Origin of the sequence: Enterobacter sp. HK169, assembly GCF_001719105.1 — a bacterium.
Classification (GTDB): Bacteria; Pseudomonadota; Gammaproteobacteria; order Enterobacterales; family Enterobacteriaceae; genus Enterobacter; species Enterobacter asburiae_B.
In genome coordinates this window covers 1882278-1995585 of sequence record NZ_CP017087.1, presented here as the reverse complement: position 1 = coordinate 1995585, position 113308 = coordinate 1882278, and the positions used below count along the sequence as shown (strand labels likewise).

Genomic DNA, 113308 nt, shown 5'->3' with positions numbered 1-113308 from the left:
GGTTTCGCGAATGCGCGCCGCGTCGTTAACGGTTTGCTGGTCGCCTTCAATCACCGCGCAGGAGACGCGCCCGTTCAGGCGTTTGAGCGTTTCCGTTAACAGCGTGGTTTTGCCGGAGCCGGGGCTGGAGACCAGGTTCAGCACCAGCTGTTTGCGGGCGGCAAAGCGCGCGCGGTTGCGGGCGGCGATCTGGTTATTTTTGTCCAGCACGTTGATTTCCACCTCCAGCATCTGGCGCTGGCTGATGCCCGGCGCGTGGGTACCCGCTTCGCCGTGGCCGTAGTGCAGATCGCCCGCAGCGGAGCGTTGCGGGGAGAAGGTGATACCGGTTAAAGCCGCAGCTGGCCGCGGGGCTGGCGAAAAGGGCGCGGAGCGAAACGCGGAATGGGGGCGATGTTCATCCCCTTCTATATACAGGTTGCCTTCGGCGCAACCGCAGGTGCTACACATACTTTACTCCTTCTCGATTTCGAGGCGTTGGATCTGCATGCCGTCGTCCGCCACGATGCGAAGACCGGTGCTCTGACACTGCGGACAGCGCTGAACCTTTGATGACAGCAGGGTGACGTACTGCTGGCACTGCTCGCACCAGCACTCCGCCTGCTGCTCTTCGATATGGAGCTCGCAGCCTTCCGCCAGCGTGCCGCGACACACCAGCTCAAAACAGAAATTCAGGGCGCGGGTCTCGACGCAGGAAAACGCCCCGACCTTCAGCCAGACGCCGGTGACGCGCTTCGCGTGGTTTTGCACTGCCTGCTGTTCGATAAGCTCCAGGGTCCGCTGGCAGAGGGTGATTTCGTGCATGACGCCTCCTCAATGAATTGCGCCATTGAATGCAATAACGGTGCCAGCTTGATTTTTGTTAAGGCGTGACGATGTCAACGCTGTCGAAATGACACGTCGACACCGCGGCGTTGACAGCGGTTTTGCAATTAAAACCATTTAAAATCATAAAGATAAAAACTGGCATGGAATCTGCTTAACAGCCGCTATCTCCATTAAACGGATACCTTCTATGACTATTTGGGAAATCAGCGAAAAAGCGGATTACATCGCGCAGCGTCATCAGCAGCTGCAGGACCAGTGGCACCTCTACTGCAACTCTCTGGTTCAGGGCATCACCCTCTCGAAAGCGCGTCTTCACCACGCGATGAGCTGCGCGGCGCAGGGCGACATGCGCTTCGTCCTGTTCGGCCATTTCACCATCAACGTTACCCTGGCGGACAACTTCAACAGCCACACCATTGAGTACCACCTCGAGACAAAAGACGGCGAAAAACAGTGTATTGCGAAGGCGCAGCTGATGGCCGATGGCATGGTGGATGGCCACGTCAGCAACCGCGATCGCCAGCAGGTGCTGGAGCACTATCTGGAAAAAATCGCGCCGGTCTATAACGGCCTGTACGCCGCCGTTGAACACGATCTTCCGGTCAACCTGAAGCAGCTGATGGATGGAAATACCTCAGCGAACGTGGCCTGACTCCTGCGTGTCGAGAAGTGTCGACAAGACAGTTTTTCGTCAAAAATGACTATCACCAGAGGATAACCCGGTGAACCGTTTTGTAATTGCTGACTCGACGGTCTGTATTGGCTGTCGAACCTGTGAGGCGGCGTGCTCGGAAACGCATCGCCTGCATGGGCTGCAGTCCATGCCGCGCCTGCACGTCATGCGTAATGAAAAAGAGTCTGCCCCGCAGCTCTGCCATCACTGTGAAGACGCCCCCTGCGCGGGCGTCTGCCCTGTGAATGCCATCACCCGCGTGGATGGCGCTGTCCAGCTGAACGAAAGCCTGTGCGTAAGCTGCAAGCTGTGCGGCATTGCCTGCCCGTTCGGCGCGATTGAATTTTCCGGCAGCCGTCCGCTGCATATTCCGGCGAACGCCAACTCGCCAAAAGCCCCGCCCGCGCCACCGGCTCCGGCACGCGTAAGTACGCTGCTGGACTGGGTGCCCGGCATCCGTGCCGTTGCGGTGAAATGCGACCTGTGCAGCTTCGATGAGCAGGGCCCGGCCTGCGTGCGCACCTGCCCGACTAAGGCGTTGATTCTGGTTAACATTCGCGACATCGCCCGTACCAGCAAGCGTAAACGCGAGCTGACCATCAACAGTGATTTTGGCGACCTTTCTCTGCTACAGGCGCTTAACGAGGGGGCGAAATGAACGCGGCGATGATGATTACCAGCGCGGTAGCCTGTTTTGCTGCCGCCGCTGTTCTGGCGCTGATCTGCTCATTCCATAAAACCCTGAGCGGCGCGATCGCCGGGCTCGGCGGGGCGGTCGCTAGCCTGATGACGCTGGCGGCAGGCGGCGATGTCCTGCTCGGCGGCCAGTCCTCAGAGGCCGTGATGCCGCTGATTCGCCACACGGTTGCGATCACGCCGCTGAACGCCATCTGGCTGGTGACGTTTGGCCTGTGCGGGCTGTTTATCAGCCTGTTCAATATCGACTGGCACCGCCATCCGCACGCCAGGGCTAACGGCCTGCTGGTTAACCTGCTGATGGCGGCGGCGGTCTGCACAGTTATTGCCAGCAACCTCGGCGCGCTGGTGGTGATGGCGGAAATTATGGCGCTGTGCGGCGTGTTCCTGACCGGCTGCAGCGCCTCCGGCAAGCTGTGGTTTGCGCTGGGACGCCTCGGGACGCTGCTGCTGGCGCTGGCCTGCTGGCTGGTGTGGCACCGCTTCGGCACGCTGGATTTCTCTGCGCTCAACGGGCATCCGCTGGGGAATGACGTCTGGCTGCTGGGCGTGCTCGGCTTTGGCCTGCTCGCCGGCATCATCCCGCTGCACGGCTGGGTGCCGCAGGCGCATGCGAATGCCTCCGCGCCCGCCGCTGCGCTGTTTTCTGCGGTGGTGATGAAAGTAGGTCTGTTCGGGATTCTGGCGATTACGCTGACCGGCGGACAACCGCCGCTGTGGTGGGGCGTCGTGCTGCTGGCCGCCGGAATGATTACCGCGTTCGTCGGCGGCCTGTACGCGCTGATGGAGCACAATATCCAGCGCCTGCTGGCGTACCACACCCTGGAAAATATCGGCATTATCCTGCTCGGAATGGGCGCGGGCGTGACCGGGCTGGCGCTCAATCATCCGGCGCTGATTGCCGCCGGGTTTATCGGCGGTCTGTATCACCTCGTCAACCACAGCCTGTTTAAAAGCACCCTGTTCCTCGGCGCGGGCAGCGTCTGGTTCCGCACCGGTCATCGGGATATCGAAAAGCTGGGCGGGATTGGCAAAAAGATGCCGGTCATTTCACTCGCCATGCTGGTGGGTCTGATGGCAATGGCCGCGCTGCCGCCGCTGAACGGCTTTGCCGGGGAGTGGGTGATCTATCAGTCCTTCTTCGCGCTCGGCCAGAGCGACGCATTTATCGCACGCCTGCTCGGCCCGCTGCTGGCGGTCGGGCTGGCGATTACCGGGGCGCTGGCGGTGATGTGCATGGCGAAAGTCTACGGCGTGACCTTCCTCGGCGCGCCGCGCACCCGCGAAGCGGAAAACGCCTGCTGCGCACCCTTGTTGATGGGCATCAGCGTGGTCGCGCTGGCGCTGTGCTGTATCGCGGGGGGCGTCGCCGCGCCGTGGCTGCTGCCGCTGCTGGGCAACGCTATTCCTCTGCCGCTGACCGTGGCGAATACCACCGTCTCTCAGCCCATGATCGCGCTGCTGCTGATTGGCGCACCGCTGCTGCCGCTCGTCCTGATGCTGTTCTTCAAACGCGACCGGCTCGCCTCCCGCTCGCGCGGTGCGGCGTGGGCCTGCGGCTACGAACACGAACAGTCGATGGTCATCACCGCCCACGGTTTCGCCATGCCGGTGAAGGAGAACTTCGCCGCCGTGCTGAAGCTGCGCCACTGGCTGAACCCGGTAGGCTGGGTACCCGGCTGGCAGAGCGCCGCCGCGCCCGTATTGTTCCGCCGTCTGGCGGTCATCGAGCTGGCGGTGCTGGTGGTCATTGTGATTTCACGAGGAGCCTGACATGAGTCTGTTACTGGCAATTCTTCAGGCGCTGGTGCTGTTCGCCGCTGCGCCGCTGCTGTCGGGCATCACGCGCGTGGCGCGCGCCCGGATGCACAACCGTCGCGGGCCCGGTGTGCTCCAGGAGTACCGCGATCTCTTTAAACTGCTCTCCCGTCAGAGCGTCGCGCCGGATGCCGCAGGCTGGGTTTTCCGCCTGACGCCGTTTGTGATGGTGGGCGTCATGCTGACCATCGCCACCGCGCTGCCGGTGGTGACGGTGGCGTCGCCGCTGCCCGTGCTTGGCGATCTGATCACGCTTATCTACCTCTTTGCCATCGCCCGCTTCTTCTTTGCGATTGCGGGCCTGGACACCGGGAGCCCGTTTACCGGCATCGGTGCCAGCCGCGAGGCAATGCTCGGCGTGCTGGTGGAGCCGATCCTGCTGCTGGGGCTGTGGGTCGCCGCGCAGGTGGCGGGTTCCACCCACATCAGCTTTATCACCCACACCGTTTACCACTGGCCGGTGGCGCGCTCGATCCCGCTGGTGCTGGCGCTGTGCGCCTGCGCGTTCGCCACGTTTATTGAGATGGGCAAACTGCCGTTCGACCTCGCGGAAGCCGAGCAGGAGCTGCAGGAGGGGCCGCTTACCGAATACAGCGGCTACGGCTTCGCGGTGCTGAAGTGGGGCATCAGCCTCAAACAGCTGGTGGTGCTGCAGATGTTTGTCGGCGTCTTCTTCCCGTGGGGGCAGATGACGCACTTCTCCGCAGGCGGTCTGGTGCTGGCCGTGGTGGTTGCCGCCCTCAAGCTGCTGATCGGCGTGCTGGTGATTGCTCTGTTTGAAAACAGCATGGCGCGCCTGCGTTTTGTGGAAACGTCGCGCATCACCTGGGCCGGTTTTGGTTTTGCATTTTTAGCGTTCGTCTCCTTGCTGGTGGCGTGATTAAAGAGAGTATTTATGTCTGAAGAAAAGAAAGGTCAGCAGTATCTCGCCGCGTTGCATCAGGCTTTCCCCGGCGTGGTGCTGGAGGAGTCCTGGCAAACCAAAGACCAGGTAACCGTCACCATCAAGGTGAACTATCTGCCGGAAGTGGTCGAGTTTCTGTACTACCAGCAGGGCGGCTGGCTGTCGGTGCTGTTCGGCAACGACGAGCGCCAGCTGTGCGGCAACTATGCGGTGTATTACGTGATGTCGATGGAGCAGGGCGAGAAGTGCTGGCTCACCGTGCGCGTGGAAGTCGACCCGGCTAAGCCGGAATACCCGTCCGTCACGCCGCGCGTGCCCGCCGCCGTCTGGGGCGAGCGCGAAGTGCGCGACATGTACGGCCTGGTGCCGGTCGGCCTGCCGGACGAGCGCCGCCTGGTGCTGCCGGATGACTGGCCGGACGAACTCTATCCGCTGCGCAAAGACAGCATGGACTACCGCCAGCGCCCGGCGCCGACCACCGACAGCGAAACCTACGAGTTTATCAACGAGCTGGGCAGCAAGAAGAACAACGTGGTGCCGATCGGCCCGCTGCACGTCACCTCAGACGAACCGGGCCACTTCCGCCTGTTTGTCGACGGCGAAAACATCATCGACGCCGACTACCGCCTGTTCTACGTCCACCGCGGCATGGAAAAGCTGGCGGAAACCCGCATGGGCTACAACGAAGTGACGTTCCTCTCTGACCGCGTGTGCGGCATCTGCGGCTTCGCCCACAGCACTGCCTACACCACCTCGGTGGAGAACGGCATGGGGATCGTGGTGCCGGAGCGCGCGCAGATGATCCGCGCCATTCTGCTGGAGGTGGAGCGTCTGCACTCGCACCTGCTGAACCTCGGCCTGGCCTGCCACTTCGTCGGCTTTGACTCCGGGTTTATGCAGTTCTTCCGCGTGCGCGAGGCGTCAATGAAGATGGCGGAGATCCTCACCGGGGCGCGTAAAACCTACGGCCTGAACCTGATCGGCGGGATCCGCCGCGACCTGCTGAAAGACGACATGATCCAGACCCGCCAGCTGGCGCAGCAGATGCGCCGCGACGTGCAGGAGCTGGTGGACATGCTGCTCAGCACGCCAAACATCGAGCAGCGCACCGTCGGCATCGGCCGTCTTGATCCGGAAATCGCCCGCGACTTCAGCAACGTCGGCCCGATGGTGCGCGCCAGCGGCCACGCCCGCGACACGCGTGCCGATCACCCGTTCGTCGGCTACGGCCTGCTGCCGATGACCGTGCACAGCGAGCAGGGCTGCGACGTCATCTCGCGCCTCAAGGTGCGCATCAACGAGGTGTTCACCGCCCTGAACATGATCGACTACGGCCTCGATAACCTGCCGGGCGGCCCGCTGATGGTGGAAGGCTTCACCTACATTCCGAACCGTTTTGCCCTCGGCTTTGCCGAAGCGCCGCGCGGGGACGACATCCACTGGAGCATGACCGGCGACAACCAGAAGCTCTACCGCTGGCGCTGCCGTGCGGCCACCTACGCCAACTGGCCAACCCTGCGCTATATGCTGCGCGGCAACACCGTATCCGATGCGCCGCTGATCATCGGCAGCCTCGACCCGTGCTACTCGTGCACCGACCGCATGACCGTCGTCGACGTGCGCAAGAAGAAAAGCCTGGTGGTGCCGTACAAAGAGCTTGAGCGCTACAGCATCGAGCGTAAAAACTCGCCGCTGAAATAAGGACTCGCCATGTTTACCTTTATCAAAAAAGTAATCAAAACGGGCACGCAGACCAGCCGCTATCCGCTGGAGCCGATGCCGGTGGATAAAAACTTTCGCGGCAAGCCGGAGCACAACCCGCAGCAGTGCATCGGCTGCGCGGCCTGCGTCAACGCCTGTCCGTCGAACGCCTTAACGGTGGAAACGGATCTCAAAACCGGCGAGCTGGCCTGGCAGTTTAACCTCGGGCGCTGCATCTTCTGCGGCCGCTGCGAGGAGGTCTGCCCGACGGTCGCCATTCGCCTGTCGCAGGAATTCGAGCTGGCGGTGTGGAAGAAGGAGGATTTTCTGCAGCAGTCGCGCTTTGACCTTTGCAGCTGCCGCGTCTGCAGGCGCCCGTTCGCCGTGCAAAAAGAGATCGACTACGCCATCGCGCTGCTGCAGCACAACGGTGACGCCCGCGCGGAGCATCACCGCGAAAGCTTTGAAACCTGCCCGGAGTGCAAGCGTCAGAAGTGTCTCCTGCCGTCCGACCGCATTGATATCACCCGCCATATGAGAGAGGCCAGCTGATGGAAAATTTACTCGGCCCGCGCGACGCTAACGGCATTCCGGTGCCGATGACGGTGGAGGAGTCCATCGCCAGCATGAAGGCGTCGCTGCTGAAAAAAATCAAACGCTCGGCCTACGTCTACCGCGTGGACTGCGGCGGCTGCAACGGCTGCGAGATTGAGATCTTCGCTACGCTGTCGCCGCTGTTTGACGCCGAGCGCTTCGGCATCAAAGTGGTGCCGTCCCCGCGTCATGCGGACATCCTGCTGTTTACCGGAGCCGTCACCCGCGCCATGCGCTCGCCGGCGCTGCGCGCCTGGCAGTCCGCGCCGGACCCGAAAATCTGCATCTCGTACGGGGCCTGCGGCAACAGCGGCGGCATCTTCCACGACCTCTACTGCGTCTGGGGCGGGACCGACAAAATCGTGCCGGTGGACGTCTACATTCCGGGCTGCCCGCCAACGCCCGCCGCGACGCTGTACGGCTTTGCCATGGCGCTCGGCCTGCTGGAGCAGAAAATCCACGCGCGCGAGCCGGGCGAGCTGGACAACCGGCCTGCGGCCATCCTGCACCCGGACATGGTCCAGCCGCTGCGGGTGAAGATTGACCGCACGGCGCGCAGGCTGGCGGGCTACCGCTATGGCCGCCAGATTGCCGACGATTATCTGCGCCTGCTGAGCCAGGGCGACCATCAGGTGGTGCGCTGGCTGGAGGCGGAAAACGATCCGCGTCTCAATGAGATCGTGGCGAACCTGAACAGCATCGTGGATGAGGCGCGTATCCGATGAGTGAAACGGTGGTGTTCAGCCAGCTGAGCCGTAAGTTTATTGATGAGAACGATGCCACGCCGGATGCGGCGCAGCAGGTGGTCTATTACAGCCTGGCGATTGGGCATCACCTCGGGGTGATTGACTGCCTGGAGGCGGCGCTGAGCTGCCCGTGGCCCGAGTACCTGGCGTGGATCGCCACGCTGGAGGAGGGCAGCACGGCGCGGCGCAAAATGGAGGGCGTGCCGAAGTATGGCGAGATCGTCATCGACGCCAACCACATTGCGATGCTCGCCAACGCCTTTGACGCGGCGCTCGCCAGGCAAACCCCCGAGCAGCAGTCGTGGAGCAAAACGCTGCTCGGCATGCTGCACGATATTCACCAGGAGAGCGCCATCTACCTGATGGTGAGGAGATTACGTGACTGACGTTTTACTGTGTGTCGGCAACAGCATGATGGGCGACGATGGCGCGGGCCCGCTGCTGGCAGAGATGTGCGCCGCGAATCCGCAGGGCAATTGGGTGGTGATTGACGGCGGCAGCGCGCCGGAAAACGACGTGGTCGCCATCCGCGAGCTGCGCCCGGAGAAGCTGTTAATCGTCGATGCCACCGATATGGGGCTTAACCCCGGCGAGATCCGCCTGATTGACCCGGACGACATCGCCGAGATGTTTATGATGACCACCCACAATATGCCGCTGAACTACCTGGTCGATCAGATTAAAGACGACGTGGGCGAGGTGCTGTTTTTGGGGATTCAGCCGGACATCGTTGGGTTTTATTACCCGATGACGCCGCCGGTGAAGGAGGCGGTAGAACGGGTCTATTCACGGCTTGCGGAGTGGGTTGGGGATGGAGGGTTTGAACCCCTCACCCCGGCCCTCTCCCCAGAGGGGAGAGGGTGAAAACCGCGCCGAGCAGTCCTTTATTCCCGGAGTAAAGAGGGTGAAAACCGCACCAAACGGTTCCCTCTCCCCTATGGGGAGAGGGTGAGGGGTAAGGACAGGCTACTCGAGATCCGCCCCGTTACTCGCGATCACCTTCTTATACCACCAGAACGATTTCTTGCGTTTTCTGTCCAGCGTGCCGTTTCCGGCGTCGTCGCGGTCAACGTACACAAAACCGTAGCGCTTGCTCATCTCGCCCGTTGAGGCGGCCACCAGGTCGATGCAGCCCCAGGTGGTGTAGCCCATCAGCGGCACGCCGTCCTCAATCGCGTCGCCCATCGCGCGGATGTGCTCGCGCAGGTAGCTGATGCGGTAGTCGTCGTTGATCTCGCCGTTTTCATCAATGACGTCCTTCGCCCCGAGGCCGTTTTCCACCAGGAACAGCGGCTTCTGGTAGCGGTCGTACATCATGTTCATGGTGATGCGCAGGCCGAGCGGGTCGATGCCCCAGCCCCATTCGCTCACCTGAATATGCGGGTTACGCAGGGACTTCACGATGTTCGCCGCGCTGGTGTTGCCCGCGTTCATATCCGCCGACGCGCAGCGCGAGGCGTAATAGCTGAACGAGACAAAGTCGACGGTGTTTTTCAGCAGCTCGTCGTCGCCCGGATCTTTCACTATCACCACGCCTTTCTCGCGGAACACGCGTGCGGAGTAGGCCGGATAGCTGCCGCGCGCCTGCACGTCGATAAAGAACAGGTTCTCGCGGTCTTTCTCCAGCGCCATCCACACGTCTTCCGGCTTGCAGGAGTAGGGGTAGAAATTGCCGCCCGCCAGCATGCAGCCGACCTGGTTTTCCGGGTTCACCTCGTGGGCGATTTTGGTCGCCAGCGCGCTTGCCACCAGCTCGTGGTGCGCGGCCTGGTATTTCACCTGGTCTTCGTTTTCGCCTTCCTCAAACACCAGCCCCGCGCCGGAGAACGGGCTGTGCAGCATGATGTTGATTTCGTTGAAGGTCAGCCAGTATTTCACCAGCCCGTTAAACTCTTCAAAGCAGGTGCGGGCGTAGCGGGCAAAGAAATCGACCATCTTACGGTTGCGCCAGGAGCCGTATTCCGTCACCAGGTGCATCGGCACGTCGAAGTGGCAGAGCGTTACCAGCGGCTCGATGTTGTACTTTTTGCACTCCTCGAACATCGCGCGATAGAAGGCAATACCCTCTTTGTTCGGCAGCGGCTCGTCGCCGTTCGGGTAGAGGCGGCTCCAGGCAATGGAGGTGCGGAACACCGTAAAGCCCATCTCCGCCATCAGGGCGATGTCTTCTTTATAGTGATGGTAAAAATCAATCGCTTCGTGGCTCGGGTAGAACTCGTCGTCACGCAGCGAAAAACGCTTTTCCTTACCGAGCTTCACCGCCAGGCGATTCGCGCCGTGGGGGATCATATCGACCGTCGTCAATCCTTTGCCGCCTTCACGGTAAGCACCTTCACTCTGGTTGGCGGCAAGCGCGCCGCCCCATAAAAATCCTTGTGGAAAAACAGACATTCTTACCTCGCTTTCAATTTATGCTTTTGCTGCGTTGTTCTGTACCGGTGCGGTCTGCAGGGCGCGTGCTTTTTCAGCCTCATCTTCGACCGGGATATCCTCAAACCCTAAAAGCAGGGTCAGAACAAAGGACAGCACCACTGCCAGCCCCATCACGCCGAACACCCAGACGATGGTCATCGGGTTGGCCGGGTCAAAGAACTGCACGCTGGTGAACAGCCCCGGGGCCGCCATCGAGTGGCTGGCAAGACCGGCCATGCCGGCGACCGCCCCACAGATAAAGCCGCTGATCAGGCTCGCAATCAGCGGACGTTTCAGACGCACCGCCACGCCGTACAGGGCCGGTTCAGAGATCCCCGCCATAATGGCGGAGGCTGCCGCCGCCAGCGCCGTCTGGCGCAGCTCCGGGTTTTTGGTTTTCCACGCCACCGCCAGCGACGAGCCGCCGAGCGACAGGTTGGCGCCGATTTCCGACGGCATCACCATCCCTTCCTTGCCCGTTTCGGCAATGGTCTGAATGATGGTCGGCGTAAACACGCGGTGCATCCCGGTCATCACCAGCAGCGGCCAGAGCGCGCCCATGATGGCGACGGAGAGCCAGCCCAGGTAGCCGTGAATGGTGTAGACCAGCGCGGAGATGGCGCTACCGATCCAGATCCCCAGCGGGCCAATCAGCACGATGGCGAGCGGGGCGGCAATCAGCACGATCAGCATCGGCTTGAGGAAGTTTTTCGTCACCGCCGGGGTAATGCGATCCACCCAGCGTTCGATGTATGACAGGCACCAGGTCATCACCAGCGCCGGGATGACGGTGTAGGTGTATTTCACCGCCGTCACCGGAATAAAGGCGAACTCAACGTGCTCGCCCTGCGCGGCTTTTGCCATCAGCTCGATAAAGCTCGGGTGCACCAGCACGCCCGCGATGGCGATGGCCAGCGACATGTTGGTTTTGAACTTCACCGCCGCCGAGGCCGCCACCATCAGCGGCAGGAAGAAGAAGGCGCCGTCGCCGATGACGGTCAGAATAGTGAGCGTCGGCGCGCCTTTTGGCAGCACGCCGGTCATCTCGAGGATCATCGCCAGCAGCTTGACCATCGAGCCGCCGATGATCGCCGGGATCAGCGGGGACATGGTGCCGATCAGCGCGTCGAGGATCCCGGCGCCAATGCGGCGTAAGGTCATCTTCTGCGGACCTTCCGGCACTGCGGGCTGCAGGTCCGTGGGCAGCAGGCTCACCACTTCGCGGTAGGCCTGTGAAACCGTGTTGCCAATAATGACCTGGCACTGGTTGTCGTTGCGCACCACGCCGAGCACGCCGCTGATGCTTTTCAGTCGCGCAGCGTCGGTCAGGCTTTCGTCTTTCAGTACGAAACGCAGACGCGTCATGCAGTGGGTGACGGCGACGATGTTCTCTTTGCCGCCCAGCGCGCTGATAACGTCGTTCGCCAGCGCAGCGTAATTTTTGGCCATCGGATGTGATCCTGTTATTGTTGTGAGACATGTAGGAAACCGGTTCCACATAATCATCATGAGTTTCTGTGAATGAAACAAGATCGCTTTTTGACCATTTTTTCGTTTCGTGATGCAGATCGCAATGAGGTATCGAAAGCGTGATTTCACCGCTGCGACAATTTTTTTGCAGTGCAGTACACTGCGCTCCATCAGATTCAGACGGAATAACACTATGACCACGATGCTTGAAGTGGCGAAGCGGGCAGGCGTTTCGAAAGCCACGGTGTCCCGGGTGCTGTCGGGAAATGGCTACGTCAGCCAGGAGACCAAAGACCGGGTGTTTCAGGCCATTGAAGAGAGCGGCTATCGCCCGAATTTGCTGGCGCGAAACCTGGCAACCAAACGTACCCAGACGCTGGGGCTGGTGGTGACGAACACCCTCTATCACGGCGTCTACTTTAGCGAACTGCTGTTTCACGCCGCGCGCATGACGGAAGAAAAGGGGCGGCAGCTGATCCTCGCGGACGGCAAGCACAGCGCGGATGAAGAGCGCGAGGCGATCCAGTACCTGCTCGATATGCGCTGCGACGCGGTGATTATCTATCCGCGTTTTCTGAGCGTGGAAGAGATGGACGAGATCGTTGAAAAGTGCGAGCAGCCCATAATGGTGCTCAACCGCCGCCTGCGGAAAAACAGCAGCCACTGCGTCTGGTCAGATCATAAAGCCTCCAGCCAGGAGGCGGTGTCGCAGCTGATTGCGAAAGGGCACCGGGAGATCGCGTTTATCACCGGCTCGCTGGATTCCCCCACCGGGGTTGAGCGTCTCTCCGGCTACAAGGACGCGCTGGCGCAGCACGGTATTCCGCTGCGCGAGGGGCTGATTGCGCAGGGAAAGTGGAACCCCGCCAGCGGCGCGGCGGCGGTTGCCGAACTGCTTGCGCGCGGTGAACGGTTTACGGCGCTGGTGGCGAGTAATGACGACATGGCGATCGGCGCCATGAAGCAGCTCCACGACAGCGGCGTGGCCGCACCGGACGCGGTGTCGGTGATCGGTTTCGACGACGTGGCCATCGCGCCCTACATCGTGCCGTCGCTCTCCAGCGTGCGTATTCCGGTGACGGAAATGATCAAAGAGACCATCAGCCGCCTGATCTTCATGCTCGACGGCGGTGAGTTTAAGTATCAGCAAACCTTCTCCGGCGAGCTTGTCCTGCGCGACTCCGTTATTGACGGCCCGCACCGCTGATGTCGACAGCTGTCATCGTCATAAGTGACGATGACAGCACCATCGTGATTGTTAAATTCATCTAAAATCAACAGGTTAATTATTGGCACGGTTTATGAATATCTCCGCGCATAACTGTAATGCTGGAGAAGCAGATGAACCGTTTTATTATGGCCGATGCCAGTAAGTGTATTGGTTGCCGTACCTGTGAAGTGGCGTGCGTGGTTTCCCATCAGGCGGAGCAGGACTGCGCGTCGCTCACCCCTGACACCTTCCTGCCGCGCATCCACGTCATCAAAGGCGTGAATATTTCCACCGCCGCCATCTGTCGCCAGTGCGAAGACGCACCGTGCGCGAACGTCTGCCCGAACGGGGCGATTAAACGCGAGAAAGGCTTTGTGCACGTCATGCAGGAGCGCTGCATTGGCTGCAAAACCTGCGTGGTCGCCTGCCCGTACGGCGCGATGGAGGTGGTTGTTCGTCCGGTGGTACGCAACAGCGGCATGGGTCTGAGCGTACGTGCGGAGAAAGCCGAAGCCAACAAATGCGATCTTTGCTATCACCGCGACGCCGGTCCGGCCTGCATGGAAGCCTGCCCGACGCATGCGCTGGTCTGCGTGGATCGCGAGAAGCTTGAGCAGATGAGCGCCGAAAAGCGCCGTCGTGCGGCATTCGACACGTCGTCATCGCTGCTGTTCTGAACCGTATGTGCAGTAACGGCGTACAGCTGCGCGTGCGCGGTAAAGTGCAGGGCGTGGGGTTTCGTCCCTTCGTCTGGCAGCTGGCGCAGGCGCTTCAGTTGACCGGTGACGTCTGCAATGATGGAGAGGGCGTGCTGGTGCGCCTCGCGGGTAATGGGGGGGCCTTTACCGCGAGGCTGCATCAGGACTGCCCACCGCTGGCACGCATTGACCACGTTGAAACGCAGCCGTTTACGTGGGCGCAGGTGCCGGAGGACTTTACCATCCGCCACAGCGCGGGCGGGGCGATGGACACCCAGATTGTCCCCGATGCCGCGACCTGTCAGGCGTGCCTGGCTGAAATGCGCGACCCTGCCGAGCGCCGCTATCGCTATCCGTTCATCAACTGCACGCACTGCGGGCCGCGGTTTACCATTATCCGCGCGATGCCCTATGACCGTCCGGCCACGTCAATGGCCGCATTTCCCCTCTGCCTGCCGTGTGAGACGGAATACCGTAACCCGGCCGATCGACGTTTTCACGCCCAGCCGGTAGCCTGCCCGGACTGCGGGCCAGCGCTGGAATGGCGTGCGGGCGACATCAACGCTTCCCGTGAGGCTGCGCTGAGCGCGGCGGTGGCGATGCTGAAAAGCGGCGGCATAGTCGCGGTCAAAGGGCTGGGCGGTTTTCATCTCGTCTGCGATGCGCGTAATCCGCAGGCGGTCGCGACGCTTCGGGCACGCAAACAGCGACCGTCTAAGCCGCTGGCGGTAATGATCTCGAATGCGGACGGCGTGCCGGAGGCGATCCAGACGCTGTTACGCTCCTCCGCAGCGCCGATTGTGCTGACCCCAAAAGCCTCGCTTCCCGGATTTCCCGAAGGGATTGCACCCGGGCTCGATTGTATTGGCATCATGCTTCCCGCTAATCCGCTGCAACACCTGCTGATGATGGACTGCCAGCGCCCGCTGGTGATGACTTCCGCCAACCTCAGCGGCAGACCGCCTGCCATGACCAACCAGCAGGCGCTGGATGAGCTCGGCGACGTCGCGGACGGCTTCCTGCTGCACAACCGCGATATCCTGCAGCGGATGGACGATTCGGTGGTGGATCGCGACGGCGCGATGCTTCGCCGCGCGCGCGGTTTTGTGCCCGATGCCGTCGCGCTGCCTGCGGGTTTTGAGAATATCCCCGCCATGCTATGCACCGGCGCGGAGATGAAAAACACCTTCTGCCTGGTGCGTGGCAGCCAGGCGGTGCTGAGCCAGCATTTTGGCAATCTCGGTGACGAGGGTGTCGAAGCGCAGTGGCGCGGCGCGCTATCGCTGATGCAGAAAATTTACGCCTTTCAGCCGGATCGCGTGGTGTGTGACGCCCATCCGGGTTATCACACACAACGGTGGGCGCAGGCGCAGGGGCTGCCGGTCGAAACCGTACTGCACCATCACGCCCATGCGGCGGCGTGCCTGGCGGAGAACGGCTGGCCGCTCGACGGCGGAGACGCAATTGCCCTGACGCTGGACGGGATCGGCATGGGCGAGAACGGCGCGCTGTGGGGCGGGGAGTGCCTGCGGGTGAACTATCTCGCGTGCGAGCGTCTGGACGGGCTGCCTGCCGTTGCGCTGCCGGGGGGCGATCTGGCGGCGCGGCAGCCGTGGCGTAATTTACTCGCCCACTGCCTGGCGTTTGTCCCTGACTGGCAGCAGTATCCGGAAACGCGCGCGGTTCAGCGTGAAAACTGGCCGCTGCTGGCAACGGCGATCCGGCGCGGCATCAACGCGCCGCAGGCCTCGTCCTGTGGTCGCCTGTTTGATGCGGTCGCCTGCGCGCTGGGCATCGAAACCCAATCCTGGGAAGGTGAAGCGGCCTGCCGGCTGGAAGCGCTGGCCTCGCAGTGCGCGGGCGTCGACCATCCGGTGACGCTGGACGTGGATAACCTCGCGCAGTTCTGGCAGCAGTGGCTGAGCTGGCAGGCGGAATCCTGCCAGCGCGCGTGGGCGTTTCACGACGCGCTGGCAAAAGGGCTGGCGCAACTCGCCGCGCGCCATGCCCGACGCCTGTCGCTGTCGACAATCTGTCTCAGCGGCGGCGTGCTACACAACCGTCTGCTGCGCGCGCGGCTGCGTCATTATCTATCTGACTTTACGCTTCTTTTTCCTTCGCGCCTGCCCGCAGGTGACGGAGCGATCTCCTTCGGGCAGGCGGCGATCGCCGCTGCCCGGTCATGTTCACAAAGGACTTAAAATGTTACGACTCTTACGCAATGAACCTCGCGCCGCGCTTCTGCTGCTGGCTCTGGTAATGGCAAACCTGCTGGCCTGGGGATGGGCATGGCACGCTTTTAGCGGCAGCACGGCGCTGATGGCCGCCAGCCTGCTGGCGTGGTGCTACGGGCTGCGTCACGCGGTGGACGCTGACCACATCGCGGCGATTGATACCGTGACGCGTAAGATGATGCAGCAGGGCAAACGTCCTTCCGGCGTGGGGGCGTGGTTCTCGCTGGGGCACTCCACCATCGTGGTGCTGGCCTCCATTGCTATCGCCGCGACCGCGACGGCGTTTCAGAAAAACATGGAATGGTTCCACGAAACCGGCAGCCTGATTGGCACCGCCGTTTCCGCCACCTTCCTGCTGGCGATGGCGCTGGTGAACATGGTGATCCTGCGCGGCGTCTGGCGCAGTTTTCAGGCGCTGAAACAGGGCAGGCCAGTGCAGGGCGACATCACGCTCCCTGCCCAGGGTGGCGTCATGAACTGGCTGTTTGGCAAAACCTTCCGCCTGGTGAATAAAAGCTGGCAGATGTACCTGGTCGGTTTCCTGTTTGGCCTCGGCTTTGACACGGCCACCGAGATTGGCGTGCTGGGGATCTCTGCCGCCAGCGCGTCAAGCGGGATGTCGGTGTGGTCAATCATGGTCTTCCCGGCGCTCTTCGCCAGCGGCATGGCGCTGGTGGATACTCTCGATAACCTGTTGATGGTCGGTGCCTACGGTTGGGCGTTCAACAAGCCGCAGCGCAAGCTCTACTACAACATGACCATTACCGGCACCTCCGTGGTGGTGGCGCTGTTTATCGGCGGGCTGGAAGCGCTGGGTCTGCTGATGGACAAATTTGCCCTCAGCGGCGGCGTGTGGGATCTGATTGGCACGGTAAACGACAATCTGGGCAACGCCGGGTTTGTGGTGGTTGGGCTGTTTGTCGCCTGCTGGCTGATCTCCATGGTCAACTACCGCTGGCGTGGCTACGACGCGCTGGTGGTACGTTCCTGAACCGGCTCCTGCACGGCGCAACCTCCGCGACTTCCTCAATGGCTGGCGCATAGCGGCATACCGATAAAAAAGATGCTGAAAATGTAGAACTTTTGCGGAATAAATATATTCCGCATTCTTCGCTTGTGTGAAATAACGAGAAAGATAATTGAGTTATTTATAAAAATTCGCCATGATTCGCCTCCTGCTGATGATGTCTTTTCAGACTGAGTCGGCTGACAATAATAAAGCTGGATGATGTTTTTAATCTGTTTCAGATTAAAGTATTTACGAAAATAATAAATAAGGGATTGATAGCGATGATATATCTACTTTGCATTTGTTTGATGAATAGAATACGTAAAAAAAAGCCCCGGAATATCGGGGCGGTGAATAATAAAATCCAAAGATTAAGACAGCGTAGACTAGCTGTTGGCCGGGTAAACGAAGCGCCGCCCGGCAAAGCGAGGGTTAAGCAGGTAACAGTTTCAGCAGTGCGAAAGCCTCCTTCATCCGGTCTTCACTAACCACAAAAGCGCGAATCTGACCCTCGTTATCCGCGCCGCGCGCGACCATTCCCTGCGGTTCGAGGGTAATTTGCCAGTTCAGATCCTGACGCTGCGTTTCACCGGCAAGATGCAGCGGTAATTCCGGCGTTTTGACTTTAATCAGCATGGCGGGTAATTTCAGCGGCGCGCTGCCGCCGAGCAGGTTTTTCGCCAGATACATCGCGCTTAATTGAATTGGCTGTAAAAAAGGCAGTACCTGACCGTTAATTTCAGCGCAGTCACCTAACGCGTAAATATCAGGTTGCGTGGTTTGCAGGTAGCTATTTACCTTCACGCCACGCTGTATTTCGGCGCCTGCGCGATGCGCCAGCGCGGTTTCCGGGCGCAGGCCCGTTGCAGCGATTACCACATCCACCTCAACGCTGCGGCTGCGGTCGAGCGTGGCACGAATGCCGCCTTCGGTTTTGCTCAGGCTTTGCAGCTGCGATTTCAACAGCAGATGCACCCCCATGTCGGTCAGGCGATGCTGTAAGCGACTGCTTACTTCTGCCGGCATCAGCGACGACAGAATGCTCGCCGCATGGTCGACCAGAGTCACGGATTTACCCGCCCGGCAGAAATCCATCGCCAGCTCGGTGCCTATCAGCCCGCCACCAACAATCATTACCCGCTGCGCGTCGCGAAGCGCCGTTTCGCTGGCCTGATACTCCTGCTGGCTGTTGAGGGTGATCGTCAGCTCGCGGCCCTCAATCGGCGGCACAAACGCAGAGGCACCCGTGGCCAGCACCAGCCTGTCGTACTGCCAGGTTTTCTCTTTTGCTTTTACCACGTGGGCGGCGGCGTCGATGTCGGTGACCCAGGTGTAGGGAAACAGACGCAGGTTAAACTGTTCCGCGAACTCACCCGCCGTCTGGCGGGTGAGGTCCTCGGCGCGCTGATTCTGGCTAATGACGTGGCTCAGATCGGGCTTGTTATACTCGTCCATGCTGTCGGCGGCGATCACCGTCAGCGGCACGCTGGCGTCCTGCTTGCGGATGTTTTTCACCAGCTGGCGGGCGGCAAAGCCCGAGCCGATGATGACGATACCGTTGTTCATTTTGCCTCCGTACCCAGTTCGTCAAAGACGTCTTTCCCGAGTGAACATTCCGGGCAGAGGAAGTTTTCCGGCACGTCACTCCACGGCGTGCCCGGCGCAACGTCCTGCAGCGGCTCGCCCAGTTCAGGATCGTAAATCCACTGGCAGACGCTGCACTGCATGCGCGGTCCGGGATCGGCGGCTGCCGCGGCGGCGCAGGCGCAGGTTTCCTGCTGTGCGGTCGGTTCGGCAGCCTGCGGAAGCGGTGCGAGCGCCCACTGGCGGGCAATGTCGCGGCCGTGTTGGCGGCAGACCTCCAGGGCGTCGATATCCGGGCGCCATTTCGCCTTCAGGCTGAGGGACATTTCAAAGCCCGCATCCTGCAGACGCGTAGACAGACGGTCTACCGCGCCGCCGCTCCAGCCGTGGGAGCCAAAGGCGCTGGCACGCTTGTTGCGAAAACGCAGGCCGGTCATCTCTTCTACCAGACCGGCAATTTTCGGCATCATCACGTTGTTCATGGTGGAGGTGCCCACCAGCACGCCCTTAGAGCGGAAGACGTTGGTCAATACCTCGTTCTTATCGCTGCGCGCCACGTTGAAGATTTTCACCGCCACGTTGGGGTCCACTTCGTTGATGCCCTGGGCAATGGCGTCCGCCATCATGCGGGTGTTGTTGGACATGGTGTCGTAGAAAATAGTGATGCGGTCTTCCTGATAGTCCGCCGCCCATTTCAGGTAGAGCTCCACAATCTGGGTGGGATTTTCACGCCACACCACGCCGTGGGAGGTGGCAATCATATCCACCGGCAGGTTAAAGCCGAGGATCTCGGTGATTTTCGGCGTCACCAGGCGGCTGAACGGCGTCAGGATGTTGGCGTAGTAGCGCTGGCACTGCTCGAAGAGTTCGGTCTGGTCCACTTCGTCGTTGAACAGGCGCTCGTCGCAGTAGTGCTGGCCGAAGGCGTCGTTGCTGAACAGCACCGCGTCGCCGGTCATGTAGGTCATCATGCTGTCCGGCCAGTGCAGCATCGGGGTTTCCACGAAGATCAGCTGCTTGCCGTTGCCGATATCCAGCGCGTCGCCGGTTTTCACGGTGTGGAAGTTCCACTCCGGATGGTGGTGGTGGCCGTTGATCGAGTCGATGGCGTTAGTGGTGCAGTAGATCGGCGTGTTCGGAATGTAGGACATCAGCTCGGTCAGCGCGCCGGCATGGTCCTCTTCCGCGTGGTTGATGATGATGTAGTCGATGGCGTCCAGGTCGATTTCACTGCGCAGGTTCTGCACGAACTCGCGGCTGAACTTGTGATCGACGGTATCGATCAGCACGTTTTTTCCTTCGCGGATGAGATAGCTGTTGTAGCTGCTGCCGCGCAGCGTTTTGTATTCCGTCCCGTGGAAATCGCGCACTTCCCAGTCACGTTGACCCACCCAATGAATGTTATTTTTAACCAGAATAGACATAGCAACCTCTACGTAATACAGCATTTTCAAATAAGATGGTTTGCCTATATCAAGTTGCGTGCCAGTTTTTAATTTATTGATTTTACTTAATTAATATTTTTATGATCCGTAGTGGGTAGTCATTATGACTATCAAAAGCAGTGTCAATATGACAACATCCATTGTCAAAATGACAGCGAGGTCAATATGAGCTTTTCCGTAGACGTGCTGGCGAAGATCGCCATTGAACTGCAGACCGGTATCGGCCATCAGGACCGCTTTCAGCGGCTGATCTCCACGCTGCGCCACGTGCTTGAGTGCGATGCGTCCGCGCTGCTGCGCTACGAGGGGCGGCAGTTTATTCCGCTGGCTATCGACGGGCTGGCGAAGGACGTGCTCGGACGGCGTTTTACCCTTGAGGGCCATCCGCGTCTGGAAACTATCGCCCGCGCGGGTGACGTGGTGCGCTTTCCGGCGGACAGCGACTTGCCCGACCCCTACGACGGGCTTATTCCCGGACAGGAGAGCCTGAAGGTGCACGCCTGTATCGGCCTGCCGCTGTTTGCCGGACAAAACCTGATTGGCGCACTGACCCTCGACGGCCTGTCGCCGGACCAGTTCGACACCTTTAGCGACGAAGAGCTGCGCCTGATTGCCGCCCTGGCCGCCGGGGCGCTGAACAATGCCCTGCTGATTGAACAGCTGGAGAGCCAGAACATTCTTCCCGGCAGCCCGGCGGCGTTTGAGCAGGTGACGCACACGGAGATGATCGGCCTCTCTCCGGGCATGGCGCAGCTCAAAAAAGAGATTGAGATTGTCGCCGCCTCAGATTTGAACGTGCTGATCTTCGGGGAAACCGGCACCGGTAAGGAGCTGGTGGCGAAGGCCATTCACGAAGCGTCGCCGCGCGCGGTGAACCCGCTGGTGTACCTCAACTGCGCCGCGCTGCCGGAAAGCGTGGCGGAGAGCGAGCTGTTTGGTCACGTAAAAGGGGCGTTTACCGGGGCCATCAGCAACCGCAGCGGCAAGTTCGAAATGGCCGATAACGGCACGCTGTTTCTGGACGAAATCGGTGAGCTCTCCCTGTCGCTGCAGGCCAAGCTGCTGCGCGTGCTGCAGTACGGCGACATCCAGCGCGTGGGGGATGACCGCAGCCACAGAGTGGACGTCCGCGTGCTGGCGGCCACCAACCGTGACCTGCGTGAAGCGGTGCTGGCAGGGCAGTTCCGCGCCGACCTGTTCCATCGCCTGAGCGTGTTCCCGCTTACCGTGCCGCCGCTGCGCGAGCGCGGTGACGACGTGGTGCTGCTGGCGGGCTTTTTCTGCGAGCAGTGCCGTCTCAGGATGGGGCTTTCCCGCGTGGTGCTAAGCCCGGGGGCACGGTCACATCTGCTGAGCTACGGCTGGCCGGGCAACGTGCGCGAGCTGGAGCACGCCATCCACCGCGCGGTAGTGCTGGCGCGGGCGACGCGTTCGGGTGACGAAGTGGTGATCCACGCGCGGCATTTTGCGCTCCAGGATGAAACCGCACCGGCTGTTGCGCAGGCGGTGCCAGAGATAGCGAATGAAAATCTGCGTGAAGCCACGGAGGCGTTTCAGCGTCAGAGGATTACCCGCGCGCTGGAGCAGAATAACCGCAGCTGGGCGGCGTGCGCGCGGGCGCTGGAGATGGACGTCGCCAACCTGCACAGGCTGGCGAAGCGTCTGGGACTGAAGGGTTAGATAATCCCGGCCTGATAGAAATCCTGCAGGTTGATGGCGCCGCACAGCCTGCCGGCGTCATCCACCACCGGTGCGGCGGTAATTTTGCGCTTCATCAGCACCTCTTTGGCTTCAATGGCGCGGCTCTCGGCGTTCAGCGTCAGCCCGCCTTTGGTCATGGCGTCCGAGACTTTGGTTTCCAGCCTGCCGCCGCCCACCAGCCAGCGGCGCAGGTCGCCGTCGGTGAACACGCCCTTCACGCTCCCGCCGTCATCGCACACCGCAACCAGCCCCAGACCGGTGCGGCTGAGCTCCAGCATCGCGTCCATGACGCTGGTATCGAGTTTAACCTGCGGAATGGCATCGTCGGTGCGCATCAGGTGGTGAACCTTGTTGAGCAGGCGTGCGCCGAGCGCGCCCGCCGGATGCGAACGGGCGAAATCTTCTTCGTTAAAGCCGCGCGCCTGCATCACCGCCATTGCCAGCGCGTCGCCCATCATCAGGGTGTTAACGGTGCTGGAAGTCGGGGCGAGGTGCATCGGACAGGCTTCACGCTCAACGGAAATATCCAGCGTCGCCTTGGCGGCCAGCGCCAGCGGCGAGCGGGATTTTCCGGTCATCGCCAGCAGGGCGACCGATTTTTCCTGCAGGCGCGGAATAATCAGATCCAGCTCTTTGGCCGAACCGGAGTAGGAGATAAACAGCATCACGTCGCGGCTTTCAATCATCCCCAGATCGCCGTGCAGCGCCTCTGCCGGATGCACGAAGAACGCCGGGGTGCCGGTGCTGGCGAGCGTCGCGGCAATCTTTTTGCCGATATGGCCGGATTTACCGATACCCGCCACGATCACTTTGCCTTCGCAGTGGATAATGGTGTTGGCCGCGCGGACGAAATCCTCGCCCAGACGTTCCGGCAGGCGGCTGGCTTCCTGCAGTTCCAGCATCAGCGTCTGGCGGCCCGTTTCTAACAGAAAATCACTCATCTCTCTCTCCGGTTACGATCACGTCGATTCCTTTCTCTTCCAGCGCTTTCTTGAACGCCGGGTCGATACCCGCGTCGGTAATCAGCTTATCAACGCTTTCAAGGCTACAGACAATGTTGGGGCTTTTGCGGCCAAATTTCGACGAGTCTGCCATCAAAATCACTTCCCGCGCGGCGTTGCACATCGCTTTACTGACGCTGAACACCTCGTTGAACGTCGTAACACCTGCGTTCAGGTCGATGCCGTCGGTGCCCATAAAGAGTTTATCAAAGCTGAAGTGGTCGAAGGCATTCTCCGCAAGCTGGCCGTGAAACGACGCCGATTTTTTGCGGAAGGTGCCGCCGGGCATCAGGATGGTCTGCTCGCTGTCGAACTCCGACAGGGCGTTGACGATGTGCAGGCTGTTGGTCATCACCGTGATGTTGTTAAAGCGGCTGAGCAGCGGGATCATCTGAAGGACGGTGCTGCCCGCATCCAGAATGATGGAATCACCATCGTGGATAAATTTGACGGCGGCTTCGGCAATCAGCGCTTTCTGGTGGGTATTGATCAGCGTTTTGTGGTCGATAGGCGGGTCCGCTTCGTCCTTATTGAGCACCACGCCGCCGTAGGTTCGAATGACGGCGCCAGAGTTTTCGAGCAATACCAGGTCCTTGCGTATTGTCGTGCCGGTGGTGTCAAAGTAGTGGGCCAGATCCTCTACCGAGCATTTTCCCTGCTTTTGCAGATGCTCGAGAATGGCCGCCTGCCGCTGACGAGGTTTCATAGGCGCTTCGTTCCTTAGGTTGCGAAATGATAATTTCGCAAGTCTATAGCTTTCACAACGAAATTATCCATGTTTCAGATTAAGCGCTAATGATAGTGCATTCTGACAGAGTGGATCATGGGGAAAGATCACATCAGGCCGTAATTCCTGCAGCGAAATGCCGTTGATCGCCTGGATTTTCGCCGGTCGGGCGAAGACGGTCATGCCGCGCATGATCAGAGAATCGCAAACGTGATTGTTTTCATCCAGCGCAACGGCGACGACGACTCGCGGTTTGAAGCGTCCGCCGGAACGCCCGACCCCGACGCGACCTTTCTGACACAGCGCGTCAAACGCGCGGTTAAACTGGTGGATCTGCCAGCCGCCAAACGCCATCTGGCAGATCCAGGCGAGGGCGGCGAGGGTGATGAGTGCGGTGACCATATCGGCTCCTTGTTTTGTTCCCTCTCCCGGTGGGAGAGGGTTAGGTTGAGGGCATCAGGCCGCTCGATCAGAACATCACCTGCCCGCCGGTGACGTTAATCGACTGTCCGGTGCAGTATGAGGCTTTCGGGCTGGCGTAAAACAGCAGCATGTTCAGCACGTCCTGATAATCGCACCCGCGCTTCAGCGGCACTTTATCGATGTAGTACTGCTCCACTTCCTCAGCCTTGATGCCGAGCTTGGTGGCGTACTGCGGCAGCAGGGACTGGAACATCGGCGATTTCAGCAGGTTGCCCAGCATCAGCGAGTGCACGGTAATGCCGTACTCGGCCAGATCCAGCGCCAGAGACTGCGTCAGCCCCACGCCGCCAAACTTCGCCGCGCTGTAGCCGGAGTTGTGCTTGCTGCCCACTTTCCCCGATTTGGAGTTGATCTGAATGATGCGCCCCTGAATGCCGTCGCGGATCATCAGACGGGAAAACTCGCGGGCGCAGAGGAAATAGCCCACCAGATTCACCTGCAGCGAGCGGTCAAAGTCCCCCAGCTCGAAATCGCTGATAAAGGCCGCTTTCGCAATCCCCGCGCTGTAGACCAGCAGGTCGGTACGCCCAAAAATCTCGTCCACGCCGCGGGCCAGCGCCATCACGCTCTGCTCGCTGGTGGCGTCGGCACCAAACCCGTACGCCATCCCTTCACCAAACTCGGTGTTAATGGTGTCCGCCACCCGGGCGGCTTTTTCACTCTGAATGTCCACTACCGCCACGCGGTAGCCCTCTGCGGCAAGCCCACGGCAGAGGAACTCGCCTAAGGTTTGTCCTCCACCAATGACAACGGCAACCTGACTCATGTGTTTCTCCTTAATTACGCAACAAATTTTAACGTGCAGCCTGGGGTGACAGCCTGCGGAACCGGGCCCGCCACGTGAACCGTGCCAGGATATTCGGCCTGCGGCTGGCCGTCGAAACGCAGGGTGATGTGGCCCAGCTCGCGCAGGTTTTGCTCGGCGACGTCGCCGACGGCGGTGACGGCATAGCGCGCCTCGCCCAGCTCCAGCTGGCTCCCGGCCTTCAGCTCGCCCTTCAGCTCGCCGTGACAGTGGATAAAGCAAAACTCTTCGATATCCGCCGGGGCGCCTTCGCGGAAGGTGATCAGCATCTGGTCGCTCAGCGCATCCGCCGCGCTCTGGCCGATGCGGGTAATGGTGGTCTGGTAAATCACGGTCATCGCAGGAACCTCTTATTGATAAATAAAGCCGGAGACAAACCAGGCAATCAGCACCGTCGGCGCGCCCGTCAGGAAGCGACTGACCAGCACCGACGGCACGCCCACGCGCACGGTGTCCTGGCGCGCTTCGGCCAGCGACAGCCCTACGGGGATGAAATCGCACGCCGCCTGGGCGTTAATGGCGAACAGGGCGGGCAGGGCGAGGTGCGGGGGAATGTTCCCCAGACCAATCTGCACGCCAATCAGCACACCGATCACCTGAGCGATCACCGCGCCCGGGCCAAGGAACGGCGACAGCAGCGGGAAGGAGCAGATCAGCGCCAGCGTCACCAGCCCGAGCGGGTGGCTGGCGAGCGGGGCGAGGCCGTGGGCAATCCAGTCGCCCAGACCGGACGCCATGATGATGCCGATCAGCGCCGAGACGAAAGCCATAAACGGCAGGATGGTTTTCAGCACCGTGTCGATGGTGTCGCGCCCGGACTGGAACAGTACCGCCACGGCGGAACCCATGCCCATCCCGACCTTCGCCAGCAGGCCGTCGCTCTGCTCGGTGATCTTCTTGCTGGTGTCGTACTCGCGCGGGGCCGCTTTTTGCGGCGCGGCAGTGCCATTCACCAGAGTGATGTTGTCCTCCTTCACGCCTGAGACATAAATGTCCTCAAGGATGTACTGCGCCAGCGGGCCGGATTTTCCGGTGGAGTGAATATTCACTGTCGGAATGCGGCGCTTCGGATAGATACCGCAGCGCAGCGTGCCGCCGCAGTCGATCACCGCCACGCCGATTTCCGCTTCCGGCGGCTCGCCCTCCTTGAAGCCGTCGACCGCTTCCCAGCCGGTCAGCTCGCGCAGCCTGTCGACGATCGCCGGGCGCGTGCCTGCGGTGATGTAGACGATCTTTTTGCCTTCGGTGGCGTCGAACTCCAGCGGGCCGCCCCAGCCGCCCGTGCCTTTCTCAATGCGGATCCGGTTCATGCTGTGGCTCCTGAAAGATGGACTTTCTGTTCAAGCTGGATGCCCATTTTTTTCTCAAAAATGGCGGTGGTGAGGTCGGTCACCCAGCCGCGGAAGAAGTTGGTGACCAGGCCAACCAGCAGGTAGCTCACCGCCAGCGGGCCGAGCGGCAGGCCAAGGGTGGTGAGACCGCTGGCGATCCCGAGATAGACGAACAGCTCGCCGGGGTTAATGTGCGGGAACAGGCCGTTCATGGAATGGCAGCTGTAGGAGGCGGCGGCGTAGTAGCTCGGCTTGTACTTTTCCGGCATGAAGCGGCCGAGGCTTAAGGTCATCGGGTTGCAGAACACGAAGGTGCCGATGAACGGTAGTACCAGGTAGCGGGACAGCGGATTACCGGCACAGCGCTGGGCGAAGCGTTCAATGCGCTGCTGGCCGATAAAGTTAATCAGCGCGTTCATGATCACCAGCAGGCTGATCAGCAGGGGCAGGATCCCGGTCACCATGCCGGTGAACACTTCTCCGCCTTTCTGAAACAGCCCGATGAACCACTCGGCGCCGTGGGTGATGGTTTCTATCATTCTTCTCTCCTGTGGGGCTTTTTGTTTTTGTCTTGCGGGGCTAATAATAATCACTTTGAAAGGTTTTAAAGTGTTAATTAGATCTCACAATGAAAGAAAAATGGATTATTTTGAAAGTTTATTGATGGGGTCAATGATTTTCGGTGGAAAAAAGGGCGGATTTGCGTGGGGGAGGCGCGTACCGCTTCCTTGAGGTGTTGCGGATGCTTTACCATACTGGGTTCTTATCGAACCCGTTAAATGGATGTCTCATGTTCAAGCGTCGTTATGCAGCGCTGTTGCCTGCGCTTATTCTGCTGTCTGCCTGTAGTAGCAAACCTAAGACCGAAGCCGTTCAGCAAACGGCGGGCGCGCCTTCCGGAGGATTCCTGCTGGAGCCGCAGCACAATATGATGCAGATGGGCGGCGACTTCGCGAATAACCCGGCGGCCGAGCAGTTCATCGATAAAATGGTGAGCAAGCACGGCTTTGACAGACAGCAGCTGCACGAAATTTTGTCTCAGGCCAAGCGTCTGGACTACGTGCTGCGCCTGATGGACAGGCAGGCGCCGACGGCCCAGGTGCCGAGCGGGCCGAACGGCGCGTGGCTGCGCTACCGCAAACAGTTTATTACCCCGGACAACGTGCAAAACGGCGTGGTGTTCTGGAATCAGTATGAAGATGCGCTCAACCGCGCGTGGCAGGTGTACGGCGTACCGCCGGAAATCATCGTCGGGATTATCGGCGTGGAAACCCGCTGGGGCCGCGTGATGGGTAAAACCCGCATCCTGGACGCGCTGGCGACGCTCTCCTTTAACTATCCGCGCCGCGCGGAGTATTTCTCTTCCGAGCTGGAAACCTTCCTGCTCATGGCGCGCAGCGAGCAGGACGATCCACTCGATCTGAAAGGGTCGTTTGCCGGCGCGATGGGCTACGGCCAGTTTATGCCGTCCTCCTATAAGCAATATGCCGTCGACTTTAACGGGGATGGTCATATCAACCTGTGGGATCCGGTAGATGCCATCGGCAGCGTGGCGAACTACTTCAAAGCGCACGGCTGGACGCCGGGCGGCCAGGTGGCGGTGCAGGCGAACGGTCAGGCGCCTGGGCTGGAAAACGGCTTCAAAACCAAATACAGCGTTGCGCAGCTGACGGCGGCGGGCTTAACACCGACTCAGCCGTTGGGCAATGTCGATCAGGTAAGTCTGTTGCGTCTGGATGTCGGGACGGGCTATCAGTACTGGTACGGCATGCCGAACTTCTACACCATCACCCGTTATAACCACAGCACTCACTATGCGATGGCCGTATGGCAGCTGGGGCTGGCGGTATCGCAGGCCCGCGTGCCGGCGGCGTCTCCGTTTAGTCAGTAAGTCATCTTATTCCCCCTCTCCCTGTGGGAGAGGGCTGGGGTGAGGGCACCCGCGCGCACCTATTTCCTGCAGAAACATTTCGCCACACTCCCTTTTCAAACCCGCCATTTACATCTTAACCGCCTTTCATTATTGTTATGTTATAACATTTAATGTGGTGTCAGAATGTCAACGTCCCTTTTTTCTCTGTCTGCTCTGGCTCGGCTTTTGCTGGCGCTGGTGCTTGTTGCCTTTATCGGGCTGGCCGTGCGCTGGGCGGTGGCATTGCCATGATTGTGATGAATGAACTGGTCGCGGGATATGAACGTCAGCCCGTTACGCGGCCCCTCTCGGGCACGATTGAGCGCGGCAGCATGACCGCCATTATCGGCGCTAACGGCTGCGGGAAATCCACGCTGCTGAAAACGCTGGCGGGATTTATTCCTCCCGTCAGCGGCGGCTTCCGCTGGCAGGGTAAGCGGCCGGTAATCGGCTGGCTGGCACAGCGTCACGCGCTGGAGGCGCAGTTTCCGCTGACCGTACAGGACGTGGTAAGCATGGGCTGCTGGCCGGGCATGTCGCTTTTTTCCGGGTTTCGTCGCGAAACGCGGCTGCGCATTGCCAGCGCGCTTGAGCGCGTCGGGCTTGAGTCCATGGCGTTATCCACCATCGATGAACTCTCCGGCGGTCAGTTTCAGCGCATGCTGTTTGCCCGCGTCCTGGTGCAGCAGGCGCCGCTGGTGATGCTGGATGAACCCTTTACCGGAGTCGATGAAGCCACCTGCAACGTGCTGATGGATCTGATGCTGGAGATGTATATGAAGGGGCAAACGCTGCTCGCGGTACTGCACGACAGCGAGCGCGTGTCGCGCCATTTCCCGCAGACGCTGCGGCTGGATGCTGACGTTCCCCAGTGGAAAACCGAGCGGGTGAGGGTGGCATGATCTGGCATCTCTTTTTTCAGCCGTTCATTGAGTACGGCTTTATGCGTCGCGCGCTGGTGGTTTGCCTGGCGCTCTCGGTCAGCACCACCGCGCTCGGCGTGTTTCTTCAGCTGCGTCGGATGAGCCTGATGGGCGACGCCCTTTCTCACGCCATTTTGCCGGGTGTCGCCGTGGGGTATTTGCTCAGCGGTATGTCGCTGCTGGCGATGAGTATTGGCGGTTTTATCGCGGGAATTACCGTGGCGCTGCTGGCCGGTCTGGTCAGTCGACGCACGCCGCTGAAAGAAGATGCCAGCTTTGCCGGGTTTTATCTCGGCTCGCTGGCGCTGGGGGTCACGCTGGTGTCGCTTCGCGGGTCGAATGTCGATCTGCTGCATCTGCTGTTTGGTTCCATCCTCGCCGTGGACAACGACGCCGCGCTGTTCGTCACGGGCGTTTGCATGTTCACCCTTATCACGCTGGCGCTCTTTTATCGCGGGCTGGTGACAGAAGCGTTTGATACCGCCTGGCTGCAGGTGAACGCCCGCTGGCTGCCTGGCCTGCTGCACGGACTGTTTCTAGCGCTGCTGGTGCTTAACCTGGTGGCCGGTTTTCAGGTGCTCGGCACGCTGATGGCCGTCGGGCTGATGATGCTTCCGGCCGTGGCAGCCCGCTGCTGGGTGCGCACGTTACCTGCCTTACTCCTGATGGCGGGTATCAGCGGTATCTTCTGCGCATGGCTGGGGCTGAGCCTCTCCTGGGCGATGAGTCTGCCGGCCGGGCCGTCCATCGTGCTCACCGCCAGCGCGCTGTTCTTTATTTCCATTTTACTGGGTACGCGAAGCAGGCTCGCTGGCAGCCTGCGGGCGTATTTTTAACGCAAGGGGAAACGATGAAACGTACAGGATTTGTAGTGGCGCTCGCGCTGGGGATGATGTCGCACGGCGTGATGGCGAAAACGCTGAATGTGGTGACCAGCTTTTCGATACTGGGGGATATCACGCAGGAGGTGGGCGGCGACCATGTGAACGTGACGACGCTGGTCGGGCCGGACGGCGATCCGCATACCTTCGAACCGTCGCCGAAAGACAGCGCGGCCCTGAGCAAGGCTGATGTGGTGGTGGTGAACGGCCTGGGGCTGGAAGGCTGGCTTGATCGTCTGGTGAAAGCCTCCGGGTTCAAAGGGCAACTGGTTGTCGCCTCAACAGGGGTGAAAACCCACACGCTTGAGGAAGATGGAAAGACTGTGACCGATCCCCATGCGTGGAACAGCGCGGCGAACGGGGCGCTCTATGCGCAAAATATTCTGAACGGGCTGGTGAAAGCCGATCCGCAAGATAAAGCGGCGCTCGAGGCTACCGGTAAGCCGTATATCGCGGAGCTGACGCAACTGGATAACTGGGCCAAAACGCGCTTTAGCCAGATCCCGCCGGCGAAGCGTAAAGTGCTGACCAGCCATGACGCGTTCGGCTATTTCAGCCGCGCTTACGGCGTGACGTTTATGGCGCCGCAGGGGCTGTCGTCTGAGAGCGAAGCCAGCGCGGCGCAGGTCGCTGAGATTATCAATCAGATCAAAGCCGACGGCGTGAAAACCTGGTTTATGGAAAATCAGCTCGATCCGCGTCTGGTGAAACAGATTGCGTCGGCGACGGGCGCACAGCCCGGGGGCGAGCTTTACCCCGAAGCGCTGTCGGCAAAAGGTGGGGTGGCAGACACCTACATTAAGGCGTTTCGCCACAATGTGAGCACTCTCGCTGACAGCATGAAATAACCTTTCTACCGCCGGTGCGTCCGTACCGGCTTTTTCTGAAGCCCCCTCGTAAAACCGGAAGTCCATCCCCACATCTGACGAGAAAGTGCTATCTTGTGCAGCACGTTTTTCTGATGCCTGGAGCGAGAATGACTGACCATGAATTGATGCAGCTTAGCGAGATCGTTGGCCTTGCGCTGAAGCAGCGTGGCGCGACAATCACCACTGCGGAATCCTGCACCGGCGGCTGGGTGGCGAAAGCGATTACCGATATTGCCGGCAGTTCCGCCTGGTTTGAACGCGGTTTTGTGACCTACAGTAACGAAGCTAAAGCTCAGATGATTGGCGTGCGTGAATCCACGCTTGAACAGCATGGCGCGGTCAGCGAACCGGTGGTGATCGAGATGGCCATTGGCGCGCTCAAAGAGGCGCGGGCAGACTACGCGATTTCCATTAGCGGCATTGCGGGCCCGGACGGCGGCAGCGACGTGAAGCCTGTCGGCACCGTCTGGTTTGGGTTCGCCACCTCCAAAGGGGAAGGGATCACCCGCCGGGAGTGCTTCAGCGGCGATCGCGAAAGCGTGCGTCGTCAGGCAACCGTTTATGCGTTAAAAACGCTCTGGCAACAATTTCTACAAAACACTTGATACTGTATGACCATACAGTATAATTGCACCAACAGAACAGAAATCCACGGTGAAGCACAGTCGCTTCTCCCGGCATGACAGGAGTAATAATGGCTATCGACGAAAACAAACAGAAAGCGTTGGCGGCAGCACTGGGCCAGATCGAAAAGCAATTCGGTAAAGGCTCCATCATGCGCCTGGGTGAAGACCGTTCCATGGATGTGGAAACCATCTCCACCGGTTCGCTTTCTCTGGATATCGCGCTGGGCGCTGGCGGTCTGCCTATGGGCCGTATCGTAGAAATCTACGGGCCAGAGTCCTCCGGTAAAACCACCCTGACGCTGCAGGTGATTGCTGCGGCACAGCGCGAAGGTAAAACCTGTGCGTTTATCGATGCCGAGCACGCGCTGGACCCTGTTTATGCCCGCAAGCTGGGCGTGGATATCGACAACCTGCTGTGTTCTCAGCCGGACACCGGTGAGCAGGCGCTGGAAATTTGTGACGCGCTGGCGCGTTCTGGTGCCGTTGACGTTATCGTGGTCGACTCCGTTGCCGCACTGACGCCAAAAGCCGAAATCGAAGGTGAAATCGGTGACTCTCATATGGGCCTCGCGGCACGTATGATGAGCCAGGCGATGCGTAAGCTGGCGGGTAACCTGAAGCAGTCCAACACGCTGCTGATCTTCATCAACCAGATTCGTATGAAAATTGGTGTGATGTTCGGTAACCCGGAAACCACTACCGGTGGTAACGCACTGAAATTCTACGCCTCTGTCCGTCTGGATATCCGTCGTATCGGCGCGGTGAAAGAGGGCGAAAACGTAGTCGGTAGCGAAACCCGCGTGAAGGTTGTGAAGAACAAAATTGCTGCGCCGTTCAAACAGGCTGAGTTCCAGATCCTCTACGGCGAAGGGATCAACTTCCTCGGCGAGCTGGTTGACCTGGGCGTGAAAGAGAAGCTGATTGAAAAAGCGGGCGCCTGGTACAGCTACAACGGTGACAAGATTGGTCAGGGTAAAGCGAACGCGATCTCCTGGCTGAAAGAGAACCCGGCTGCAGCGAAAGAGATTGAGAAGAAGGTACGTGAGCTTCTGCTGAACAACCAGGACTCCAAACCTGATTTCGTGGTGGATGCCGCGGATGCTGAAGAAACTAACGAAGACTTTTAATTCTTTCGTTTAAAAATGAAGGGCTGCTGATGCGGCCCTTTTTGCATTTCTGAGTCAGCAGGTTTTTTATGAGTGAACCGACAACACGTCGACCGGCGTATGCACGCTTACTGGACCGCGCGGTGCGCATCCTGGCCGTTCGTGACCACAGTGAACAGGAGCTGCGGCGAAAACTGTCGGCTCCGGTGATGAGTAAAAACGGGCCGGAAGAGATTGATGCCACCGCGGAAGATTATGACCGCGTGATTGCCTGGTGCTATGAGCATCGTTATCTTGATGACGAGCGTTTTGCCTCACGGTTTCTCGCCAGCCGCGGCCGTAAAGGATATGGGCCCGCGCGCATCCGGCAGGAGCTGAACCAGAAAGGGGTGGCCAGGGAGTCCATCGAAAAAGCGATGCGCGAATGCGATACTGACTGGTGCGAGCTGGCCAGAGAACAGGCGATTCGTAAATACGACGAACCGCTGCCGCGTGAGTTTTCAGAAAAAGTTAAAATCCAGCGCTTTTTGCTCTACCGCGGCTTTCTGATGGAAGATATTCAGGATATCTGGCGTAATTTTGCCGATTGAACGCATGCGGTATTTTACTTCCCACTAAAGAAAACTTATCTTATTCCCACTTTTTCCAGTAGCTGGTCTGTCCAACGGTTTACCGATACAGGCTGGCTACGACATTTCGTTAGCTTGATTTCAGGATAATTATGAGCAAGAGCACCGCTGAGATCCGTCAGGCGTTTCTCGATTTTTTCCATAGTAAGGGACACCAGGTTGTTGCCAGCAGCTCCCTGGTACCGAACAACGATCCGACTCTGCTGTTTACCAACGCCGGGATGAACCAGTTCAAGGATGTGTTCCTTGGTCTCGACAAGCGTAATTATTCCCGCGCCACAACCTCACAGCGTTGCGTGCGTGCGGGCGGTAAACACAACGACCTGGAAAACGTCGGTTACACCGCGCGTCACCATACCTTCTTCGAAATGCTGGGTAACTTCAGCTTCGGCGACTACTTCAAACACGATGCCATTCAATATGCGTGGGAACTGCTGACCGGTGAAAACTGGTTCAACCTGCCGAAAGAGCGTCTGTGGGTTACCGTCTATGAAACCGATGACGAAGCCTACGAAATCTGGGAAAAAGAAGTCGGGATCCCGCGCGAGCGTATTATTCGCATCGGTGATAACAAAGGCGCGCCATACGCGTCTGACAACTTCTGGCAGATGGGTGATACCGGTCCTTGCGGTCCGTGCACCGAGATCTTCTACGATCACGGCGACCACATCTGGGGTGGGCCTCCGGGCAGCCCGGAAGAAGACGGCGATCGCTACATTGAGATCTGGAACATCGTGTTCATGCAGTTCAACCGTCAGGCCGACGGTACGATGGAGCCGCTGCCGAAGCCTTCCGTCGATACCGGTATGGGTCTGGAGCGTATTGCCGCGGTTCTGCAGCACGTTAACTCCAACTACGAAATTGATCTGTTCAGCACCCTGATCAAAGCCGTTGCGAACGTTACCGGCGCGACCGATCTGAACAACAAATCGCTGCGCGTTATCGCGGATCACATTCGTTCCTGTGCGTTCCTGATTGCCGACGGCGTTATCCCGTCGAATGAAAACCGTGGCTACGTGCTGCGTCGTATCATTCGTCGTGCCATCCGTCACGGCAACATGCTGGGCGCGAAGGACACCTTCTTCTATAAACTCGTTGGGCCACTGATTGGCGTGATGGGTGCTGCCGGTGATGAGCTGAAACGCCAGCAGGCGCAGGTAGAGCAGGTTCTGAAAACCGAAGAAGAGCAGTTTGCGCGTACGCTTGAGCGCGGCCTGGCGCTGCTGGACGAAGAGCTGGCGAAACTTAAGGGCGACACGCTGGATGGCGAAACCGCTTTCCGCCTGTACGACACCTACGGCTTCCCGGTTGACCTGACGGCGGACGTTTGCCGCGAGCGCAACATCAAAGTTGACGAAGCGGGCTTCGAAGCCGCGATGGAAGAGCAGCGTCGTCGTGCGCGTGAGTCCAGCGGTTTCGGTGCAGACTACAACGCGATGATCCGCGTTGATAGCGCATCGGAATTCAAAGGTTATGACGCGCTGGAACTGACCGGCAAAGTGACCGCCCTGTTTGTTGACGGTAAAGCCGTGGACAGCATCAGCGCGGGCCAGGATGCGGTTGTCATTCTGGACAAAACGCCGTTCTACGCGGAGTCCGGCGGTCAGGTTGGCGATAAGGGCGAACTGAAAGGCAACGGCTTTAGCTTTAGCGTCAGCGACACCCAGAAATACGGTCAGGCGATTGGTCACCAGGGCAAACTGGTTTCCGGTTCTCTGAAAGTGGGCGAGGGCGTACAGGCTAACGTTGATGAAGCACGCCGCGCGCGCATTCGTCTGAACCACTCTGCAACCCACCTGATGCACGCTGCCCTGCGCGACGTACTCGGTACCCACGTTGCACAGAAAGGTTCTCTGGTTAACGACAAAGTGCTGCGTTTCGACTTCTCGCACTTTGAAGCGATGAAACCGTCTGAAATCCGCGCGGTGGAAGATCTGGTGAACGCGCAGATCCGTCGTAACCTGCCAATCGAGACCCACATCATGGAGCTCGAGGACGCGAAGAAAAAAGGTGCGATGGCGCTGTTTGGCGAGAAATATGACGACCGCGTTCGCGTGCTGAGCATGGGCGACTTTTCTACCGAGCTGTGCGGCGGTACGCACGCATCGCGCACCGGTGACATCGGCCTGTTCCGCATTGTTTCCGAATCCGGTACGGCGGCAGGCGTGCGTCGTATTGAAGCGGTGACCGGTGAAGGCGCAATCGCCAGCCTGCATGCGCAGAGCGATCAGCTGCACGACATCGCGCAGCTGCTGAAAGGCGATAGCCAGAACCTGGGCGAGAAAGTGCGCGTTGCGCTGGATCGCACGCGTCAGCTGGAAAAAGAGCTGCAGCAGCTGAAAGAGCAGGCTGCGGCGCAGGAGAGTGCAAACCTCTCCAGCAAGGCTGTAGACATTAAGGGCGTCAAACTGCTGGTCAGCGATCTGGCGGGCGTTGAGCCTAAGATGCTGCGTACTATGGTCGACGATCTCAAGAACCAGCTTGGTTCTACCGTTATCGTGCTGGCGACAGTGGCAGAAGGTAAGGTTTCTCTGATTGCGGGCGTCTCTAAGGATGTGACCGACCGCGTTAAAGCAGGGGAACTGATTGGTATGGTCGCTCAGCAGGTGGGCGGCAAGGGTGGCGGTCGTCCGGACATGGCGCAAGCCGGTGGTACGGATGCGGCGGCACTTCCGCAAGCTTTGGCCAGCGTTGAAAGCTGGGTAAGCGCGAAACTGTAATAACTACAAAGCACAAGCAGACGCCATAGCGGTAACGTTATGGCGTCTTGTTCACTGTGCTATCGATAACGATAAAGTCAGGTTGAGTTTGTGTATATCGGCTAAACTTACGTTTAACAGAATGTGATGCCGTGACTGCTTACACTTTACGTGTTTGTCATCGCTTACTTTTTGGCGTTATATGATGGATAATGCCGGGATACAAGAGACCCGACTCTTTTAATCTTTCAAGGAGCAAAGAATGCTGATTCTGACTCGTCGAGTTGGTGAGACCCTCATGATTGGGGATGAGGTCACCGTGACAGTTTTAGGGGTAAAGGGTAACCAGGTACGTATTGGTGTTAACGCTCCTAAAGAAGTATCTGTCCACCGTGAAGAGATCTACCAGCGTATCCAGGCTGAAAAATCCCAGCAGTCCAGTTACTGATATTGTCGCGTCTCGCTGTCGGGCGAGACGCAACCCTCCTGTCATTTTTCCTGCTCAACGTTACCGTTTAATTTCAAACGCTCTCTTTTTAACCACTCCGTTACCCTGAACTCGCCCTTACGCCGCTATTTCTGCAAAGGTTTTCTGTGAAGATGCCTGCAAAATCCGCTTATAAAACACCCTCTTTGCGGCTTTTACATGCGAATTGCGTGTGATTTGTGCAAACGATAAAAGCTTTTGGAAAATTGTTTGACTTATAAGTCCCAGAAAGTAATATATGCGCCACGCAGCGACGAGAAGCTCTTAACGAGTAACTCGAAGCACTCGAAAGAGGCGTTGTGTGGTGAGGTGGCCGAGAGGCTGAAGGCGCTCCCCTGCTAAGGGAGTATGCGGTCAAAAGCTGCATCCGGGGTTCGAATCCCCGCCTCACCGCCATTTTGCATCCGTAGCTCAGCTGGATAGAGTACTCGGCTACGAACCGAGCGGTCGGAGGTTCGAATCCTCCCGGATGCACCATCTATTACTTCATATTGCTTTAGAAGTGATATGAATATCGAGCAGTACAATAGTAAATCCCGATGCATCCGTAGCTCAGCTGGATAGAGTACTCGGCTACGAACCGAGCGGTCGGAGGTTCGAATCCTCCCGGATGCACCATTTACTATTTCTGAAAGCAGTACCCTGATGCATCCGTAGCTCAGCTGGATAGAGTACTCGGCTACGAACCGAGCGGTCGGAGGTTCGAATCCTCCCGGATGCACCATTTACTGTTTCTAAAAGCATTATCCTGATGCATCCGTAGCTCAGCTGGATAGAGTACTCGGCTACGAACCGAGCGGTCGGAGGTTCGAATCCTCCCGGATGCACCATCTTTTCCTTCTTTGTTTATTCCTTCGACGTTCCGTCAGTAATCACACTCTCAGTCAGCGACAAAAATCACCATTTACGATAAAGTAATGCTTTGTTAATCGTTTAGCGAGAGCACGATGTACGCACAGTATGACGGTTTGATCTTCGATATGGACGGCACTCTCCTGGATACCGAACCCACGCATCGTCAAGCCTGGACTGACGTCCTGGGCCGCTACGGAATGCGTTTCGATCTTCAGGCGATGATTGCCCTCAACGGATCCCCCACCTGGCGTATTGCGCAGGCCGTGATTGAACTGAATCAGGCCGATCTCGACCCGCATCTGCTCGCGCGCGAAAAAACCGATGCGGTAAAAGCCATGCTTTTAGATACCGTACGCCCTCTGCCGCTGATTGATGTGGTAAAAGAGTGGCACGGGCGCCGCCCGATGTCGGTAGGAACCGGGAGCGAAAGCGCGATTGCAGAAGCTTTGCTCAACCATCTTGGCCTGCGCCACTATTTTTCTGCCGTGGTCGCCGCCGATCATGTTAAACATCACAAGCCCGCACCGGACACCTTCCTGCTTTGCGCAGAATTAATGGGCGTCCCGGCGGCAAAATGTGTCGTGTTTGAAGACGCCGATTTCGGCATTCAGGCCGCGCGTGATGCCGGAATGGATGCGGTGGATGTGCGCTTACTGTGAGTGACGCGCTGTCACTTGCCTCATTATTCGCCAGCAGTTTTTTAAGCGCCACGCTGTTACCGGGAAATTCGGAAGTGGTGCTGGTGGCGATGCTGTTGTCCGGCGTGAGTCAGCCCTGGCTGCTTGTATTAATAGCAACAATGGGTAATAGCCTTGGAGGGCTGACTAACGTTATTCTTGGGCGTTTCTTTCCGCTGCGCGAAAAATCGCGCTGGCAGGAAAAGGCAGTCGGCTGGCTAAAACGCTATGGCGCTGCCACGCTGTTATTAAGCTGGATGCCTGTAATAGGCGATTTACTGTGTCTGCTGGCGGGATGGATGCGCATCTCCTGGGGACCGGTGCTCTTTTTTTTGTGCCTTGGCAAGGCGTTGCGCTATGTTCTCGTGGCGTGGGCAACACTACAGGGTATGACGTGGTGGCACTAATTGGTGGAATGAATACGCGACCTTCAATCGTCAACCATTACAATTATGCTGAGTAACATTACTTTGACAGGCGGGAGGTCAATTTGATCCCGGACGTATCTCAGGCGCTGGCCTGGCTGGAAAACCACCCTCAGGCATTGAAGGGTATTCAGCGTGGTCTTGAGCGTGAAACGCTGCGCGTTAACGCGGACGGTAGCTTAGCGACGACGGGTCACCCGAAGGCGTTAGGCTCGGCGCTGACACATAAATGGATCACAACCGATTTCGCTGAGGCACTGCTGGAGTTCATCACGCCAGTAGAGGGTGATATTGATCATATGCTGACGATCATGCGCGATATCCATCGCTACACCGCGCGCAACATGGGCGACGAACGTATGTGGCCCCTCAGCATGCCGTGCTATATCGAGCAGGGCCAGGAGATTGAGCTGGCGCAGTACGGCACGTCAAATATCGGCCGGCTGAAAACGCTCTATCGCGAAGGGCTGAAAAACCGCTACGGCGCGTTGATGCAGACGATCTCGGGCGTGCATTACAACTTCTCGCTGCCAATGGCGTTCTGGCAGGCGAAATGCGGTGAAACGGATAAAGACGCGATCTCTGAAGGCTACTTCCGCCTGATCCGCAACTATTACCGTTTCGGCTGGGTGATCCCGTATCTGTTTGGTGCCTCCCCGGCGATCTGTTCTTCGTTCTTGCAGGGGAAACCGACCACGCTGCCGTTCGAGAAGACCGAGTGCGGAATGTACTATCTCCCGTACGCCACCTCTCTGCGCCTGAGCGATCTCGGTTATACCAATAAATCGCAAAGCAATCTCGGTATTACGTTTAACGAATTGCACGAATATGTGGCAGGATTGAAGCGGGCGATCAAAACCCCGTCGGAAGAGTACGAGAAAATCGGCCTCGAAAAAGACGGCAAGCGCCTGCAAATCAACAGCAATGTGCTGCAGATTGAAAACGAGCTGTATGCGCCTATTCGTCCTAAGCGCGTAACGCGCAGCGGTGAAACCCCGTCGGATGCGCTGCAGCGCGGTGGGATCGAATACATTGAAGTGCGTTCGCTGGATATCAACCCGTTCTCACCGATTGGCGTTGATGAGCAGCAGATTCGCTTCCTGGATCTGTTTATGGTCTGGTGCGTGCTGGCGGATGCGCCGGAAATGAGTTCAGACGAACTGCTTTGTACCCGTACAAACTGGAATCGCGTGATTCTGGAAGGGCGTAAGCCGGGCCTGACGCTGGGTATTGGCTGCGAAACGGCACAGTTCCCGCTGACCAAAGTCGGCAAAGATCTGTTCCGCGACCTGAAGCGTGTTGCACGGACAATGGACAGCATCGACGGCGGCGACGCGTATCAACAGATCTGCGACCAGCTGGTGGAATGTTTTGATAATCCGGAACTGACGTTCTCAGCGCGTATTCTGCGTTCTATGATCGATCGGGGCATTGGCGGCACGGGGCGTTCACTCTCAGCGGAGTACCGCGAGATGCTGATGCAGGAGCCGTTAGAAGTGCTGAGCGAAGCGGATTTTGTCGCGGAACGCGATGCGTCCGTGGTGCGTCAGAAAGAGGTTGAAGCGGCGGATACCGAGTCGTTTGAGGCGTTTCTGGCGAAGCAGGCTTAAGCAGAAAAGAAAAAGGCCACATCGCTGTGGCCAAAATATACATCTCTGAATTCAGGGATGATGATAACAAATGCGCGTCTTTCATATACTCAGACGTGCATTCTGTAGAAGAGTTCAGTTTATTTTAAAAAAAATCACTATCGGAGGTGACGTATGCCGTTATTAGATAGCTTTACTGTCGACCATACCCGTATGGAAGCACCTGCAGTACGCGTGGCGAAGACCATGCACACCCCGCACGGCGACACGATCACCGTCTTCGATCTGCGTTTCTGCGTGCCAAATAAAGAAGTGATGCCAGAGAAAGGCATTCATACCCTGGAACACCTGTTCGCCGGTTTCATGCGTGACCATCTGAACGGCAACGGCGTTGAGATCATCGACATCTCTCCGATGGGCTGCCGTACCGGTTTCTACATGAGCCTGATTGGCCAGCCGGAAGAGAAACGCGTCGCTGATGCGTGGAAAGCGGCGATGGAAGACGTGCTGAAGGTGAAAGAGCAGAACCAGATCCCTGAGCTGAACGTTTACCAGTGCGGTACTTACCAGATGCACTCTCTGGAAGAAGCGCAGGACATCGCGCGTCACATCATCGAGCGTGATGTTCGCGTGAACAGCAACGAAGAGCTGGCCCTGCCAAAAGAAAAACTGCAGGAACTGCACATCTAGTGCACCTTTTCCCTCTCCCTCCGGGAGAGGGTAGGGGGAGGGTGGTTTAACCCCATGACCACAACCGCAACGTTCTCCTTTACCCATCGTCCCCTCGTTCCGTTTGCCCATGATTACGTTCATGGTGACAGCGAGCCGTGGCATGAGCACAGCTGCGCGCAGCTGTTGCACACCCTGAGCGGCGTGGTACGGGTCGATACGGCTTCGGGCTGTTGGGTTGTTCCTCCCGGTCGCGGCGTCTGGCTACCAGCGGGGACCCGCCACTCGCTTCGCATCACCGGCAACGTGGCGGCGCGAACGCTGTTTATCGATCCGCTGGCGCGGGCCGATCTCCCGGCCACCTGTCAGATCGTGCAGATCGCGCCGCTGTTGCGCGAGCTGATCCTCGTCTCTCTTGCTTTACCTGAATCGTACTCGCCCGGCAGCCGGGATGAACGCGTCTATGAACTCATTCTCTATGAAATCCGCACCATGCCTGTGCTGCCGTTTCATCTGCCGGAGCCGGAAAGCGAGGCGTTACGTCACCTGTGTCTGCAAATCCGGCAAAACGCGGGGGAGAGCTGGAGCAGCGCGCAGGCCGCGAGCATGATGAACGTGAGCGAACGCACCCTGAACCGCCATTTTCAGCAGCAGACGGGATTAAGCTACGGCGAGTGGTTGAGAAGGGCGCGCCTGCTGGAAGCCTTAGTGCGGCTGGCGCAGGGCCAGCCGGTACTACGCGTGGCGCTGGATCTGGGTTACGGCAGCCACAGCGCCTTTACGGCGATGTTCCGCCGGGTAATGGGCGTCTCACCCAGCGATTACTTTAAGAACGACTGACGGCGTTTAAAAGCGCCTGAAGCGACGCGCGCGCCACGTCGCTGTCGATGCCCACGCCCCAGCGGCTGCTCCCGTCCTGGAACAGGCAGCGGATGTAGGCCACCGAGCGGCTGTCGCTGCGTTCGCCTAACGTATGCTCGTGATAATCCTTAATCACGAACGGGGCGCTGATCCAGCGGCTTAAGCCTTGAGCGGCGGCGGAGAGCAGACCGTTACCCTGACCTTCCAGCTGACGCGTTCCCCCCTGCGTAGCGATGCTTGCCGTCAAACGCAGCTGGCCGTCCTGCTGGCTGTCGCTGCGGTAGGATTGCAGCGCAAACTGCGGCGTGGCTACCAGCCCGTAGCGGGTGCGGAACAGCTGCCACAGCGCATTCTGCGTCATCTCTTTTCCGTGGCGATCGGTTTCCTGCTGCACGTGCTGGCTGAAATCCTGCTGCAGGGCGCGAGGTAATTTCAGACCATGATTCTGTTCGATGAGCCACGCGCTGCCGCTTTTCCCTGACTGGCTGTTGACGCGGATCACCGCTTCGTAGGTGCAGCCGATATCCTGCGGATCGACGGGCAGATACGGCATCTCCCAGCGATCGCCAGGCCTGCGGGCATCAAAGCCTTTTTTGATCGCATCCTGGTGCGAGCCGGAGAAGGCGGTATAGGCCAGCCGGCCTGCCCACGGGTGGCGCGGATGCACCGGCAGCTGGTTGCAGGCTTCCACCACTTCCACGACCCGGTTCATATCGCTAAAGTCGAGATTCGGGCTGACGCCCTGGCTGTAGAGGTTCATCGCCAGCGTCACCAGGCAGACGTTGCCCGTGCGTTCCCCGTTACCAAACAGACAGCCCTCCACGCGGTCTGCCCCCGCCATCACGGCCAGCTCGGCGCTGGCGACGCCGGTACCGCGGTCGTTATGCGGATGTACGCTGATGCAGACATCCCGGCGGCGGCTGAAGTGGCGACAGAAATACTCGATCTGGTCGGCATAGACGTTCGGCGTGCTCACTTCGACGGTGGCCGGTAAGTTGATCACCATGGGCCGTTCGTCGCACGGCTGCCAGATCTCCGCCACGGCTTCACAAATCTCCAGCGCAAACTCCGGCTCGGTAAAGCAGAAGGTCTCCGGGGAATACTCATACTGCCAGCGGGTGTCCGGGTTCTCTTCACACAGCTGACGAATTAGCCGCGTGGATCGCGTCGCCAGCTCAACGATTTGCGCTTTTTCCATGCCGAACACCAGGCGGCGGAACAGCGGGGCGGTGGCGTTATACAGATGGACGGTGGCCTGTTTCGCACCGCGCAGGGATTCGAAAGTGCGATGGATGAGATCTTCCCGCGCCTGGGTTAATACCTGAATCGTGACGTCATCCGGGATGCGGTTCTCTTCAATCAGCTGGCGAACGAAGTTGAAGTCGGTCTGCGAGGCGGATGGGAAAGCCACCTCAATTTCTTTGAATCCGCAGCCCAGCAGCAGGTCCCAGAACTGCAGCTTGCGGGTGCTGTCCATCGGCTCGGCAAGGGCCTGGTTGCCGTCGCGCAGGTCGGTGGAGAGCCAGCGCGGCGCGCGGGTAATGCGTTGCTCCGGCCAGCGGCGGTCGGGCAGAAAAAGGGTTGGATAGGGTTGGTACTTGTCGGCGGGTGTGTTCAGCATGATGCGCTCCTGTTGTCTTTTCACTATCGTGAATGGATTTCAGGAGCGCTGCTTTATCGAAACTGTCAATCGCTGTCGCGTTCTGGACACGGTGCGGTTTTTTGCCGGATGGCGGCTACGCCTTATCCGGCCTACGTTCGTAGGCCCGGTAAGCGAAGCGCCACCGGGCAACTGTCACAGGACTAGTGCGCGCCACCGCCGCCGCTACCGGCGCCAAACGGTGGTTTAGCAAACCATACCAGCCCCAGCAGGACGATAAAGATCCCCGCCGATATCCAGAAAATCTCGTTGGCGGAGATAATCAGACCCTGATTGGTGATCTGCTGGGCAATCCAGCCGGACGCCTGCTGTTCCGTCATACCCATTCCCTGCAGCTGGTTGTACATCTGCTGAGAGTTCGGGTTGAACGGGTTCACCGCTTCGGTCAGCTGCGCATGGTGCATCGATTCACGGTTCGTCCACAGGGTGGTGGTGATCGACGTACCTATCGAGCCCGCCAGCGTTCGCGTAAAGTTCGACAGGCTCGATGCGGCCGCCATGCGCTCAGGCGGTAAACCGGAAAGCGTGATGGTGGTCAGTGGCATAAAGAAGCACGCCACGGCAAAGCCCTGAATAAACTGCGGCCACGCGGACGCGCCAAAGTCCATTCCCGGTTCGAACGTATACGCGCGCCAGTAGAAGCACACGGCGTACATGATAAAGCTGAACGTCACCAGCCGGCGCATGTCGAGCTTGTGGGCGAAGCGGCCAATAATCGGCGACAGCAGAACCGGAATCAATCCAACCGGCGCCGAGGCTAAACCTGCCCAGGTTGCGGTGTAGCCGTATACCTCCTGCAACAGCTGCGGCAGCAGTACAATCGCGCCGAAGTAGAGCATGTAGGCGAGGCTGATACACAGACAGCCTATGGTGAAGTTTCGCGACTTAAACAGCGACAGGTCGACTATCGGGTTATCGTCCGTCAGCTCCCAGACAATCAGGAAGCTCAGCGACACCACCGCGACAATCGTCAGGATGATGATCTCCCTGGAATTGAACCAGTCCAGCTCTTTGCCCTGGTCGAGCATGACCTGCAGGCTACCGATGCCGACAACCAGCAGTGCCAGACCAATGGCGTCGATACGCCGCTGTTCCGTCCGGGTTTCTCTGCCGCGCAGCGACTGGAGCGTCAGCATTACCACGAGGGCGCCAATCGGTACGTTGATGAAGAAGATCCAGCCCCAGTGATAGTTGTCGCTGATATAGCCGCCTAAGATAGGCCCGCAAATCGGCGCGACAATCACGGTCATTGACCACAGCGCCAGCGCAATCGAGCGTTTGGCTGGCGGGTAGTTGTTCAGCAGTAAGCTCTGCGACAGCGGGATCAGCGGCCCGGCGACAATCCCCTGAATGACGCGGAAGAAAATCAGCATCGTCAGGCTGCTGGACATGCCGCACGCCCAGGAGGCAAGAACGAACAATACCGTTGACCAGAGGAACAACTTCACTTCACCGACGCGCTTTGCCAGCCAGCCGGTAATCGGAATGGAGATGGCGTTTGCCACCCCAAACGAGGTAATGACCCAGGTCCCCTGGCTCAGCGACGAGCCAAGGTTACCGGCGATGGTCGGGATCGCCACGTTTGCGATGGTGGAGTCCAGCACCTGCATGAATGTCGCCAGCGACAGCGCGATGGTCATGATGACCAGCTGCGCGCCTTCCAGCGGTTTTTGCGGCTTTTGCTGTTGCATAACGCTCACCTTCGGATTAACCGGCGTTTGCCTTCACGATGTCATCGATCAGCTTGTTGACCGGATCGAGGCTAATTTCACGGGCGTTACTTTCATAAGCCGGGCTGCTGCGCACCTGGCTTGCCAGGATCTGACCGTCGCGGTTGGCGGTGTCGACCGTTACCAGCGTAGAGAGGCCGATACGCAGCGGGTGATCCGCCAGCTGTTTGGCATCCAGCTCAATACGCACGGGCAGACGCTGAACCACTTTGATCCAGTTACCGGTGGCGTTTTGCGCAGGCAACAGGGAGAAGGCGCTGCCGGTCCCCATGTCCAGACCAACCACTTTACCGGTGTACTTCACGTCATCGCCATAGATGTCGCTGACAACCGTCGCGGTCTGGCCGATACGCATATGGGCAAGCTGCGTCTCTTTAAAGTTGGCGTCTACCCACAGATTGTCTGCCGGCACGACCGCCATCAGCGGCGTGGTTGGGCTAATCTGCGCCCCTGGCTGGACGGAACGACGGGAGACATAGCCGGTCATCGGGCTGACGATTTTGGTACGCTGCAGGGCAAGCCACGCGTTGCGCACTTCGGTCGCCGCCTGCTGTACGGCAGGCTGGTTTTCCAGACTGGTGCCCAGCACCATCGCCTGGTTGGCGTTGTACTGTTGAATCGCCACATCCAGCTGTGCCTGAGCGCTGGCAACGGCATCGCGGGCGTGCTGCAACTCTTCACGGCCAATCAGGTTGGCGGTGCCGAGCGGTACGCGGCGGTTCAGGTCGCTCTGCGCCTGCGCCAGCGCCGTTTTCTGCACGTCGATGTTGGCCTGCAGCTGTTTGCTGTTGATCATCAGCTGGCGGGTCTGACGGACGCTGGAGGCCAGCGCGGTCTGTGCTTTTTCAAACGCCTGCTGGGCGTCGGTTGGATCGAGGGTCACCAACACATCGCCTTTTTGCACAAAGTCGGTATTGTCAGCCCAGACTTTCGTCACGCTGCCCGACACCTGCGCCATAATTTGTACCTGGTTCCCTGCCACGTACGCGTCGTCAGTCTCTTCAGCATGACGCAGTACTAAAAACCAATAGATCCCATATGCCACGGCAATAATGATAAAGAGCAAGGTCAACAGAAGAAGGGCGCTCTTACGTTTGCCTTTCTTGTTGGCCGGTTGCTGCGGGGTAGTGCTCTCCGCATTTGCGCTCATTGTTGTTCTCCACGATCTTCTTATTTTCACATCGGCTGAGCCGACCTGTTGTCAGAAAGGCCAGCACTGTGACGTGCTGGCCTATCGGTTTTCTTATGAATCTGGAATGGTGAGCGTGTCGTCGCGTTAGCGCAGCGCCTCAAGAACGGCGCCGTCTTCATCCATCTGGTCCAGACGGGTGAGCAGCTTGCGAGTGATGTGCTCAAGCTGGTCGCGCTCGGCGGTGCTGAGGACAGACCAGAGTTTGTGCAGGCAATTGTGCTGAGGTGGCAGCACCTCGCGCAGGAACTGGTGACCTTTATCGGTCAGTTGCAGATGCAGGCAGCGGCGATCGTTGTCGCTTTCACGGCGCTCAATCCAGCCGCGCTTTTCGAGTTCATCGGCAATACGGGTCGCATTGGTACGGGAGGAGCCCAGCGCGCAGCTCAGTTCGGAAGGCTGAATGCTGTGATTTTCCTGAGACTCCAGCGTAATCAACGCCATAAACAACGTCTCGTTAATCCCTTGAGCTTTCAGCATTTTATTACGGTTTTCCAGTAGCTTACCCTGCATGTGCATGCACAGGCGAGTCAGCAGGATTTCCTGATACGGGAAGTCCTCATGGCGACTGGCGCGGAATTTAAGCATTTGTTCAATGGGCGTAAACGAACTATCCATTTGGGCATAACCTCATTAATTACAGCCGATATAGTAACGATAGTGACAAATAATGTAAATGAATTATTTGTGCGGTTATATCCGCCAAACTTATGTCACCATCAGAAAGCGCCGGGTAAGTCCGTGACCCGGTGAGCACAGAAAGCGTTGGGTGTGAACCCGCTGAAGAGAGGATGTGAGGACGGGGGTCTGAACTATTCATGCCGATTGTAAATATGTCACCCACATTAAAATTTCTGGGATAAATGATTACGTTTACATTAACAGAGTGAAGGGCCTCTTAACACCCTAAGAGGCCAACTCAATGTAAATGTTAGTTAATTGCATCCTGGCGGTGATAACCGCGCCACCATACTAGCAGGTTGAGAGTGGCGACGATGGCCCCGATCGCGCATACCCCCGACCAGCCCGCATGCTGCCACGCCGACGCTGAAATAAGCGAACCCGCTGCGCCGCCGATGAAGTAGCTGGTCATGTATCCGGCCGTCAGGCGGTTACGCGCCTCTGGCTTCACGCGATAGATGACGGTCTGATTGGTGATGTGAACGCCCTGAACGGTGAGATCGAGCACCAGGATACCGACGATCAGCGCCAGCACCGAGATGTGTCCGTACCAGATCGCCGCCCAGGAGAGCAGAAGTAAAACCAGCCCTGCGGAGGTGGTCAGGTGGGATTTGCCCTTGTCGGCCAGCCCGCCAGCGGGGCGTGCCCCCAGCGCGCCTGCGGCACCGGCCAGGCCGAACAGGCCAATCACCCCTTCGGAATAATTGAACGGCGGCGCGGCCAGCAGAAACGCCATTGACGTCCAGAGAATGCTGAAGTTAGCGAAGGTGAAACAGCCCAGCAGGGCGCGGGTACGCAGAAGCTTGTCCTGCGTAAACAGGCTGAAAACGGAGGCCAGCAGCTGAGGATAGTTCAGGTGGTTTTCCTGCTTCACTTTTGGCAGCCCGCGCCACAGCGCCAGCGCCATGACGACCATCAGCACGCTCGCCACCCAGTATACGGTGCGCCAGCCGCCGAGGCTTGCCAGCAGCCCGGCAACGGTACGCGCCAGCAAAATCCCCAGCAGCAGGCCGCTCATGATGGTGCCCACCACCTTGCCGCGTTTTTCCGGAGAGGCGAGGGTCGCGGCGAGCGGGACCAGGATTTGCGCCACCACGGAGAACAGCCCGGTAAGCGCGGTTCCGACGATCATCATCGTCAGCGACTGGCTGCTGGCGGTGATCAGCATCCCACCGGCGGCCAGCAGGGTCATGGAGACGATCAGCATTCGGCGTTCAAACATATCGCCGAGCGGCACCAGGAACAGCAGCCCGGCGGCATAGCCCAGCTGTGCTGCGGTAACGATAAAGCCTGCGGAGCTGGCGGAGAGATTGAACGCGCGGGCGATGGTGTCGAGAAGGGGTTGTGCGTAATAGTTGCTGGCGACCGCCAGACCCGTTGCCACGGACATTAAAAGGATGAGTGCGGGGCTAAGCCCTTGAGCTGTTTTTGTCATTAGTTTCAGGAATCGTTAGTTGAGTGATTATTTTTCCGGAAACCATAATAGCTAATGATTGTGAAAGTGGGGGGATTGTTGGGTGATGTATTGTGCGGTTTAGGTGGATTGTGCGGTTTGATCCCCTCACCCCGGCCCTCTCCCAAGGGGAGAGGGAGGTCATCGTCCCCTCTCCCTCTGGGAGAGGGTTAGGGTGAGGGGTAGGGTTTTGTTTTTACTTCTGCGCTTCAAGCGCCTCTTTCACCCAGCCGTCAAACTGCTGCTGGTGGGCTTTGATCCAGCCGTCAACGTGGCCTTTCACATCCGCTTCAGACGATTTGCCCGCATGCATCATTGCGTTCTGGGCATTGATGTCCGCCAGCGGCAGCTTCATTACCGAGAACAGCTTCGCCGCCGCCGGGTTTTTCTCCGCCCAGGCTTTGTTGGCCACGATATGCATGGTGTTCACCGGGAAGCCGTAGTTCATGCCGTTCGGCAGTTTTGTGTCGATATCCTTCTGCTCGCCCGGCAGGGAGGAGAACGGCACCTGCAGCCACACCACGTCTTTGCCCGGCTTCAGCACGTCGCTTACCCAGTACGGCGTCCAGGTGTAGTAGATCACCGGTTTCCCCTCTTTGAAGCGGGCAATGGTGTCGGCCATCATCGCGGAGTAGTTGCCGTGGCTTACGTCGACCGTTTTCGCCAGATCGAAAGCTTTGTTCTGGTGGTTAATTACCGCTTCACAGCCCCACCCCGGCGAGCAGCCCATCATGTCGGCCTTGCCGTCACCGTTGGTGTCGAACAGTTTGGCGATCTTCGGATCTTTCAGCTGTTCAATATTGGTGATGTGGTACTGGTCCGCAGTTTTCTTGTCAATCAGATACCCCTGCGCCGCACCCGTCACGAAGGTCCCCTCGCGATAGAACTTCTTGTCACCGCCGGCGGCGGCATACATGTCGTCGTGCAGCGGCTGCCAGTTGACGGCGGTAAAGGTGGCGTCACCGGAGGCAATCGAGGTGTAGCCCACGTTGTAATCTACTTCGCTCGGCGTGTTAACCGTGTAGCCCAGCTTCTCCAGCGCGCGGCTGACGATCAGGGTCTGGAAGCTCTCTTCCGAAATGGTGCTCTGCACCGGCTGTACGGTAATGCCTTTGCCAGGCAGGTCAGCCGCAAACGCGCTGGTGGAGACAAGGGTGGCAAACGCTGTGGCAAAAAGTACGTTATGTCGCATCGTTGTTCCTTATTTTGATTTCGTGAAAGGGCGGGTGAGTAACCCGACAGGGCCGGTGGTATACCAGCGACGGTTGCCGCGACTGCGTGAATCACGACCGACGGCCTGAGTCAGGCGGTCAAGGATAATGGCGAGGATCACAATGCCGACGCCGCCGACGGTGGCCAGCCCCATATCGAGACGGCCAATGCCGCGCAGCACCATCTGACCCAGACCGCCAACGGCGATCATCGAGGCAATGACCACCATCGACAGGGCCAGCATCAGCGTCTGGTTAACGCCCGCCATGATGGTCGGCATCGCCAGCGGAAGCTGAACCTTAAACAGCATCTGGCGCGGACTGGCGCCGAACGAGCGTGACGCTTCGATCAGGTCCGCAGGCACCTGGTTAATCCCCAGAATGGTCAGACGAATAATCGGCGGCAGGGCGAAGATAATGGTCACTACCACCCCCGGCACGTTGCCGATGCCGAACAGCATCACGATAGGCACCAGATAGACGAACGCCGGGGTGGTCTGCATCGCATCCAGCAGCGGGCGAATTATCTTCGCCGCTCGCGGGCTGCGCGCCAGCCAGATCCCCATCGGCAGGCCGATGACAATGCAAAAGAGCAGAGCGGTCAGCACCAGCGCCAGGGTGATCATCGCCTGCGACCATGCGCCAATCGCGCCGATAGCGATCAGAGAGATCAGCGTGGCGACCCCCATGCCCGCGCTACCGAACTGCCAGGCGATCAGGGAGAACAGGATAATCGCCACCGGCGCCGGCATGCCCAGCATCAGCTGCTGGAAGCCGTTCAGGATGTAATCCACCGGGACGCGGATCCCCTGAAAGACCGGACGGAAGTGGGTGACCACCCAGTCGATCCCTTCCGTGACCCAGCTGTCCAGCGGGATCAGCGTTTTATGGAACGGATCCATGATGTTGAAGTGTTCTGGCGCAGGCGCGGGTGCGCTGTTGAGCCAGTCTGCCGCGCCGCTGCCATCTGTCGGCGCTGGCGTGGAACCCCACGCGTCGGCGGATTGCGCAGCGCTGTCCGCTGCCTCAGTGGCGCCCCACGGGTTAGATTGATCGGTCATTGTTTGCCCCCTCGCGATCTAAAGCCTGCAGCAGCATCCTTTTTGAGATGATGCCGACGTACTGTTGTTCCTCACCCACGACCGGCACGGCGCACGGCGCCTGGCCCACGTGAGAGAGCAACTCGCTGAGCGGCGTTTCGGCGTCCACGGCAAGCGGAGCGTCAATTAACGCCGCATCGATTCCCTGGTTCTCAGTGAGAGCCGTTTTCAGGGAGTCGATGGAGACAATGCCAACAAATTTATTGCCGCGTTCAACCAGATAGCCGTATTCACGGTCTTCATCCTGCAGCAGCTTCAGCGCCGAGCGCGGGCCGAAGCCTGGCGTTTTACGGATAATGCCGTTTGGTGTTCGGCGGGCAATATCTTTGGCGCTAAAGACCTGGCTAATATCCACGCCGCGGAAGAAGGTGCGGACATAATCGTTCGCCGGATTATTGAGAATTTCATCCGGCGTGCCGACCTGCACCACTTCACCGTTTTGCATAATGGCAATGCGGTCGCCAATACGCATGGCTTCATCCAGATCGTGGGAAATAAAGACAATCGTTCGCTGATGTTTAGCCTGTAATTTTACCAGCTCATCCTGCATCTCGGTGCGAATTAACGGATCGAGGGCGGAGAAGGCTTCATCCATTAATAATATGTCTGGATTAATGGCTAATGCACGGGCTAATCCCACGCGTTGACGCATACCGCCGGAAAGTTCATCCGGGTACGCATGCGCATAATTTTCCAGCCCGACCTGACGCAGCGCGTCAAGGGCTTTTTCCTGACGTTCCTGAGCCGGCGTGCCGGCTAATTCCATGCCGAAAGCGGTATTATCCAGCACCGTCATGTGCGGCATCAGCGCGAATGACTGGAACACCATTGCGATCTTCTTTCTGCGCACCTCGCGAAGCTCTGCGTCTGATATTCTGGCGATATCCACGCCGTCAATCAGCACCTGCCCGCGGGTGGGTTCAATCAGGCGATTGAGAAGGCGAACCATAGTGGATTTACCCGAACCGGATAATCCCATGATGACAAAAATCTCGCCTTCTTCAATGGCCAGACTGGCGTCTTTAACGCCAAGCGATAGCCCGGTTTTTTCCAGAATTTGCTCTTTAGTAAGGCCTTTCTCAATATATTTGAATGCGCGCTGCGGGTGCTCGCCAAATACTTTATAAAGATTTTTCACTTCTAATTTAATTGCCATGCAATAGAGAGTGTCCTGTTATTTGTTTATGCCGATATGATTACCATGGTAAATTGTTAACGGGCATAACCCTAACATACTGAGAATCTGAGACAACCCTGAGTCGGGCTAAGGGCGGAATTTTGAAGTAAGCGAAACGGCTGAATTTCCCATGAATAAAGGGCTGAGGGCGGTTTGAATTTTTCTCAATTTTTTGCTGCTGCGTCGGGAAATTTCGCCTGAACCGGAATGATTCAGGCGAATATGACGTGGAAATTACAGTGTAGTTGTTTTGTAAATATTAGAGCGGGAATTGTTGGGATTATATTAAATTAACGAACGTTAGCGTTCATTAAAAATCCCAGTCTTCATCCTCGGTTTCCACCGCTTTGCCCATCACATACGATGAGCCCGATCCGGAGAAGAAATCGTGGTTTTCGTCGGCATTGGGCGACAGCGCGGCCAGAATCGCCGGGTTCACCTCCGCCATCTCCGGCGGGAAAAGCGCGTCGTAGCCCAGGTTCATCAGCGCCTTGTTGGCGTTGTAGCATAGGAAGGCCTTCACGTCGTCCTCCCAGCCGGTGCCGGCGTAGAGTTCCTCGGTATAGCTCAGCTCGTTGTCGTACAGATCCATCAGCAAATCGAGCGCAAAGCCTTTAAGCTCCTCGCGCTTCGCCTCGCTGACTTTCTCCAGCCCTTTCTGATACTTATAGCCAATGTAATACCCGTGCACCGCTTCATCGCGAATGATGAGCCGAATCAAATCGGCGGTGTTGGTGAGCTTGCCCCGGCTCGACCAGTACATGGGCAGCCAGAAGCCGGAATAAAAGAGGAAAGATTCCAGGAACACGCTGGCGATCTTTTTCTTCAGCGGCTCGTCGGCGCGGTAATATTCCAGAACCAGCTCTGCCTTTCTCTGTAGTGACTCGCTCTCTTCACTCCAGGCGTAGGCCGCGTCCACGTCTTTGGTCTGGCACAGGGTCGAGAAAATCGAGCTGTAGGAGCGGGCATGCACCGCCTCCATAAAGCTGATATTCGACATCACCGCCTCTTCGTGCGGCGTGAGCGCGTCGCTCATCAGAGCCGGTGCACCGACGGTATTCTGAATGGTGTCCAGCAGCGTCAGGCCGGTAAAGACGCGGATCGTCAGCTGCTGTTCGGCGTGGCCGAGCGTTTGCCAGGCAGGAATATCGTTGGAGAGCGGGACCTTTTCCGGCAGCCAGAAGTTGCTGGTCAGGCGGTTCCATACCTCCAGGTCTTTATCGTCCTGGATTTTGTTCCAGTTAACGGCACTCACGCGTGACAGTTTCATCCTTTCTCCTTACAGCGCGCAGGACACGCAGCCTTCGATTTCGGTGCCTTCCAGCGCAAGCTGGCGCAGGCGAATGTAGTAGAGCGTTTTGATGCCTTTCTTCCAGGCGTAGATTTGCGCTCTGTTGATATCCCGCGTGGTGGCGGTGTCCGGGAAAAACAGCGTCAGCGACAGCCCCTGGTCCACATGTTTTGTCGCTTCGGCGTAGGTATCGATGATTTTCTCCGGGCCGATCTCATACGCGTCCTGATACAGCGCCAGGTTCTCATTGGTCATAAACGGGGCAGGGTAGTAAACGCGCCCGGTTTTGCCTTCCTTACGAATTTCAATTTTCGACACGATCGGGTGAATGCTCGACGTGGCGTGGTTGATGTAGGAAATCGATCCGGTCGGCGGGACGGCCTGTAGGTTCTGGTTATAAATGCCGTAGCGCATCACCTCGTCTCGCAGCTGCTGCCACATCTCGCGCGTCGGCAGGTTAATCCCCGCGCGGGCAAACAGTTCGCGCACTTTTTCGGTTTTCGGCTGCCAGTCGCCTTCGAGGTACTGGCTGAAATATTCCCCGCTGGCGTAGCGGGACTGCTCAAAGCCCGCGAACCGCTGGTTGCGCTCGCGCGCCAGCATCATCGAGGTGTGCAGCGCGTGCCAGGTAATGGTGTAGAAATAGAGGTTGGTGAAATCCAGCCCTTCCGGGCTGCCGTAGGCGATGCCTTCCCGCGCCAGATAGCCGTGCAGGTTCATCTGCCCCAGACCGATGGCGTGCGACGCGGCGTTGCCTGCTTCAATAGACGGCACGCTGCGGATGTGGCTCATGTCCGATACCGCCGTCAGCCCGCGAATGGCGGTCTCCACCGTGCGGCCAAAGTCGGGGGAATCCATGGTGTGGGCAATATTCAGCGACCCGAGGTTGCAGGAGATATCCTTGCCGATGTCCGCGTAGTCCAGGTTCTCGTCGTAGGCTGACGCGCTGTTGACCTGCAAAATCTCCGAGCACAGGTTGCTCATGTTGATACGCCCGGCAATCGGGTTCGCGCGGTTCACCGTATCCTCATACATGATGTACGGATAGCCGGACTCAAACTGGATCTCCGCCAGCCGCTGGAAGAAATCGCGGGCGTTGATGGTTTTTTTGCGAATGCGCTCGTCGGCCACCAGTTGGTCATAAAGTTCGCTGATGGCCACGTCGCCAAAGGCTTTGCCGTAAATACGCTCGATGTCGTACGGCGAGAAAAGCGCCATCTCGGCATTCTCCCTGGCCAGTTTAAAGGTGACATCCGGGATCACCACGCCGAGCGACAGGGTTTTGATGCGAATTTTTTCGTCGGCGTTTTCGCGTTTGGTATCAAGAAAACGCAGAATGTCCGGATGATGCGCGTGCAGGTAAACCGCCCCCGCGCCCTGACGCGCGCCAAGCTGGTTGGCATAGGAGAAGGCATCTTCCAGCATCTTCATCACCGGGATCACGCCGGAGGACTGGTTTTCGATGCGCTTGATCGGCGCGCCCGCTTCACGCAGGTTCGAGAGCAGAAACGCCACGCCGCCGCCGCGTTTGGAAAGCTGCAGCGCCGAGTTCACCGCGCGGCCAATCGACTCCATATTGTCTTCGATACGCAGCAGGAAGCAGGAGACCAGCTCGCCGCGCTGGGCTTTGCCGCAGTTGAGGAAGGTCGGCGTGGCGGGCTGGAAGCGTCCGGAAAGGATCTCGTCGGCGAGCTGTTCCGCCAGCGCTTCATCACCCTGCGCCAGGGTCAGCGCCACCATCGCCACGCGATCTTCAAAGCTCTCTAAGTAGCGTTTACCGTCAAAGGTTTTCAGGGTGTAGCTGGTGTAATACTTCCACGCGCCGAGGAAGGTCTGGAAACGAAAGCCTCTGACCTGGGCGCGCTCAAACAGCTTCACCACAAAGGCGCGGTCGTAGCGGGTGAGCACGCGCGCGTCGTAGTAGCCCTCGTTAACCAGATAGTCGAGACGTTCATTCTGGCTCGCAAACGTCACGCTGTTGGGCCGCACGTGGGCGGCAAAAAAGGCGTCCACCGCCTCACGATCTTTGTCGAACTGAATGCGCCCCTCCCGATCGTAGAGGTTAAGCATGGCGTTTAATGCGTGGTAATCCGGTGTCGCCTGAATCACCCGTTCTGCGGTTGTCGTTGCCAAAATTCGTTCACTCCTTTACGCACGTTTTCGACGTCCTGCTGTGTCCCCATCAGCTCAAAACGATAGAGATACGGCACGCCGCATTTTTGAGAAATGACATCCCCGGCGCGGCCAAAGGCATCGCCGAAATTGCGATTCCCCGCCGCGATCACGCCGCGGATTAGCCCGCGGTTATGAGGATCGTTCAGAAAGCGGATCACCTGGCGTGGCACGGCTCCTGCCGTACCGCCGCCGCCATAGCTGGGCACCACCAGTATGTAAGGTTCCTCTACCCGGATCCGCTCCCGCTCGTTCAGCGGAATGCGCACCGCAGGCAGCCCGACGCGCTCAATAAAGCGGAGCGTGTTTTCCGAGCTGCTGGAGAAGAAAACCAGCCCACTCATGCCCGGGCGGCCTGAGCGCTCAGGCGGTTAATCATGTCCGGGCGGAAGCCAGACCAGCTTGTTTCCCCGGCGACCACCACCGGAAGCTGACGAAAACCCTGCTTGCGCAGGGTATCTGCGGCCTCGGGGACCTGGTCAACATTCACCATTTCAAACGCCACGCCGCGGCTTTCCATTGCCCGTTTGGTCGCGTGGCACTGAACACAATTGTTACGAGTGTAAATAATAATGCTCATGATTCGTATTTCCATTTAAAATGAGGGTACGGCGCGAATCATCGCGTCGGGTTGTGTATGTCTTGCTAAAAGGAATACTAGATGTAGTTGTCTTAAGTTTCAACCATACAAGATATGGGAAATTTAGATTGATGTCGCCCCTGTGATGAGCACAGCGGGGCAGGGCAGGCTGTACGGGTTTTTCAGGCTAACGGGCATAAAAAAGCCCCGGCGCCTGAGGCTACCGGGGAAGAATACGCGGGATTATTTACGCAGGCTGAGCAGGGCACCGACGAAGATGCCGACCGCCGCGACGGTTCCCAGAGTACATAGCGGTTTTTCACGCACGAAGGTCGTAGCACAGCTTGCCATGTCGCAGGCAGCCTGCGTGGCGCGTGAACGTCCGTTCATACGGGCGCGGGTTTCACGGAGCAGAGACTGAGCCTTACGCTTTGCGGCATCCGCTTCGTCCTTCGCGTCACTTCCCCAGGACTTCAGCACCTCTTCCAGCGTGTCCGCTAATTGGCTGACATCATTACGAATATCCTGAGCGTCGTCGTTAATATCGTTTCGGTTCGGTCTGTTAAACATACGATCCTCCGTAATTTTGTGTTCCCGTTCAGTTTAGTTCAGAAATTTAATATCTGAAGCGCATCACGCGTTATCCGGCAGTTTATGGACTATTCTGAAAGCCCTGCTATTGCTGAATACTGTAAGGTTGCCGGGCAGGAAAAGATAACGAGGAAAAGATATGTATTTACGACCTGACGAGGTGGCACGCGTTCTTGAAAAAGAGGGATTCACCATGGATGAGGTGACGCCAAAAGCGTATGGATATCGCCGCGGCGAGAATTATGTTTATGTTAATCGCGAAGCAAGAATGGGACGTACCGCTCTCATTATTCACCCGACGCTGAAAGACAGAAGTCTGTCATTTGCTGAGCCTGCCTCGGATATTAAAACCTGCGATCATTATCAGCAATTTCCGCTCTATTTAGGCGGTGAACGGCATGAGCATTATGGTATTCCGCACGGTTTCAGTTCGCGTATGGCGCTGGAGCGATTTTTGAAGGGACTGTTTGGCGACGTACAGTAAATCCGCGACTGGCGTGCGCCAGTCGCTTCACATCACGCTTTTGCCTGGCTGTACTGGTTGACCTTAAACAGGCGGCGACAGTAGTCGAGGAAATAGCCGTAAACGGCTCCCATCAACATCGAAATAACAATATTCGAACTGACCGCCGCAGCGATCTGGTGCCAGTCTGCACCGACTGTCAGGAGAATGGCTACGTAAACCGGCGACTGGAACGTCACATACGCCAGAACGTCCGCCAGGTTTTTCACCCAGCCTGCAGGACTGATACGACGCGCGAAGCGCATTACCGCATCGCGGTATAAACCATAAGGCCATGCAATAATAATATTGACCGGGATCGCCACCAGACGAGAAGAAAGCGACTGCTCGAAGGACATTCCGGAGAGGAATATTTCGATCAGCATGTTCACGACGGAACAGTAAACAACCATCGCGAAAGTATCCGCCACCGCGTGGCGCAGGCGAGATTGCGGCGAGAACATGTCTGAACTCCTTGAGAAGAACACAAAAGAAACGATTTTCCTTCAGCGGTTAGTGCTTTAGGTTGGTTTGTTTGACATGTATAGCGTATATCTCTGCGTTTGAACTAACAACTAGTGATTAATTTTTATTTAATCGCCTTTTGTCCACAAAATTCTCTAAAGTTGTTCGTTTTTTGTTCCGATCGTTATAATCTGTCTCGTTTGATGGTTTTTATATTAAAATCAATCACTTGTTTTTTCGGTGGCGAGAGGCAGGAATCCCCATCTGATAGCGGTGGAGTATGCTGCGGTTTGGATTAAGGTTGGCTATTTATATTAATGTGATGATTGGATTCACCGGTGTCCTGTCAGCGCCTTGCGCTATTATTAACAGTGAGTTCTAAATATATTAACGCTGATGTCCGTACGGACCCTTGGGTAGATATTTCAACTCAAATGAATTATTCTGTCGGCGATTTATCTATTTATCCCCCAAAGAAAAGGTTTTCAAATAATATGTCTTTGACGTTACAGAATCTTAATAATATCCGAACCCTGCGCGCTATGGCGCGTGAATTATCCCTGGACGTTCTTGAGGAAATGCTGGAAAAGGTCAGGGTCGTTACTGAAGAGAAACGCAGCGAGCTGACGGAATTAGAGCAGCAGCGTGCTGAGCAGCAGGAAAAAATTAATGCCCTGCTGGAGCGGATGAAAGCCGATGGTATTTCCCCGACTGACCTGCTGGGTTCTGAACTGGCGCAGGCGGGTAAGCCAGCGAAAAAGCGTAAGCCGCGTGAAGCAAAATATCGCTTTATTGACCAGAACGGCGAAGAGAAAACGTGGACCGGCCAGGGCCGCACGCCGAAGCCTATCGCCAGCGCGCTGGCAGACGGTAAATCACTGGATGATTTTCTGATCTAACGGATGAGCCGGGCGGAACACGCCGCCCGGCTGACTGTTCAGCAGACGCCGAAATCGCCTTCTTCGGTATAAGGCGCCACGTCGGCGGCTTTCAGCGTATATTTCTCGCCTTGCTCATTGCTGGCCTGGACCGCCACAATGCTGTCACCGTTCACTTCGAGCACTTTCAGTTTCGGGCCGCCTTTACGCGGTTGCACATAATCACCGACAGAAAACATATTACCTCCTCATCGTTTTAGCGATCTTCACCTTAGCCCACGCATGACGCCGGGTACAGCGTAATTCACCGATTACTGCTTATGAGGTACGCCGATTCCATGGCATCACCTTGAGCAGTCGCGCCATGCCGCAAAAGCCCGTCACACCGGCGAACAGCAGCCCGGCTCCGACAAAACCGCTGAGCAGGAAAAAGCCGCTGGAGACGCTATAGCCCAGCACCACGCCACAGAGTATTAACAGCCCGGCGGCAATTTGCACCTGACGCATCAGCGGCAGCGGCTGGGACTTGTTTTCGACGGTTGGCAGCCCCGCCAGCTTCCAGCCCTGAATCCCCCCCTCGACCACAAATGCCTCTGCGGGCGCGGCGGCCTGAGCAAGGCGCTCGGCATTCCCCGACGTCCGGGCGCCGGACTGGCAGTGAAAAATCACCGTATCGCCCGCCAGCGCGTTAAGTGCGCCGGGTAAGGTATCCAGCGGCACGGACCGCGCGGCGGGAATATGCTCGCGGGCGTACTCGTCGGCATCACGAATATCAATCAGTTTTGCGCCTTCAGCGACCCGGGCATTGGCCTGACGCGGTGAAAGAAGAGGAAGTGACATGGCGGCTCCTTACGGACAATAAAGGGTTTTCAGGGTGCTGATAAGCTGATGTACCGCATCGTTTTTAATGGAATAGAGAATGCGCTGCGCGTCGCGGGTGCTGTCGATAAGCCCTTCCTCACGCATGCGCGCCAGATGCTGCGACGTGGCGGAAGGACTTAGCCCCGTGGCTCGCGCAAGCTCCCCCGCGCTGGTGCCGGGCGCTCCGCACAGGGTGCAGAGGATCAGCAGCCGACGCGGGTTGCTCATCGCTTTTAAAAGCGTGGCGGCCTGCCCGGCGCTGGCCTGAAGCTGTTCGAGTTCGGTCATGATAGTTTAGTGTTTGCTTAATTAAGTGAATGCTAAACTAATCCGGTGCATTAAACCAGCGTCAAAAGCGTAAAAGAGGGTAAACGCGAGGCCCGGAACTGGTACAGACGAATAAACTGGCTATGCTTACAACGTTCTCTTTATTATTTTCAATGGATTAGATTGAACGGAGTGTTTATATGGGATTTTGGCGTATTGTTTTTACGATCCTCATACCGCCGCTGGGCGTGCTGTTGGGTAAAGGGTTTGGCTGGGCGTTTATTATCAACATTCTTCTGACGCTGCTGGGCTACTTCCCCGGCCTCATTCACGCGTTTTGGGTACAGAGCAAAAGCTAGGCGCGCCACAGTAAATCGCTATAGATATCGGTCAGTACCCCCGCCGGACCAAACTGCTGCTTGATCCACCGCGTGACCTGGCCGGTTGCGGCATGCTGCGTGGCGAGCAGCATGCGCGAGTCCTGACGCGGGTTGTTAATCCGTCGGGTGACCAGCAGCCCCGTGTCTACCGCCTCGCGGACCATGTATTCCGGCAAAAAGCCAATCCCTTCGCCCAGGATCTGACACTGACATTTGGTGTTAAAGTCCGGGACCAGAATCGCCTCCTGCCCGTGCAGCAGCCAGCCAACCTTTTTGTTAATGGTGTGCGCGGTATCTTCCACCATGATGTTGGGATACAGGCGCAGCTGGCTTTCCGCTATTGGTTCCGGGGTGAATGCCAGCGGGTGTTCCGGCGCGATGGCAAACACCCAGCGAATGGCGCCGATCTCGGTGTAATCAATCCCGCCACCGTCCAGCAGCGTGTCCGGCGCGCCAATCGCGATGTTGGCCTGGTTGTTGATAATGGAGTCCCAGACGCCGTTGTAGACCTCGGTGGTCACGGTGATCTGACAGGTGGGAAACTGCTTTTTCAGCACCTGCAGCAGCCGCGCCGTGTGGCGTGGGGTATACAAAAGCTGGTTGATACAGATGCGCACCCGCGCCTCAATGCCCTGAGAAATGGTATCAATCCCGCGCTTGATGGCGTGAAAGTCGTTCAGCAGGTCGGTGGCCTTACGGTAAAAGTAAAACCCGGACTCGGTCAGCTCGATGCTGCGCGTGCTGCGGACGAACAGCACCACGTCCAGCCCGGTCTCCATGCGCTTAATGGTGTAGCTGATGGCAGATGTCGTCACGCCCAGTTCGGCGGCGGCTTTGCTGAAGCTGCCGAAGCGTGCGGCGGTAGTAAAGGCCAGCAGGTTTTCCTCGGTAAAGATGGAATTCATATCTCACTCCCTTCAGCCATCAGTTTTGAACATATTTTAACAGCGTCGTTACAACGCATTTGAAGCCGATCACAGTTCTGACTCTTTGTCGAAAGCCGCACGCAGTAAGGCTTCGTCAGGCATAAGCATAATGCAGCCAGAAGCGCTAAAAAGCGGAGAAACATAAGAAAAAGGTTGCACAGACGCACGTTTTGACCGGTTTGTTGAATTTACCTCAACAATGAATTGACTGTCGATGAATCATTTTTAAGCGGATTCTTTTATCACCAGGCTGTTGCTATTCTCAGGTCAACAGAAATAAAAACATCGGGAGTCTGAATATGTCTGCGAACGAACTCGTTACTGAATTTCTGCTGGCGGCAGAAGAGGGCAATAGCGATGCGCTAAAAGCCTGTCTGGAGAAAGGCGTGGATATTAACGCCACCAATCGACAGAAAAGAACCGCCGTTATTATTGCCAGCCTGAAAAAACATTATGACTGCGTGGCGTTATTAATTGCCGCCGGGGCGGATATTGATAAACAGGATCAGACCTGCTTTAACCCTTTCCTGATTAGCTGCCTGACCAACGATATCACCCTGCTGCGCCTTGTCCTTCCGGCAAATCCCGATCTCGACCGCCTGACGCGCTTTGGCGGCGTGGGCATTACCCCTGCCAGTGAAAAGGGGCACGTGGAGATCGTGCGCGAGCTGCTGGAAAAAACGGACATTAACGTCAACCACACTAACTTTGTCGGCTGGACGCCGCTGCTGGAAGCGATCGTGCTCAACGACGGCGGCGCAAAGCAGCAGGAGATCGTTAAGCTGCTGCTGGATCACGGCGCGAACCCGCACATGACCGATAAATACGGTAAAACCCCGCTCGAGCTGGCGCGGGAAAAAGGCTTCGATGCAATAGCTGACCTGCTGCTGGCGGCGGGCGCATAACGCATTCGGCCAGCCTTTTCCGGCTGGCCGCTAATTAAAACGCATTTTTACCGACGTGCATTTTGCACGACGGCGGCCCCCTTTTATCCGCGTTCAGGAGAAAATAATGCCCACGAAAATCGTCATAAAAAAGAACACCTATTTTGACTCCGTCTCATTAATGTCCGTTTCCACCAAAGCCAATAAATTACCGGGCGTCGAGCAGGCGTTTGTCGCGATGGCGACGGAAATGAACAAAGGCGTATTAAAAAACCTCGGGCTATTAACGCCGGAATTAGCGGAAGCCAAAAACGGCGACCTGATGATCGTGATTAAAGGCGACGCGGCGAATGATCAAACCCTGGCGGCCATCGAAGCGCTGTTCACGCGTAAAGAGAGCGGCGGCACCCATGAAGCGCGCTACGCTACGATTGCCAGCGCCAAAACCCATCGGCCGGAGAGCAACCTCGCGGTGATTTCCGTCAACGGCACCTTCGCTGCCCGCGAAGCGCGCCAGGCGCTGGAAAACGATCTCAACGTGATGCTGTTTTCCGATAACGTGTCGCTCGACGACGAGCTGGCGCTGAAGCAGCTGGCGCATAAGAAAGGGCTGCTGATGATGGGGCCGGACTGCGGCACCGCCATCATCAACGGCGCGGGACTGTGCTTTGCCAACGCGGTGCGCCGCGGACCGATTGGCATCGTCGGCGCATCCGGCACCGGCAGCCAGGAGCTGAGCGTGCGCATTCACGAATTCGGCGGCGGCGTATCGCAGCTGATTGGCACCGGTGGGCGCGATCTCAGCGAGAAGATCGGCGGCCTGATGATGCTCGACGCCATCGACATGCTCGAAGCCGACGAGGGTACAGAGGTGATTGCGCTGATCTCCAAGCCGCCGGCACCCGTCGTGGCAGAAAAGGTGCTGGCCCGCGCGCGCGCCTGCCGTAAGCCGGTGGTTGTCTGCTTCCTTGGGCGCAGCGAACCGCCCGCCGATGAAGACGGCCTGCAGTTTGCGCGCGGCACCAAAGAGGCGGCCCTGAAGGCGGTCCTGCTCACCGGCATCAATAATGAGTCCCTCGATCTGCATCCGCTCAACTGGCCGTTGATTGAAGAGGTGCGCGCCCGCCTGACTCCGCAGCAGAAGTACATTCGCGGCCTGTTCTGCGGCGGCACCCTGTGCGACGAGGCGATGTTTGCCGCGCTTGCGAAATTCGACGACGTCTACAGCAACATCCAGCCGGATCCGGCTAAGCGCCTGAGCGACATAAGCGTCAGTAAAGCCCATACCTTCCTCGACTTTGGCGACGACGATTTCACCAACGGCAAGCCGCACCCGATGATCGACCCGACCAATCGCATCAGCCGCCTGCTGCAGGAAGCCCGCGACCCGGAAGTCGGGGTAATTGTGATGGACTTCGTGCTGGGCTTCGGCGCGCACGAGGATCCGGTCGGCGTAATGATCGACGCCATTAAAGAGGCGCAGGCCATCGCGAAGGCCGATAACCGTCCGCTGGAAATCCTCGGCTACGTGCTCGGCACCGACCAGGATCCGCAGTCGCTGGCGCAGCAGTGCCAGCTGCTGACCGACGCAGGCGTCATCTGGGCCAGCAGCAGCACTAACACCGGATTACTGGCACGCGAATTTGTCTGCAAAGGGGAGAAAGCATAATGACGACCTTATTCAACCAGCCGCTGAACGTGATTAACGTCGGCATTGCGATGTTCAGCGACGATCTCAAAAAACAGCACGTTCCCGTCACCCAGCTCGACTGGACGCCGCCGGGACGGGGCAATATGCAGGTCGTTGAAGCGCTCGACCAACTGGCGGAAAAACCGCTGGCGGAGAAAATCGCCGCCGCCAACCGCATCGCCCTTGAACGCATTATTCAGTCTCATCCGGTGCTGGTGGGCTATGACCAGGCCATTAACGTTGTGCCGGGCATGACCCGCACCACCATTCTGCACGCCGGTCCGCCTGTCGCCTGGGAAAATATGTGCGGGGCGATGAAGGGCGCGGTCACCGGGGCGCTGGTGTTTGAAGGGCTGGCGAAAGATCTGGACGACGCGGCAAGGCTCGCCGCCTCCGGAGATATTACCTTCTCGCCGTGCCACGAGCACGACTGCGTGGGCTCGATGGCGGGCGTTACCTCCGCGTCGATGTTTATGCACATCGTTGAAAACAAAACCTACGGCAACCGCGCGTTCACCAACCTCAGCGAGCAGATGGCGAAGATCCTGCGCATGGGCGCCAACGACCAGAGCGTGATCGACCGCCTGAAATGGATGCGCGACGTGCTCGGCCCGATGCTACGCGAGGCGATGAAGATCGTCGGCGAAATCGACCTGCGCCTGATGCTGGCCCAGGCGCTGCACATGGGCGACGAGTGCCACAACCGCAACAACGCGGGCACCACGCTGCTTATTCAGGCGCTGACGCCGGGGCTGATTCAGGCGGGCTATCCGGTGGAGCAGCAGCGCGAGGTGTTCGAGTTCGTCGCCAGCAGCGACTACTTCTCCGGCCCGACGTGGATGGCGATGTGTAAGGCCGCGCTGGACGCCGCTCACGGCATTGAGTACAGCACCGTCGTCACCACCATGGCGCGTAACGGCTACGAGTTTGGCCTGCGCGTTTCCGGCCTGCCGGGGCAGTGGTTCACCGGCCCGGCGCAGCAGGTGATTGGCCCGATGTTCGCAGGCTATAAGCCGGAAGACTCCGGGCTGGACATCGGCGACAGCGCCATCACCGAAACCTACGGCATTGGCGGCTTTGCGATGGCGACGGCCCCGGCAATCGTTGCGCTGGTGGGCGGCACGGTGGAGGAAGCCATCGACTTTTCCCGTCAGATGCGCGAAATCACCCTCGGCGAAAACCCGAACGTCACCATTCCGCTGCTCTCGTTTATGGGCATTCCGACCGCTATCGACATCACCAAAGTCGCGGGCAGCGGCATTCTGCCGGTGATTAACACCGCCATTGCCCATAAAGACGCGGGCATCGGCATGATTGGGGCGGGCATCGTTCACCCGCCGTTTAGCTGTTTTGAAAAGGCGCTGTTGACCTTCCGCGATCGCTACTTTTTATAAGGCATGCATCCATGAAAAACATGAAGCTGGAGTGGAAAAGAGGTGACTGGGCGGCGTATTTCGGATTGATGACCAACAACCTGACCAATTTGCTGACCATGATGGGGCTGCTCATTTTTGTCGTCGGCATCCCGAAGGAGATTGTTTATGGACGCATCGCGCCGGCCTTCGGGCTGGCGGTGCTGGTCGCGAGTATTTGCTACGCCTGGTTCGGCATGCAGATGGCGCGCGCCACCGGACGAACGGACGTGACCGCGCTGCCGTCCGGCCCGAGCGCGCCGTCGATTTTTACCGTGACCTTCCTGGTCCTGATGCCGGTTTATCAGCAGACCGGCGATGCGGACTTCGCGATCCAGATTGGCCTGGTGTGGTGCTTCGTGGAGGCGATGATCCTCGCGGGCGGTTCGTTCCTGGGGGAAACCATCCGCAAGATGATCCCGCGCACCGTGCTGCTGTCGTGCCTCTCCGGTTTGGGCCTGCTGCTGCTGGCGATGAACCCGATACTGCAGGCGTTCGAAGCGCCGACCGTGTCGTTCATCGTGCTGCTGCTGATCTTCATCAACTGGTTCGGTAAAAAGCCGATTTTCGCCCGTATCCCGACCGGTCTGCTGCTGTTGATTGCCGGTACGGCACTGGCGTGGATCTCCGGCCTGCAAAGCCCGGAAGCGATTAAAGCGTCCATGTCATCCTTCGGCTTTAACCCGCCGGAAGTGCACGTGGACAGCTTCATGCAGGGCCTGCCGCACGCGCTGCCGTATCTGGCCTCTGCCGTGCCGCTGGGGCTGGCGAACTACATCTTTGATCTGGAGAACATCGAAAGCGCCCACGCGGCGGGAGATGCGTACCCGACGCGTAAGGTGATGCTGGCTAACGGTCTGGCGTCGATGCTCGGCTGCCTGATGGGGAACCCGTTCCCGGTGACGGTCTACGTTGGCCACCCTGGCTGGAAAGCGATGGGCGCGAGCATCGGCTATACGCTGGCCTCCGGCGTGACCATGTTCATCGTGCCGCTGTTCGGGCTGGGGGCGTTTATGCTCGCCATCATTCCGATGACCGCAATCGTGCCGATACTGGTGTTTATCGGCGTCGTCACCGCCAACCAGGTGGTGAGGGAAACGCCCAAAGTGGAGGTGCCGGTGATCTTCATCTGCCTGTTCCCGTGGATCGCAAACTGGGCGCTGACCATGATGAACAGCGTGATGGGGGCGGCGGGCACCAGCGCGGCGAAGATCGGCACCGACGTGCTGCACAGCAAAGGAATTTACTACGAAGGCCTGGTGCATCTCGGCAACGGCGCGCCGCTCGCCAGCATGCTGTGGGGCTGTATCGCCATTTTCGCCATCATCAACAAGCCGCTGCGCGGAGCCGTTGCGGCCTCCGTCGGGGCGCTGCTGGCGCTGTTTGGGGTGATCCACGCCCCGGTGGTGGGCTTTGCCGAGGGCAGTTCGCTGATGTTCGTCACCGCGTATCTGATGATGGGCGGCATGTTTGTGGTGAAGCATGTGCTGGATATCTCTGTTACTCCCCCTCTCCCAGTGGGAGAGGGTCGGGGTGAGGGCACCAGAACGCACCTTCTAAAGGACACAAAATGAAAGAGCTTATGGTCGTCGCCATCGGCGGCAACAGCATTATCAAAGACAACGCCAGCCAGTCGGTTGAACACCAGGCGCAGGCGGTGAAAGCGGTGGCAGAGTCGGTGCTGGAAATGCTGGCATCCGACTATGACATCGTGCTCACCCACGGCAACGGCCCCCAGGTGGGGCTGGATCTGCGCCGCGCCGAAATCGCCCACGAGCGGGAAGGGCTGCCGCTGACCCCGCTGGCAAACTGCGTGGCGGACACCCAGGGCGGGATTGGCTACCTGATCCAGCAGGCGCTCAACAATCGCCTGGCCGCGCGCGGGGAGCAAAAAGCGGTCACGGTCGTCACGCAGGTGGAGGTGGATAAAAACGATCCCGGCTTTACGCACCCGACGAAACCTATCGGTGCGTTCTTCACCGAGGCGCAGCGCGACGAGCTCCAACAGGCACACCCGGACTGGCATTTTGTCGAGGATTCAGGCCGTGGCTACCGTCGCGTGGTGGCTTCACCGCAGCCGCTGCGCATCGTTGAGGCCGACGCCATCAAAACGCTGACGCAAAAAGGCTTTGTGGTGATCGGCGCGGGCGGCGGCGGAATACCCGTGATTCGCAGCGAGCAGGGCGACTACCAGAGCGTCGATGCGGTGATTGATAAAGATCTCTCCACCGCGCTGCTGGCGCGCGAGATCGGTGCCGACGTGCTGGCGATCACCACCAGCGTGGAGAAGGTGTGCATCAACTTCGGCAAGCCGAACCAGCAGGCGCTGGACACCGTCAGCGTGGCGCAGATGACGCGCTACAGGGAAGAGGGCCACTTCCCGGCGGGCAGCATGCTGCCCAAAATCGTCGCCTCGCTGGAATTTTTACACCACGGCGGCAGGCGCGTGATTATCACCTCGCCGGACTGCCTGCCCGCGGCGCTGCGCGGGGAAACCGGTACCCATATTGTTAATGAAGGAAGATAAGATGAGTGAAAACAAAAGCCGCCGCGAATTTATCAGCCAGAGCGGCAAAATGGTCACCGCCTGCGCGCTGTTTGGCGCCACCGGATCCGTCGCGTATGCTGCTGACCCCGCGAAGCCAACCTGCGAGACGGGCAAACCGATGAGCATCACCGCGAAACATTACTATCTGGACAACGTGCTGCTGGAGGCCGGGTTCAACGTCGACGGCGGTGTGGCGACGAGCACCCGCACCGAGCTGAAAACGCTGGAAATTAACGACGGGAAGATCGTCGCCCTGCGCGATAACAAGCGCCACGCCGACGCCACGCTGCCGCACTACGATGCGGGCGGCAAGCTGATGCTCCCGGCGATGCGCGACATGCACATTCACCTGGATAAAACCTTTTACGGCGGTCCGTGGCGCTCCCTGAACCGCCCCGCGGGCACCACGATTCAGGACATGATCCGCCTTGAGCAGAAGCTGCTGCCGGAGCTACAGCCCTACACCCAGGAGCGCGCGGAAAAGCTGATCGATCTGATCCAGTCGAAAGGCTCCACCATCGCCCGCAGCCACTGCAATATCGAGCCGACCTCCGGCCTGAAGAATCTGGAAAACCTGCAGGCGGTTTTATCGCGCCGTAAGCCCGGCTTTGACTGCGAAATCGTCGCTTTTCCGCAGCACGGGCTGCTGCTGTCAAACTCCGAAAAGCTGATGCGCGAGGCGATGCAGGCCGGGGCGCACTACGTGGGCGGGCTGGATCCTACCAACGTCGACGGCGCGATGGAGAAATCCCTCGACACCATGTTCCAGATTGCGCTGGACTACGACAAAGGGGTGGATATCCACCTGCACGAAACCAGCCCGGCGGGCGTGGCAGCGGTGAACTATATGGTCGAAACCGTGGAGAAAACGCCGGAGCTGAAGGGCAGGCTGACCATCAGCCACGCCTTCGCGCTGGCGACGCTCAACGAGCAGCAGGTGGATGAGATCGCCACCCGCATGGCGGCGCAGCAGGTGACCATCGCCTCCACCGTGCCGATTGGCACCCTGCATATGCCGCTGAAGCAGCTGCGCGAGAAGGGCGTGTTCGTGATGACGGGGACCGACAGCGTCATCGACCACTGGTCGCCATACGGTCTGGGGGACATGCTGGAGAAGGCGAATCTTTACGCTCAGCTCTACATCCGCCCGAACGAGCAGACGCTCTCACGCGCGCTCGGTATCGCCACCGGCGACGTGCTGCCGCTGAACGACAAAGGCGAGCGCGTGTGGCCGAAAGCGCAGGATGATGCCAGCTTTGTGCTGGTGGATGCTTCCTGCTCCGCCGAGGCCGTGGCGCGCATTTCACCGCGCACCGCGACGTTCCATAAGGGCAACCTTGTCTGGGGCTCGGTGGGTTGACGTGCATTTCTCCCTCTCCCTGTGGGAGAGGGTTGGGTTGACGTGCATTTCTCCCTCTCCCTGTGGGAGAGGGTTGAGGTGAGGGCATCAGGCCGCACTTCCGTAGGTCGGGTAAGGCGAAGCCGCCACCCGACAATGCAGTATACTGCTATGCATATTCTCAAAGAGGGATCTGCCATGGCACAAAATATCTACGACAATCCGGCTTTTTTTGAAGGCTACGCCCGGCTTCCACGCTCGGTGCAGGGTCTGGACGGCGCGCCGGAGTGGCCCGCGCTAAAAGGCATGCTGCCGGATTTAACCGGCAAATCGGTTGTCGATCTCGGCTGCGGCTACGGCTGGTTCTGCCGCGCGGCGCGCGAGCTGGGCGCTGCTGACGTCACGGGGGTCGATATCTCAGAAAAGATGCTCGCCCGCGCGGCGGAGCTTACCGCTGACCCACAGATTCACTATCAGCGTAGCGATCTGGAATCTCTTAAGCTTAACGAGAACAGCCTCGATCTGGTCTATAGCTCGCTGGCGCTGCACTACCTGCCGGAACTGGATACGTTATTCGCCAGGGTTCAGCGCGCGCTCAAGCCAGGCGGCAGCCTGGTGTTCTCAATGGAGCACCCGATCTACACCTGCGCCACCCGTCAGGGATGGCTGACCGACGATAACGGCGAGCGGTTCTGGGGCGTGAACCATTATCAGGATGAAGGCAAACGCGTCAGCAACTGGCTGGCGGACGGGGTGGTTAAATACCACCGCACGCTCGGCACCACGCTTAACGCGCTGATCGGGGCCGGATTAACGATAAGCGACGTCAACGAGTGGGGGCCAGCGCAGGCGCAGATTGACGCCTGGCCCGCGCTGGCCGAAGAGGCAGAGCGCCCGATGCTGGTGCTGATCGCCGCCCGTAAGGCTCAGTAACCCACCCTATACACCCGCCCGCTCTGCACGCCTTCCACGCTGCGGCGATAGGCCTGAGCCACGGTCGCGGCGGGAACGCTCTCAAAGCCCGGGAAGAAGCCGTCGTACGTTTCGACGGATTCGGTGAGTACCGTCGGGCTAATCAGGTTGATGCGGATCCCGCGCGGCAGCTCGCAGGCTGCGGCGCGTACAAATCCTTCCAGCGCCGCATTTACCGTGGTGGCATTTACGCCCTGGGCAATCGGCTCGTGCGCCACGATGCCGCTTATCAGCGTAATCGAGCCGCCCTCGTTCAGATAATGCTGGCCGGTCAGCGCCAGGCGCACCTGCCCGAGCAGCTTGTCCTGCAGGCCCTGGTCAAAGTCGCTGTCCTTCATGGTCGCGAGCGGGCCAAAGTAAAGGCCACCGCTGGCGGAGACAATCGCATCCACCGGGCCGATTTTCTCAAACAGCGCCTGGACGCTCGCCTGCGAGGTGATATCCACCTGCTCGTCGCCCTGCGTGCGGCCGACGCGGATGACCTCGTGGCGACGACTCAGCTCTTCCGTTACCGCACGACCGACCGTACCGCTGGCACCAATAATGACGATTTTCATAGCTGACTCCTTATGTTGTGAGCCCCCATTCTTTAATAAATAAAAATGCAGATAAACTGGGCTAAAGTTAGAAGATTGCTAACCAGGAGTTTGGAATATGGATAAGCTTCGCAGCATGGAGACCTTTATTGCCGTGGTTGAAAGCGGCAGCTTTACCGGTGCGGCGGCACGGCTGGAGATGTCGGCGGTAATGGTGGGGAAATACGTTGCGCTGCTGGAATCACAGCTCGGTAGCCGCCTGCTGGAGCGTAACACGCGGCGCCAGAGCCTGACCGACGCCGGGCGGGTCTATTTCGACGAGGCGAAGCGGGTGCTGGAGCAGGTCGCGATCGCCGAAAGCGCCGTGGAGCGCCTGCGCGCCGCGCCGTCCGGCACCCTGCGCGTGACGGCGCCCACCTCGTTTGGCGGCAGCGCGATCGCGCCGCTTACGGCCTCTTTTTTACAACGCTACCCGGAGGTGCGCATTGAGCTGGATCTCACCAACCGGATGGTGGATCTGGTGGAGGAAGGTATCGATCTGGCCATTCGCATTGGCGACATTCACAACGACGATCTGGTGGCGAAATACCTCTGCCCTTACCGGATGGTGATCTGCGCCGCGCCGGACTATCTTGCGCGCTACGGTACGCCGCAAACCCCTGTCGATCTGGTGGATCATCTCTGCCTGTCCCACAGCGTGTGGACCGCGCGCAACGAGTGGCGGCTGCCGGGCGTTGAGGGCGAGGTGCGCTGGAAGCGGGATGCGGTCTTAAGATGCAACGACGGCTACGGGCTGCGGATGGCCGCGAGAGCCGGGGCGGGACTGCTGCTGCAGCCGGAAGTGCTGGTGGCGGAAGATCTGGAAAGCGGCAGGCTGGTGCGGGTGCTGGAGGCGTATATTCCGGCGCCGAGACCCGTGCATTTGCTGTGGCGTCAGGATTTACGACCTCTCCCTAAGCTAACGGAATTTATCGCCCATATTCTGCTAAGATTGGGCACACTATAAAAAAGAAGGTATGCAAAGAATGTCTGTGAATAAACTCGCCAGCAGCGCGCAGGGCCTGCAATCATCTGCCATCCGTGAATTATTAAAACATAGCAAAATGGCCGGCGTCATTTCGCTGGGTGGGGGTATTCCTAACCCGGCTTTGTTCGATCACGAAGGGCTGAAAATTGCCGCTGATGCCGTATTATCACAGCATTTTGGCGAGGCCTTTCAGTACGGTCTGACCGAAGGCGTACCGGGGCTGCGGGAAGAAATTCAGCGCATCTGTGAAGGGCGCGGGATCCGCTGCAAGGCAGATGATGTGGTCGTGACCTCCGGTTCACAGCAGTCCCTCGACGTGCTGGCGCGTGCATTAATTAACCCGGGCGATACCGTTGTGGTTGAGCGTCCAACCTATCTTGCTGCGCTGCAGGTATTTGGCCTGGCGCAGGCGAATTTTGAATCCGTTGGCACCGATGGCGACGGCATGAAGGTCGACGAGCTTGAAGCGCTGGTGGCAAATAAAACCATCAAAGCGGTCTATATTGTTCCGACGTTTGGCAACCCTGGCGGGGTAACCCTTTCTGAGGCGCGTCGCAAACAGCTGGTGGAACTATCGAAGCGCTATGACTTCGTCATTATTGAAGACGATCCGTACAGCGAAATTAATTATACCGATGAAGTTTTCCGCCCGTTAATTGCCCATGCCAAAGATATCGGCAACGAAGAGAACGTGGTGTATACCTCGACTTTCTCCAAAATTCTCGCTCCAGGGACCCGCGTGGGCTGGGTGCTGGTGCCGGAATGGCTGAAGCGCGCAGTAGTCAACCTCAAGCAAACCACCGACCTGCACACCAGCACGCTGTCGCAGCTGATGACGTATGAATACCTGAAAACCGGTCGCCTGCCCGATCAGATTAAAACGATCCGCGAAGCCTATCGCCAGAAATACCAGACGTTCGCAACCGAGCTGGAGGCCGAGCTGGGCGATGTGATGTCGTTCCACAAGCCGAAGGGCGGCATGTTCCTGTGGGCGAATATGAAAAATGGTAGTAATACCACCCGCTGGCTGGAAAAAACGTTAAGTAACGGCGTAGTATTTGTGCCGGGCGAATTTTTCTACTGCAATGAGCCAGACCATTCAACGCTGCGTATGTCGTTTGTCACGCCAACGGATGAAGAGCTGAAGGAAGCGGTTCAACGCCTGAAAAAATCGCTGTAAAAGACCTGCGCATAATGGTTTTCCTGCCGTTATGCGCAATACGCGTTCAGGCGGCACGGGCCGCGATCGTCCATGGAGATCTCCATGTTTGAATTTCTGTTCGGTGTCGTTACGCACACGCCCGCCTGGGTGTGGGTGCTGTTTATCTTCCTTATCTCTCGCGGCATTAAAGCCCGCAGGCCCGCCACCGTCACGCTGGAGAGGCTTGCCATCATTCCGGCAATATTTCTAATCTGGGATATCTACGATCTGGTGGTCTACCGCACCCTGACGCCCGGAACTGTCGCATTGTGGACGGCGGGGATCCTCGCCGGGGCCGCGCTGGGGTATATCCTGATTAAGCAGGCGGTTATCACCCGCGCAGATGCGCCGCGCACCCTTTACCGCCAGGCAGACTACACCGCGCTGCCGTTTATGATGCTGGCGTTCGGCGTGAAGTATGTGCTGGGCGTGATGAGCGCGGTCTCTCCCCAGACGATGCAGCAGCCCGCCATGAGCGCGCTGGCGATCGTCTCCGGCGGCGTGTTTGCCGGCGTGTTTCTCGGGAAATTTGCGCGTTACGTTGGGGTGTATAACAGTGCCGCACCGCGCCCGGCGGAGTAAGGTTATTCTGTCGCGTGTGCCAGCGTGCGATCTGCAGCATCGCCGCTGAGTGCTCGCGTGACTTCATGGATCCGCCAGATTTTCCCTTCACGCAGCGCGGCAAACAGGTAAACCTCGATCTCTGCCTGACGACCATCAGGATACGTGACCGTTACGATATGCCGGTCAGCCAGAAGTTCGTCATGGCAGGCTATCTCCACCACGGTAAAGGCGATTGCGCGGATCTGTGAGCTGACGTGGCTCAGATGCTGGACAAAACCCCGGTAGTCAAGCGCGTGACCGTCCGTAAACTGCTGGTAATCGGGCGTAAATACCTCTGCCGGATCGATATCGCCGTTGAATAAGCGGGTTAACAGGCAGGCCATCTTTTCGCGCTGCGCGGCGTTGTCGGTGTGGGCTATCAGGGACGTGATAATGCTCATGCGGGCTCCTTATATGGTTGAATCACCATTATCCTTGACAGCCGAAGTCGCAGTTTCTCTAATACGCCGAAGAATAACGATTTTCGGTCAAAATGATATGGTCAGTGTTGAAACGCTCCTTCATCCCGGCGGGTACCGAACGCCCCGGCACAGTCATCGCACCGGCCAGCTGTGGCGCATTGCAACGGGGCTGCTGGTCATTGAGACGCAGCAGGCGCGATCGGTCGTACCGGCAAAACACATCGGCTGGATCCCTCCGGATCGGCAGCACGCCGCTTTTTCCAAAAGTGCGGTAGAAGGCAGCGCTATCTTTCTTGACCCCGCCGTGTGCGCAATGCTTCCCGATGCGCCCGCGCTGTTCGAGCCCGACGATCTCACCCATGCACTGTTTTCCCGTTTATGCGATGCAGAGAGCGAGTACGATCCGCGAAAGCTTGCTTTGCTGCTGGATGAGCTTGCCCTGACGCCCCAGGCTCGCTTTTCTCTGCCCGTGCCGACGGATCCGCGTCTGAAGAACGTGGTCAGCCATTTGCTGCAGTTTGTCGATGATAACCAGACGGTCGAGAGCCATGCTATTCATGCTGGGATGAGCGTGCGTACGTTCAACCGTCGGTTTAGCGCCCAGACCGGAATGAATTTTGTTAACTGGCGGCAGCTGGCTCGCGTCATGCGGGCAATGGAGTGGCTGGCGGCGGGGAAGCCGGTAGGGTGGATTGCGCTGTCCTGCGGCTACAGCAGCGTCAGCGCATTTATTGAGGTTTTCAGAGCATGGACCGGTAAAACGCCGGGACAGTGGGTGATTAAAGAAGGCCCTTTTGGGCGAAGGTAACACGCGTGGCTGCGTTGAGATCCAGCTCTTTTAACGATTCCGGATTAACCCAGGCGATCTCCTGAAACTCTTCATTAAACGTGACTTCCCGGTTGGCGCTGATGCAGTCGAAGATCAGATAGATCATGTAAATCTCCTCTGTAGTGCCATCGGCGTAGGTTTTCACCCTGATGTCATCGCGAAAAGCCCATGGCGTAACCGAGACAATCTCCAGCGCTTCGCCCAGCTCTTCGCGGATCTCACGGCGCAACGCCTGTTCCATGGTTTCGCCCGGCTCCATTCCACCGCCGGAGAGAGCCCACTGGCCGGGGAACACGCCGCGATCGTCGGCCATTTTACACAGGAGATAGGCACCGTCGTTCTGGATGATGGGGCAGACAATGGTTCGTTGGCGCATGATTTCTTCCTGAAAAAGTATTGATAGGTGAAGTGTTTACCGAATCAGGCTACATCCGGCTGGCCAGATTTTCGCTTAGCCATGACGTCCGCAACGGTCTTTATACGGCTTAGCTCCTCCTGCGTCCTGGGGTTGGATTGCGCTTCCCAGATATCGACGTTCAGCTGTAAGTTAAGCCAAAATTCAATCGTGGTATCAAAGGCTTTTGCCAGTTTGATCGCCATATCGGCAGTAAGCTTGCGATTGTTATTGACCAGCGCGCTGATGGTGTTGCGGTGAACATTGAGCATCTCCGCCAGATCGCTGATTTTCAGATTGAGCGGTTCAAGATACTCATACTGCAACACGTCGCCCGGCGTGGTGGGTTTGCGGAGTGCCTGTTGAAGTGTCATAGGTGATGCCTCACTTGTGTTGCGTGTACTTGTGTGGAGAGAGGTAGAGATCTTCTGCTTTACCCTCTGTCCAGCGAAATACGAGCCTGTATTGCCTGTTTACCCGGATAGAGGAATATCCCTTCAGCGGAGGATTCAATGCTTCATACATATTGCCCGGTGGCGATCGCAAATCCCTGTGCGAGGTTGCTGCCCTGATGATATCGAGCTTTCTCGCAAGCGTTGTTTCCAGATTTGCAGGAATAACATTGCTCGATCTGCCGTAAAGAAAAAAATCCTCAAGCCATTGATCCCGAAAATAACTAATCATAATGGTGCTGAGCTCCAGTCCTTGAAGCTGATTGAATAGTAATGCACTCCCGCACTGTGCGCAAGTGCGTTTTTTGTCTGCGGTTAATATTACCTGGGCGATGGCTGAAGGGAAGTGGGATGTATGGCTAAAGATGAATATTCCGAGGTAGGTTCCAGTTCTGACGTGCGGTTAAATACCCGGCGGCGCTGCGCTTGCAAGGGCCTCCGGGTATGTAGGCCGGGTAAGGCGGAGCCGCCACCCGGCGATTGACTACCGCTCCCTCAGCGCCTCTTTCGCCCGGTTAAACGGCTTGATCAGATAATCCAGCACCGTTTTCTCGCCGGTCTTAATGTCCACCGTCGCAATCATCCCCGGCACAATCGAGAAGTGCCTGCCCGCCTTATTCACCAGGTAATCCTGGCTGGTGCGGATAAACACCCGGTAATAGAACACTTCCGGCTTGGCCTCGTCCTGGATGGTGTCCGGAGAGATCGTTTCGACGACCCCGTGCAGGCCGCCGTAAATGGCGTAATCGTAGGCGGTGATTTTAACCAGTGCCTCCTGGTTCGGGTGGATAAAGGCGATATCGCGCGGCGACAGGCGGGTTTCAATCAGCAGGTGATCGTCCACCGGCACAATCTCCATCAGCTCGCCGTTGGGTGGGATCACGCCGCCGATGGTGGTGACCTTAATGTTTTTCACGATCCCGCGTACCGGAGATTTTACCGTCAGACGGGTGACGGAATCCTGGCGGCCTTTGAGGATCGCCGAAACCATATCCACCTCGGCGTTGGCCTTGGATAACGCCTCCCGGGCCTGAACGTAATACTGCGAGCGTACGTCGGTGAGCTTCAACTCCAGATCGCTTTTCTGCCGCTGCAGGCGCAGCACCTCCACGTGGCTGGCGGCACCGGTTTTCACCAGCCGCTGGGTGATAGCCAGCTCCTTATTGGCGAGATCTAACGCGGCGCGCAGCTCCCGTTGGGTATCCTCCAGCTGCGCGCGGCGGGAGTTGTAGAGGCGCGTTTCGTCAGCAATCAGATCCGGCCACTTTGCCAGCGAAGGGGGGAACTTCAGCGGGAGATCGTTCACCTCGGCGTACAGGCGGGCGCTGGAGGCCAGTGAGGCCCGGTAGCGCGCCGCGCTTTCGCCGACGTTCGATTCGGAACGCGTTGGATCGAGCCGCGCCAGCACCTGCCCGGCCTGCACCTGATCGCCCTCGTGGACGTTCAGCTCGGTGAGGATCCCGCCGTCGAGAGACTGTAAGACCTGCTCGCGCGAGCTGGGGATCACTTTACCCGAGCCGGTTGATACCTCATCCAGCACGCCAAACCACGCCCAGACGCCCAGCACCACAAACATCAGCAGCGAGAAGATCACGATCCGACGCGCGCCGGTATAGCCGCTTTCGGAGTCGAGGGCGTTATCCAGATCGTCCATTGCCGCCACGTCACGCTGACTGATTTTCATTTTTCCACTCCCGTCCGGTTGCTGCCTGCTGCTGTTGCTGCTGCATACGGCTGTTGTTCAGCGCCTGGGCTTTTGGCGCGTCCATCACCAGCATCCCCTCTTTTAACACCACGACGCGCTCCACCAGTTCCAGCACCGGCACGCGATGCGTGGCGACAATCAGGGTGCGATGCCCGAGCCAGTCGCCCAGACGCTGGATGAATTCCCGCTCGGTGTGCTCGTCCAGCGACGCGGTGGGTTCATCCATTAGCACAATATTCGGATCGCGCAGCAGCATCCGCGCCAGCAGAATCGACTGGCGTTGCCCGCCGGATAACCCCACGCCGTTTTCCATGATCGGGTAGTCCAGCCCCTTGGGCAGCTTCTGCACGAAGCCTGCCGCGCCGGTCAGCTCCAGCGCCTCGAAAATCTCTTCGTCGGTGGCGCGCGGCATGCCGAGGGTGATGTTTTCGCGCAGGGTGCCGTAAAACAGCCGCGCGTTCTGGGTCATAAAGCCGACGTTGCGCCGGACGTCGGCGACGTCGAGATGCGGCAGGCTGAAGTTATCAAGCCGCAGCTCGCCGGCCGCCAGATCCATTCCGCCCGCCATGGCCTGCAGCAGGGTCGATTTGCCCGCGCCGTTGCGCCCGAGGATCGCCACTTTCTCACCCGGTCTGATCTCCAGCCGGTTAATGCGCAGCGCCATGCGCGGATCGTCCGGCTGATAGCGGAACTGCGCCTGCTCGAAGAGGTAATGACCGCGCAGCACGTCCTGGCGGATCGGCGTCTCCTCGCGCTGATTTTCGGTGGGAAGCTGCATGATGATGTCCAGCCCTTCTTTTGCCGCTTTGACCTGCTGCCAGCGCGCCAGCACGCCGCACAGCGTCGCCATCGGGGCGATCATGCGGGAGGCCAGCATCGACGCGGCGACCACCGAACCGGTGGTGAGGGTGCCGTCGATCACCATCGGGGCGCCGACCACAATCACCCCGGCGTAGACCAGGCTCTGAATGGTCATCCCCCAGCTAATCAGGTTCTGCGTCAGCTCGCGGGTGCGCAGGCCGGATTCCGCGGTGATCTGGATATAGCTGTTCCACTGCTGCAAAAAGCGGTTTTCCGCCTGCATCAGCTTGATGTCCTCCAGCCCCTGCACGCTCTCCACCAGCACCGCGTTGCGCAGGGTCGATTCATGGGCCGACTGCTTTGCCAGCTCCGCCAGCTTCTTCTGCAGCAGCAGGCCGGGCAGGACCATGATCACCGCCGCGACCGGGGCGATCCACGCCAGCTGCGGGGCGATGATCGCCAGCACCACCACGAACAGGAGAAAGAACGGCAGGTCGACAATGGTCGAAATGGTGGACGAGGTGACCATCTCACGGATCTGCTCCAGCTCGCGCAGCTGAGAGATAAAGCTGCCGGTGGAGCGGGGGATCGCGCTGTTGCGCAGCCGCAGCGCGTGGCCGAAGACGCGATCCGAAACGCGCATGTCCGAGCGCTTGCCGAGCAGATCCATAATGTGCCCGCGCGCCACGCGCAGCACAAAGCCAAACAGGGTGGCAATCAGCACCCCGATGGTCAGGACGTAAAGCGTCGGATAGGACTGGGCGGGGATCACCCGGTCATACACCTGCATGGAAAAGACGATCCCGGAGAGCGACAGCACGTTGATAAAGAGGGCGGCCAGCATGACCCAGCTGTAGGGGCGCAGGTCGCGCATCACCAGCCGGTAGAGCCAGTCCGGGCGGTATTTTGAGATATAGGCATCCACGCGGCTGTCCTTCAGCGCGGCGAGTGGACGCAGGGCAATGACGTGGCGGATAGCGGGCAGCATCGCCGTCATCGACAGCCGGTTGGTGTAGGTCTCATCGTCGAAAAAGCTGACCTCCAGCGTATCGTCCCCGTCGAAATGCTCGATCACGCCGATCCTGCCGTCATTCATCGCCACCACCACCGGCAGACGCCAGCTGTTGATCGCCTGCCGATCGTCGGTAAGAAGCTGAAACGACAGCCCCGCTTCGCGGGCCAGCTGGGTGAGGGCGGGCACCATCGGTTTGCCTTTCAGCCACGGCGCGCCTGCGATCAGCGCGCCGGGCGAGCAGGCGACGCGGTAGCGCGTGGCGACAAAGCCAAAGGCCTGCGCCCACTGCGCCAGCGCCTCATCCGTCATCGTTTCGCCCTGCGGAATTTCGCGTTGCTTCATGGCTGGATCTCCACGGTCTGGATGGTGCGGTTATCAAGATCGAACGCATGACGCAGCTGCCCGGTGTTATACAGGCAGTTGAGCTGCAGCTGGTGCAGCTGACCGAGGGTCTGCTGCTGGGTGAAGCGCGCCTGGTAGACCTCCTGCTCGGCGTTGAGCACGTCGAGGAGCGGGCGCGAGCCGAGATCGAGATACTGCTGCTGGTACAGTTCGCGGGTGCGGGCGCTGAGGGCTTCCTGGCGGCCCTGGATTTGCAGCGTGCTTTGCAGGCTCATCACCTGGCTGCGGGCTTCCAGCAGCTTCTGGCGGACGTCAAGACGCGTACGCTGAACGGTGGACTGCGCCGCCTCCACCGCGTGTCCGGCAGCGTTACGCCGGGCGGTGAGGCCGCCGCCCTGGTAGAGCGGCATCTGCACTTTCACCCATGCGGAATACTGGGTGCGATCCCGGGTTTCGCTCCCCGCATAGCGATCGTTCATGTAGTGACGCACCTCCGGCTCGAGCGAGACGGTGGGCGTCATCTGCGCGTCGGCGTAATCGAGGTTCGCCTGGGCGACGTTAGCCTGCGCCCAGGCGGCAAGTACCGCGGGCACCAGACGGTCATCCGGCTCGGCAATGTCGCAGCTCCGGCCCAGCTTTTGCGGAAAGTCATTGCTGATTGCGTTCAGGCTGTTCCAGCCGAGAAAGCTCATCAGCGTGGCGCGGGCGCTGTCCAGGCTGGCCTGGTACTGCATCAGCTGGGCGCGGGCGCCTTCGATACGGGCATCGGTCTGCACCACGTCAGAAAGCGACGTGGCCCCTTCGTCGTTACGCTGGCGGGTCAGCGTGCCAATGGAGGAGAGGGCGTCGAGCTGCTCTTTAGCGGTCTCGACCATCTGCTGCCAGGTTTGCACCTGCACCATGGCGATGGCGGTATCGTGAGCGATGGTGTCGATACTCACCAGCACGTTGGCCTGCTGCTGGGCAACGCCCGCGCTCTCGGCCCGTACCTGGCTGTCCACTTTGCCAAAGTCGTAGAGCATCTGTGAGAGAGAAAGCACCAGCGACGGCGTAAAGCCGTTCTGGTCACCGTCGTGGGAATAACCGTTGTCCACGCCGGCATTAATCTGCGGATAGTATTTTGATTTAGCGACGTCCACCTCTTCGCTCTGCTGGTAGAGTTTCCCCACGGCTTCGCTGATGGCCGGGTGCCAGGTGACGGCGCGGTTGACGGCATCGCCAAGCTGCAATGAACCGGGTGCGGCTTTGCCGGCCGCAGGTGCGACGCGGCCATTGAGCGAGGGGAGTTCCTGCGTTTCGCGAAGCTGTCCGGTATTGATGATTGCCGCCGGGTTCGCGCAAAGAGCGGGCACAGATATCAGGCAGCACGAGAGCCACCAGTGAGGCATCTTCATTCCCATGTCATGTCCCTATTAAAAAGAGTATGTCTTTATTATTTATGCCCGGGCGCTGTGCGCCCGGGTCATCTCTTGCAGGTGCTATCAGGTAATGATGTGTTGCTGGTTAACAAGCTCGTCGTAGGTGGTCTGAACGCCATCAAGCGTAACGAGCGTGGTATTAGTGTAGGTGCCTCCCGCACCGTCACGGTCGATGGAGATCACGGTATTGCCATTACTATTAGTGACATGGAGATAATTCCCCAGCGTCGCGGCGCTACCGTTCCAGCCCACCAGCAGATCGCCGATGTCGATTTTGTCCCCCTGCGCCAGCGAGAAGCCGGTCCAGTGATCGCCCGCGGTGCTGCTGACGTTACCCGCCGTGGCATTCCCCACCGTACTGTTCAGCACCTGGTAAATCAGCGTATCGCCGTAGGCCGTACCGGTGATGGCGTCGTTATGTTCCGAACTGATGAACTGCGGCGCCATATTGATGGTCAGCGTGGCGCTGTCCGTTCTCCCGGTAGCGTCGGTCAGGGTGTAGTTGAAGGTCTCCTTCGACGTCATGGATGAGAGCGATACCCCGCTGTTGAGGGTATAGGTGTAATGGCCGTCAGCGCCGATCGCCAGGACGCCGTAATGGCCGGTGATGTTCACCGTTGCGCTGCCGGTATATGGATCCAGCGTGGTGGTCACGCCGTTGTACCCGGTAACGCTCAGACGGGTATCCACCGAGTGGAGCTGATCCAGCACGCCGCCAGAATCGGTGCCGTCAAAGATATTGCCGTTGACGGTGTGGCTGCCGGTGACGTCGAAATCACTCAGCGAGTAGGTGGTGCCGTTCACGCTTGGCGTGATGGTGATGTTCCCCACGCTCAGCCCCGGTACGCTACCGGTAAAGTTCAGCGTATAGGTCCCGGCGTTCAGATCCAGCCCGGTGAGCGGGATGTCGATACTGCCGCCCAGCAGGGAGCCGCCGCTAAAGGAGCCGCTGCGGATCACGCCCGAGCCGTCGCTGATGGACCAGTTTACCGTCAGCCCGCCCAGCGCCAGCAGCGAGGCCACGTTAAAGTGGAGCGACACGTTGTGCAGCGCGGTGTTCGCGTCGACCACGAAGGTTCCGCTGCCGGAGCCCTGGGTTGACGAGAGCAGGGCCGTCGTCCAGCTGGCGGTGCCCACGGTCGTATCCGAGTATGCCGACGTGTGGTGCACCGAGGTGAGGTCCATCGTGGCGCTGACATCGTTCACCGCATCCATCGCCCGGGGGGTTGGGGTGATGTTGAGCGATGCCGTATCCTTCGAGCCGTCAGGCGCGGTAACGGTGTAGACGAAAGTATCCGGCGTGCTGATATGGTCCGCCCCCACGCCGCTTCTCAGGGTGTAGGTGTACTGTCCGGACGAATTGATGGTCAGCGTGCCGTATTCCCCCTGAATGGTGGTGGTTCCACTGCTGTTGACCGCCACGCCGTTCACTTCGGTGACCAACGTGCCTGGAGGAACTGGGTCATTCGCCAGCACGTCGCCCGTGGTGGTTTCGCTGATGCTCGCCACGCTGTAGACATGATCCTGCAGGACGCTCAGCGTGTAGCCCGTCAGGACGGCGATCCCCGATGCGGTATTGAGTAAGAACAGGTACTCCCCGGCCGGCAGATTCAGCGTCAGCTGGGATGACGTGCCCCCCAGCAGCGGGGCGCGCAGCCAGCCCGACTCGACGCGAACCTGCTCGAAGGTCTGGGTGGCGTTGTTGAACTTATAGACGTACAGATCGAACACCGATGCCAGCGCCACGCCGCCCACGGAGGCCTGGATGGTCATGGTGCGGGTCGTGCCTTCCTCCACGTTGTAGATAATCGGGTTGGTCATGTCGTCCAGCAGGTTAAGCCCCAGCGTGCTGCCGAGATTAATGCCCACCAGGGTAAAACCGTTCTGAGACGAGGCGCCGTTATTAATCTCGCTCACGGTGGTATCAAAGGTCAGCGAGGCTGTATCGTCCACCGCCACAATGCCGTTGATTACCGTACCGGCACCCAGAGACAGCACCAGCTGCGCCGACGCGCTGACGCCGTTATGGGTGATGGTGTAGGTGAAGTTCTCCGTCCGGCCAACGACCGCGGCGCTGGTGTCGGTCAGGTTGTAGGTGTAGCTGCCGTCGCGGTTGATGGTCAGCGTACCGTATTTGCCCTGGATCACCGTGCCGTCGGCGTTCACGCTGGTGGTGACGCCCTGGGCGTTAGTGACGGCGGAAATGGTGGTTCCGGCCGGCGCGTTGTCGCTGCCGGCTGTCGGGTCCGTATCGAGGATCACGTTGCCGTTGAGGCTGGTATCGCCCGTGACCGTACCCGGACCGGTCTCTTTCACCGCCACGTCGAGGCTGGTGTAGGAGCCGGTTGCCAGCAGGTTGGTGTTGTAGCTGAGCACGCGATAGTTGCCGTCGGCCAGCCCGGTCAGGTTCAGCGATACGCCGGTTGCACCGAGGGTCAGGAGATCGGCAAACTGCGGTTGGCCGGTATCCACCACGGTGGTCCAGGCGCCGTTGACGTAATGCTGAACCACCAGTTCAAGGGTGTTGAGCAGAGAGAGCACCGCACCCGTGGCGTTGGCGTTCACCACGATATCCGCGCTGCCGCCGCTGCCCACCGTGAAGTTGACCTGGGCCGTATCATTGCCCAGCAGCGTCAGGACGTTGCCGACGGCGCCAACCAGCAGGAAGCCGTAATCGCTGTACTGGCTGTTGGTCACGGTTGCCGTGGTGCTGAGGTTCAGCTCTTCGACGTTATTGCTGGCGGAGAGCGGCACCACCGGCGCAAGGGCGGAGCCCGGCAGCGAGGTGTTGCCCGCGGCGTCGGTGGCGGTGATCTGCAGCGTCTGGCCTTCGGTCTGTTTGTTAATGAAGGTGTAGGTGTAGGTGCCGTTGCTGCCCGCAATGGCGGTCACCGTCGAGCCGTCCGCAAGGCGGATCGCGACGGTGCTGCCTGCTTCCGCAGTCCCGGTCAGGACGCTACCGTCGGCGTTGAAGGTCCCGGTCGGCGCCGTTGGAGCGGTCGTATCGACGATAATCGTCGTCACGGCTGACGCCACGCTGGTGTTGCCCGCGGCATCGGTGGCCGTGGCGGTGAAGTTATGCGTGCCTTGCGCCAGCGTGGTGGTTTGCGGCAGGGTCCAGTTGCCGCTGCCGTCGGCGGTCACCGTGCCCACCAGCGTGATGCCATCGTAGATCCGCACCGTGGCATTTGCTTCGGCGGTTCCGCTCAGCGTTGGGCGCGTGTCGTTGGTCGGATTCGTACCGGTCACCGGGCCGGTGACGCTGCCGACGTCATCAATGACCGAACTGATGATCGGTGCGCCCGGCGCGAGGGTATCGACGTTAATCACATACCCGGCGGTCGGCGCGCTCGCGTTGCCCACCGCATCGGTGGCGGTAAAGGTTAAATTGTGCGGACCGTTGCCCAGCGCCGGGGATGGCGTAAAGCTCCACGCCCCGCCGGTCGCCGTCACGCTGCCGATTTGTACGCCGTTATCGAATATTTTCACCGTCGACCCGGCTTCCGCCGTACCGCTGAGGGTTGGCTGCGCGTCGTTGGTGAACCCGCCGTTCGCCACCGGCGTCGCCGCATTGCCCACGTCATCCAGAATGCTGGTCAGCACCGGCAGCGCAGGCGGCGTGGTGTCGACGGTGAGGCTAAAGCTGGTGGACGACACGCTGGTGTTGCCTGCCGCATCCGTCGCCTGCGCGGTGAAGCTGTGCGCGCCAGCGGTCAGCGTGGTGTTGAGCAAGATACTCCAGCTTCCGTTGCCATCCGCGGTGCCCGTTCCGACAAGGGTAGTTCCCTCATAGATCTTCACGGTGGCAAACGGTTCGCTGGTTCCGACAAGGCGCGGTACCGTATCGTCGGTTGTTTGCCCGGACGTAAGCGGGCCGGTGATGGTGCCCACGTCGTCTATCGCCTGGCTGATAACCGGCGCGTTCGGTGCGGTGGTATCCACAATCAGGGTAAAGTCCGGCGAGTTCAGGCTGACGTTGCCCGCTGCATCGGTGACCGTGGCGGTCCAGGTATGGCTGCCGTTGGTCAGCGGCGTTGACGGCGTAAAGCTCCATGCGCCGGTACCGTCCGCCTGAACGGTGCCGACCGGCTGCCCGTTCTCATACACGGTGACCGTGGCGTTGGCGGTCGCGGTGCCGTTTAGCGTCGGCGTGGTGTCGTCGGTGCTCTGCCCGGAAGTGAGCGGAGTTTGAATGCTGCCCGCGTTGTCACCCGCGGTCGAAATGACCGGCGCCGACGGCACGCCCGTATCCACCGTCAGGTTAAACGGTGTCGTCGTGCTGCCGGTATTGCCAGCCACGTCGGTGGCATTGAAGGTGATGGCGTGTGGACCTTCGCCCAGATCGGTACCCGGGGTGAAGGTCCAGCTGCCCTGGGCATTCACCACCGCAGTGCCAATTTCGTTGCCATCAACGATCACGTGCACGGTAGAACCCACCTCGCCCGTACCGTTGAAGGTTGGGCGCGCGTCGTTGGTGCTGTTACCCGACGTGAGCGCCCCGGTGACCGGACCGACGTCGTCAATCACGCTGGTCACCACCGGTACGCCGGGGGCTGCGGTATCAATGGTAAAGGCGAAGACCGATGAGTTAGCCGAGGCGTTGCCTGCGGTATCCGTTGCATACGCGCGCAGGGAGTAGCTGCCGTCGCCCAGCGGCGCGGTCGGCGTAAAGGACCAGTTCCCGCTGCCGTCAACGATCGTCGTGCCAATCTGCGTGCCGTTATTCATGATGTGAATCGTGCTGCCCGCCTGCCCGGTGCCGCTGATGGTCGGGGTGCTGTCGTTGGTCACCTGGCCGCTGGTGAGGTTACCCTGGACGCCGCCAGGGACGTTGTCGCTCACATTATCCAGCGTCGGAACCGTCGGTGCCGTCAGGTCAACCACCACGCTCCAGGGAGCTGAGACCGCGCTGACGTTGCCCAGCGGATCGGTCGCCCGGACGGTGAAGCTGTGCGAGCCTTCGCCGAGCGCGGTGTCAGGAGTAAACGTCCACGCGCCGGTGCCGTCAGCCGTTACCACGGCAATCTGGGTACCGCCGTCGAAAATGGTCACCACGCTGTTTGCGTCCGCTGTCCCCGAAAGGGTTGGCGTGGCATCGTTCGTCTCGGTGCCGCTGACCACCGTGGTGGCGGTGTTACCGACGTTATCCGTGACGTTGGTGATGACCGGCGTGGCGGAAACGGAGTCCACCACGACGGTGAAGCCCGCCGAAGGACCGCTCTGATTCCCCGCCGGATCGGTCTCGCGGATGGTCAGGATATGGTTGCCTTCTGTCAGGACGGGCGTGGTGTAGCTCCAGGTGCCCGTATTGCCGACCTCCGCGGTCCCCAGCAGCACGCCGTTGTTGTAGATGGAGATGGTATCGCCGACCGCGCCGGTGCCGGTGAGGGTCGGCTGGTTGTCGTTGGTGGTCTGGCCGCTGGTCAGCGGTCCGGTGCCCGGACCGACGTCGTCAATCACCGCGCCGATAGCTGGCGTGCCCGGTGCGGTGAGGTCGACGGTGACGCTGGCCGCCGGAGAGCGGCCGCTGGTCTGGCCGTTGAGGGTCGCGGTCACCTCAAAGGTGTGCAGCCCCTCGCCAAGCGCGGCTGGCGTATAGCTCCAGTTGCCGCTGCCGTCGGCGGTCACCGTCGTCAATGGCGTCGCGCTACCGTCCTGATAGATGGTAATCAGGCTGCCCGCTTCGGCCGTACCGGTAAGCGTTGGCGTGGTGTCATTAGTGGTTTTGCCTTTCACATCGCCAGTAATCGGGTCTGCGTCATCGACGATCGCCGTGATGACGGGCACCTGCGGCAGGTCGAGCGGTGAATCGACGACGACAAAAGGCACGCCCGCGCTGGCATTCCCTGCGGCATCCGTAGCGGTCACGGTCAGCGTGGTCGGATCCAGCTGCGCCGGACTCAGCGCAATGGAGAAACTGCCGTCGCTGCCGACAACGCCGGTACCAATGACCGTGGAACCGTTTGTCACGGTAATGATGCTTCCCACGTCACCGGTACCGGTCAGCGGTGTTCCTTCATCAGCCAGCAGCATGTTGCCCGGATCTGCCGGGGCGACGGTGTCTACCGTCACGCTCAGCGGTGCTGAATCACCGGAGGAGTTACCCGCTGGATCGCTGGAAGAGACGGTGAAGGTATGCGGGCCATCCGGCAGCGTCGTGTCGGCAGTCCAGCTCCAGGTGCCGCCCGGCTGGACCGTCACCAGCACCGTAGATGGCGTGCCGTCTACGGAAACGATAACGGTGGTACCGGGTTCACCGGTCCCGGTAAGGGTTGGCGTGCCGTCCTTCGTGTAGAGCACATTATTAGACAGCTGGCTGTCAGCTACGGCGCTAATGACGGGGATCTCAGGCGCAACGGTATCGAGGGTAACGGTAAAGACCGAACTCGGTGCGCTGAGGTTGCCCGCTGCGTCCACGCCCGCCACGGTAATGTTGAGCGGACCGTCCGTTTGCGTTGGAAGCGTCAGGTTCCATTCCCCGTTAGCCACCACGACACGGCCCACTTCGACGCCGTTGTTGTAGACGATCACCGTCTCACCGTTGACGCCGGTTCCGCCCACTGTCGGTGTGGTATCCGTGATGTAGCCACCGTTCGGCTCACCGCCCACTGCACTAATCACCGGCGTATCCGGCGCCAGGGTATCCACGACGATGGTAATCGCTGGAGAAGGGTCAGAGACGTTGCCTGCTTCATCGGTGGCGGTGGCGGTATAGGCGTGGCTGCCCTCGGCAATGTCGCTGCCCGGGCGCCAGCTCCAGTTGCCGCTGCTGTCTACCGTGACGGTGCCCACGACGGTTGATATGCCGTTGACGGTGTCAGTGATGTTGATGACGTCGTTAGGCGTGCCGGTGCCGCTCAGGACCGGGCGCGGATCGTTGGTGGTTCCGCCATCGGGTACGGGGCCGGTGATCTGGGTGACGCTGTCGGTGACGGTCGGTGCCGCAGGCGTAGCCGGCGCTTCGGTATCAATGGTGATGGTTACCGGCTGCGACGGGGCGCTTTCGTTGCCCGTGCCGTCCACGTTGGTGACGGTCAGGGTGATGTCATAGGTACCGCCGGACAGTGGGGGTGATGGCGTCCACGACCAGCTGCCGGTATTGTCCACGACAGCGTCGCCGATTTTGGCGCCGTTGTTGTAGATCGTCACGGTATCGCCCGCCGTGCCGGTACCGCTCAGGGTTGGCGTGGTGTCGCGGGTGGTTTCGCCCGGGTTTAGCGTTGTTGCTGTTCCGTCAGGATTGACGGTGATGGCCGGGACGTCCGGCGTGGCAGGCGCGACGGTATCCACCGTCAATACAAACGGGCTGGAGATGGTGGTATTGCCTGCGGCATCCGTGGCGTGAACCGTCAGCGTATGCGGGCCGTCGGTGAGCGGGGTAACGGGCGTAAAGCTCCAGCCACCGCTGCCGTCGAGGGTGGCGGTACCGAGCAGGGTGGCGCCGTCATAAACGGTGATCACCGCATCAGCCGGGGCGGTGCCCTGCAGCAGCGGTGTGGTGTCATCCGTGGTATCGCCGCTGCTGAGCGTGCCCTGAACGCCGCCGACGTCATCGGTCACGGTGGCGATGGTTGCCGCCGCAGGCGGCGTGGTATCGACGGTCAGGGTGAAGCCACCTGACGGCTGGCTGGTGTTACCCGCCGCATCGGTCGCGACAACGGTAAAGGTATGAGGCCCGCTGCCAAGAGGCGTGGTGAGGGTATAGGTCCACGTGCCGTTGTCGTCGACCAGGACCGTGAAAAGATCGGTGCCATCCAGGCGGATGGTGACGCTTGAGCCAGGTTCAGCCGTGCCGTTGAGCGTCGGCGTGGTGTCGTTGGTGCTGTCGTTGGGGTTGAGCGCGCCGAGGCGTTCCGGCACATCATCCAGCACCTGGGTAATGACCGGGGCGGCAGGCGCGACGCTGTCAATCGTCAGAGTCCAGGTGTTGGAGACGCCGCTGGTGTTACCTGCCGCATCGGTCGCGACGGCGGTCAGGGCGTGCGGGCCCTCGGCGATAGGCGAGGAAGGCGTAAAGATCCATACGCCAAGACCATTGGCGACGGTCGTACCAATAGCAACACCGTCCACGCGCACGGTGACCGTCGCGTTTGCTTCGGCGGTACCGCTGAGCGTCGGGGTGGCGTCGTTAGTGGTCTCATTAATGTCGAGCGAGCCGGTGCGACCGGGAACATCGTCCACAACTTGTGAAATCACCGGGGCGCCAGGTGCCGTGCCGTCGACGTTAATTGTCCACGGGTCTGATAACCCGCTTGGGTTACCGGCGGGATCCGTCGCCTTCGCGGTCAGCACCCAGGTGCCATCGGTCAGCGGTGCGGGCGGCGTAAAGCTCCACAGGCCGGAGGAGGGAACAACCGTCGTACCGAGGACATCGCTGCCGTTATAAATCGTGATGGTCGAGCCCGCTTCGCCCGTCCCGTTCACGGTCGGGGCCCGGTCGTTGGTGAGGCCGTTCTGGCCCACGGGGCCGGTGGTGGCCTGCACGTCATCCATCACCGACACGATAATTGGCGTCTGCGGTGGGGTAATATCCGGTGACGCCGCGGAGGTTGCGGGCCCCGTGTTGCCCGCCGTGTCGGTGGCGTCAGCGGTCAGGATTTCGCCGTTGAGCTTCGGCGGGGTCAGCGTCAGGCTAAAGTTCCCTTCGCTGTCGGCAATAACAGTGCCAAGGGTGACATTACCTTCACGGATGGTCACCGTGCTGCCAGCTTCCGCGATGCCGCTGATGGTGCCGCCATCATTCGAAACCTCGAGATTACCCGGGGCAGACGGCGGCGTGGTGTCCACGGTGAAGATGACGGGCTCTGAGGTAGCGCTCAGGTTTCCGGCGGCATCGGTTTCAGTGACGGTTATGGAGTGTGTCCCGTCCGGGAGCGGGCCGTTCGGCGTGACGCTCCAGGTGCCGTTGGGCAATACCGTCGTTGTGCCAACCACCACGCCGTTATCGTAGATGGTGATGGTTCCGCCGGGCTCGCCGGTTCCCGCGAGGATGGGCAGTGAAGCATCGGTAGGCGCGACAGACGTGATGGTTCCCTTGATCAGGCCCGTATCGTCGGTCAGCACAATCGCGCTCGGCGCGTCCGGCGGAGTAAGATCCACTGTAAGGGTAAACACCGGCGACGCTGGCCCGGTGTTGCCGGCGGCGTCGGTTGCCCGCACGGTAATCTGGTGAGTGCTTTCGCTCAGATCAACCGACGGGGTAAAGGTCCAGGTGCCGTTGCTGGCGACGACCGCTGTACCAATGGCGACCCCGCCGTCATAAATCGTCACGGTCGAGCCCGCTTCGCCGGTGCCGGTAAGCTGCGGGCGCTGATCGTTGGTGCTGCCGCCGTTGCTGACTGCTCCCGTCTGCGGGGCGATATCATCCGTTACGCTGGTGATTGCTGGCGCATCGGGCGCGGTGGTGTCCGGCGCGTTGAGCGTTGTGCCCGGGCTGGTATTCCCGGCGTTATCCGTGGCGGTGGCGGTCACCTGCTCGCCGTTGGTCAACGGTGTGCCGAGAGAGACGGTAAAGCTGCCGTCGCTGCCCGTTTTTCCTGTGCCAATGACGTTGCCGTTCGCGTCTTTCAGCGTGATGGTACTGCCGGGTTCTGCGGTACCGGTGACGGTTTTGCCATCTGAAGAGAACTTAAGGCCGGAAGGCGCGTTCGGCGCTGTCGTATCCGCATTGGCCGAATTGTTACTGCCGCCACTATCACCGCCGCCGGTGCTTGCCGCCGCCGCGATGCCGCCCGCGGCGGCAATGCCGCCCAGTGCCCATGGCCAGATGGCTGCACCACCGGCGTCGCTCCCGGAGGCCGCAAGCAGCACGTCCGTGGACGCGATAGATTCGTACGTGGCGGCTCCGGTCGGATCTTCAATCCACCATAATGCGCCGTTGCTGTCCTGCAGTACCAGCTGGCTCACGCCCTGCGCGTCCGTAACGTAGAAGTTTTTAAGGGTGATCACCTCGCCGGAGTGCAGCGTAACCAGCAGATCGTTACCGTTTCGCGCGAAGTGGGAGACGCTCGCTCGCTCGACATTAAGCTCAACGATAGAGGAATGGCTCAGGGTAACCTGTGTGCCTTCCGTGGTCGTTTCCACGCCAGTAAGTTTCGATATAACAGAGATTTGGCTCATTTAGGCATTACTCCAGCAGATGTGTCATGAACGGCGAGCAAGACGAGCCATCTCTGCAGAAGGTAAAGGGCGCCCCCGGCGCAGTCGCTGTTATTACGCAGCACTGACCGTTGTTTTTAGCGCGCACGATGCCCGCCAGAATTCAGAGTGGCAACATCAGAGCGAATCTAATGACTTATAAAAGAGAACAGTTTTTATGGGTGTTTTGTATCGTGTAAAACCCTGTAATTAATAGGGGAATTATTTTTTAGAATATAAAAATGATATAGACAGAAAACGAAGGTTGTGCAAATTAAGCTTTCGTAAATAAGTGCCAAAACAATGAAGAGGGCATTAATGTATTGGTGTGGTTAATAATTTACTCGGTTCAACCTTTTGTTTTATATGATTTTAGTTTTAACCTGTGACGTTGATTCTGAATGTGATTTACGCAGTATGATAATTGGTAGGGGACATTTTTAATATACTGTAAAACGTTATTGTTTAAGTGCGCTTAATATGTGTTTAAGTTAGGGTAACGTTTTTGATATAATATATATTATATCACCCGCACAATAAAATATATTTTTATGCAGGCTTAAAACTCTGCTATCACGCGAAAATAATAGCGTTAAGTAAAGGGTAAAATAACCTGATTTATTTCCAATGGGGCTACGACGTCAGCATGATTTTGCGACAGCAAAAAATTCACGGGGAGAATGAATAAAAATCGTCAGTCGGGCGTTTACTGACGTCACTTCCTTCTTACCCTGGAGCTTTATATGAACACGACCTCGTTTCGTTTGATCCCGGTGCTGATTTTTTCCCTGCTGTCCCCCCTGGCGCTGGCAATGGGCAATAATAGTACCGAGAGCAAAACGCCCGATTGTCCTTCCGGACAGGTGTATGACAGCGCCACCCAGAAATGCGTGCCGGACAAAAGCAGCAGCCTCAGCGACCAGGACAAAACCAACTATGCGTACCATCTCGCGAAGAAAGGCGAGTACCAGGCGGCGCTGAACCTGCTTGATTCGCTGAAAAATGGCAATACGGCTGAAGCGTGGAACTATCGCGGGTTCGCCACGCGCAAGCTTGGCCGCACGGACGAAGGGATTGGTTACTACCAGCGCGCGCTGGCTATCGCACCGGATTATGCCAAAGCCCGGGAATACCTCGGTGAAGCGTGGATGGTAAAAGGACGTCCTGACCTCGCGAAAGAACAGCTGAAGGTGATTGCCGGTATTTGTGGCCAGTCCTGCGAGGAGTACCGTGACCTGCAGGCCGCCATCAACGGGCATCCGGAATCCTGATTTTCTCGTGGAGGGAAAACACATCGCTACCAGTGAGGTTCGTCAACAGTTAGCCGCACACCTGCCGCGCCTCTGGCGCTATGGGCTGGTGCTGTCGCGAAACAGGGATATCGCCGAAGAGCTGGTTCAGTCCACCTGCGTGCGTGCGCTTGAAAGGAGCAGCCAGTATACGCCGGGCACGCGCATCGACAGGTGGCTGTTCGCGATACTGCACTCCATCTGGATCTCTGAGCTTCGGGCACGACACGTGCGTCAGGGGCAGGGATTTGTGGCCAGCGATGAGCTTCTGGCGCCGGACACCCGCGAACAGGATGAGACGCGTCTGCATTATCTGAAGGTGATGCAGCGCGTCAACGCGCTGCCTGAAGCCCAGCGCAACGCAGTATTTTTGGTTTATGTCGAAGGCTTTACCTACCAGGAGGCGGCGGACACTCTGGCGGTACCTGTTGGTACCGTTATGAGCCGGCTGGCGACGGCGCGGGCTCGGCTTGCCAGATCCGCTGACGCACTGCCTCCGGCAAAGGAGAAACGCTATTGAACTCGCACCGTTTTGCACCGCCCTATAACGACGACGCTATCGTGGCATGGATAGATGGCGAGATGTGCCGCGTCGACGCGCAGCAATTTGAAGAACAGTTGAAAAGTGACGAACGCCTCTCCGGGCGAACTAACGAACTGATGAAAAGCAGCCAGGATTTCGCCGGGGCGTTTGCCCCCCTGCTGGATGAGGCACCTCTGGAGGCAATGCAGGCGCGTCTGGCGGCACTTCCCGATCCACAATCCTCCACGCCTGCTGGCGTCAGCAGGCGGGCGCTGATCGCCGCGTCGGCCAGCTTTTTGATGGTCGGATCCGGGCTGGGCTACCTGCTGCGGCCCGCTTCCGCGCCAGCGGATGAGAATGCCCATATTCGCGACCTCGAAGCGCAATATATGTCCCTGTACAGCGTTGAGACGCTGCTGGATATGGACAGCGCAACGCCGGTCCTGCAGCGCGGGCTGGAACGAGCCGCGCAGGACATCGGCATCAAGCTGCACATGTCGCAGCTTGTCCTGCAGGGGGCAGAGCTGAAAATGGTGCGAATGCTGCGCTATGAAACCATCTCGATCGCGCAGATTGCCTGGATCAACGCCGACTACGGCCCGATGGCGCTCTGTATCTCTCCTGTAGATGAGAAGACCATGGCCTCTCTTCGCCAGGAGCAGCGGCACGGTATGAACCTGGCGTGGTGGCAGGAGGCGGGCTACCAGTTTGTCCTGATTGGCCGCAACCCGCCGTCTCACCTGCGGGGAAACGCGGAGCAGCTACAGCGCCTCATCTCAGGATGACGGCACGTCGTTCGTCTGAATCGCAATGGCGATGGCAATACGATCGTCCACGACCAGCGCAAACTTATCCATCCCGTAGGCCGCGCGCGAGATCGCCGTCGTGGCATCCAGCGTGAGGGCCTGCGCGTGCGGGTCTTTCACGATGGCCTCCAGGATCACCGGGCGGGCAATGTTTCGTACGGTCAGCGTGCCGAACACCCTGAACCGCCCGTCGCCCTGGGCAACCACGCGAGAGCTGATGAACTCGATCGTCGGGTAGCGCTCGGATTCAAAAAACATATCGCTTTTCAGCTGCCAGGTGAGCAGCTTGTTTGAGGCTACGAGAGTCGCTACGGGAATAGTGACGTGAATATGGTCGTCGACGTCGTTTTCCGGGTTGAGCGTCACGGCGCCCGTCACGCCGCTGAACGTCGCCCAGGAGAGGATGCCGCCGAAGGCATGCCACGACAGCCGAATGGCGGTGTTATTGGCGTCAATTATGTAGCTCTTCGGGGCAGCCGTCGCCCACGGACAAATCAAAACAAGCACTATCACCAGGCGTCGCAGCATCTCAGGATCTCTTTTAGGGGGGCAGGGAGTAAACGCGTCACCCCCGGGATCTATTCGGCTTTGTTGACGTTATTTCAACCGGAGCGCGATAACCGGACCTGGTGACAAGTGTAGCCTTGAGAACGCAGAGTTGCGGGGAATAAAAAAGGCCGCTTGCGCGGCCTTTCGAAGGGATTATTCAGTGACTTTCTTTTCCAGCTCGCTGGCACCTTCTTTGGTTTTGTTCCAGCCTTTCTCAGCGCCTTCTTTGGTGGCATCCCACCCTTTCTCGGTGCCTTGTTTGGTTTTATGCCAGGCTTTCTGGGAATCTTCGCTGACCTTGCTGCCCAGGCTTTCGCTTTTACCTTCCGCAGCATGTTTTTGCTTCAGCTTCAGCTCTTCACCTTTGTTCTGCTCTTCGTGCAGTTTTTGCTTCGCCTCGTTGGCATTTGCGTTCGCCGCAGCGACGGTATCGTCAGTTGCATGTGTGGTCGCAGCAAATACTGGGGAAGCCAGCAGAACGGCAGATAATGCGATAATTGTTTTTTTCATAATATCCTCATTTAACGTTATCGGTTATGAGCGTGATTCAGCATGGCACAGGCGAAACGGGATGGCTTTAGGAAAAAACTGTAATGAGATCAATGTTCCCTGCTGAGGGATATTTCGCCTGAGGATTATCCAAAGGATAAAAAGCCTATTTCAGCAAGGGCGGCGAGGGTCAGGAGAATGAAGATAATAACGGTTATGGGTCTGTACATGGTGGGGTTCCTTCCGGGTTGAGCGGCTATTCCGTAGCGCTGGGTGGTGTGGGTAATTTTGCACAGGAGAAGGGGGAAGGGGGTTGATGTTTGTCAAAGGGATGGAAGGAACCATGGGCATGGGGCACAAAAAAGCCCGCAGGGCTTGCGCCGTGCGGGCTCTTAGGACTTCATCGGATGACTCTGGTAATCACCGATGGAGAATTTTGGTGGGCTGGCGGAGTCTGAATTGGTTGTGTAATTTATTGAATTAATTTGAATAACTGCTAGTTCAACTTTTCTTAGGGGCCTATTTGGGTGCCTAAAAGTTTTTTCTCCCTTTGATGAGAAAGAAGACGAGATAGGGACTGTGCGTGGTGATATCTAGTTGAGTCGTCACACTGAAAAACAGATTTGACCTGGTAACCATTTCTTGCGCAGCAAACGCGCCGCGCATATACGGTTTGGGCTTACCTTTTATCAAACGCTTAGACTACTATTCGCCTGCGAAATTTTTTGGATAAAAGCCATCATCACCAATGCAGCATCGAAAAATGCTTAATTAAAAATGCTCACGCCTGCATCCCCTTACCCCGTGCCAGGTTAATTCTTTCAACGCATTCCTTAAACGCTTTAAGTTGCTCCGTAGAGAGTTCAGATTCATCAATTTTGACCAGAAGAGCGTTGAGAGAGCGTTCAATATCATTTTTAATTAACCGTAAGCAGATAACCTTAACCCAACGTGGAGAGAGCTTACTGAGGCCAATTGCTCTTGTGATTTGTAATTTCATGCGATGCCTCTCAACCGCCAGTGTGCCGGTTTTCAACCTCGGTTATAACACGCAATGGACAGGACTTCTGTTATTCCTTCGCCTAAAATTTAGCATGAAGCGCTTAGCTTGGGTGCAACCAGGATTTCATTAAACATCAAAATTAGTTTTGCATCATGACGCGCAAGCGCCACGTCATAACCAGAGTTACTAGTTCACCTCAAGGTAGTTTTTCATATTCTGACACAGGATGGGATATCTCCTTTGTGCCATAGTGGATGTTATTAATCTCATGCAGTATGGATTCACGAAAAATATACGTTAAATTTTGTCCTGATTGACACGGGATGAAAGCTCCTGATAGCTCTCTTTTCTCTCGCTGTAACGATCTGCAAGATAACCAGTTTGTCCCTTAAGCAGCACCGTGATTTTAAACAGCTCCTCGGCTACATCGACGATACGGTCATACCATGACGAAGGTTTCATTCGGCCGTTTTCGTCGAACTCTTGCCATGCCTTAGCAATGGAGGACTGGTTGGGGATAGTGAACATCCGCATCCATCGGCCCAGAATGCGCATTTGGTTCACCGCATTAAAGGACTGCGAACCACCGCAGACCTGCATCACTGCAAGTGTCTTGCCCTGCGAAGGACGAACCGCGCCTTCACTTAAGGGTATCCAGTCTATTTGCGCCTTCATCACCGCGCTCATCGTCCCATGCCGCTCAGGGGAACTCCACACCATCCCGTCACTCCATCTGACCAGGCCGCGTAGTTCGGTGACCTTAGGGTGCGTGTCTGGCGCATCATCAGGCAGGGGTAAACCAGAGGGGTTAAAGAATTCCACCTCCGCGCCCATTGCAGTCAGAAGACGACCGGCTTCCTCCGCGGCAAAGCGGCTGTAGGAGCGCTCTCTTACTGAGCCATACAGGATAAGAATCCGTGGTGGCGCTTGCAGGTTCAGGCGTTCAGCGATGTGTTGATCAAAGAATTCAATATTAAGGGCAGGAAATTGTTCCATTTTTCTCCTCCGGAGAGAGTAGATGATTTCAAATTTAACACATATGATTTATCATATATATATTCTAAAGGGAACGGAGTGAAAAATGCTACAACCTGTTCAGCTTTTCAAAATCCTGTCGGATGAAACTCGGCTCGCCATCGTCATGATTCTCCGGGAGTCAGGAGAACTGTGCGTTTGTGATATCTGCGCAGCCATTTCCGAATCACAACCCAAAGTCTCGCGACATATGGCTATCCTTCGTGAGGCCGGGCTGGTTCTGGACCGTCGTGAAGGCAAATGGATCCACTATCGTCTGTCACCCCACATACCGGCATGGGCAGCTGAGACAATCACGACGTCCTGGCAGTGTATGCGGGAGGATTTGTGTAAATGGCTAGATAAATCAGCCTGCATCTCCTGCTGAGAAAAGAAAACAAATTCACATAATCATATATAACGGAGTCTGAGATGCTTTTGGCGGGGAGTATATTTTTACTGACGTTGATACTGGTGATCTGGCAACCCGGAGGCCTGAGTATTGGCTGGAGCGCGAGTATCGGGGCTGTGCTGGCGCTGGTAACTGGAGTCATCCATATCGCTGATATTCCCGTTGTCTGGAATATCGTCTGGAACGCGACAGCGGCATTTATTGCGGTCATCATCATCAGCCTGCTGCTTGATGAGTCCGGCTTCTTTGAATGGGCCGCACTGCACGTCTCCCGCTGGGGTAACGGACGTGGCCGCCTTTTGTTTAGCTGGATAGTCTTGCTTGGGGCTGCTGTTGCTACACTGTTTGCCAATGACGGAGCCGCACTGATCCTGACGCCGATCGTAATTGCGATGCTGCTCGCACTGGGATTCAGTCAGGGCACGACACTGGCCTTTGTCATGGCCGCAGGATTTATTGCAGATACGGCTAGCCTGCCGCTCATTGTTTCTAACCTGGTGAATATCGTCTCGGCGGACTTTTTCGGTCTGGGCTTTACGCAGTATGCCTCCGTGATGATCCCCGTAGATGTGGCCGCGATTACGGCCACGCTGGTCATGCTGCATCTCTTCTTCCGCAGGGATATTCCGGTGACGTATGACGTTTCGCTGCTGAAGACGCCTGCCAGTGTGGTAAAGGATCCGGCAACGTTCAGGGCGGGCTGGATTGTCCTGTTTTTGCTGCTTGTCGGTTTCTTTGTTCTGGAACCTCTTGGGATCCCGATAAGTGCGATAGCCGCTACTGGCGCAGCAGTACTGTTCATAGTGGCGAAAAGAGGTCACGCCATCAACACAGGAAAAGTCCTGCGCGATGCACCATGGCAGATAGTTATTTTTTCACTGGGCATGTACCTGGTGGTCTATGGCCTGCGCAATGCAGGGCTCACGGAGTCTCTGTCTGACGTGCTAAACCTGCTGGCAGAAAAGGGGTTATGGGCAGCAACGTTCGGCACCGGCTTCCTGACCGCGTTCCTGTCGTCGGTAATGAATAACATGCCGACGGTGCTGATTGGTGCGCTGTCGATTGACGGAAGTACGGCGACAGGCGTCGTCAAAGAGGCAATGATTTATGCCAACGTGATTGGCTGCGATTTAGGCCCGAAAATCACTCCGATTGGCAGTCTGGCAACCCTGCTGTGGCTACATGTGCTGGCACAGAAAAACATGACCATCACCTGGGGATATTACTTCCGCACCGGCATAATCATGACCCTGCCCGTGCTTTTCGTCACTCTGGCTGTGCTGGCGTGGCGGCTCTCTGTCACCTTGTAGCGAGATATTGATATGAGCAATATTACCATCTATCACAACCCGGCCTGTGGCACCTCACGTAACACGCTGGAGATGATCCGCAACAGCGGCAACGAACCGACAATAATTTATTATCTCGATACTCCCCCGACCCGTGATGAGCTTATTAAACTTATTTCAGATATGGGGATTACAGTGCGCGCCTTGCTGCGTAAAAACGCTGAACCTTATGAACGCCTGGGTCTTGATGAAGAGAAATTTAGTGATGGGCAGTTGATTGATTTCATGCTTCAAGATCCAATCCTGATTAATCGGCCGGTAGTCGTTACGCCGCTCGGTACTCGTCTTTGCCGCCCTTCGGAAATAGTGCTGGATATTCTTCCGGAAGGTCAGAAAGGAGCGTTTACCAAAGAGGATGGCGAGAAGGTCATTGACGAAACGGGAAAGCGGGTTAGGTAATCTGTCCACTTCAAGATATCGGACGCCTGTTTAATCTACGAGGGCGTCCGCTTGCCGTTCACTAAAGACCTCCAGCCTACTAACCCCGTCCGCATTATGCTATGAGAGGAAAAACTGTGGTGTTGGCTGCATTACAACTGCGTAATGTCACCATTAATACCTTCTTTACCCAGTTTATAGCGCAACATAATCTCTTCATGAAACACCTTGTTGAAGCCGGTTACGAACCAGATGCTTCTCGACGATCCTCTAAGGATGGTTGTGGGCTATCCGTAAAAAGAGCCGGGTATGCCCGGCTCTTTTTTAGCTGATTTCGAAATCTTTTAATTCTCCACCTTCAGCAATCAGATTTGAGATCCGCTTCGGCATTCGCCCCTGACCTGACCATGTTTTTGACTCTCCAGTTTCGTCAGTATATCGATACTTCGCGGGGCGGGGGGAGCGCGTCCTTTTAGCCTTACCCGGAGAGCCAATAGCAGCTAAAAGTTCGGAGGGGTCGATACCCTCATCAAGCATCATCTGACGAAGTGTTTCCAGTTTATCGCGGCGCTGACTTTCATTTGCAAGACGTAATGTCTCTTCTTCTCGTCGTTCTATAAGAATAATTTTAAACTTTTCCAGAACATCTTCCAGTACATCTAATGACATTTCACGAGTCTGAGAACGTAAGGTACGGATATTGTTTAACTGTGTAAGAGCATCTGACATAAAGAGACCTTTTAAAGTTTTTTCGTTGTTCAGCAAATACCAATGTCGACGGTTGCTCATCAATCCGATTTTTCTTACTGAGCATTTTAATCCGATTGGTACATATTGTTATTAACGAGGTTTAGACTACTTATATAAATCTCTTATCGCAAGACAAAATTAAGAAGAATGTGCAAGAACTAAATTACAACTCCTACGAAATGTCCATGCATTTTTGAAGGTACTTAAAACTATGATGCCAGGAGTCATCCGGAGAGCCTTTTTATACCCTCATAACTTATTGCTTCAGTCACACCTGATGAGATTTAAAATGAGGAGAGACAGCGCCGCCACTTAGCAAGGTTTTCACAAATGGCAAGATGGCACGCAGGGGGGAGACACCTGCATTTTGTCAGAGGGTAGCGAATTACTCTCTCTTTATAGAGACGTTTCTAAAAAAGTGTAATGTAAAAAAAAAGCCTGCTGTTAGCAGGCCATAAATGCTTTTAACTCATTTTTTGTTCGATTCTGATAAATAGGATAAGCATGCAATTAAACGTGGAGCAGAGAGCATGACAAAAATTCTATAAATATTTCCTGGCCGCATCAAGTATCTCCTGTGACGTTAACTCCCTGTCAGTAGCCACGTAAACAATACCATGATCGCCAGTTAAGGAAGGAAAACCTGCAGACATAATCCGAAGATGTGTTTCTTCACCGTTTGGATATTCCTGCCTGATAGAGGATATACCTTCCAGAACGGTCATGACTTTACAGGATTCAGCATTAAAGAAAACAAGGACTTTAATCATATTCTATTACCCTGTTCTCTCGTGGATATTAACTGGCAGATGCCATTAAGGTCAAAGCCATTACGCACTTCTTATTTAACATGTGGTTAGCTTGTGCTTTTAGACTTTTTATGCAGTAGTACTGCACTTCATCACATCGCTTAGCATACTCATAATTTTGAAAAATATGCTGATCAGATATTAAGAATAAACGACTTTCATCTGATTTAAGTTATGGATCTGTCTACTCAGGAATAATCCTTCATCGTTATCGCAGGCCCACAATGATTTATTTATCGCAAAGTGTTACATTTGCAGCAGCAGGACCCTTGTCTCCGCGGTGAATGGCGAATTCAACTTTCTGACCTTCAAATAAAGTTTTAAAGTTGTCGCCATTAAGTGCAGACAAATGGACAAAGATATCTTTGCTGCCATCAAGAGGAGAGATGAAGCCAAAACCTTTGTCTTCGTTAAACCATTTAACCAGGCCCATAATTCTCGAGGTCATACTGACTCCGTTATACATGATTGTATTGATAGTAAACGTATAAGATTAAACGTATGGACTCAAAAGAGGGGATATCAACGATAGCGCCTGGTAATGAGAACTGCCCGGAAAATTTCTAACTTTCATTAGTACATCGAACTGATGGGATTCATTAAGACACAGGGAATCGATATAAGCAAATTATCTTTTAGCCGTCCAGAGGTCCTGTAGGGAAAATAAAAGTGGCTGAATGCCATTTTCAATGTATAGTCTTTAAGTGTTTTCAATAAGGAATTGACTTGTCCCATAAAATGACAGGAATTGTCAAAAGCTTTGATATTCTTAGTGGTAAAGGCCTCATCATCCCATCTGATGGACGAAAAGACGTTCTGCTTCACATTTCAGCCGTTAACTCTTGCTAATCAGAATTACTCATCCCTGGAAGCCGCATAGAGTCTTGCCGGATAAACGGTCTCAGGGGGCCTGTGGCTGCGAACATTTATCTTTCCTGATTTTCAGTATGTCAAAATAGATAGATTAAAACTTAACCACATGTGGTACGGTGAAGCTCATTCATTGAAAGGTTAATGGTTATGTCTGTTATCAATTACGCAATGAAATTCTTCAGCAGTGCGTCTACTGCCACTGCTGCCTGTCCTGTTTGTGGCTTAAAATCAGTACAACCGTTGTCAAAAATCCGGCTCAACCAAACCATGCTTTGCCCCGGATGTAAGGCTCTGTTTATCTCCCGACGCTAGCTCGACCAAAATCGCAGAACAGAGCTCATGTCCTATACTTATGTTAGATTCCGGCAGCTGTTAAATCCCTGATGCCTGACGCCCATCCTGAGAGAACGTTTCTGAACTGATTTCGCAACTGCTCCTGCGCGCTAACGTCGCATCAGAGCAATGCTATGAAAATGATCCCCAGAGCGTGGTTTAACCGCTCCCGTATTCTGATGAATGCTGCCGAAAACATAACGTTTTCGGCGAACGATCCTGCCGGTGAAAGCTCGCCGCGGTCAGAACTCTTTTCGACCGTCCAGATGGAACGCTACGGCCAGAAGCTGGCGCGGACTCATAAAGTATCACCGGATAGGCATCCTTATTATCTTCTGAAACGGCTTGGCGACAATGAGGCCGTCATTACCCAAAACTGCTATGAGCTTAACGCGGGTAAAAAGACCAGTATCATGCCCGCCGGTGAATGGCTGCTGGACAATTATTATCTGATTGAGGAACAAATCCGCACTGTCCGCCAGCATCTGCCGAAAAGCTTTGGCAAAGGTCTTCCGTCGCTGGTATCGCCGTTGAATTGCCCACGAATTTATCATATTGCATCAGAGGCCATTGCTCACGGCGATGGCCGCTGGGATGCCGCCAGCCTGACCAGCTATCTCACTGCCTATCAACAGGTGACGCCGCTGACGCTGGGTGAAGTCTGGGCGTTACCGGGAATGCTGCGCCTTGCGCTGATTGAAAATCTTCGTCGTATCAGTATGGAAGTGATAAAAGCGCAGCAGGACAGAAACCTTGCTGATACGTGGATAACAAGGATTGTCGAATGCGCAGAGAGTGCGCCTGGTGATTTAATCATGGTGGTTGCCGATATGGCGCGCTCCCGACCTCCGTTAACCAGTGCGTTTGTCGCAGAGCTGGTGCGGCGCCTGCAGGGGCATGGCAACGCGCTGTCGTTACCTCTGACCTGGGTTGATCAGTGCCTTCGGGAACAGGGGATCACCACTGACGTTCTCATACATAGTTTCAATCAGCAGCTTGCCGCCAGCCAGCTGTCCGTCAGTAACAGCATCGCGGGCCTGCGTTTATTGAGTGAAACGGACTGGGCTGATTTCGCCGAAACGATAAGCGTTGTCGAACAGGCATTACGCAATGATCCTGCCGGCATCTATCCCCGAATGCACTTCAATACCCGGGATCATTACCGGCACGTAGTTGAGGTTCTGGCCAGAGACAGCGGTCTCAGCGAGCCTGAGGTTGCTGAGAAGGCGCTGGCGTTTTCAGAGGAAAAAGCGCCCGATACACCGGAGCATCATGTTGGTTATTATCTTGCGGGCGAAGGTCGACAGGCGCTGGATATTCATCTCCTGGCAGACGCCTCAAGGCTCATACGCTTGCGGCACAGTTTCAACAGAATAACCCTGCTGTCATGGCTTGGAAGCCTGGCGTTGCTGACAACCGCAGCGACCGCAGCAATATTGCACGAAACCGCCATGCAGGGCGCAGACTGGCTATTGATCGCGGTGATATTACCTCTGATTATCGCATTAACTCAGTTAATGAGCGATTTGCTCAGTGATGCAACCACCCGTTTTCGCGTTCCTCGACCCTTGCCGGGGATGGATTTTTCAGCCGGTATTCCCGCTGACAGTGCCACCATGTTAGTCATTCCCTGCATGTTGACCAGCCACGAAAGTTTCAGCCAGCTCCTCACCAGTCTTGAAGTCTGCTGGTTGGGGAATGAAAACGAAAATCTCAGGTTCGCGCTGCTCACCGATTTTGCTGATTCTGAAAATGAACCCTCACCGGAAAGTCACGCGCTGCTCAGACAGGCTATCGCCGATACGCAGGCGCTTAATCGCCGCTACCCCTCCGGCCGACCACGTTTTTATCTGTTACATCGCCAGCCTGAATGGAACCCCTCGGAAGGAGCGTGGATGGGCTATGAACGCAAGCGGGGAAAACTGGCGTTACTGAACAGCTGGTTGCGCCATCCCGGAACGCAATTCGTCAGCGTTGCAGAGATGCCTGCCCACCTTTTACCGGGTCACATAAAATACGTCATTACCCTGGACTGCGATACGGTGCTCCCGCGCGATACGGCACACAAACTCGTCGCGACGATGGCGCATCCGCTGAATACGCCTGAGTATGATCCGGTACGCCAGAGGGTTGTCAAAGGATTCGGTATTTTACAGCCCGGTCTTGCGGAGGAGATACCACGCAACGGTCAGGGGCGTTACGCAGCCCTGCGCAGCAGCGTACCGGGCAATAACCCTTATTCGATGATGTCTTCGGATATTTATCAGGATCTCTTTGGGGAAGGCTCGTTTGTGGGCAAAGGGATTTACGATGTTGATATTTTTATGCAGGCCACTACCAACATCTGCCCGGAAAATCTGGTACTCAGCCACGATCTGCTTGAAGGATGCTATGCACGTTCGGGTCTGCTGAGCGAGGTGTTACTGTACGAACAGTACCCTAATAATTATCTGTCGGATGTTGCACGACGTTCACGCTGGATCCGGGGTGACTGGCAACTGCTTAACTGGCTAAAACCACGCGTCAGAAAAGCCGATGGAACCCGGGTCAGGAATCCGCTGACCGCGCTTTCTTACTGGAAATTACTCGATAATCTACGTCGCAGTCTGGTCGCCCCCTCCTTACTGGTATTGCTGTTCTTCACTCTGCTTTGGGTACCCAATCCGGTTTACTGGCTGGGCATACTGTTGCTGATATGGCTGTTGCCAGCCATCCTCTGCATTAGCCACGACCTTCTGCATAAACCTCTGCGTCGCCGCGTGAAGCCGCATCTGTTACTGGTGGGGGCGGGCGCACTAAAGCGTCTGTCAGGTATCAGCCTTAATTTTGCGATACTGCCGCACGAAGCCGGATATTCGCTGAAAGCGATCGCCGTGACGCTATGGCGACTGGGGATAAGCAGGCGTCACCTCAGCCAGTGGGTCAGCCACAGCCAGGACAGCAGTCAGGCCAGACCCACTGTTGCACGTTTTTATCAGGCGATGTGGCTGAACGTTGCCGGTGGCGTGGCGCTGACAATACTGACCGGACAATTTGCCCCACAGCTGCTGGGGATTGCGTTACCGATCGGTTTGGTATGGTGTGTGGCACCGCTGCTGATGAGCTGGCTGAGTCGCCAGCCCGTGCGTAAGGTTTTTTCGCCTAATCAGGAACAAAAACAGCTGTTACGCCAGACAAGCCGTGAAATCTGGGCTTTTTTTGAAACATTTGCCACAGCAAAAGAGAACTGGCTTCCGCCTGATAATTATCAGGAAATACCACAACCGACGGTGGCACACCGAACTTCTCCTACCAATATTGGTCTTTCACTTATGGCTAACCTGACGGCATGGGACTTTGGCTACCTGCCTGGCGGAGAGGTGCTCCGGCGCGTGTCGCTCACGCTCGACACGCTGGATAAAATGGAGCACTACCGGGGCCATCTCTACAACTGGTATGACACCCGTACGCTGGTCCCCCTAAGTCCACGCTATATCTCCAGCGTCGACAGCGGCAATATGGCCGGGCATTTATTGACCCTGCGTGCAGGCCTGTCCGCCATGCGTCATCAGCCTGTTTTAAGCAACCAACAGATACTGGCAGGACTGAACGATACGCTGGATATTCTGGAAAAACAGTGGGGTAAGAACCCACCTGACAGCCTGAGACTGCTGCGCAAGCATTGCCTGAACGCGGTGTCGCTCTCTCCGCAGGCGCTTTTCAGCGAACTGAAAAGCATGCGCACCCAGTGCAACCATCTGACCAGCGCATGTCATCAGGGATCTCCTCTTCAGATGCGCTGGGCTGGACATCTGGAGCATCAACTGGTTCAGCTTTGCCATGAGTGGTCTCTGTTGCTTGGCTGGTTGCCTGCATCCTGGAATGAACAGAAGCTGCCGACGCTGAGCGAGCTTGCCCGTCCGACATTAACCGGTACAGGAACGCCTCCGGCGTCAGTGGCGGAGCAGGCCCGAATGCGACTCAATATTATCACCGAGCTGGAACAGCGGCTGGATGAGCATGCCCGGATGGATTTCGCCTTTCTGTACAGTGAAGCAACCAGTCTGCTCAGCGTCGGTTATAACTGTGACACCAATATGCCTGACAAGAGCCACTACGATCTCCTGCCGTCTGAAATCCGCCTGACCAGTTTTCTTGCCATTGCGACTAATCAGCTGCCTCTTAAAAGCTGGTACGCGCTGGGTCGATTGTTTACCACGATTGATAATGAAACTGCCCTGATGTCATGGAGCGGATCCATGTTTGAATATCTGATGCCGAATCTGGTGATGCCCACCTGGCCCGGCAGCCTGCTCGATGAAATGAGTCAGTCGGCGGTTATGCGCCAGATTCACTGGGGGAAAGAACGCGGGGTACCATGGGGTGTTTCAGAGTCCGGCTATCATGCTTTTGATGTTCAGCATAATTATCAGTATCAGGCATTTGGCGTACCGGGGCTCGGTCTGCGTAGGGGACTTGCCGATGACATGGTTGTTGCTCCTTACGCCACGCTGCTGGCGCTGATGGTTTCCCCACAGAGAGCCTGTGAGAACCTGTTCAGGCTGCAAAAAAATGGTGCACGCGGAGAATACGGTTTTTATGAAGCGCTGGACTATACCCCCTCACGTCTTGCAACCGGTCAGCTCTATGCGGTGGTACAGTCCTGGATGGCGCATCACCAGGGTATGGCATTTCAGGCGCTGGCTCATGTGCTGCTTGACGCCCCCATGACTGAACGCTTTATGTCCAGCACGGTATTCCGGTCAGCGAGTCTGCTGTTACAGGAGCGCGTGCCGGATGCGGTCGATCTGTACAGTCCGCGCCGTCATTTTGAATCTCATGAGGGCATGGTCAAACCCGTCCGCTATGAACCCCGTATTTTCTATAGCGTGGATACTCCCGCCCCGGATATTCAACTGCTGTCCAACGGCCATTATCATCTGATGTTGACCGCGGGGGGCGGTGGTTATAGTCGCTGGAATGATATTGCACTAACGCGCTGGCGCAGTGATACCACCCGTGATAACTGGGGAGCATTCTGCTACATCCGCGATACCCAGACGGGAGATGTGTGGAGCAATACCTGGCAACCGACAGGCTACACCAGCGGACAAGACGAGGAAGTGTTGTTCACCGATGCGGGGGCAGAATTCAGACGCAGCTTCGGGGGACTCAGCGTCAAAACTCAGGTGGTGATCTCTCCGGAGGATGATGTTGAATTGCGACGGCTCACACTGATTCATCGTGGTCGCAAGCCTCGCTCTCTGGAGCTGACAACCTATGCTGAAGTGGTACTGGCACCTGATGCCAGCGATCTGGCACACCCGGCATTCAGCAATTTGTTTATTCAGACTGAGCTGGCTCCTGAGCGTGACGCTATTCTTTGCCACCGGCGCCCGCGCTCACCGGATGAACCGGGCCCTTGCCTGTTTCACATGATGGTGGTGCATGGCGATAACCGACATAACGTGTCGTTTGAAACGGACAGGGCAAGATTTATTGGACGTGGCAGAAACCCTGCGAATGCCCAGGCAATAGAGACGGGAGGGATGCTAAGCAACACGTCGGGCTCGGTGCTGGATCCGATACTGGCAATTCGCAACGCCATCATTCTGCAGCCGGGGCAGCCGGTTACGATTGATATCATTTATGGCATCAGCGAGACCCGTCAGCAGAGCCTGGCGTTGCTGGAGAAATATCGCGATTACCCTATCGCCGATCGCGTCTTTGAACTGGCCTGGTCTCACAGTCTGGTGGTATTGCGCCAGATGAACGCCAGTGAAGATGATGCCACGTTGTTCAATTGTCTCGCCAGCGCTGTGCTTTACCCTGTCCAGGAACTGCGCGCCGAAGGACAGGCGATCGGCCGCAACCGGCGTGGCCAGTCCGGACTGTGGGGCTGGGCAATTTCAGGGGATCTGCCGATAGTGCTGCTGAGTATAACCAGCGAGGAAAGTATCACCTCAGTGACCACACTGATTCAGGCACACCGTTACTGGAGACAGAAAGGGCTGAATGTTGATTTGGTTATCCTGAATAACAGCCCCGGCGGCTACCAGCAGGGATTACAAAATCAGATTATGGAGTTAATTTATGCCGGGTCTGAAGCCAGTCTGCTGGATAAAAAGGGCGGGCTTTTTGTCCGCAACGGTGAGCATCTCTCTGCTGAGGATAAGTTGCTTTTGATGAGCGTGGCCTGTCTTTATCTTGATGACCGCGCAGGGGGTATTATTGAGCAGCTTAACCAGCGTATTCATACCCTGAAATCGCCGGCAAGGGCATTCATTCCGCGTGCTGTGCGCGAGCGTAATCAACATACGGACTGGAGCCCTGATACCAGTCAGTTATGCCATTTCAATGGGTACGGTGGATTTTCTCAGGATGGGCGGGAGTATCAGATCGTCCTTCGGGAAAATGCGCTTACACCGGCTCCCTGGTCGAACATACTGGCAAATTCCCGTTTTGGCAGCGTGATCTCAGAGGCAGGGCAGGCCTATACCTGGTATGAGAATGCCCATGAATACCGGTTGACACCGTGGGAGAACGATCCGGTGAGCGATCGCAGCGGCGAGGCATTTTACCTGCGCGATGAAGAGAGTGGGGAGTGCTGGTCGCCGACGGCTTTACCTGTTCGCGGACACGGTGATTACCTGACACGCCATGGTTTTGGCTACAGCGTTTTTGCCCATCGTGAGAGTGGTATAGACAGCGAGTTGACGGTCCTGGTTGCCGAAGCGGATCCGGTTAAACTGGTGCTCCTGACACTCAGTAACTCTTCGGGACGGACACGTCAACTTTCCGTCACAGGCTATGTAGAGTGGACGCTCGGAGAAACACGAACGCGCTCAGCCCCTCACATTGTGACACATGTGGCCAGAACGCCCGGCGGCTGCGGGGTGCTTGCGAATAACTTTTATGGTGATAATGGTGGCGGCCGAACTGCATTTTTTGCCGTCAGCGGTAATGACTGTTCTCTGACAGGGGACCGCCGGGAGTTTATTGGTCGTAATGGTTCCCTTCACGCCCCTTCGGCCATGAAACTGCAAAAGCTTTCTGGTAAGACGGGGGCCGGTCTGGATCCCTGCGGAGCGGTGCAATCGGCGGTTACATTAATTGACGGGGACCAGAGGACGTTTATTTTTATCCTCGGCACAGAGGAGAATGATGTTTGTGCTCAGGAGACGCTGGCCCGCTACATGAACGAGGATACGGTCCGCCAGGAGCTGAACCGGATTCATAATCACTGGCACAATGTTCTCGATAAAATCGTAGTTAACACCCCCGACACGTCCGTAAATTTACTGGTTAATGGCTGGCTGTTGTATCAGACGGTCGCCTGCCGTCTTATGGCCCGGAGTGGCTACTATCAGTCTGGCGGTGCATTTGGTTTTCGCGATCAGCTGCAGGATACGCTGGCTCTGAGCCACGCTGCTCCGGACCGGATGCGTGAACAGATAATACTCTGTGCATCACGGCAGTTTATCGAGGGGGATGTGCAACACTGGTGGCACCCGCCACACGGCAACGGTGTGCGTACCCGCTGTTCCGATGACTATCTTTGGCTGCCGCTTGCTGTTTGCCACTATGTTGAAACGACGGGGGATATGGATGCACTGGAAATACGCATTCCTTATCTGGAGGGACGCTCGCTTCAGCCTGGTGAAGAGTCTGTCTATGACACGCCGGTCATCAGCGGCACCGAAGAGACACTCTGGTTACACTGCGTCAAAGCTATTCACTATGGACTTCGCTTCGGGGAGCATGGCCTGCCGCTGATGGGGGCTGGTGACTGGAATGACGGGATGAACCGGGTGGGTATCGAAGGCAAAGGTGAAAGCGTCTGGCTGGGCTTCTTCCTGTACGACATTTTGCAGCGGTTTGCAGCGCTGGCGGAGCGCAGGCTGGATGAAAGCGTCGCCGCGATGTGCCGTTCACAGGCTCTGCGCCTGCAAAGTAATCTCGAAGCCCACGCCTGGGATGGGGAATGGTACCGGCGCGGGTATTTTGACGATGGTACTCCTCTGGGATCGAAAACCTCACAGGACTGCCGGATTGATGCGATTGCGCAGAGCTGGTCTGTATTGTCCGGCGCCGCGAGCCCGGGACGGTGCGCAAAGGCCATGCAGGCGCTGGATAAGCACCTTGTGGATAACGAAGGAGGGCTGATCAAACTGTTAACGCCTCCTTTCGACGGACACGGCCCAAATCCGGGCTACATACAGGGGTACCTGCCCGGTGTGCGGGAAAATGGAGGGCAGTATACGCATGGCGCCATCTGGGCAGTAATGGCCTTTGCCCGAATGGGGAATGCCGAACGAGCCTGGCAACTCTGGTCAATGCTCAACCCTATAAATCATACCCTGAATGCGGACTCTGTCGGGATTTATAAAGCTGAGCCTTATGTCATGAGTGCTGATGTCTACAGCGTCGCTCCCCATACCGGACGTGCAGGGTGGAGCTGGTATACCGGTTCCGCAGGCTGGGCCTGGCGTTTACTTACCGAGGAATTACTGGGGATAAAACGTTCCGGCACTGACTTTAGTGTTCATGCCGGGTTACCGGATGAGTGGTCGTCTTTTTCTATGGCATATCAATATGGTGAAAGCCATTATCAGATTAGTGTTTCACGCGGCGATGCAGAATATTGCGTGACGCTGGATGGTGTTCTCCTCCCTGATGACAGAATACCGCTGAAGGATGATGGACAAAACCATACGGTTGAGATCATTCAGAACTGACACTGATCCCGGAGGTGCATTAACGTCTGCCGTTAATGCGCTGATTATCCCTGAGAACATCAATCGCAGTCTGCATGGCGATTTTGTCATCCCGCCTTTTTTGTTTGTCCTGCATGACCTGAAGGTATTCCAGCAAGGTGCGGGTATTAATCGGTCGGCCCTGTTTACCCACAGCCAGCACGGCTTCGCCAAGAATAATTTTCACAGGCGGTAGTTGTGCCGGATACCAGTCAAGGGTGTCTTCTGATTTCATCTTAAATTTCTCACGGAAGGGTAGTGTACCATAAATCAGACGTTCAATTTTCAATATCTGATAACCTCATTCAGACACAACTTAACATAACTTATGCCAGTTATTTTTATATTAAAGCGTATAATAATTACTGTATTCCTCAGAGAATTATTTATGTCTTATACAAATGGGCTCAGGTATTTTAAAGAAAGACCGGTTCATGTTGCCTGCCCGGTATGCGCACACAGAGCCGATCAGAAAGCAGGTAAACTAAGAAAAGATGCGGTTCTTGAGTGCCCTGCCTGCGGACTGTTGTTCAGACCTTCAGAATGCTGGTGTATCGGCGGCTGATCAGCTTCTGCCACTTAACGTCAGTGATGTCGGAAAATGGCAACGTTCCTCGTGTACTGCAGTTGTCGAGGGTATTATAATGAAATCTAAAAAATCTGTTTTTATTGAAGGGCATATCCTGTCGAACAGCTGTCACGGACAGGCTGGCCAACCTTTCTGTATTCACCGGGTCAGGTTTAGTAATGGTAAATATGCGATTATTCGGGTGGCATCCGGGATATGTTTCAAACCAGGCGAAATTATTCAACGAAACGATTGTGAGTGGTTTTATAAACTTACCAAAATTCGGCTTCTTTCTTTTGAGTACGTTGATGATGATGAATCAAGAAGACAATTTCTTGAGTATCAATGATAAAACATGGATTTATAACAGAATAACTTTGCTGGCTTACAATTCATTCCTGACTCTTTAAATCCTTTACCAGTCATTGCAAAAATATTTTTTCTGAATTTAGATGGGTTTAAATTGTCTAAAACAAAATGTATCGCTAAAGACGAATTGCCTCATTGTTTTCCTTTTGCGTTATAACCTTCATTAGCATTAAGGAAATTTATGGCACAGACTTTTACTCATAATTTACTTCATCCTCGCCACTGGCTTACCTGGTCTGGTTTGGGTCTGCTGTGGCTTCTCGTTCAACTTCCTTACCCGGTTTTACATATTCTGGGTTCTGGCCTTGGAAAAATATCCAGACCCTTTCTGAAACGCCGGGAAGGAATTGCGATTAGAAATATTGAACTGTGCTTTCCCGAGATGACACCGTTTGCCCGGAGCCAGATGGTCAATAAAAACTTTGTTTCTCTCGGGCTGGGACTGATGGAAACAGGTATGGCCTGGTTCTGGAGCGATGCGAGAGTCAAAAAATGGTTTGATGTCGAAGGGCTTGAAAACCTGACCGGTGCGACAAGGGGAGTAATGGTTGTCGGGATTCATTTTATGTCCCTTGAGTTGTGTGGAAGAGTAATGGGGTTATGCCATCCTATGATGGCAACGTATCGTCCACACAATGATCCATTAATGGAATGGGTACAGACAAAAGGGCGTATGCGTTCAAATAAAGCTATGATTAATCGACGTAATTTATCTGGTTTTGTTCATGCGCTAAAAGCTGGTGAAGCCGTTTGGTTTGCACCAGACCAGGATTATGGGTCTAAAGGAAGCGTTTTTGCACCTTTTTTCTCGGTAAAAAAAGCAGCCACGACGAACGGAACGTATGCTCTGTCAAAACTCGCTGGTGCACACTTGATCACACTTAGCATGATTCGACGTAGCGATAAAAAAGGTTATCACATGTATATCAGCAATCCGTTGTCAGGCTATCCAGGGGAAGACAAGGTCGCCGCAGCGGCTTATATGAACAAGATCATCGAGCGTGAAATTCTCCGTGCTCCTGAGCAATACCTGTGGATGCATCGCAGGTTCAAAACGCGTCCTGAAGGCGAAGTCTCTTTATACAAATGAACCACTCTACTTGTCATGAGCCAGAATCTATCTTTCTTGCCACTGCGTATTTGTAAAAAATGCGATAAGGAATTTTCGATCGGATTCATGCTAACGATGGGTTGACTGACAGCCAAGGTTAATCAATTAAACCGGTTCGGATTTGAAGGTCCGTTTTTCGCTTATAGCTGCCATTCAAAGCGATAATAATTTTTGTATATTTTCTCTTCCACATGATGTCAGTTATCGGGAATGGTTTGACTATCCAGCAGGCATAGCATCCTTTACAGCTCGACAAACCGAACGCTCCGATAGGGTATGCAGGCACACGGATGGCGTGTAAAGCAGAGTGAAAAAGATGATCGATTAAACCGATCGATTTTATAAAATTGATCTGCAAAATGAATTATCCGGCACGCTAGTGCCTGTGCTAAATTCCCAGCAATTCATTTAACGTATTGTTTATTAGTTTATTTCCTGTCCTCTGGTGGGCGCCCTTCTTTTGTCCTGCGGGCACGGCATGGGAATGCGACAGCAGGTGATGGAATGAAAAGATGTGCCCGATGTAACAAGAAAAGAAGCATTCTGGACCGGATTTTCGGGCTGGATAAAGAATTTTGTGATGGCTGTCTGATGGTGGTTAACCAGGAAATCAGAGAAAAACGAGTGGTGTCCACACCAGCACGAAAATCACCGGGACGCTCTTCCTGACAATGTTTCGTACCCGGCAGATTATTGCCTCTGATGGGGTAACAACTCTGAAGCTTCCCTCTGTTTACATTCCCTTTGATCAATGAAAATCAACATCGATATCAGCGTCATCATTCCTGCCTTCAATGCAGTTGACAGCATCGGGGCTCTGGTCCATACACTGCTTGGCGAAACAACGCTCAGTACTGAAATCATTGTTGTGGATGACGGTTCAACCGACGAAACATGGACGCTACTCAGCGCCATTACAGATGAACGGCTTATTCTCATTCGTCAGGAAAATCAGGGCGTGTATGCTGCCCGTAATGCTGCACTGGCGATTCACCGTGGTGAATGGGTGGTGTTCCTGGATGCGGATGACCGGGTTGCGGCAGATTTTCTGCAGGAGCGGCTGCGCACAGCCCGCGAAGCACAGGCCGATGTCGTCCTTTTCAATGCCCGGCATACAGACAGCGCCGGACATCTGCGGCATACCGTTCACCGCAGACAGCCTTACGGTCAGACGCTGACGGGTCAGCAGTGGATACGCCATTGCGTCAGTCAGAGGGAATGGCCGCATTATCTGTGGCTGCAGATAATCCGTTCAGCGTATATTCGCGAGCATGACCTGCGATTCCAGGAAGGGAAAAGCCACAAGGACATTCTCTGGACGATACAGCTTGCCGCCGCAGATGGCCGATTTTATTTCTCTGACAGACAGGATTACCTGTGGGTGAATAACCCGGCGTCAATTACCCACCGCCCGGATTATTACGATATCCGCGCGTTCAGCTATTGCGACGTGATTGCAGATATTCTGGCACTCAGTACACAGACGCAGTACCGATCTGTCAGACGAGCGCTGGTCAGGCATGCGCTGGTGGAAAGCCGCCATTTTCTGGGCCTGTACCGGCGCAGGGTGAATGACCGGCTGGCGGTCCGGGCGCGTTTTCGTGCGCGGATAGCCTTTCGCCATCTGGTATCCGGCGTGAGCAACCTGAGCGATGTCTTTTTCCTCCTGAAGCTGGTCCGCAATATTTATCTGCCTGGTGTCCGCAATACTCCCGTAGCCGTTTCGCAGGTGCGGCGTTAATCCATGGATATCGCAACGCTTCTGGCGCGGTCGTGGCAAACTGCGACAACGGGTGATGACTCCATTCGCTCCGCCAGGGATATCGTCG

103 protein-coding genes, 5 tRNA genes and 1 pseudogene (2 of these 109 only partly in view) are annotated in these 113308 nt (G+C 57.4%); 61 read left to right on the top strand and 48 right to left on the bottom strand.

The window, feature by feature from the left end; translation table 11 throughout:
- Positions 1-450, bottom strand: partial view of a hydrogenase nickel incorporation protein HypB gene (hypB, locus tag EnteroDNA1_RS09420; protein ID WP_069303233.1) — the 5' portion only. It extends 414 nt beyond the left edge of the window; the window shows 450 of its 864 coding nt (coding positions 1-450); it begins with the start codon at positions 448-450; the stop codon falls past the left edge of the window.
- Between the two features lie 3 nt (positions 451-453).
- Entirely contained in the window at positions 454-804 is a 351-nt protein-coding gene (gene hypA, locus EnteroDNA1_RS09415; protein ID WP_069303232.1) for a hydrogenase maturation nickel metallochaperone HypA, read from the bottom strand.
- A gap of 211 nt (positions 805-1015) precedes the next feature.
- Between hypA and hycA the strand changes: the two genes are divergently transcribed.
- From hycA to hycI, 9 genes are all read left to right on the top strand, one after another.
- The gene (gene hycA, locus EnteroDNA1_RS09410) at positions 1016-1480 is read left to right on the top strand and encodes a formate hydrogenlyase regulator HycA (RefSeq protein ID WP_033146386.1); all 465 of its coding nucleotides are present in this window, start codon (positions 1016-1018) and stop codon (positions 1478-1480) included.
- Between the two features lie 70 nt (positions 1481-1550).
- On the top strand, positions 1551-2159 hold the full coding sequence (locus EnteroDNA1_RS09405) for a 4Fe-4S dicluster domain-containing protein (RefSeq protein WP_023308971.1): 609 nt from the start codon (positions 1551-1553) through the stop codon (positions 2157-2159).
- Entirely contained in the window at positions 2156-3970 is a 1815-nt protein-coding gene (gene hycC / locus EnteroDNA1_RS09400) for a formate hydrogenlyase subunit 3 (RefSeq protein WP_069303231.1), read from the top strand. The genes EnteroDNA1_RS09405 and hycC overlap by 4 nt, the downstream gene beginning before the upstream one ends.
- Before the next feature lies 1 nt (position 3971).
- Positions 3972-4895 (top strand): respiratory chain complex I subunit 1 family protein, encoded by a 924-nt coding sequence (locus EnteroDNA1_RS09395; RefSeq protein ID WP_039263381.1) that lies wholly within the window; start codon positions 3972-3974, stop codon positions 4893-4895.
- 15 nt (positions 4896-4910) lie between these two features.
- Positions 4911-6620 carry a formate hydrogenlyase subunit HycE gene (gene hycE, locus EnteroDNA1_RS09390; protein WP_033146383.1) on the top strand — a complete coding sequence of 570 codons (1710 nt, stop codon included), beginning with the start codon at positions 4911-4913 and terminating at the stop codon, positions 6618-6620.
- A gap of 9 nt (positions 6621-6629) precedes the next feature.
- Positions 6630-7172, top strand: a complete 543-nt coding sequence (locus EnteroDNA1_RS09385; protein ID WP_010434471.1) for a formate hydrogenlyase complex iron-sulfur subunit — start codon at positions 6630-6632, stop codon at positions 7170-7172.
- Entirely contained in the window at positions 7172-7939 is a 768-nt protein-coding gene (locus EnteroDNA1_RS09380) for an NADH-quinone oxidoreductase subunit B family protein (protein ID WP_069303230.1), read from the top strand. Before EnteroDNA1_RS09385 ends, EnteroDNA1_RS09380 begins: the two co-directional genes overlap by 1 nt.
- Positions 7936-8346, top strand: a complete 411-nt coding sequence (locus EnteroDNA1_RS09375; protein ID WP_033146381.1) for a formate hydrogenlyase maturation HycH family protein — start codon at positions 7936-7938, stop codon at positions 8344-8346. The genes EnteroDNA1_RS09380 and EnteroDNA1_RS09375 overlap by 4 nt, the downstream gene beginning before the upstream one ends.
- Positions 8339-8824, top strand: a complete 486-nt coding sequence (gene hycI, locus EnteroDNA1_RS09370) for a hydrogenase maturation peptidase HycI (RefSeq protein ID WP_064673529.1) — start codon at positions 8339-8341, stop codon at positions 8822-8824. Before EnteroDNA1_RS09375 ends, hycI begins: the two co-directional genes overlap by 8 nt.
- Before the next feature lie 102 nt (positions 8825-8926).
- On the opposite strand, the gene EnteroDNA1_RS09365 is transcribed toward hycI, so the two are convergent.
- Positions 8927-10351, bottom strand: coding sequence for a 6-phospho-beta-glucosidase (locus EnteroDNA1_RS09365; RefSeq protein ID WP_069303229.1), 1425 nt, complete (start codon positions 10349-10351; stop codon positions 8927-8929).
- 18 nt (positions 10352-10369) lie between these two features.
- Complete coding sequence (ascF, locus tag EnteroDNA1_RS09360; protein ID WP_032660344.1) at positions 10370-11821, bottom strand: PTS cellobiose/arbutin/salicin transporter subunit IIBC; 1452 nt, start codon at positions 11819-11821, stop codon at positions 10370-10372.
- A 214-nt stretch (positions 11822-12035) separates the two neighbouring features.
- On the opposite strand from ascF, the gene EnteroDNA1_RS09355 reads away from it, so the two are divergent.
- From EnteroDNA1_RS09355 to EnteroDNA1_RS09340, 4 genes are all read left to right on the top strand, one after another.
- On the top strand, positions 12036-13049 hold the full coding sequence (locus tag EnteroDNA1_RS09355) for a LacI family DNA-binding transcriptional regulator (protein ID WP_045888102.1): 1014 nt from the start codon (positions 12036-12038) through the stop codon (positions 13047-13049).
- Positions 13050-13183: 134 nt separating this feature from the next.
- Positions 13184-13729 (top strand): electron transport protein HydN, encoded by a 546-nt coding sequence (hydN, locus tag EnteroDNA1_RS09350; protein WP_039263391.1) that lies wholly within the window; start codon positions 13184-13186, stop codon positions 13727-13729.
- 5 nt (positions 13730-13734) lie between these two features.
- On the top strand, positions 13735-15951 hold the full coding sequence (gene hypF / locus EnteroDNA1_RS09345; protein WP_069303228.1) for a carbamoyltransferase HypF: 2217 nt from the start codon (positions 13735-13737) through the stop codon (positions 15949-15951).
- A 1-nt stretch (position 15952) separates the two neighbouring features.
- A complete protein-coding gene (locus EnteroDNA1_RS09340; RefSeq protein ID WP_048975979.1) occupies positions 15953-16975 on the top strand; it encodes a HoxN/HupN/NixA family nickel/cobalt transporter in 1023 nt (340 codons plus the stop codon).
- Positions 16976-17425: 450 nt separating this feature from the next.
- Here EnteroDNA1_RS09340 and norW read toward each other — a convergent pair whose 3' ends face one another.
- Positions 17426-18559, bottom strand: a complete 1134-nt coding sequence (norW, locus tag EnteroDNA1_RS09335) for an NADH:flavorubredoxin reductase NorW (RefSeq protein WP_069303227.1) — start codon at positions 18557-18559, stop codon at positions 17426-17428.
- The gene (gene norV, locus EnteroDNA1_RS09330) at positions 18556-20001 is read right to left on the bottom strand and encodes an anaerobic nitric oxide reductase flavorubredoxin (protein ID WP_069303226.1); all 1446 of its coding nucleotides are present in this window, start codon (positions 19999-20001) and stop codon (positions 18556-18558) included. Before norV ends, norW begins: the two co-directional genes overlap by 4 nt.
- A gap of 186 nt (positions 20002-20187) precedes the next feature.
- On the opposite strand from norV, the gene norR reads away from it, so the two are divergent.
- Complete coding sequence (gene norR, locus EnteroDNA1_RS09325) at positions 20188-21702, top strand: nitric oxide reductase transcriptional regulator NorR (RefSeq protein ID WP_069303225.1); 1515 nt, start codon at positions 20188-20190, stop codon at positions 21700-21702.
- Here the strand turns inward: norR and gutQ are convergent.
- The 7 genes from gutQ to srlA form a co-directional block, all read right to left on the bottom strand.
- Entirely contained in the window at positions 21699-22664 is a 966-nt protein-coding gene (gene gutQ, locus EnteroDNA1_RS09320) for an arabinose-5-phosphate isomerase GutQ (RefSeq protein WP_033146372.1), read from the bottom strand. The two genes, norR and gutQ, sit on opposite strands and share 4 nt — an antisense overlap.
- Positions 22657-23430 carry a glucitol operon DNA-binding transcriptional repressor SrlR gene (srlR, locus tag EnteroDNA1_RS09315; protein ID WP_032640855.1) on the bottom strand — a complete coding sequence of 258 codons (774 nt, stop codon included), beginning with the start codon at positions 23428-23430 and terminating at the stop codon, positions 22657-22659. Before srlR ends, gutQ begins: the two co-directional genes overlap by 8 nt.
- A gap of 63 nt (positions 23431-23493) precedes the next feature.
- A complete protein-coding gene (gene gutM, locus EnteroDNA1_RS09310) occupies positions 23494-23853 on the bottom strand; it encodes a transcriptional regulator GutM (RefSeq protein WP_069303224.1) in 360 nt (119 codons plus the stop codon).
- Between the two features lie 67 nt (positions 23854-23920).
- Complete coding sequence (gene srlD, locus EnteroDNA1_RS09305; protein WP_023294411.1) at positions 23921-24700, bottom strand: sorbitol-6-phosphate dehydrogenase; 780 nt, start codon at positions 24698-24700, stop codon at positions 23921-23923.
- Between the two features lie 14 nt (positions 24701-24714).
- Positions 24715-25077 carry a PTS glucitol/sorbitol transporter subunit IIA gene (gene srlB, locus EnteroDNA1_RS09300; RefSeq protein ID WP_023308951.1) on the bottom strand — a complete coding sequence of 121 codons (363 nt, stop codon included), beginning with the start codon at positions 25075-25077 and terminating at the stop codon, positions 24715-24717.
- 12 nt (positions 25078-25089) lie between these two features.
- Complete coding sequence (srlE, locus tag EnteroDNA1_RS09295; protein ID WP_023308950.1) at positions 25090-26049, bottom strand: PTS glucitol/sorbitol transporter subunit IIB; 960 nt, start codon at positions 26047-26049, stop codon at positions 25090-25092.
- Positions 26046-26609: a PTS glucitol/sorbitol transporter subunit IIC gene (srlA, locus tag EnteroDNA1_RS09290; protein ID WP_023333189.1), complete on the bottom strand. Its 564-nt coding sequence runs from the start codon at positions 26607-26609 to the stop codon at positions 26046-26048. The genes srlE and srlA overlap by 4 nt, the downstream gene beginning before the upstream one ends.
- A gap of 251 nt (positions 26610-26860) precedes the next feature.
- Here srlA and mltB point away from each other — a divergent pair, with 251 nt between their 5' ends.
- The 19 genes from mltB to EnteroDNA1_RS09195 all read left to right on the top strand — a co-directional run bounded on the left by mltB (position 26861) and on the right by EnteroDNA1_RS09195 (position 41257).
- A complete protein-coding gene (gene mltB / locus EnteroDNA1_RS09285; RefSeq protein WP_170864504.1) occupies positions 26861-27961 on the top strand; it encodes a lytic murein transglycosylase B in 1101 nt (366 codons plus the stop codon).
- Positions 27962-28230: 269 nt separating this feature from the next.
- The gene (locus EnteroDNA1_RS09280) at positions 28231-28884 is read left to right on the top strand and encodes a metal ABC transporter ATP-binding protein (protein WP_069303223.1); all 654 of its coding nucleotides are present in this window, start codon (positions 28231-28233) and stop codon (positions 28882-28884) included.
- On the top strand, positions 28881-29741 hold the full coding sequence (locus tag EnteroDNA1_RS09275; RefSeq protein ID WP_039263400.1) for a metal ABC transporter permease: 861 nt from the start codon (positions 28881-28883) through the stop codon (positions 29739-29741). The genes EnteroDNA1_RS09280 and EnteroDNA1_RS09275 overlap by 4 nt, the downstream gene beginning before the upstream one ends.
- 14 nt (positions 29742-29755) lie before the next feature.
- Positions 29756-30634 (top strand): metal ABC transporter substrate-binding protein, encoded by an 879-nt coding sequence (locus EnteroDNA1_RS09270; RefSeq protein WP_069303222.1) that lies wholly within the window; start codon positions 29756-29758, stop codon positions 30632-30634.
- 128 nt (positions 30635-30762) lie between these two features.
- Positions 30763-31260 (top strand): nicotinamide-nucleotide amidase, encoded by a 498-nt coding sequence (gene pncC, locus EnteroDNA1_RS09265; protein ID WP_023308944.1) that lies wholly within the window; start codon positions 30763-30765, stop codon positions 31258-31260.
- A gap of 89 nt (positions 31261-31349) precedes the next feature.
- On the top strand, positions 31350-32408 hold the full coding sequence (gene recA, locus EnteroDNA1_RS09260) for a recombinase RecA (RefSeq protein WP_023308943.1): 1059 nt from the start codon (positions 31350-31352) through the stop codon (positions 32406-32408).
- Positions 32409-32476: 68 nt separating this feature from the next.
- On the top strand, positions 32477-32977 hold the full coding sequence (gene recX / locus EnteroDNA1_RS09255) for a recombination regulator RecX (protein WP_069303221.1): 501 nt from the start codon (positions 32477-32479) through the stop codon (positions 32975-32977).
- A gap of 131 nt (positions 32978-33108) precedes the next feature.
- On the top strand, positions 33109-35736 hold the full coding sequence (gene alaS, locus EnteroDNA1_RS09250) for an alanine--tRNA ligase (RefSeq protein WP_045888112.1): 2628 nt from the start codon (positions 33109-33111) through the stop codon (positions 35734-35736).
- A gap of 241 nt (positions 35737-35977) precedes the next feature.
- Positions 35978-36163, top strand: a complete 186-nt coding sequence (csrA, locus tag EnteroDNA1_RS09245; RefSeq protein ID WP_000906486.1) for a carbon storage regulator CsrA — start codon at positions 35978-35980, stop codon at positions 36161-36163.
- Positions 36164-36505: 342 nt separating this feature from the next.
- Positions 36506-36598 (top strand) — tRNA-Ser (locus EnteroDNA1_RS09240).
- A 4-nt stretch (positions 36599-36602) separates the two neighbouring features.
- A tRNA-Arg gene (locus EnteroDNA1_RS09235) sits at positions 36603-36679 on the top strand.
- 64 nt (positions 36680-36743) lie between these two features.
- Positions 36744-36820 (top strand) — tRNA-Arg (locus tag EnteroDNA1_RS09230).
- A gap of 29 nt (positions 36821-36849) precedes the next feature.
- A tRNA-Arg gene (locus tag EnteroDNA1_RS09225) sits at positions 36850-36926 on the top strand.
- A 29-nt stretch (positions 36927-36955) separates the two neighbouring features.
- Positions 36956-37032: transfer RNA gene (locus EnteroDNA1_RS09220), tRNA-Arg, on the top strand.
- A 117-nt stretch (positions 37033-37149) separates the two neighbouring features.
- Positions 37150-37716, top strand: a complete 567-nt coding sequence (yqaB, locus tag EnteroDNA1_RS09215) for a fructose-1-phosphate/6-phosphogluconate phosphatase (RefSeq protein ID WP_032648006.1) — start codon at positions 37150-37152, stop codon at positions 37714-37716.
- Positions 37713-38141 (top strand): YqaA family protein, encoded by a 429-nt coding sequence (locus tag EnteroDNA1_RS09210; RefSeq protein WP_008499541.1) that lies wholly within the window; start codon positions 37713-37715, stop codon positions 38139-38141. The genes yqaB and EnteroDNA1_RS09210 overlap by 4 nt, the downstream gene beginning before the upstream one ends.
- Before the next feature lie 83 nt (positions 38142-38224).
- Positions 38225-39769, top strand: a complete 1545-nt coding sequence (gshA, locus tag EnteroDNA1_RS09205; protein ID WP_069303220.1) for a glutamate--cysteine ligase — start codon at positions 38225-38227, stop codon at positions 39767-39769.
- Between the two features lie 153 nt (positions 39770-39922).
- Positions 39923-40438 carry an S-ribosylhomocysteine lyase gene (gene luxS, locus EnteroDNA1_RS09200; RefSeq protein ID WP_014884972.1) on the top strand — a complete coding sequence of 172 codons (516 nt, stop codon included), beginning with the start codon at positions 39923-39925 and terminating at the stop codon, positions 40436-40438.
- 54 nt (positions 40439-40492) lie between these two features.
- Positions 40493-41257, top strand: a complete 765-nt coding sequence (locus tag EnteroDNA1_RS09195; protein ID WP_069303219.1) for an AraC family transcriptional regulator — start codon at positions 40493-40495, stop codon at positions 41255-41257.
- Here the strand turns inward: EnteroDNA1_RS09195 and leuA are convergent.
- The 13 genes from leuA to EnteroDNA1_RS09130 all read right to left on the bottom strand — a co-directional run bounded on the left by leuA (position 41244) and on the right by EnteroDNA1_RS09130 (position 56092).
- A complete protein-coding gene (gene leuA, locus EnteroDNA1_RS09190) occupies positions 41244-42899 on the bottom strand; it encodes a 2-isopropylmalate synthase (protein WP_033146362.1) in 1656 nt (551 codons plus the stop codon). The two genes, EnteroDNA1_RS09195 and leuA, sit on opposite strands and share 14 nt — an antisense overlap.
- 182 nt (positions 42900-43081) lie before the next feature.
- Positions 43082-44629: a multidrug efflux MFS transporter permease subunit EmrB gene (emrB, locus tag EnteroDNA1_RS09185; protein ID WP_032660391.1), complete on the bottom strand. Its 1548-nt coding sequence runs from the start codon at positions 44627-44629 to the stop codon at positions 43082-43084.
- Positions 44630-44645: 16 nt separating this feature from the next.
- Positions 44646-45818 (bottom strand): multidrug efflux MFS transporter periplasmic adaptor subunit EmrA, encoded by a 1173-nt coding sequence (gene emrA / locus EnteroDNA1_RS09180; RefSeq protein ID WP_045909303.1) that lies wholly within the window; start codon positions 45816-45818, stop codon positions 44646-44648.
- 126 nt (positions 45819-45944) lie between these two features.
- Positions 45945-46475, bottom strand: a complete 531-nt coding sequence (gene mprA / locus EnteroDNA1_RS09175; protein WP_023333174.1) for a transcriptional repressor MprA — start codon at positions 46473-46475, stop codon at positions 45945-45947.
- Between the two features lie 313 nt (positions 46476-46788).
- Positions 46789-47973: an MFS transporter gene (locus EnteroDNA1_RS09170; protein WP_039263411.1), complete on the bottom strand. Its 1185-nt coding sequence runs from the start codon at positions 47971-47973 to the stop codon at positions 46789-46791.
- Positions 47974-48187: 214 nt separating this feature from the next.
- On the bottom strand, positions 48188-49183 hold the full coding sequence (gene proX / locus EnteroDNA1_RS09165) for a glycine betaine/L-proline ABC transporter substrate-binding protein ProX (RefSeq protein ID WP_045404718.1): 996 nt from the start codon (positions 49181-49183) through the stop codon (positions 48188-48190).
- Between the two features lie 9 nt (positions 49184-49192).
- A complete protein-coding gene (proW, locus tag EnteroDNA1_RS09160; protein WP_033146359.1) occupies positions 49193-50263 on the bottom strand; it encodes a glycine betaine/L-proline ABC transporter permease ProW in 1071 nt (356 codons plus the stop codon).
- Positions 50247-51458 carry a glycine betaine/L-proline ABC transporter ATP-binding protein ProV gene (gene proV, locus EnteroDNA1_RS09155; RefSeq protein ID WP_032660399.1) on the bottom strand — a complete coding sequence of 404 codons (1212 nt, stop codon included), beginning with the start codon at positions 51456-51458 and terminating at the stop codon, positions 50247-50249. Before proV ends, proW begins: the two co-directional genes overlap by 17 nt.
- A gap of 331 nt (positions 51459-51789) precedes the next feature.
- Complete coding sequence (nrdF, locus tag EnteroDNA1_RS09150; protein WP_023333169.1) at positions 51790-52749, bottom strand: class 1b ribonucleoside-diphosphate reductase subunit beta; 960 nt, start codon at positions 52747-52749, stop codon at positions 51790-51792.
- A 9-nt stretch (positions 52750-52758) separates the two neighbouring features.
- The gene (gene nrdE, locus EnteroDNA1_RS09145) at positions 52759-54903 is read right to left on the bottom strand and encodes a class 1b ribonucleoside-diphosphate reductase subunit alpha (protein ID WP_069303218.1); all 2145 of its coding nucleotides are present in this window, start codon (positions 54901-54903) and stop codon (positions 52759-52761) included.
- A complete protein-coding gene (nrdI, locus tag EnteroDNA1_RS09140) occupies positions 54876-55286 on the bottom strand; it encodes a class Ib ribonucleoside-diphosphate reductase assembly flavoprotein NrdI (protein ID WP_021241965.1) in 411 nt (136 codons plus the stop codon). The genes nrdE and nrdI overlap by 28 nt, the downstream gene beginning before the upstream one ends.
- A complete protein-coding gene (nrdH, locus tag EnteroDNA1_RS09135) occupies positions 55283-55522 on the bottom strand; it encodes a glutaredoxin-like protein NrdH (protein ID WP_039263417.1) in 240 nt (79 codons plus the stop codon). The genes nrdI and nrdH overlap by 4 nt, the downstream gene beginning before the upstream one ends.
- Before the next feature lie 243 nt (positions 55523-55765).
- Positions 55766-56092, bottom strand: a complete 327-nt coding sequence (locus tag EnteroDNA1_RS09130) for a DUF883 domain-containing protein (protein ID WP_023308924.1) — start codon at positions 56090-56092, stop codon at positions 55766-55768.
- A 160-nt stretch (positions 56093-56252) separates the two neighbouring features.
- On the opposite strand from EnteroDNA1_RS09130, the gene EnteroDNA1_RS09125 reads away from it, so the two are divergent.
- A complete protein-coding gene (locus EnteroDNA1_RS09125) occupies positions 56253-56597 on the top strand; it encodes a DUF2002 family protein (RefSeq protein WP_023308923.1) in 345 nt (114 codons plus the stop codon).
- A 32-nt stretch (positions 56598-56629) separates the two neighbouring features.
- On the opposite strand, the gene alaE is transcribed toward EnteroDNA1_RS09125, so the two are convergent.
- The gene (gene alaE / locus EnteroDNA1_RS09120) at positions 56630-57079 is read right to left on the bottom strand and encodes an L-alanine exporter AlaE (RefSeq protein WP_069303217.1); all 450 of its coding nucleotides are present in this window, start codon (positions 57077-57079) and stop codon (positions 56630-56632) included.
- A 495-nt stretch (positions 57080-57574) separates the two neighbouring features.
- Between alaE and stpA the strand changes: the two genes are divergently transcribed.
- On the top strand, positions 57575-57979 hold the full coding sequence (stpA, locus tag EnteroDNA1_RS09115; protein WP_033146355.1) for a DNA-binding protein StpA: 405 nt from the start codon (positions 57575-57577) through the stop codon (positions 57977-57979).
- A gap of 38 nt (positions 57980-58017) precedes the next feature.
- On the opposite strand, the gene EnteroDNA1_RS09110 is transcribed toward stpA, so the two are convergent.
- The 3 genes from EnteroDNA1_RS09110 to EnteroDNA1_RS09100 all read right to left on the bottom strand — a co-directional run bounded on the left by EnteroDNA1_RS09110 (position 58018) and on the right by EnteroDNA1_RS09100 (position 59107).
- Positions 58018-58197 carry a hypothetical protein gene (locus EnteroDNA1_RS09110; protein ID WP_023308920.1) on the bottom strand — a complete coding sequence of 60 codons (180 nt, stop codon included), beginning with the start codon at positions 58195-58197 and terminating at the stop codon, positions 58018-58020.
- A 79-nt stretch (positions 58198-58276) separates the two neighbouring features.
- Complete coding sequence (locus EnteroDNA1_RS09105) at positions 58277-58798, bottom strand: rhodanese family protein (protein ID WP_069303216.1); 522 nt, start codon at positions 58796-58798, stop codon at positions 58277-58279.
- 9 nt (positions 58799-58807) lie between these two features.
- On the bottom strand, positions 58808-59107 hold the full coding sequence (locus tag EnteroDNA1_RS09100; RefSeq protein WP_029742056.1) for an ArsR/SmtB family transcription factor: 300 nt from the start codon (positions 59105-59107) through the stop codon (positions 58808-58810).
- Positions 59108-59286: 179 nt separating this feature from the next.
- Between EnteroDNA1_RS09100 and EnteroDNA1_RS09095 the strand changes: the two genes are divergently transcribed.
- Positions 59287-59445: a YqaE/Pmp3 family membrane protein gene (locus tag EnteroDNA1_RS09095; RefSeq protein WP_023308917.1), complete on the top strand. Its 159-nt coding sequence runs from the start codon at positions 59287-59289 to the stop codon at positions 59443-59445.
- Here EnteroDNA1_RS09095 and EnteroDNA1_RS09090 read toward each other — a convergent pair.
- Entirely contained in the window at positions 59442-60371 is a 930-nt protein-coding gene (locus EnteroDNA1_RS09090; protein WP_045888794.1) for a LysR substrate-binding domain-containing protein, read from the bottom strand. The genes EnteroDNA1_RS09095 and EnteroDNA1_RS09090 overlap by 4 nt on opposite strands.
- 320 nt (positions 60372-60691) lie before the next feature.
- Between EnteroDNA1_RS09090 and EnteroDNA1_RS09085 the strand changes: the two genes are divergently transcribed.
- The 7 genes from EnteroDNA1_RS09085 to EnteroDNA1_RS09055 all read left to right on the top strand — a co-directional run bounded on the left by EnteroDNA1_RS09085 (position 60692) and on the right by EnteroDNA1_RS09055 (position 69198).
- Positions 60692-61297 (top strand): ankyrin repeat domain-containing protein, encoded by a 606-nt coding sequence (locus EnteroDNA1_RS09085; protein ID WP_039263421.1) that lies wholly within the window; start codon positions 60692-60694, stop codon positions 61295-61297.
- Between the two features lie 106 nt (positions 61298-61403).
- Complete coding sequence (gene fdrA / locus EnteroDNA1_RS09080) at positions 61404-62945, top strand: acyl-CoA synthetase FdrA (protein WP_069303215.1); 1542 nt, start codon at positions 61404-61406, stop codon at positions 62943-62945.
- Entirely contained in the window at positions 62945-64360 is a 1416-nt protein-coding gene (locus EnteroDNA1_RS09075; protein WP_069303214.1) for a DUF1116 domain-containing protein, read from the top strand. The genes fdrA and EnteroDNA1_RS09075 overlap by 1 nt, the downstream gene beginning before the upstream one ends.
- A gap of 11 nt (positions 64361-64371) precedes the next feature.
- Positions 64372-65952, top strand: coding sequence for a xanthine permease (locus tag EnteroDNA1_RS09070; RefSeq protein ID WP_069303213.1), 1581 nt, complete (start codon positions 64372-64374; stop codon positions 65950-65952).
- Positions 65949-66905: a carbamate kinase family protein gene (locus tag EnteroDNA1_RS09065; RefSeq protein ID WP_069303212.1), complete on the top strand. Its 957-nt coding sequence runs from the start codon at positions 65949-65951 to the stop codon at positions 66903-66905. Before EnteroDNA1_RS09070 ends, EnteroDNA1_RS09065 begins: the two co-directional genes overlap by 4 nt.
- A 1-nt stretch (position 66906) precedes the next feature.
- A complete protein-coding gene (locus EnteroDNA1_RS09060) occupies positions 66907-68286 on the top strand; it encodes an amidohydrolase family protein (protein WP_069303211.1) in 1380 nt (459 codons plus the stop codon).
- A gap of 177 nt (positions 68287-68463) precedes the next feature.
- Positions 68464-69198, top strand: a complete 735-nt coding sequence (locus EnteroDNA1_RS09055) for a class I SAM-dependent methyltransferase (RefSeq protein WP_069303210.1) — start codon at positions 68464-68466, stop codon at positions 69196-69198.
- Here EnteroDNA1_RS09055 and EnteroDNA1_RS09050 read toward each other — a convergent pair.
- Complete coding sequence (locus EnteroDNA1_RS09050) at positions 69192-69794, bottom strand: short chain dehydrogenase (RefSeq protein WP_069303209.1); 603 nt, start codon at positions 69792-69794, stop codon at positions 69192-69194. The genes EnteroDNA1_RS09055 and EnteroDNA1_RS09050 overlap by 7 nt on opposite strands.
- 97 nt (positions 69795-69891) lie before the next feature.
- Here EnteroDNA1_RS09050 and EnteroDNA1_RS09045 point away from each other — a divergent pair, with 97 nt between their 5' ends.
- The 3 genes from EnteroDNA1_RS09045 (at position 69892) to EnteroDNA1_RS09035 (ending at position 72583) form a co-directional block, all read left to right on the top strand.
- Positions 69892-70779, top strand: coding sequence for a LysR family transcriptional regulator (locus EnteroDNA1_RS09045; protein WP_069303208.1), 888 nt, complete (start codon positions 69892-69894; stop codon positions 70777-70779).
- A gap of 19 nt (positions 70780-70798) precedes the next feature.
- Complete coding sequence (locus EnteroDNA1_RS09040) at positions 70799-71980, top strand: aminotransferase-like domain-containing protein (protein WP_069303207.1); 1182 nt, start codon at positions 70799-70801, stop codon at positions 71978-71980.
- Positions 71981-72064: 84 nt separating this feature from the next.
- Complete coding sequence (locus EnteroDNA1_RS09035) at positions 72065-72583, top strand: DUF6622 family protein (RefSeq protein ID WP_069303206.1); 519 nt, start codon at positions 72065-72067, stop codon at positions 72581-72583.
- 2 nt (positions 72584-72585) lie between these two features.
- On the opposite strand, the gene EnteroDNA1_RS09030 is transcribed toward EnteroDNA1_RS09035, so the two are convergent.
- Positions 72586-73005 carry a nuclear transport factor 2 family protein gene (locus EnteroDNA1_RS09030; protein WP_039263434.1) on the bottom strand — a complete coding sequence of 140 codons (420 nt, stop codon included), beginning with the start codon at positions 73003-73005 and terminating at the stop codon, positions 72586-72588.
- A gap of 97 nt (positions 73006-73102) precedes the next feature.
- Here EnteroDNA1_RS09030 and EnteroDNA1_RS09025 point away from each other — a divergent pair, with 97 nt between their 5' ends.
- Positions 73103-73834, top strand: a complete 732-nt coding sequence (locus tag EnteroDNA1_RS09025; protein ID WP_069303205.1) for a helix-turn-helix domain-containing protein — start codon at positions 73103-73105, stop codon at positions 73832-73834.
- On the opposite strand, the gene nudI is transcribed toward EnteroDNA1_RS09025, so the two are convergent.
- From nudI to EnteroDNA1_RS08990, 7 genes are all read right to left on the bottom strand, one after another.
- Positions 73806-74231: a nucleoside triphosphatase NudI gene (gene nudI / locus EnteroDNA1_RS09020; protein WP_064673552.1), complete on the bottom strand. Its 426-nt coding sequence runs from the start codon at positions 74229-74231 to the stop codon at positions 73806-73808. The genes EnteroDNA1_RS09025 and nudI overlap by 29 nt on opposite strands.
- 44 nt (positions 74232-74275) lie before the next feature.
- Complete coding sequence (locus tag EnteroDNA1_RS09015; RefSeq protein WP_033146339.1) at positions 74276-74623, bottom strand: HigA family addiction module antitoxin; 348 nt, start codon at positions 74621-74623, stop codon at positions 74276-74278.
- Positions 74624-74633: 10 nt separating this feature from the next.
- The gene (locus EnteroDNA1_RS09010; RefSeq protein WP_064673553.1) at positions 74634-74933 is read right to left on the bottom strand and encodes a type II toxin-antitoxin system RelE/ParE family toxin; all 300 of its coding nucleotides are present in this window, start codon (positions 74931-74933) and stop codon (positions 74634-74636) included.
- 252 nt (positions 74934-75185) lie between these two features.
- Positions 75186-76355: an HlyD family efflux transporter periplasmic adaptor subunit gene (locus EnteroDNA1_RS09005; RefSeq protein WP_086374946.1), complete on the bottom strand. Its 1170-nt coding sequence runs from the start codon at positions 76353-76355 to the stop codon at positions 75186-75188.
- A gap of 10 nt (positions 76356-76365) precedes the next feature.
- Positions 76366-78564: a type I secretion system permease/ATPase gene (locus EnteroDNA1_RS09000; protein ID WP_069303204.1), complete on the bottom strand. Its 2199-nt coding sequence runs from the start codon at positions 78562-78564 to the stop codon at positions 76366-76368.
- On the bottom strand, positions 78561-79964 hold the full coding sequence (locus EnteroDNA1_RS08995; RefSeq protein ID WP_039263438.1) for a TolC family outer membrane protein: 1404 nt from the start codon (positions 79962-79964) through the stop codon (positions 78561-78563). The genes EnteroDNA1_RS09000 and EnteroDNA1_RS08995 overlap by 4 nt, the downstream gene beginning before the upstream one ends.
- Before the next feature lie 81 nt (positions 79965-80045).
- Positions 80046-90101 carry a BapA/Bap/LapF family large adhesin gene (locus tag EnteroDNA1_RS08990; RefSeq protein ID WP_048979781.1) on the bottom strand — a complete coding sequence of 3352 codons (10056 nt, stop codon included), beginning with the start codon at positions 90099-90101 and terminating at the stop codon, positions 80046-80048.
- Positions 90102-90862: 761 nt separating this feature from the next.
- Here EnteroDNA1_RS08990 and EnteroDNA1_RS08985 point away from each other — a divergent pair.
- Genes EnteroDNA1_RS08985 through EnteroDNA1_RS08975 form a run of 3 tightly spaced genes read left to right on the top strand, consistent with a single transcriptional unit; the run spans position 90863 to position 92716 of the window.
- Positions 90863-91390: a tetratricopeptide repeat protein gene (locus tag EnteroDNA1_RS08985; protein ID WP_023294382.1), complete on the top strand. Its 528-nt coding sequence runs from the start codon at positions 90863-90865 to the stop codon at positions 91388-91390.
- 7 nt (positions 91391-91397) lie between these two features.
- Positions 91398-91928 (top strand): sigma-70 family RNA polymerase sigma factor, encoded by a 531-nt coding sequence (locus tag EnteroDNA1_RS08980; RefSeq protein ID WP_080973605.1) that lies wholly within the window; start codon positions 91398-91400, stop codon positions 91926-91928.
- Positions 91925-92716, top strand: a complete 792-nt coding sequence (locus tag EnteroDNA1_RS08975) for an anti-sigma factor family protein (RefSeq protein WP_048979778.1) — start codon at positions 91925-91927, stop codon at positions 92714-92716. Before EnteroDNA1_RS08980 ends, EnteroDNA1_RS08975 begins: the two co-directional genes overlap by 4 nt.
- Here EnteroDNA1_RS08975 and EnteroDNA1_RS08970 read toward each other — a convergent pair.
- The 4 genes from EnteroDNA1_RS08970 to arsH all read right to left on the bottom strand — a co-directional run bounded on the left by EnteroDNA1_RS08970 (position 92708) and on the right by arsH (position 95774).
- On the bottom strand, positions 92708-93265 hold the full coding sequence (locus EnteroDNA1_RS08970) for a YceI family protein (RefSeq protein ID WP_045888783.1): 558 nt from the start codon (positions 93263-93265) through the stop codon (positions 92708-92710). The two genes, EnteroDNA1_RS08975 and EnteroDNA1_RS08970, sit on opposite strands and share 9 nt — an antisense overlap.
- 174 nt (positions 93266-93439) lie before the next feature.
- A complete protein-coding gene (locus tag EnteroDNA1_RS08965) occupies positions 93440-93796 on the bottom strand; it encodes a hypothetical protein (RefSeq protein ID WP_029740047.1) in 357 nt (118 codons plus the stop codon).
- Between the two features lie 760 nt (positions 93797-94556).
- Positions 94557-94775 carry a hypothetical protein gene (locus EnteroDNA1_RS08960; RefSeq protein ID WP_010434242.1) on the bottom strand — a complete coding sequence of 73 codons (219 nt, stop codon included), beginning with the start codon at positions 94773-94775 and terminating at the stop codon, positions 94557-94559.
- Between the two features lie 300 nt (positions 94776-95075).
- Positions 95076-95774: an arsenical resistance protein ArsH gene (arsH, locus tag EnteroDNA1_RS08955; RefSeq protein WP_047057997.1), complete on the bottom strand. Its 699-nt coding sequence runs from the start codon at positions 95772-95774 to the stop codon at positions 95076-95078.
- Positions 95775-95859: 85 nt separating this feature from the next.
- Between arsH and EnteroDNA1_RS08950 the strand changes: the two genes are divergently transcribed.
- Genes EnteroDNA1_RS08950 through arsC form a run of 3 tightly spaced genes read left to right on the top strand, consistent with a single transcriptional unit; the run spans position 95860 to position 97952 of the window.
- Positions 95860-96180 carry a metalloregulator ArsR/SmtB family transcription factor gene (locus tag EnteroDNA1_RS08950; RefSeq protein WP_047057998.1) on the top strand — a complete coding sequence of 107 codons (321 nt, stop codon included), beginning with the start codon at positions 95860-95862 and terminating at the stop codon, positions 96178-96180.
- A gap of 44 nt (positions 96181-96224) precedes the next feature.
- Positions 96225-97514: an arsenic transporter gene (locus EnteroDNA1_RS08945; RefSeq protein ID WP_047057999.1), complete on the top strand. Its 1290-nt coding sequence runs from the start codon at positions 96225-96227 to the stop codon at positions 97512-97514.
- 12 nt (positions 97515-97526) lie between these two features.
- A complete protein-coding gene (gene arsC / locus EnteroDNA1_RS08940) occupies positions 97527-97952 on the top strand; it encodes a glutaredoxin-dependent arsenate reductase (RefSeq protein WP_069303203.1) in 426 nt (141 codons plus the stop codon).
- A 303-nt stretch (positions 97953-98255) separates the two neighbouring features.
- On the opposite strand, the gene EnteroDNA1_RS08935 is transcribed toward arsC, so the two are convergent.
- From EnteroDNA1_RS08935 to EnteroDNA1_RS08925, 3 genes are all read right to left on the bottom strand, one after another.
- On the bottom strand, positions 98256-98660 hold the full coding sequence (locus EnteroDNA1_RS08935) for an H-NS family histone-like protein (protein WP_024274587.1): 405 nt from the start codon (positions 98658-98660) through the stop codon (positions 98256-98258).
- Positions 98661-99223: 563 nt separating this feature from the next.
- A complete protein-coding gene (locus tag EnteroDNA1_RS08930) occupies positions 99224-99451 on the bottom strand; it encodes a hypothetical protein (protein WP_010434226.1) in 228 nt (75 codons plus the stop codon).
- A 268-nt stretch (positions 99452-99719) separates the two neighbouring features.
- A complete protein-coding gene (locus EnteroDNA1_RS08925; RefSeq protein ID WP_012543040.1) occupies positions 99720-99938 on the bottom strand; it encodes a cold shock domain-containing protein in 219 nt (72 codons plus the stop codon).
- A gap of 278 nt (positions 99939-100216) precedes the next feature.
- Between EnteroDNA1_RS08925 and cspF the strand changes: the two are divergent.
- The 3 genes and pseudogenes from cspF to EnteroDNA1_RS08920 all read left to right on the top strand — a co-directional run bounded on the left by cspF (position 100217) and on the right by EnteroDNA1_RS08920 (position 109413).
- Positions 100217-100429: pseudogene (gene cspF, locus EnteroDNA1_RS21790) on the top strand (cold shock-like protein CspF).
- A 75-nt stretch (positions 100430-100504) separates the two neighbouring features.
- Positions 100505-100675, top strand: coding sequence for a YnfU family zinc-binding protein (locus tag EnteroDNA1_RS22575; RefSeq protein ID WP_305955329.1), 171 nt, complete (start codon positions 100505-100507; stop codon positions 100673-100675).
- Positions 100676-100830: 155 nt separating this feature from the next.
- Positions 100831-109413 carry a GH36-type glycosyl hydrolase domain-containing protein gene (locus tag EnteroDNA1_RS08920; RefSeq protein ID WP_069303202.1) on the top strand — a complete coding sequence of 2861 codons (8583 nt, stop codon included), beginning with the start codon at positions 100831-100833 and terminating at the stop codon, positions 109411-109413.
- A 19-nt stretch (positions 109414-109432) separates the two neighbouring features.
- Here the strand turns inward: EnteroDNA1_RS08920 and EnteroDNA1_RS08915 are convergent, their stop codons facing one another.
- Entirely contained in the window at positions 109433-109666 is a 234-nt protein-coding gene (locus tag EnteroDNA1_RS08915; protein WP_004132711.1) for a hypothetical protein, read from the bottom strand.
- Positions 109667-109759: 93 nt separating this feature from the next.
- Between EnteroDNA1_RS08915 and EnteroDNA1_RS22695 the strand changes: the two genes are divergently transcribed.
- The 5 genes from EnteroDNA1_RS22695 to EnteroDNA1_RS08895 form a co-directional block, all read left to right on the top strand.
- Positions 109760-109996 carry a YnfU family zinc-binding protein gene (locus EnteroDNA1_RS22695; protein WP_350308983.1) on the top strand — a complete coding sequence of 79 codons (237 nt, stop codon included), beginning with the start codon at positions 109760-109762 and terminating at the stop codon, positions 109994-109996.
- Positions 109997-110075: 79 nt separating this feature from the next.
- Positions 110076-110348, top strand: coding sequence for a hypothetical protein (locus EnteroDNA1_RS22470; RefSeq protein ID WP_177952593.1), 273 nt, complete (start codon positions 110076-110078; stop codon positions 110346-110348).
- Between the two features lie 201 nt (positions 110349-110549).
- Positions 110550-111458 carry a kdo(2)-lipid IV(A) palmitoleoyltransferase gene (gene lpxP / locus EnteroDNA1_RS08905; protein WP_047058003.1) on the top strand — a complete coding sequence of 303 codons (909 nt, stop codon included), beginning with the start codon at positions 110550-110552 and terminating at the stop codon, positions 111456-111458.
- 772 nt (positions 111459-112230) lie between these two features.
- Positions 112231-113220, top strand: a complete 990-nt coding sequence (locus EnteroDNA1_RS08900; protein ID WP_069303201.1) for a glycosyltransferase — start codon at positions 112231-112233, stop codon at positions 113218-113220.
- A gap of 3 nt (positions 113221-113223) precedes the next feature.
- Positions 113224-113308 carry the 5' end (the start) of a hypothetical protein gene (locus EnteroDNA1_RS08895; protein WP_223226960.1) on the top strand. It continues 371 nt past the right edge of the window, so 85 of the gene's 456 nt are visible here — the first part of the coding sequence; its start codon is at positions 113224-113226; the stop codon falls past the right edge of the window.

Bases quoted from the DNA above. Each gene is read 5' to 3' on its own strand.
- hypA (WP_069303232.1), bottom strand. From the start codon at position 804: ATGCACGAAATCACCCTCTGCCAGCGGACCCTGGAGCTTATCGAACAG.
- hycA (WP_033146386.1), top strand. From the start codon at position 1,016: ATGACTATTTGGGAAATCAGCGAAAAAGCGGATTACATCGCGCAGCGT.
- hycC (WP_069303231.1), top strand. From the start codon at position 2,156: ATGAACGCGGCGATGATGATTACCAGCGCGGTAGCCTGTTTTGCTGCC.
- EnteroDNA1_RS09395 (WP_039263381.1), top strand. From the start codon at position 3,972: ATGAGTCTGTTACTGGCAATTCTTCAGGCGCTGGTGCTGTTCGCCGCT.
- hycE (WP_033146383.1), top strand. From the start codon at position 4,911: ATGTCTGAAGAAAAGAAAGGTCAGCAGTATCTCGCCGCGTTGCATCAG.
- EnteroDNA1_RS09385 (WP_010434471.1), top strand. From the start codon at position 6,630: ATGTTTACCTTTATCAAAAAAGTAATCAAAACGGGCACGCAGACCAGC.
- EnteroDNA1_RS09380 (WP_069303230.1), top strand. From the start codon at position 7,172: ATGGAAAATTTACTCGGCCCGCGCGACGCTAACGGCATTCCGGTGCCG.
- EnteroDNA1_RS09375 (WP_033146381.1), top strand. From the start codon at position 7,936: ATGAGTGAAACGGTGGTGTTCAGCCAGCTGAGCCGTAAGTTTATTGAT.
- EnteroDNA1_RS09365 (WP_069303229.1), bottom strand. From the start codon at position 10,351: ATGTCTGTTTTTCCACAAGGATTTTTATGGGGCGGCGCGCTTGCCGCC.
- ascF (WP_032660344.1), bottom strand. From the start codon at position 11,821: ATGGCCAAAAATTACGCTGCGCTGGCGAACGACGTTATCAGCGCGCTG.
- EnteroDNA1_RS09355 (WP_045888102.1), top strand. From the start codon at position 12,036: ATGACCACGATGCTTGAAGTGGCGAAGCGGGCAGGCGTTTCGAAAGCC.
- hydN (WP_039263391.1), top strand. From the start codon at position 13,184: ATGAACCGTTTTATTATGGCCGATGCCAGTAAGTGTATTGGTTGCCGT.
- hypF (WP_069303228.1), top strand. From the start codon at position 13,735: ATGTGCAGTAACGGCGTACAGCTGCGCGTGCGCGGTAAAGTGCAGGGC.
- EnteroDNA1_RS09340 (WP_048975979.1), top strand. From the start codon at position 15,953: ATGTTACGACTCTTACGCAATGAACCTCGCGCCGCGCTTCTGCTGCTG.
- norW (WP_069303227.1), bottom strand. From the start codon at position 18,559: ATGAACAACGGTATCGTCATCATCGGCTCGGGCTTTGCCGCCCGCCAG.
- norV (WP_069303226.1), bottom strand. From the start codon at position 20,001: ATGTCTATTCTGGTTAAAAATAACATTCATTGGGTGGGTCAACGTGAC.
- norR (WP_069303225.1), top strand. From the start codon at position 20,188: ATGAGCTTTTCCGTAGACGTGCTGGCGAAGATCGCCATTGAACTGCAG.
- gutQ (WP_033146372.1), bottom strand. From the start codon at position 22,664: ATGAGTGATTTTCTGTTAGAAACGGGCCGCCAGACGCTGATGCTGGAA.
- srlR (WP_032640855.1), bottom strand. From the start codon at position 23,430: ATGAAACCTCGTCAGCGGCAGGCGGCCATTCTCGAGCATCTGCAAAAG.
- gutM (WP_069303224.1), bottom strand. From the start codon at position 23,853: ATGGTCACCGCACTCATCACCCTCGCCGCCCTCGCCTGGATCTGCCAG.
- srlD (WP_023294411.1), bottom strand. From the start codon at position 24,700: ATGAGTCAGGTTGCCGTTGTCATTGGTGGAGGACAAACCTTAGGCGAG.
- srlB (WP_023308951.1), bottom strand. From the start codon at position 25,077: ATGACCGTGATTTACCAGACCACCATTACCCGCATCGGCCAGAGCGCG.
- srlE (WP_023308950.1), bottom strand. From the start codon at position 26,049: ATGAACCGGATCCGCATTGAGAAAGGCACGGGCGGCTGGGGCGGCCCG.
- srlA (WP_023333189.1), bottom strand. From the start codon at position 26,609: ATGATAGAAACCATCACCCACGGCGCCGAGTGGTTCATCGGGCTGTTT.
- mltB (WP_170864504.1), top strand. From the start codon at position 26,861: ATGTTCAAGCGTCGTTATGCAGCGCTGTTGCCTGCGCTTATTCTGCTG.
- EnteroDNA1_RS09280 (WP_069303223.1), top strand. From the start codon at position 28,231: ATGATTGTGATGAATGAACTGGTCGCGGGATATGAACGTCAGCCCGTT.
- EnteroDNA1_RS09275 (WP_039263400.1), top strand. From the start codon at position 28,881: ATGATCTGGCATCTCTTTTTTCAGCCGTTCATTGAGTACGGCTTTATG.
- EnteroDNA1_RS09270 (WP_069303222.1), top strand. From the start codon at position 29,756: ATGAAACGTACAGGATTTGTAGTGGCGCTCGCGCTGGGGATGATGTCG.
- pncC (WP_023308944.1), top strand. From the start codon at position 30,763: ATGACTGACCATGAATTGATGCAGCTTAGCGAGATCGTTGGCCTTGCG.
- recA (WP_023308943.1), top strand. From the start codon at position 31,350: ATGGCTATCGACGAAAACAAACAGAAAGCGTTGGCGGCAGCACTGGGC.
- recX (WP_069303221.1), top strand. From the start codon at position 32,477: ATGAGTGAACCGACAACACGTCGACCGGCGTATGCACGCTTACTGGAC.
- alaS (WP_045888112.1), top strand. From the start codon at position 33,109: ATGAGCAAGAGCACCGCTGAGATCCGTCAGGCGTTTCTCGATTTTTTC.
- csrA (WP_000906486.1), top strand. From the start codon at position 35,978: ATGCTGATTCTGACTCGTCGAGTTGGTGAGACCCTCATGATTGGGGAT.
- yqaB (WP_032648006.1), top strand. From the start codon at position 37,150: ATGTACGCACAGTATGACGGTTTGATCTTCGATATGGACGGCACTCTC.
- luxS (WP_014884972.1), top strand. From the start codon at position 39,923: ATGCCGTTATTAGATAGCTTTACTGTCGACCATACCCGTATGGAAGCA.
- EnteroDNA1_RS09195 (WP_069303219.1), top strand. From the start codon at position 40,493: ATGACCACAACCGCAACGTTCTCCTTTACCCATCGTCCCCTCGTTCCG.
- leuA (WP_033146362.1), bottom strand. From the start codon at position 42,899: ATGCTGAACACACCCGCCGACAAGTACCAACCCTATCCAACCCTTTTT.
- emrB (WP_032660391.1), bottom strand. From the start codon at position 44,629: ATGCAACAGCAAAAGCCGCAAAAACCGCTGGAAGGCGCGCAGCTGGTC.
- emrA (WP_045909303.1), bottom strand. From the start codon at position 45,818: ATGAGCGCAAATGCGGAGAGCACTACCCCGCAGCAACCGGCCAACAAG.
- mprA (WP_023333174.1), bottom strand. From the start codon at position 46,475: ATGGATAGTTCGTTTACGCCCATTGAACAAATGCTTAAATTCCGCGCC.
- EnteroDNA1_RS09170 (WP_039263411.1), bottom strand. From the start codon at position 47,973: ATGACAAAAACAGCTCAAGGGCTTAGCCCCGCACTCATCCTTTTAATG.
- proX (WP_045404718.1), bottom strand. From the start codon at position 49,183: ATGCGACATAACGTACTTTTTGCCACAGCGTTTGCCACCCTTGTCTCC.
- proW (WP_033146359.1), bottom strand. From the start codon at position 50,263: ATGACCGATCAATCTAACCCGTGGGGCGCCACTGAGGCAGCGGACAGC.
- proV (WP_032660399.1), bottom strand. From the start codon at position 51,458: ATGGCAATTAAATTAGAAGTGAAAAATCTTTATAAAGTATTTGGCGAG.
- nrdF (WP_023333169.1), bottom strand. From the start codon at position 52,749: ATGAAACTGTCACGCGTGAGTGCCGTTAACTGGAACAAAATCCAGGAC.
- nrdI (WP_021241965.1), bottom strand. From the start codon at position 55,286: ATGAGTGGGCTGGTTTTCTTCTCCAGCAGCTCGGAAAACACGCTCCGC.
- nrdH (WP_039263417.1), bottom strand. From the start codon at position 55,522: ATGAGCATTATTATTTACACTCGTAACAATTGTGTTCAGTGCCACGCG.
- EnteroDNA1_RS09130 (WP_023308924.1), bottom strand. From the start codon at position 56,092: ATGTTTAACAGACCGAACCGAAACGATATTAACGACGACGCTCAGGAT.
- EnteroDNA1_RS09125 (WP_023308923.1), top strand. From the start codon at position 56,253: ATGTATTTACGACCTGACGAGGTGGCACGCGTTCTTGAAAAAGAGGGA.
- alaE (WP_069303217.1), bottom strand. From the start codon at position 57,079: ATGTTCTCGCCGCAATCTCGCCTGCGCCACGCGGTGGCGGATACTTTC.
- stpA (WP_033146355.1), top strand. From the start codon at position 57,575: ATGTCTTTGACGTTACAGAATCTTAATAATATCCGAACCCTGCGCGCT.
- EnteroDNA1_RS09110 (WP_023308920.1), bottom strand. From the start codon at position 58,197: ATGTTTTCTGTCGGTGATTATGTGCAACCGCGTAAAGGCGGCCCGAAA.
- EnteroDNA1_RS09105 (WP_069303216.1), bottom strand. From the start codon at position 58,798: ATGTCACTTCCTCTTCTTTCACCGCGTCAGGCCAATGCCCGGGTCGCT.
- EnteroDNA1_RS09100 (WP_029742056.1), bottom strand. From the start codon at position 59,107: ATGACCGAACTCGAACAGCTTCAGGCCAGCGCCGGGCAGGCCGCCACG.
- EnteroDNA1_RS09095 (WP_023308917.1), top strand. From the start codon at position 59,287: ATGGGATTTTGGCGTATTGTTTTTACGATCCTCATACCGCCGCTGGGC.
- EnteroDNA1_RS09090 (WP_045888794.1), bottom strand. From the start codon at position 60,371: ATGAATTCCATCTTTACCGAGGAAAACCTGCTGGCCTTTACTACCGCC.
- EnteroDNA1_RS09085 (WP_039263421.1), top strand. From the start codon at position 60,692: ATGTCTGCGAACGAACTCGTTACTGAATTTCTGCTGGCGGCAGAAGAG.
- fdrA (WP_069303215.1), top strand. From the start codon at position 61,404: ATGCCCACGAAAATCGTCATAAAAAAGAACACCTATTTTGACTCCGTC.
- EnteroDNA1_RS09075 (WP_069303214.1), top strand. From the start codon at position 62,945: ATGACGACCTTATTCAACCAGCCGCTGAACGTGATTAACGTCGGCATT.
- EnteroDNA1_RS09070 (WP_069303213.1), top strand. From the start codon at position 64,372: ATGAAAAACATGAAGCTGGAGTGGAAAAGAGGTGACTGGGCGGCGTAT.
- EnteroDNA1_RS09065 (WP_069303212.1), top strand. From the start codon at position 65,949: ATGAAAGAGCTTATGGTCGTCGCCATCGGCGGCAACAGCATTATCAAA.
- EnteroDNA1_RS09060 (WP_069303211.1), top strand. From the start codon at position 66,907: ATGAGTGAAAACAAAAGCCGCCGCGAATTTATCAGCCAGAGCGGCAAA.
- EnteroDNA1_RS09055 (WP_069303210.1), top strand. From the start codon at position 68,464: ATGGCACAAAATATCTACGACAATCCGGCTTTTTTTGAAGGCTACGCC.
- EnteroDNA1_RS09050 (WP_069303209.1), bottom strand. From the start codon at position 69,794: ATGAAAATCGTCATTATTGGTGCCAGCGGTACGGTCGGTCGTGCGGTA.
- EnteroDNA1_RS09045 (WP_069303208.1), top strand. From the start codon at position 69,892: ATGGATAAGCTTCGCAGCATGGAGACCTTTATTGCCGTGGTTGAAAGC.
- EnteroDNA1_RS09040 (WP_069303207.1), top strand. From the start codon at position 70,799: ATGTCTGTGAATAAACTCGCCAGCAGCGCGCAGGGCCTGCAATCATCT.
- EnteroDNA1_RS09035 (WP_069303206.1), top strand. From the start codon at position 72,065: ATGTTTGAATTTCTGTTCGGTGTCGTTACGCACACGCCCGCCTGGGTG.
- EnteroDNA1_RS09030 (WP_039263434.1), bottom strand. From the start codon at position 73,005: ATGAGCATTATCACGTCCCTGATAGCCCACACCGACAACGCCGCGCAG.
- EnteroDNA1_RS09025 (WP_069303205.1), top strand. From the start codon at position 73,103: ATGGTCAGTGTTGAAACGCTCCTTCATCCCGGCGGGTACCGAACGCCC.
- nudI (WP_064673552.1), bottom strand. From the start codon at position 74,231: ATGCGCCAACGAACCATTGTCTGCCCCATCATCCAGAACGACGGTGCC.
- EnteroDNA1_RS09015 (WP_033146339.1), bottom strand. From the start codon at position 74,623: ATGACACTTCAACAGGCACTCCGCAAACCCACCACGCCGGGCGACGTG.
- EnteroDNA1_RS09010 (WP_064673553.1), bottom strand. From the start codon at position 74,933: ATGATTAGTTATTTTCGGGATCAATGGCTTGAGGATTTTTTTCTTTAC.
- EnteroDNA1_RS09005 (WP_086374946.1), bottom strand. From the start codon at position 76,355: ATGGACGATCTGGATAACGCCCTCGACTCCGAAAGCGGCTATACCGGC.
- EnteroDNA1_RS09000 (WP_069303204.1), bottom strand. From the start codon at position 78,564: ATGAAGCAACGCGAAATTCCGCAGGGCGAAACGATGACGGATGAGGCG.
- EnteroDNA1_RS08995 (WP_039263438.1), bottom strand. From the start codon at position 79,964: ATGGGAATGAAGATGCCTCACTGGTGGCTCTCGTGCTGCCTGATATCT.
- EnteroDNA1_RS08990 (WP_048979781.1), bottom strand. From the start codon at position 90,101: ATGAGCCAAATCTCTGTTATATCGAAACTTACTGGCGTGGAAACGACC.
- EnteroDNA1_RS08985 (WP_023294382.1), top strand. From the start codon at position 90,863: ATGAACACGACCTCGTTTCGTTTGATCCCGGTGCTGATTTTTTCCCTG.
- EnteroDNA1_RS08970 (WP_045888783.1), bottom strand. From the start codon at position 93,265: ATGCTGCGACGCCTGGTGATAGTGCTTGTTTTGATTTGTCCGTGGGCG.
- EnteroDNA1_RS08965 (WP_029740047.1), bottom strand. From the start codon at position 93,796: ATGAAAAAAACAATTATCGCATTATCTGCCGTTCTGCTGGCTTCCCCA.
- EnteroDNA1_RS08960 (WP_010434242.1), bottom strand. From the start codon at position 94,775: ATGAAATTACAAATCACAAGAGCAATTGGCCTCAGTAAGCTCTCTCCA.
- arsH (WP_047057997.1), bottom strand. From the start codon at position 95,774: ATGGAACAATTTCCTGCCCTTAATATTGAATTCTTTGATCAACACATC.
- EnteroDNA1_RS08950 (WP_047057998.1), top strand. From the start codon at position 95,860: ATGCTACAACCTGTTCAGCTTTTCAAAATCCTGTCGGATGAAACTCGG.
- EnteroDNA1_RS08945 (WP_047057999.1), top strand. From the start codon at position 96,225: ATGCTTTTGGCGGGGAGTATATTTTTACTGACGTTGATACTGGTGATC.
- arsC (WP_069303203.1), top strand. From the start codon at position 97,527: ATGAGCAATATTACCATCTATCACAACCCGGCCTGTGGCACCTCACGT.
- EnteroDNA1_RS08935 (WP_024274587.1), bottom strand. From the start codon at position 98,660: ATGTCAGATGCTCTTACACAGTTAAACAATATCCGTACCTTACGTTCT.
- EnteroDNA1_RS08930 (WP_010434226.1), bottom strand. From the start codon at position 99,451: ATGATTAAAGTCCTTGTTTTCTTTAATGCTGAATCCTGTAAAGTCATG.
- EnteroDNA1_RS08925 (WP_012543040.1), bottom strand. From the start codon at position 99,938: ATGACCTCGAGAATTATGGGCCTGGTTAAATGGTTTAACGAAGACAAA.
- EnteroDNA1_RS22575 (WP_305955329.1), top strand. From the start codon at position 100,505: ATGGTTATGTCTGTTATCAATTACGCAATGAAATTCTTCAGCAGTGCG.
- EnteroDNA1_RS08920 (WP_069303202.1), top strand. From the start codon at position 100,831: ATGAAAATGATCCCCAGAGCGTGGTTTAACCGCTCCCGTATTCTGATG.
- EnteroDNA1_RS08915 (WP_004132711.1), bottom strand. From the start codon at position 109,666: ATGAAATCAGAAGACACCCTTGACTGGTATCCGGCACAACTACCGCCT.
- EnteroDNA1_RS22695 (WP_350308983.1), top strand. From the start codon at position 109,760: ATGCCAGTTATTTTTATATTAAAGCGTATAATAATTACTGTATTCCTC.
- EnteroDNA1_RS22470 (WP_177952593.1), top strand. From the start codon at position 110,076: ATGAAATCTAAAAAATCTGTTTTTATTGAAGGGCATATCCTGTCGAAC.
- lpxP (WP_047058003.1), top strand. From the start codon at position 110,550: ATGGCACAGACTTTTACTCATAATTTACTTCATCCTCGCCACTGGCTT.
- EnteroDNA1_RS08900 (WP_069303201.1), top strand. From the start codon at position 112,231: ATGAAAATCAACATCGATATCAGCGTCATCATTCCTGCCTTCAATGCA.